97 protein-coding genes, 3 tRNA genes and 1 pseudogene (2 of these 101 cut by a window edge) are annotated in these 113,481 nt (G+C 73.0%); 49 read left to right on the forward strand and 52 right to left on the reverse strand.

Going from position 1 to position 113,481, the window contains the following annotated elements; all coding sequences use genetic code 11:
* The 9 genes from ACFYOJ_RS18465 to ACFYOJ_RS18505 all read right to left on the reverse strand — a co-directional run.
* On the reverse strand, positions 1-1,054 hold the 5' portion of the coding sequence (locus tag ACFYOJ_RS18465; RefSeq protein ID WP_356558191.1) for an AMP-binding protein. The gene continues 434 nt to the left of window position 1, outside the view; 1,054 of the gene's 1,488 nt are visible here — the first part of the coding sequence; the start codon lies at positions 1,052-1,054; its stop codon lies beyond the left edge, outside the window.
* A gap of 1 nt (position 1,055) precedes the next feature.
* A complete protein-coding gene (locus ACFYOJ_RS18470) occupies positions 1,056-2,300 on the reverse strand; it encodes a hypothetical protein (protein WP_356558190.1) in 1,245 nt (414 codons plus the stop codon).
* A gap of 56 nt (positions 2,301-2,356) precedes the next feature.
* Complete coding sequence (locus ACFYOJ_RS18475; RefSeq protein WP_356558189.1) at positions 2,357-2,593, reverse strand: phosphopantetheine-binding protein; 237 nt, start codon at positions 2,591-2,593, stop codon at positions 2,357-2,359.
* 108 nt (positions 2,594-2,701) lie between these two features.
* The gene (locus tag ACFYOJ_RS18480) at positions 2,702-3,976 is read right to left on the reverse strand and encodes an MFS transporter (protein ID WP_356558188.1); all 1,275 of its coding nucleotides are present in this window, start codon (positions 3,974-3,976) and stop codon (positions 2,702-2,704) included.
* A gap of 47 nt (positions 3,977-4,023) precedes the next feature.
* Positions 4,024-5,136: a GNAT family N-acetyltransferase gene (locus tag ACFYOJ_RS18485; protein ID WP_356558187.1), complete on the reverse strand. Its 1,113-nt coding sequence runs from the start codon at positions 5,134-5,136 to the stop codon at positions 4,024-4,026.
* Positions 5,137-6,026: 890 nt separating this feature from the next.
* Complete coding sequence (locus ACFYOJ_RS18490; protein ID WP_356558186.1) at positions 6,027-6,722, reverse strand: hypothetical protein; 696 nt, start codon at positions 6,720-6,722, stop codon at positions 6,027-6,029.
* 101 nt (positions 6,723-6,823) lie between these two features.
* Positions 6,824-6,900 (reverse strand) — tRNA-Ile (locus tag ACFYOJ_RS18495).
* 246 nt (positions 6,901-7,146) lie between these two features.
* Positions 7,147-7,219, reverse strand: a tRNA-Asn gene (locus ACFYOJ_RS18500).
* Between the two features lie 5 nt (positions 7,220-7,224).
* Positions 7,225-7,297 (reverse strand) — tRNA-Asn (locus tag ACFYOJ_RS18505).
* A 150-nt stretch (positions 7,298-7,447) separates the two neighbouring features.
* Between ACFYOJ_RS18505 and ACFYOJ_RS18510 the strand changes: the two genes are divergently transcribed.
* The 5 genes from ACFYOJ_RS18510 to ACFYOJ_RS18530 all read left to right on the forward strand — a co-directional run bounded on the left by ACFYOJ_RS18510 (position 7,448) and on the right by ACFYOJ_RS18530 (position 13,344).
* Positions 7,448-7,753, forward strand: a complete 306-nt coding sequence (locus ACFYOJ_RS18510; RefSeq protein WP_356558185.1) for a YtxH domain-containing protein — start codon at positions 7,448-7,450, stop codon at positions 7,751-7,753.
* 55 nt (positions 7,754-7,808) lie between these two features.
* A complete protein-coding gene (locus tag ACFYOJ_RS18515; RefSeq protein WP_356558184.1) occupies positions 7,809-9,263 on the forward strand; it encodes an FGGY family carbohydrate kinase in 1,455 nt (484 codons plus the stop codon).
* A gap of 125 nt (positions 9,264-9,388) precedes the next feature.
* Positions 9,389-11,122, forward strand: coding sequence for an ABC transporter ATP-binding protein (locus ACFYOJ_RS18520; RefSeq protein WP_356558183.1), 1,734 nt, complete (start codon positions 9,389-9,391; stop codon positions 11,120-11,122).
* The gene (locus ACFYOJ_RS18525; RefSeq protein ID WP_356558182.1) at positions 11,122-13,050 is read left to right on the forward strand and encodes an ABC transporter ATP-binding protein; all 1,929 of its coding nucleotides are present in this window, start codon (positions 11,122-11,124) and stop codon (positions 13,048-13,050) included. Before ACFYOJ_RS18520 ends, ACFYOJ_RS18525 begins: the two co-directional genes overlap by 1 nt.
* Positions 13,051-13,083: 33 nt before the next feature.
* Positions 13,084-13,344 carry a hypothetical protein gene (locus ACFYOJ_RS18530; RefSeq protein WP_356558181.1) on the forward strand — a complete coding sequence of 87 codons (261 nt, stop codon included), beginning with the start codon at positions 13,084-13,086 and terminating at the stop codon, positions 13,342-13,344.
* A 33-nt stretch (positions 13,345-13,377) separates the two neighbouring features.
* Here the strand turns inward: ACFYOJ_RS18530 and ACFYOJ_RS18535 are convergent, their stop codons facing one another.
* From ACFYOJ_RS18535 to ACFYOJ_RS18560, 6 genes are all read right to left on the reverse strand, one after another.
* Positions 13,378-14,619: an RNA polymerase sigma factor gene (locus ACFYOJ_RS18535; protein ID WP_356558180.1), complete on the reverse strand. Its 1,242-nt coding sequence runs from the start codon at positions 14,617-14,619 to the stop codon at positions 13,378-13,380.
* A gap of 270 nt (positions 14,620-14,889) precedes the next feature.
* Positions 14,890-16,824, reverse strand: coding sequence for a DNA primase (gene dnaG, locus ACFYOJ_RS18540; protein WP_356558179.1), 1,935 nt, complete (start codon positions 16,822-16,824; stop codon positions 14,890-14,892).
* Between the two features lie 110 nt (positions 16,825-16,934).
* The gene (locus ACFYOJ_RS18545) at positions 16,935-18,200 is read right to left on the reverse strand and encodes an FAD-dependent oxidoreductase (protein ID WP_356558178.1); all 1,266 of its coding nucleotides are present in this window, start codon (positions 18,198-18,200) and stop codon (positions 16,935-16,937) included.
* Positions 18,201-18,310: 110 nt separating this feature from the next.
* Positions 18,311-19,588: a deoxyguanosinetriphosphate triphosphohydrolase gene (locus ACFYOJ_RS18550; protein ID WP_388597295.1), complete on the reverse strand. Its 1,278-nt coding sequence runs from the start codon at positions 19,586-19,588 to the stop codon at positions 18,311-18,313.
* A 328-nt stretch (positions 19,589-19,916) separates the two neighbouring features.
* Complete coding sequence (locus tag ACFYOJ_RS18555) at positions 19,917-21,308, reverse strand: HAMP domain-containing sensor histidine kinase (protein ID WP_356556742.1); 1,392 nt, start codon at positions 21,306-21,308, stop codon at positions 19,917-19,919.
* Positions 21,305-21,997 (reverse strand): response regulator transcription factor, encoded by a 693-nt coding sequence (locus ACFYOJ_RS18560; protein ID WP_356556741.1) that lies wholly within the window; start codon positions 21,995-21,997, stop codon positions 21,305-21,307. The genes ACFYOJ_RS18555 and ACFYOJ_RS18560 overlap by 4 nt, the downstream gene beginning before the upstream one ends.
* A gap of 76 nt (positions 21,998-22,073) precedes the next feature.
* Here ACFYOJ_RS18560 and ACFYOJ_RS18565 point away from each other — a divergent pair, with 76 nt between their 5' ends.
* The 3 genes from ACFYOJ_RS18565 (at position 22,074) to ACFYOJ_RS18575 (ending at position 25,367) form a co-directional block, all read left to right on the forward strand.
* A complete protein-coding gene (locus ACFYOJ_RS18565) occupies positions 22,074-22,655 on the forward strand; it encodes a hypothetical protein (protein WP_356556740.1) in 582 nt (193 codons plus the stop codon).
* A gap of 342 nt (positions 22,656-22,997) precedes the next feature.
* On the forward strand, positions 22,998-24,362 hold the full coding sequence (locus ACFYOJ_RS18570) for a choice-of-anchor A family protein (protein ID WP_356556739.1): 1,365 nt from the start codon (positions 22,998-23,000) through the stop codon (positions 24,360-24,362).
* A 144-nt stretch (positions 24,363-24,506) separates the two neighbouring features.
* On the forward strand, positions 24,507-25,367 hold the full coding sequence (locus tag ACFYOJ_RS18575; protein WP_356556738.1) for a peptidoglycan-binding domain-containing protein: 861 nt from the start codon (positions 24,507-24,509) through the stop codon (positions 25,365-25,367).
* On the opposite strand, the gene ACFYOJ_RS18580 is transcribed toward ACFYOJ_RS18575, so the two are convergent.
* Positions 25,316-26,083 carry a CbiX/SirB N-terminal domain-containing protein gene (locus ACFYOJ_RS18580; protein WP_356556737.1) on the reverse strand — a complete coding sequence of 256 codons (768 nt, stop codon included), beginning with the start codon at positions 26,081-26,083 and terminating at the stop codon, positions 25,316-25,318. The two genes, ACFYOJ_RS18575 and ACFYOJ_RS18580, sit on opposite strands and share 52 nt — an antisense overlap.
* A gap of 166 nt (positions 26,084-26,249) precedes the next feature.
* Between ACFYOJ_RS18580 and ACFYOJ_RS18585 the strand changes: the two genes are divergently transcribed.
* From ACFYOJ_RS18585 to ACFYOJ_RS18600, 4 genes are all read left to right on the forward strand, one after another.
* On the forward strand, positions 26,250-26,936 hold the full coding sequence (locus tag ACFYOJ_RS18585; RefSeq protein ID WP_356556736.1) for an ElyC/SanA/YdcF family protein: 687 nt from the start codon (positions 26,250-26,252) through the stop codon (positions 26,934-26,936).
* Between the two features lie 110 nt (positions 26,937-27,046).
* Complete coding sequence (locus tag ACFYOJ_RS18590; RefSeq protein ID WP_356556735.1) at positions 27,047-29,203, forward strand: molybdopterin oxidoreductase family protein; 2,157 nt, start codon at positions 27,047-27,049, stop codon at positions 29,201-29,203.
* 250 nt (positions 29,204-29,453) lie between these two features.
* Positions 29,454-29,987: a hypothetical protein gene (locus ACFYOJ_RS18595; RefSeq protein ID WP_356556734.1), complete on the forward strand. Its 534-nt coding sequence runs from the start codon at positions 29,454-29,456 to the stop codon at positions 29,985-29,987.
* A gap of 127 nt (positions 29,988-30,114) precedes the next feature.
* A complete protein-coding gene (locus ACFYOJ_RS18600; protein WP_356556733.1) occupies positions 30,115-30,774 on the forward strand; it encodes a class F sortase in 660 nt (219 codons plus the stop codon).
* A 24-nt stretch (positions 30,775-30,798) separates the two neighbouring features.
* On the opposite strand, the gene ACFYOJ_RS18605 is transcribed toward ACFYOJ_RS18600, so the two are convergent.
* Positions 30,799-31,581, reverse strand: a complete 783-nt coding sequence (locus tag ACFYOJ_RS18605; protein WP_356556732.1) for a TSUP family transporter — start codon at positions 31,579-31,581, stop codon at positions 30,799-30,801.
* Positions 31,582-31,779: 198 nt separating this feature from the next.
* Here ACFYOJ_RS18605 and ACFYOJ_RS18610 point away from each other — a divergent pair, with 198 nt between their 5' ends.
* From ACFYOJ_RS18610 to ACFYOJ_RS18630, 5 genes are all read left to right on the forward strand, one after another.
* Positions 31,780-32,997: an FAD-dependent oxidoreductase gene (locus ACFYOJ_RS18610; protein ID WP_356556731.1), complete on the forward strand. Its 1,218-nt coding sequence runs from the start codon at positions 31,780-31,782 to the stop codon at positions 32,995-32,997.
* Positions 32,997-35,612, forward strand: a complete 2,616-nt coding sequence (gene nirB, locus ACFYOJ_RS18615; protein WP_356556730.1) for a nitrite reductase large subunit NirB — start codon at positions 32,997-32,999, stop codon at positions 35,610-35,612. The genes ACFYOJ_RS18610 and nirB overlap by 1 nt, the downstream gene beginning before the upstream one ends.
* Positions 35,609-35,959, forward strand: coding sequence for a nitrite reductase small subunit NirD (gene nirD / locus ACFYOJ_RS18620; RefSeq protein ID WP_356556729.1), 351 nt, complete (start codon positions 35,609-35,611; stop codon positions 35,957-35,959). Before nirB ends, nirD begins: the two co-directional genes overlap by 4 nt.
* Positions 35,960-36,110: 151 nt before the next feature.
* Complete coding sequence (locus ACFYOJ_RS18625; protein WP_356556750.1) at positions 36,111-36,584, forward strand: excalibur calcium-binding domain-containing protein; 474 nt, start codon at positions 36,111-36,113, stop codon at positions 36,582-36,584.
* Between the two features lie 148 nt (positions 36,585-36,732).
* Positions 36,733-36,909 carry a hypothetical protein gene (locus ACFYOJ_RS18630; RefSeq protein ID WP_356556728.1) on the forward strand — a complete coding sequence of 59 codons (177 nt, stop codon included), beginning with the start codon at positions 36,733-36,735 and terminating at the stop codon, positions 36,907-36,909.
* 165 nt (positions 36,910-37,074) lie between these two features.
* Here the strand turns inward: ACFYOJ_RS18630 and ppdK are convergent, their stop codons facing one another.
* From ppdK to ACFYOJ_RS18645, 3 genes are all read right to left on the reverse strand, one after another.
* The gene (gene ppdK / locus ACFYOJ_RS18635; RefSeq protein WP_356556727.1) at positions 37,075-39,822 is read right to left on the reverse strand and encodes a pyruvate, phosphate dikinase; all 2,748 of its coding nucleotides are present in this window, start codon (positions 39,820-39,822) and stop codon (positions 37,075-37,077) included.
* A 390-nt stretch (positions 39,823-40,212) separates the two neighbouring features.
* Positions 40,213-41,406, reverse strand: a complete 1,194-nt coding sequence (dusB, locus tag ACFYOJ_RS18640) for a tRNA dihydrouridine synthase DusB (protein ID WP_388597303.1) — start codon at positions 41,404-41,406, stop codon at positions 40,213-40,215.
* A 78-nt stretch (positions 41,407-41,484) separates the two neighbouring features.
* Positions 41,485-45,870 (reverse strand): cation-translocating P-type ATPase, encoded by a 4,386-nt coding sequence (locus tag ACFYOJ_RS18645; RefSeq protein WP_356556726.1) that lies wholly within the window; start codon positions 45,868-45,870, stop codon positions 41,485-41,487.
* On the opposite strand from ACFYOJ_RS18645, the gene ACFYOJ_RS18650 reads away from it, so the two are divergent.
* Positions 45,863-46,801, forward strand: coding sequence for a hypothetical protein (locus ACFYOJ_RS18650; protein WP_356556751.1), 939 nt, complete (start codon positions 45,863-45,865; stop codon positions 46,799-46,801). The two genes, ACFYOJ_RS18645 and ACFYOJ_RS18650, sit on opposite strands and share 8 nt — an antisense overlap.
* Before the next feature lie 239 nt (positions 46,802-47,040).
* Here ACFYOJ_RS18650 and ACFYOJ_RS18655 read toward each other — a convergent pair whose 3' ends face one another.
* Complete coding sequence (locus ACFYOJ_RS18655) at positions 47,041-47,979, reverse strand: helix-turn-helix domain-containing protein (RefSeq protein ID WP_356556725.1); 939 nt, start codon at positions 47,977-47,979, stop codon at positions 47,041-47,043.
* 101 nt (positions 47,980-48,080) lie between these two features.
* Here ACFYOJ_RS18655 and ACFYOJ_RS18660 point away from each other — a divergent pair, with 101 nt between their 5' ends.
* Positions 48,081-49,511 (forward strand): MFS transporter, encoded by a 1,431-nt coding sequence (locus tag ACFYOJ_RS18660; RefSeq protein WP_356556724.1) that lies wholly within the window; start codon positions 48,081-48,083, stop codon positions 49,509-49,511.
* Positions 49,512-49,607: 96 nt separating this feature from the next.
* Here the strand turns inward: ACFYOJ_RS18660 and ACFYOJ_RS18665 are convergent, their stop codons facing one another.
* Positions 49,608-50,990, reverse strand: coding sequence for a glycine--tRNA ligase (locus tag ACFYOJ_RS18665; RefSeq protein ID WP_356556723.1), 1,383 nt, complete (start codon positions 50,988-50,990; stop codon positions 49,608-49,610).
* 149 nt (positions 50,991-51,139) lie between these two features.
* Here ACFYOJ_RS18665 and ACFYOJ_RS18670 point away from each other — a divergent pair, with 149 nt between their 5' ends.
* From ACFYOJ_RS18670 to ACFYOJ_RS18685, 4 genes are read left to right on the forward strand one after another with little or no spacing between them, the layout of a single operon-like run.
* The gene (locus ACFYOJ_RS18670; protein ID WP_356556722.1) at positions 51,140-52,183 is read left to right on the forward strand and encodes a metal ABC transporter substrate-binding protein; all 1,044 of its coding nucleotides are present in this window, start codon (positions 51,140-51,142) and stop codon (positions 52,181-52,183) included.
* Between the two features lie 29 nt (positions 52,184-52,212).
* A complete protein-coding gene (locus tag ACFYOJ_RS18675; protein WP_356556721.1) occupies positions 52,213-52,980 on the forward strand; it encodes a metal ABC transporter ATP-binding protein in 768 nt (255 codons plus the stop codon).
* A complete protein-coding gene (locus tag ACFYOJ_RS18680; protein ID WP_356556720.1) occupies positions 52,980-53,882 on the forward strand; it encodes a metal ABC transporter permease in 903 nt (300 codons plus the stop codon). Before ACFYOJ_RS18675 ends, ACFYOJ_RS18680 begins: the two co-directional genes overlap by 1 nt.
* Before the next feature lie 59 nt (positions 53,883-53,941).
* On the forward strand, positions 53,942-54,361 hold the full coding sequence (locus ACFYOJ_RS18685; RefSeq protein WP_356556719.1) for a transcriptional repressor: 420 nt from the start codon (positions 53,942-53,944) through the stop codon (positions 54,359-54,361).
* 87 nt (positions 54,362-54,448) lie between these two features.
* Here ACFYOJ_RS18685 and ACFYOJ_RS18690 read toward each other — a convergent pair whose 3' ends face one another.
* From ACFYOJ_RS18690 to ACFYOJ_RS18705, 4 genes are all read right to left on the reverse strand, one after another.
* Positions 54,449-55,285, reverse strand: coding sequence for an isoprenyl transferase (locus ACFYOJ_RS18690; RefSeq protein ID WP_356556718.1), 837 nt, complete (start codon positions 55,283-55,285; stop codon positions 54,449-54,451).
* Positions 55,286-55,362: 77 nt separating this feature from the next.
* Entirely contained in the window at positions 55,363-56,112 is a 750-nt protein-coding gene (gene recO, locus ACFYOJ_RS18695; RefSeq protein WP_356556717.1) for a DNA repair protein RecO, read from the reverse strand.
* A 22-nt stretch (positions 56,113-56,134) separates the two neighbouring features.
* Positions 56,135-56,350 (reverse strand): hypothetical protein, encoded by a 216-nt coding sequence (locus ACFYOJ_RS18700; RefSeq protein WP_356556748.1) that lies wholly within the window; start codon positions 56,348-56,350, stop codon positions 56,135-56,137.
* A complete protein-coding gene (locus tag ACFYOJ_RS18705) occupies positions 56,350-56,556 on the reverse strand; it encodes a hypothetical protein (protein WP_356556716.1) in 207 nt (68 codons plus the stop codon). Before ACFYOJ_RS18705 ends, ACFYOJ_RS18700 begins: the two co-directional genes overlap by 1 nt.
* Positions 56,557-56,671: 115 nt before the next feature.
* Between ACFYOJ_RS18705 and ACFYOJ_RS18710 the strand changes: the two genes are divergently transcribed.
* The 4 genes from ACFYOJ_RS18710 (at position 56,672) to ACFYOJ_RS18725 (ending at position 60,025) form a co-directional block, all read left to right on the forward strand.
* Entirely contained in the window at positions 56,672-57,505 is an 834-nt protein-coding gene (locus ACFYOJ_RS18710; protein WP_356556715.1) for a helix-turn-helix transcriptional regulator, read from the forward strand.
* Positions 57,487-57,798: a DUF397 domain-containing protein gene (locus ACFYOJ_RS18715; protein ID WP_356556714.1), complete on the forward strand. Its 312-nt coding sequence runs from the start codon at positions 57,487-57,489 to the stop codon at positions 57,796-57,798. Before ACFYOJ_RS18710 ends, ACFYOJ_RS18715 begins: the two co-directional genes overlap by 19 nt.
* Positions 57,799-57,951: 153 nt before the next feature.
* Positions 57,952-58,431, forward strand: coding sequence for a cupin domain-containing protein (locus tag ACFYOJ_RS18720; protein WP_356556713.1), 480 nt, complete (start codon positions 57,952-57,954; stop codon positions 58,429-58,431).
* Positions 58,432-58,534: 103 nt separating this feature from the next.
* The gene (locus ACFYOJ_RS18725) at positions 58,535-60,025 is read left to right on the forward strand and encodes an alpha/beta hydrolase (protein WP_356556712.1); all 1,491 of its coding nucleotides are present in this window, start codon (positions 58,535-58,537) and stop codon (positions 60,023-60,025) included.
* Here ACFYOJ_RS18725 and ACFYOJ_RS18730 read toward each other — a convergent pair.
* From ACFYOJ_RS18730 to ACFYOJ_RS18770, 9 genes are all read right to left on the reverse strand, one after another.
* Entirely contained in the window at positions 60,013-60,690 is a 678-nt protein-coding gene (locus ACFYOJ_RS18730) for a response regulator transcription factor (protein WP_356556711.1), read from the reverse strand. The genes ACFYOJ_RS18725 and ACFYOJ_RS18730 overlap by 13 nt on opposite strands.
* Positions 60,687-61,928 carry a histidine kinase gene (locus ACFYOJ_RS18735; RefSeq protein ID WP_356556710.1) on the reverse strand — a complete coding sequence of 414 codons (1,242 nt, stop codon included), beginning with the start codon at positions 61,926-61,928 and terminating at the stop codon, positions 60,687-60,689. The genes ACFYOJ_RS18730 and ACFYOJ_RS18735 overlap by 4 nt, the downstream gene beginning before the upstream one ends.
* A 67-nt stretch (positions 61,929-61,995) precedes the next feature.
* A complete protein-coding gene (locus tag ACFYOJ_RS18740) occupies positions 61,996-64,086 on the reverse strand; it encodes an MMPL family transporter (RefSeq protein ID WP_356556709.1) in 2,091 nt (696 codons plus the stop codon).
* Positions 64,087-64,240: 154 nt separating this feature from the next.
* Entirely contained in the window at positions 64,241-65,431 is a 1,191-nt protein-coding gene (locus tag ACFYOJ_RS18745; RefSeq protein WP_356556708.1) for a hypothetical protein, read from the reverse strand.
* Positions 65,432-65,504: 73 nt separating this feature from the next.
* The gene (locus ACFYOJ_RS18750; RefSeq protein WP_356556707.1) at positions 65,505-66,482 is read right to left on the reverse strand and encodes an SCO2521 family protein; all 978 of its coding nucleotides are present in this window, start codon (positions 66,480-66,482) and stop codon (positions 65,505-65,507) included.
* Between the two features lies 1 nt (position 66,483).
* Positions 66,484-67,449, reverse strand: coding sequence for an SCO2522 family protein (locus ACFYOJ_RS18755; protein ID WP_356556706.1), 966 nt, complete (start codon positions 67,447-67,449; stop codon positions 66,484-66,486).
* Positions 67,446-68,363, reverse strand: coding sequence for an SCO2523 family variant P-loop protein (locus ACFYOJ_RS18760; protein WP_356556747.1), 918 nt, complete (start codon positions 68,361-68,363; stop codon positions 67,446-67,448). The genes ACFYOJ_RS18755 and ACFYOJ_RS18760 overlap by 4 nt, the downstream gene beginning before the upstream one ends.
* 2 nt (positions 68,364-68,365) lie before the next feature.
* On the reverse strand, positions 68,366-70,210 hold the full coding sequence (locus ACFYOJ_RS18765; RefSeq protein WP_356556705.1) for an SCO2524 family protein: 1,845 nt from the start codon (positions 70,208-70,210) through the stop codon (positions 68,366-68,368).
* Positions 70,211-70,291: 81 nt separating this feature from the next.
* Positions 70,292-71,041: an SCO2525 family SAM-dependent methyltransferase gene (locus ACFYOJ_RS18770; RefSeq protein ID WP_356556704.1), complete on the reverse strand. Its 750-nt coding sequence runs from the start codon at positions 71,039-71,041 to the stop codon at positions 70,292-70,294.
* Between the two features lie 328 nt (positions 71,042-71,369).
* On the opposite strand from ACFYOJ_RS18770, the gene ACFYOJ_RS18775 reads away from it, so the two are divergent.
* Positions 71,370-71,924, forward strand: a complete 555-nt coding sequence (locus ACFYOJ_RS18775; RefSeq protein ID WP_356556703.1) for a GNAT family N-acetyltransferase — start codon at positions 71,370-71,372, stop codon at positions 71,922-71,924.
* A 25-nt stretch (positions 71,925-71,949) separates the two neighbouring features.
* On the opposite strand, the gene ACFYOJ_RS18780 is transcribed toward ACFYOJ_RS18775, so the two are convergent.
* Together ACFYOJ_RS18780 and leuA are read right to left on the reverse strand one after the other, a co-directional pair.
* Complete coding sequence (locus ACFYOJ_RS18780; protein WP_356556702.1) at positions 71,950-72,645, reverse strand: TerB family tellurite resistance protein; 696 nt, start codon at positions 72,643-72,645, stop codon at positions 71,950-71,952.
* A gap of 185 nt (positions 72,646-72,830) precedes the next feature.
* Positions 72,831-74,552: a 2-isopropylmalate synthase gene (gene leuA / locus ACFYOJ_RS18785; RefSeq protein ID WP_356556701.1), complete on the reverse strand. Its 1,722-nt coding sequence runs from the start codon at positions 74,550-74,552 to the stop codon at positions 72,831-72,833.
* Positions 74,553-74,901: 349 nt separating this feature from the next.
* Here leuA and ACFYOJ_RS18790 point away from each other — a divergent pair, with 349 nt between their 5' ends.
* The 17 genes from ACFYOJ_RS18790 (at position 74,902) to ACFYOJ_RS18870 (ending at position 89,141) form a co-directional block, all read left to right on the forward strand.
* Complete coding sequence (locus ACFYOJ_RS18790; RefSeq protein WP_356556700.1) at positions 74,902-75,972, forward strand: M4 family metallopeptidase; 1,071 nt, start codon at positions 74,902-74,904, stop codon at positions 75,970-75,972.
* A gap of 21 nt (positions 75,973-75,993) precedes the next feature.
* Positions 75,994-76,260: a protealysin inhibitor emfourin gene (locus ACFYOJ_RS18795; protein ID WP_356556699.1), complete on the forward strand. Its 267-nt coding sequence runs from the start codon at positions 75,994-75,996 to the stop codon at positions 76,258-76,260.
* A 315-nt stretch (positions 76,261-76,575) separates the two neighbouring features.
* Positions 76,576-77,655 (forward strand): PhoH family protein, encoded by a 1,080-nt coding sequence (locus ACFYOJ_RS18800; RefSeq protein ID WP_356556698.1) that lies wholly within the window; start codon positions 76,576-76,578, stop codon positions 77,653-77,655.
* 12 nt (positions 77,656-77,667) lie between these two features.
* On the forward strand, positions 77,668-78,165 hold the full coding sequence (ybeY, locus tag ACFYOJ_RS18805) for an rRNA maturation RNase YbeY (RefSeq protein WP_356556697.1): 498 nt from the start codon (positions 77,668-77,670) through the stop codon (positions 78,163-78,165).
* Positions 78,162-79,466, forward strand: coding sequence for a hemolysin family protein (locus ACFYOJ_RS18810; protein WP_356556696.1), 1,305 nt, complete (start codon positions 78,162-78,164; stop codon positions 79,464-79,466). The genes ybeY and ACFYOJ_RS18810 overlap by 4 nt, the downstream gene beginning before the upstream one ends.
* On the forward strand, positions 79,463-79,834 hold the full coding sequence (locus ACFYOJ_RS18815) for an MmcQ/YjbR family DNA-binding protein (protein ID WP_356556695.1): 372 nt from the start codon (positions 79,463-79,465) through the stop codon (positions 79,832-79,834). The genes ACFYOJ_RS18810 and ACFYOJ_RS18815 overlap by 4 nt, the downstream gene beginning before the upstream one ends.
* An 85-nt stretch (positions 79,835-79,919) precedes the next feature.
* A complete protein-coding gene (locus ACFYOJ_RS18820; protein WP_356556694.1) occupies positions 79,920-80,273 on the forward strand; it encodes a cytidine deaminase in 354 nt (117 codons plus the stop codon).
* Positions 80,274-80,976: 703 nt separating this feature from the next.
* The gene (locus tag ACFYOJ_RS18825) at positions 80,977-82,083 is read left to right on the forward strand and encodes an ATP-binding protein (RefSeq protein ID WP_356556693.1); all 1,107 of its coding nucleotides are present in this window, start codon (positions 80,977-80,979) and stop codon (positions 82,081-82,083) included.
* Positions 82,084-82,100: 17 nt separating this feature from the next.
* A complete protein-coding gene (locus ACFYOJ_RS18830) occupies positions 82,101-82,925 on the forward strand; it encodes a roadblock/LC7 domain-containing protein (RefSeq protein WP_356556746.1) in 825 nt (274 codons plus the stop codon).
* A complete protein-coding gene (locus tag ACFYOJ_RS18835; RefSeq protein ID WP_356556692.1) occupies positions 82,918-83,301 on the forward strand; it encodes a DUF742 domain-containing protein in 384 nt (127 codons plus the stop codon). The genes ACFYOJ_RS18830 and ACFYOJ_RS18835 overlap by 8 nt, the downstream gene beginning before the upstream one ends.
* Before the next feature lie 71 nt (positions 83,302-83,372).
* Positions 83,373-83,903, forward strand: a complete 531-nt coding sequence (locus ACFYOJ_RS18840) for an ATP/GTP-binding protein (RefSeq protein ID WP_388597333.1) — start codon at positions 83,373-83,375, stop codon at positions 83,901-83,903.
* Between the two features lie 10 nt (positions 83,904-83,913).
* The gene (locus ACFYOJ_RS18845; RefSeq protein WP_356556691.1) at positions 83,914-85,275 is read left to right on the forward strand and encodes a cytochrome P450; all 1,362 of its coding nucleotides are present in this window, start codon (positions 83,914-83,916) and stop codon (positions 85,273-85,275) included.
* Positions 85,276-85,367: 92 nt separating this feature from the next.
* Positions 85,368-86,618: a cytochrome P450 gene (locus tag ACFYOJ_RS18850; protein WP_356556690.1), complete on the forward strand. Its 1,251-nt coding sequence runs from the start codon at positions 85,368-85,370 to the stop codon at positions 86,616-86,618.
* Positions 86,615-87,421: an enoyl-CoA hydratase/isomerase family protein gene (locus ACFYOJ_RS18855; RefSeq protein ID WP_356556689.1), complete on the forward strand. Its 807-nt coding sequence runs from the start codon at positions 86,615-86,617 to the stop codon at positions 87,419-87,421. The genes ACFYOJ_RS18850 and ACFYOJ_RS18855 overlap by 4 nt, the downstream gene beginning before the upstream one ends.
* A 322-nt stretch (positions 87,422-87,743) precedes the next feature.
* Positions 87,744-88,076: a hypothetical protein gene (locus ACFYOJ_RS18860; RefSeq protein WP_356556688.1), complete on the forward strand. Its 333-nt coding sequence runs from the start codon at positions 87,744-87,746 to the stop codon at positions 88,074-88,076.
* Between the two features lie 293 nt (positions 88,077-88,369).
* Positions 88,370-88,648 (forward strand): hypothetical protein, encoded by a 279-nt coding sequence (locus ACFYOJ_RS18865; RefSeq protein WP_356556687.1) that lies wholly within the window; start codon positions 88,370-88,372, stop codon positions 88,646-88,648.
* Positions 88,649-88,688: 40 nt separating this feature from the next.
* Entirely contained in the window at positions 88,689-89,141 is a 453-nt protein-coding gene (locus ACFYOJ_RS18870; protein ID WP_356556686.1) for an IS3 family transposase, read from the forward strand.
* Between the two features lie 78 nt (positions 89,142-89,219).
* Here the strand turns inward: ACFYOJ_RS18870 and ACFYOJ_RS18875 are convergent, their stop codons facing one another.
* Positions 89,220-89,480 (reverse strand): hypothetical protein, encoded by a 261-nt coding sequence (locus tag ACFYOJ_RS18875; RefSeq protein WP_356556685.1) that lies wholly within the window; start codon positions 89,478-89,480, stop codon positions 89,220-89,222.
* A pseudogene (locus ACFYOJ_RS18880) lies at positions 89,480-91,562 on the reverse strand (polymorphic toxin-type HINT domain-containing protein); the annotation flags it as partial. The pseudogene ACFYOJ_RS18880 and the gene ACFYOJ_RS18875, both read right to left, overlap by 1 nt.
* 154 nt (positions 91,563-91,716) lie before the next feature.
* Here ACFYOJ_RS18880 and era point away from each other — a divergent pair.
* Positions 91,717-92,670: a GTPase Era gene (gene era, locus ACFYOJ_RS18885; protein ID WP_356556684.1), complete on the forward strand. Its 954-nt coding sequence runs from the start codon at positions 91,717-91,719 to the stop codon at positions 92,668-92,670.
* Between the two features lie 46 nt (positions 92,671-92,716).
* On the opposite strand, the gene ACFYOJ_RS18890 is transcribed toward era, so the two are convergent.
* Positions 92,717-93,901 carry a PfkB family carbohydrate kinase gene (locus ACFYOJ_RS18890; RefSeq protein WP_356556683.1) on the reverse strand — a complete coding sequence of 395 codons (1,185 nt, stop codon included), beginning with the start codon at positions 93,899-93,901 and terminating at the stop codon, positions 92,717-92,719.
* Between the two features lie 427 nt (positions 93,902-94,328).
* Between ACFYOJ_RS18890 and ACFYOJ_RS18895 the strand changes: the two genes are divergently transcribed.
* Complete coding sequence (locus ACFYOJ_RS18895; protein ID WP_356556682.1) at positions 94,329-95,672, forward strand: MFS transporter; 1,344 nt, start codon at positions 94,329-94,331, stop codon at positions 95,670-95,672.
* Between the two features lie 37 nt (positions 95,673-95,709).
* Here the strand turns inward: ACFYOJ_RS18895 and ACFYOJ_RS18900 are convergent, their stop codons facing one another.
* The 9 genes from ACFYOJ_RS18900 to hrcA all read right to left on the reverse strand — a co-directional run bounded on the left by ACFYOJ_RS18900 (position 95,710) and on the right by hrcA (position 106,427).
* On the reverse strand, positions 95,710-96,708 hold the full coding sequence (locus ACFYOJ_RS18900; RefSeq protein ID WP_356556681.1) for an adenosine deaminase: 999 nt from the start codon (positions 96,706-96,708) through the stop codon (positions 95,710-95,712).
* A 20-nt stretch (positions 96,709-96,728) separates the two neighbouring features.
* Positions 96,729-97,634, reverse strand: a complete 906-nt coding sequence (locus ACFYOJ_RS18905; protein ID WP_356556680.1) for a ribonuclease Z — start codon at positions 97,632-97,634, stop codon at positions 96,729-96,731.
* A gap of 24 nt (positions 97,635-97,658) precedes the next feature.
* A complete protein-coding gene (locus ACFYOJ_RS18910; RefSeq protein ID WP_356556679.1) occupies positions 97,659-98,012 on the reverse strand; it encodes a histidine triad nucleotide-binding protein in 354 nt (117 codons plus the stop codon).
* Positions 98,013-98,170: 158 nt separating this feature from the next.
* Positions 98,171-101,314, reverse strand: a complete 3,144-nt coding sequence (locus tag ACFYOJ_RS18915) for a S41 family peptidase (protein ID WP_388597335.1) — start codon at positions 101,312-101,314, stop codon at positions 98,171-98,173.
* A 149-nt stretch (positions 101,315-101,463) separates the two neighbouring features.
* Positions 101,464-102,042, reverse strand: a complete 579-nt coding sequence (locus tag ACFYOJ_RS18920) for a hypothetical protein (RefSeq protein ID WP_356556677.1) — start codon at positions 102,040-102,042, stop codon at positions 101,464-101,466.
* Between the two features lie 90 nt (positions 102,043-102,132).
* Positions 102,133-102,882, reverse strand: coding sequence for a 16S rRNA (uracil(1498)-N(3))-methyltransferase (locus ACFYOJ_RS18925; RefSeq protein WP_356556676.1), 750 nt, complete (start codon positions 102,880-102,882; stop codon positions 102,133-102,135).
* Positions 102,879-104,009 (reverse strand): nitronate monooxygenase, encoded by a 1,131-nt coding sequence (locus tag ACFYOJ_RS18930; RefSeq protein ID WP_356556675.1) that lies wholly within the window; start codon positions 104,007-104,009, stop codon positions 102,879-102,881. The genes ACFYOJ_RS18925 and ACFYOJ_RS18930 overlap by 4 nt, the downstream gene beginning before the upstream one ends.
* A 261-nt stretch (positions 104,010-104,270) precedes the next feature.
* Entirely contained in the window at positions 104,271-105,410 is a 1,140-nt protein-coding gene (gene dnaJ / locus ACFYOJ_RS18935) for a molecular chaperone DnaJ (protein WP_356556674.1), read from the reverse strand.
* On the reverse strand, positions 105,411-106,427 hold the full coding sequence (hrcA, locus tag ACFYOJ_RS18940; RefSeq protein WP_356556673.1) for a heat-inducible transcriptional repressor HrcA: 1,017 nt from the start codon (positions 106,425-106,427) through the stop codon (positions 105,411-105,413).
* A gap of 161 nt (positions 106,428-106,588) precedes the next feature.
* Here hrcA and ACFYOJ_RS18945 point away from each other — a divergent pair, with 161 nt between their 5' ends.
* Positions 106,589-107,320, forward strand: a complete 732-nt coding sequence (locus tag ACFYOJ_RS18945; RefSeq protein ID WP_356556672.1) for an MBL fold metallo-hydrolase — start codon at positions 106,589-106,591, stop codon at positions 107,318-107,320.
* A 34-nt stretch (positions 107,321-107,354) separates the two neighbouring features.
* Positions 107,355-108,212, forward strand: a complete 858-nt coding sequence (locus ACFYOJ_RS18950; protein WP_356556671.1) for a DUF3097 domain-containing protein — start codon at positions 107,355-107,357, stop codon at positions 108,210-108,212.
* 139 nt (positions 108,213-108,351) lie between these two features.
* On the opposite strand, the gene hemW is transcribed toward ACFYOJ_RS18950, so the two are convergent.
* From hemW to ACFYOJ_RS18965, 3 genes are all read right to left on the reverse strand, one after another.
* A complete protein-coding gene (gene hemW, locus ACFYOJ_RS18955; protein WP_356556670.1) occupies positions 108,352-109,584 on the reverse strand; it encodes a radical SAM family heme chaperone HemW in 1,233 nt (410 codons plus the stop codon).
* 35 nt (positions 109,585-109,619) lie between these two features.
* Positions 109,620-111,650 carry a SpoIIE family protein phosphatase gene (locus ACFYOJ_RS18960; protein WP_356556669.1) on the reverse strand — a complete coding sequence of 677 codons (2,031 nt, stop codon included), beginning with the start codon at positions 111,648-111,650 and terminating at the stop codon, positions 109,620-109,622.
* 207 nt (positions 111,651-111,857) lie between these two features.
* Positions 111,858-113,481, reverse strand: partial view of an AMP-dependent synthetase/ligase gene (locus ACFYOJ_RS18965; RefSeq protein ID WP_356556668.1) — the 3' portion only. Its footprint extends 254 nt past the window's final position; the window shows 1,624 of its 1,878 coding nt (coding positions 255-1,878); the start codon falls outside the window, past its right edge — the gene reads right to left on this strand; the stop codon is at positions 111,858-111,860.

Raw genomic sequence — 113,481 nt, forward strand, 5'->3', positions numbered from 1 at the left:
GTCCTTCGGCGTCCTCGGTGTAGAAGCGGCCGGCGTTGTGCCGGGGGTCGAGGTAGCCGTCGAACAACTGCGGTCCGCGTACGCACAGTTCGAGTTCGCCCGGCGCGTCGGCGGGTTCGACCAGGCGGCTCTCCAGGTGGGGCAGTACCCGGCCGATGGGGACGTCGCTCCCGGCGGGTTCGGCTCCGGGTGCGAGCTCGTACTCGGCGCAGGCGATGGTCACTTCGCTGGGCCCGTAGCTGTTGACCACGGTCGATGCGGGTGCCGCGGCCCGCCACAGGGCCAGGCTGTGCGCGGAGAGGGCCTCCCCGCCGAAGACCGCGAGCTTCACGCCGGGCAGTGAGCCGGGGCCGAGCTGGCGCAGCCGGTGGGCCATCGTCACCTGGGACGGTACGGAGTTCCACACGGTGACGCCCCAGCGTGTGCAGAAGCGCTGCACGAGGAGGTGTTCGCGGCCGTCGGGCACCACCATGGCGGACCGCCCGAGCGCGGCCATGAGCAGCACTTCGTAGAACGCGTCGAACTGCGGCTGAAAGTTCTGGCTGATCCGGTCGCCGGGCCCCATGCGGGCGACGTCGCGCAGGTGGCCCGCGTAGCTTCGCAGGTGGCGTTCGCCGATGGCGACGTCCTTGGGGGCGCTGGTCGAGCCCGACGTGGACAGGACGTACGCCTCGGGTTCCGTGTGCCGGTGCGCGTCACGGACCGCGGCCAGCGGGGTGATCTCCACGGCGTCGGGTCCCGCGGCGAGGGCGCTCCAGACGCCGAGCCGCTCCAGTCGCCGCCGCTCGCCCTCCGGGCCGTTCGCCACGTACGGCACGAGGGAGCAGTCCAGCGCGGAGACCGCGAGGACCGCTGGGTACAGGTCCGCGCCGAGGTCGTCGGCGACGGCGATGCGCAGGCCCGCGCGGGCACCGGCCCGCTCCAGGCGTGCGGCGAGGTCCCGGGCCCGTTCCAGCAGGGCCGCGTACGTCCACGCGCCCCGGCCGCCGTCCAGGGCGGGCGACTCCCCCGCCGCGTCGGCTGCTTCGGCGTACCGCGTGTAGAGGTGTCCCATGTCAGGCCCCCGCCGTGACCGGTGCGGCGCCCAGCCGGGCGAGCATGGCTTCCGTCCAGTCGCCGTGTCCCACGCCGTCGGCGGCGAACAGTTCGCCCACGCGGGTGAGGAAGGCGGCGACGTCGTGCCCCAGGGCGGTGTCGTCGGCGCAGTCGAAGACGACGTTGCAGGCGATGCCGTCGCTGTCGGCGCGCGGGGCCCCGGCCCTGGCGACCTCGTCCACGGCGGTGGCGCCCGCCTCCTTCAGGTCCGCGGCGGACACCCGGGACCTGACCTCGCCCTCCAGGGTCGCGAAGGGCACGAACAGCCCCGCGACGGCACGCCCGCCGCCCTCCGGCGGCAGCGGCTGCCCGGGCAGCCCCGCCGTGCACAGCAGCGCCTGCCGTACGAGGTCGAAGCCGCTGCGGCGGTGCAGCAGACGGCTGAGGTGGCCGCCGACCCGGCAGTTGATCTCGATGACCTCCGGCCCGGTGGCGCCGAGCTTGACCTCGGTGTGGGAGATCCCGTCGCCCATGCCGAGCGCGCGGTGCGCCCCGAGGACCAGTTCGGTCACCTGCCGGCGGACCTCGGGCGCGAGCCCGTCGGGGAGGATGTCGCCGGTCGTGGCGACCTGCCCGACGGCCCCGCCGCGCGCGTACACGGGGAACTTGGCGTACACGGCGACGACGTCGTGGCGGCCTGCGGCGCTCTGCACCTCGACCGAGACGTAGTCCGCCTGCCACCTTCCGGGCGCGGGCGCCGCGTCCGGGATGAACTGCTCGGCGTACAGCTGGGCGCCCTGCGGCCAGGTCCGCGCGAGGCCGTCGAGCTGCTCGGGCGTACGGACCACGGTGACGCCCTCGCCACCGGCGCCGCGGCGCGGCTTGACCACCAGGGGCAGGCCGAGCGCGGCTCCCGCCGCCGCGAGGTCGTCCGGGCCGTTCAGGGGGTGGGCCGCCATACGGGTCAGCCCGGCTTCGGCCAGGGTGGTGCGCTGCACGTACTTGTCCGCGGGCGTCGCGTCGCGGTGGCGCGCGCCGTGCCTGCGGCCGATCTCGGCGGCGAGTTCCAGCTCCGCGTCGCCGAACGTGACGACGCCGTCGAGGGGCGGCCCCGGCACTTCGGGGTTCTCAGCGTCGACCTCGACGACCTCGCCGAAGAGGCGGGCGGAGAGGGCGGCCAGGCCGGGCCACCGCGCGGCGACGTCCCGGCGCACCAGCGGTACGACCTGGATGTCGTCCCGCGCGGCGACGAGGATGTCGCGCACGCCGGCCGCTCCCCGGGGTGACAGGAGCACCCCGACACGGGGCTTGCCGTGCGGGCTCATCCCTGCGCTGCCTTCACGGCGGCCTCGGTGAGGGCGCCCAGGGTGCCGTCGAGGAACAAGACGTCGACCGGGATCTCCACGCCGAGGTCGGCCTCGATCTTCTGGATCAGGTCGATGGCGAGGAGCGAGTCACCGCCCAGCTCGAAGAAGCGGTCCTGGGGGGTGGACTCGGTGACGCGGAGGACGGCACGCCAGTGGGACTCGACGACGGCGGCAGCAGACACAGCGGACACGAGAATCTCCAGACTCACGGAACAGACAGAGGAGTGGGGAAATGAGGTCGGGGGCGGGACGGGCGCGGGGCTCCGGCCTTCTTCAGGGGCGGGCGCGGGGACGGCGTGCTAGTTCGTGGCCGTCTCCACGGCCGCGGGCGGCTGCGGGGCCGCCGCCCCGCTCTCCTCGGTGGCGTTACGGATGCGGCGCACGCCGGGGGCGAGCAGCACCGCGGCGCGCACGCCGAGGTTGAGGACCGCGACGGCGGCCACGATCAGCACCGGGCTCGCCGCCGCGACGACCATGCCGGTGAGCGCCATGCCGAGCGGGTTGAGGGCGAGCGAGCCCAGCCATTCGTACGAACTGACCCTGGACAGCGCCTCGGAGGGGATCTCCCGTTGCAGGGTGCTGAGCCACAACGCGTCCGACATGGTCACCCCGGCGGAGCCGACCAGCGCGAGCAGCGCCACCAGCTCCATCTGCGAGGTGCCGACCAGGGCGAGCAGGAACAGGGACTCCAGCCCCACGAGCAGGTTGCAGGCCAGCAGGGGCCGTGCTGGCCGCCACCACATCAGCGCCAGTCCGCCCAGCACGGCCCCCACGCCCTGCGCGACCAGGACGACGGCCCAGCCGGAGGAGCCCATGCCGCCCTCGCTCGCCGCCAGCACCGGCCCGACGAGGAAGATGGCGGGCAGGATCAGCCCCTGGTAGAAGCCGAAGCTCGCGACGGTCGACCAGACCCAGCTGCGGGAGGCGAACTCCCGCCAGCCGCCCGCCAGGGACTGCCAGAACGTCTCGTCGTCCCGGTTGGGGGGCAGGGCGGCGGGGAGGCGGGTGAGGAGGACGGCGCTGACCAGGAAGAGGAAGGTGTCGACGAGCACGATCCAGCCGGCGTCCCAGACCAGCAGCAGCCCGCCGGCCGCAGCGGGGCCGCCGATCGAGGCGATGCTCCGGCTCAGCGTCACCAGGGCGGTGGCGTCCTGGATGCGTTCGGGCCGTACGAGATCGGGCACCACGCCGGTGTTGGCGGGCGTGAAGAAGGCGCGGGCAGTGCCCCACAGGGCCTGGAGCGCCATCAGCAGGGGCAGGCTGACCTGGCCGGACACGATCAGGACCGCGGTGCCGGCCTGGCTGAGCGCCATGACCAGGTTGGTGGACACCAGGATCAGCTTCCGCGACATCCGGTCACCGAGCGCGCCGCCCACCAGGATGAACAGCAGCTGCGGGGCCGTCTGCGCGGCGAGGACCAGGCCGAGGAAGGAGGCGGACTTCCCGGCCCCGAGCACCGCGAAGGAGAGCGCCACCGGCGCCATGGTGGCACCGAACATGGTGAGCACCCGGGAGGCCAGGTAGGGCGTGAATCCCGGTATGTCGAGCATGACGCGGCGGCGAAGGGCCTGCATGTCCAAGTCCATCCGATAAGTGGCCGAAGAATGAGGAGGGTTCGGGCTCAGGCGGCCGGGGTGGGGGCATCAGCGGGTACGGGGGCGATGTCGGCGGCCGGGGCTAGAGAGATCGCCCAGACGCCGCTGATCACGGCGCCGCGCCGTTGCTTGACGACGCTGGAGTCCAGCCCCAGGTCGATGCGGCGGCAGCCCAGCTCGAAGGCGTACTGGACCGGCCCGTGGATCATGGCCTGGAGGTACGCGTACTCCCGGCCCTCCACGTCGTCGGCGAGGCCGATCTCGTACCCCTCCAGCGCCTCGCCCTGCACGGCGAAGAAGGACACGGCGAGCAGCCGCCCCCCGGAGTCCCGCACGACGCTCGCGTGGCAGTCGCCGGTGCCGAACGCCCTTACCCACTCCTGGAGTCGGAAGAGCGCGAGCCTCGGGTGGTCGGCCACCCCGTACTTGGTCTTGACCGCGCAGACCAGCGGTGCCGCTTCGGCCAGCACGGTCTCGGCGGGCACCCGCCGGGCGGTGTGGCCGAGGGCCGCGAATCTGCGCCGGTCCTTGCGACAGCGTTCGCGCTGCGAGGCGCTGAGCGCGGCGGTGTGCTCCTCCACGTCGTTGCCGGTGAGGAACAGGTCGGCCGTCCGATTGAGTTCGCGGGCAACGGCGCAGGGGCCGATTCCCGCCGTGAAGGCCGCCGCCTCGTCGGCCCGTACGTGCAGGGCGACGGGGAAGTCCCCGGCGGCGTCGGCCTCCGCGAAGGCGTGTGCCGCGAGGGCGCCGCGCACCTGTGCCATCTCGTCTTCGCTCAGCGTGCTGTCGGTGAGGGCGCCCGCGGCGAGGTCGCGGCATCCGCCGACGAACACCCAGCGCCGGGGGTCTTCGGGGGCGGGGCGCCCCAACACGTCGCCCAGTTTGGTCAGTTCGTAGGGCCCACCGGTGAACCGGGCGGTGGCCGGGCGGTGGCTGGTGACCGCTCCGACGGGGCGGCCGTCGATCCGGGCGACGGTCCACCGGGTTTCCCAGCGGGCGTCGTCGGCCGCGGTGAGCAGCCGTCGGGGGGCCAGGCTCAGCGCGCTGAACCGGCAGGGTGCGGCGAGCAGTTCAGCGGGAGGCCGGTCCTGTGTCCGTACGGAGGGCACTGCCGGCCCGCTCGGAGCCGTCGGCCTCATGGCCGGGCTCCCGTCCGCAGAAGAAGACTCCCATATCCGGATATCGGCCACCGATCGGCTCCCCCTGCTAACTCCACCGAAGCACTTCCCCGTTGGTCGAACCCACGATGAACCCCCCCTGAGCAGGGCCTATGCTGATCCCGCCGGGTGGGGAAACGTTAAGACGAGGCGCTCGGCGATGTCACCAGTGATTCTCGTATTTCTCAGCATGCGGGACAAGTGGTCTTGCCAGGTGACCCGTTGGCGACGGTCGGACAACGAGCAGGCTACTGGCCGCCTCGCACGGTGCGAAAGCCCACCGGTGGCCTCCCGCACCGTGCGAGGCGGGGCACGGGATCACACGGCGGGTGCGCCGCACGGAGCACCGGCACACACCGTACGGCGCAGCGGCGCGGGCCAGGCGGCCCGACCCGGCGTCCCGTTCGAGTGAGCACGGCGGCGTGTCGGCACGAGGCGGGAAGTGTCGTTCGGGGACGCCAAGGAGCGCCCCCCGTCCCACCCGGGCCCGGAAGCCTAGGGCCGATGCGGCGGAAGCGGCTTCTTCGGCCTCGGTCGTCACAGCGGACGGTAGCCGGGCTGATGCCGCCTGAGAACGACCTCGGGCCCGGACTCTTCCCGCTCGCGGCGGTGAACGAGTCCGGGCCCGTTCACGTTGATGAGCAACTTGCCCTCATCGGTGAGCCAACGCCCGTGCGCATACCGGCTGTTGAGTGGTCGGTCTGGCTTGCCAACGAGTCCGTTCAAGCCCGGTACTGGGCAAAGGTCTACCGACCAGGGTCAACCGAAGACTGCTGGTTCTTCTTCGGCGGGATCTCCAGCACCGGCCACGCCAGCTTCAGGGCCGCCTCGCGGCCGGGCAGGACGCGACGCGGCACGATGCCGGGCCACCTCTACGGGTACCAGCTCGCGCACGGTGTCATCCCTCGGCTCGGTTGGGGCACCGACAGCCCGACCGTCTGCCACACCTGCGACAACCACTCCTGCCGGCAGCCGACGCACCTGCGACTGGGGACAGCGGCGGAGAACCGTGCCGAATGGCTGGCCCGCCGCAGAGACCCGGGCAGCCCCCTCGCAGACCTTCGCAGCCCGGCCGGACGCTCCCGCGCCATAGGCGCCGCTATCCGGGCCGGCCGGAACTGCGGGGAGTCCGAAGCGGAGATCGCAGCACGCATCCGTGCGGCGATTGCCGCGGGCCGCCCCCTCAGCCTCTGGTGACGACCGACCACCACCGACCGATCCACCGTTGGAGAAAACGTGACACCCGCTGGATCGATGAACCTGGTGCAGTTGGTTCTGGTGTGGTCGGATATGTCCGTCAGCAGCCCCACGTAGGCATGGGCGTAGATCGGGAACTTTTCCGCATCCAGCACCGGCGACTCGTCCGGCTCGACGGATCCTTCCCCCTTGACCCACCCCGGCGGCCATTGCTGTCCGTGACCGTTGACCAGGTCGCGGAAACGTTCCGCCTGCTTGTCATCGTCGAAGGTCTCACGGCACCAGCGGCCCGTTCGGGTGCCGCCGGCCCGCCACTCGACGGTGCAGGAGGGGTCTCCGGACAGCCGGGAATTGGTCTTGACGTAAGCCATGGGAGTGATCGCACGAGGTTTCGGTGCGGTGTTCGTGCGGTGAAAGCCTCGTCGGCGCTAGCGTGAAACGGGCGTTCTCGCAGGTCACGACGTTACTGCTGTGGTGGGGCGGGTGGGACTCGAACCCACGGCCGACGGATTATGAGTCCGCTGCTCTAACCGGCTGAGCTACCGCCCCGTGAACGGCGTGTCGCGTACATGTGTGCGCGCCGTCTGCCGCAGCATAGCCGCTCATACGATCTCCTGCCTCGGCTGGTCGGCACACCGCGATGCCTTCACGACCTTGAGGACTCCGCAGCGTGCCGCGTGGTTCCCGGGAGTTCCCGGAAGATCCACGCGCATGCCTCCGCACACGTGCCCGGGTGGGGACCGGGCACGCACCCGGGCAATGAAAAAGGACCCCTGAGGGCCCTCGTTCACCATGCTCCCCCGACTGGACTCGAACCAGTAACCTGCCGGTTAACAGCCGGCTGCTCTGCCAATTGAGCTACGGAGGACCGAGCTCCCCGGACTGGACTCGAACCAGTAACCTGCCGGTTAACAGCCGGCTGCTCTGCCAATTGAGCTACCGAGGAAGGTCTCGTATCGCATCGAACGCGCTCGCCCGGGTATTCGCCAGGGGGCGCGCGCTCGCTGCGACACATACATTAGCGCAAGCAGGGGGGTGCTCCGCCAATCGGTACTCCCCGGCACCTCGGAGCCACAGCAAGGGAAGGGTGGACGCCATGCGTTACCGGCTCACATTCGTCGTCGGACTCGCCGTGGGTTACGTGCTCGGCACGAAGGCCGGGCGCGAGCGTTACGAGCAGTTGCGGAGGTCCGCTCGGCAGGTCGCGCAGAACCCGGCCGTCCGCAACACCGCGGAGTCGGCGGCCCAGCAGGGCAGGCAGTTCGCGGACAAGGCGTACCACGTGGTGAGCGACAAGGTCGGCGACCGGATGCCCGACTCGGTGGCCCAGCGCGTGCGCTCGCTGCGGGAACGCAACGCGAACGGCGCCGGCGCGGACGACTGGGGCACCAGCAACACCTGAGACGGGTGCCCCCGCCCGGTACGGGGGGCTTCCGCCGTGCGGCAGAATTTCACGCATGGGGATAGTCGCCGGGTTGGACAGTGCGCTCGATTTCACTCGTATCGTCGTCTGCGACGCGGACACCGGGGCCGTGCTCCGGCAGGGATACGCGCCGCATCCCGTCGAGAGCCCCGAGGGCGGGGGCCGTCCCTCCGACGTCGACCCGCAGGCCTGGCTGCTGTCCCTCGGGGAGGCCGCGGGCGGCGGGCTGCTGGAGGGCGTGCAGGCCATCGGAGTCTCGGCGCAGGCCAACTCGGTGGTGCCGCTGGACGCCCAGGGCAACACCGTGCGCCCGGCCATGGTGGGCGGCGACAAGCGCTCGCAGGTGGCCGCGGCCGATCTGATCGACGCGCTCGGCGGACGCGAGGCGTGGGCGCAGGCCGTGGGCTGTGTCCCGCAGGCCCCGCATCCGGTGACCAAGCTGCGCTGGCTGGCCCGCACCGAGCCGGAGGCCGCCGCGCGGACCGCCGTGCTGATGCAGGCCCACGACTGGCTGGTGTGGCAGCTGCTGGGGCGTCCGGCCCGCAGGACCACCGACCGGGGCGGCGCCTCCGGGACCGGCTACTGGTCGGCGGCGGCCGGCGGTTACCGGCCCGATCTGGTGGAGCTGGCGCTCGGGCACCAGGCGGTGCTGCCGGAGGTGATCGGTCCGGCCGACGCGGCCGGTACGACGCCGGAGGGGCTGCTGATCTCCGCGGGGACCGGCGAGACGATGGCCGCGGCCTTCGGGCTCGGCATCGGGCTCGGCGACGCGGTGGTCTCGCTCGGCGCCTCCGGGTCCGTGATGGCCGTACACCCCGAGGCCCTCGCCGACCGGAACGGCATGATCACCTCGCTCGCGGACGCCACCGGCATGCACCTGCCGGTCGTCACCACCCTGAACGCCGTACGGACCCTGCGCGGCACCGCCGAGCTGCTCGGGCTGCCGGACCTGGAGACCCTGTCCGACCTGGCCATGAAGTCGACGCCGGGCGCGCACGGGCTGGTGCTGCTGCCGTACCTGGAGGGCGAGCGGACGCCGCATCTGCCGCACACCGCGGGGACGCTGGCGGGGCTGCGGCGCGAGTCGATGAAGCCCGAGCACCTGGCGCGGGCCGCGTTCGAGGGCATGCTGTGCGGGCTCGCCGACGCGCTGGACGTGCTGCGCGGCCGGGGCGTGGAGGTGCGGCGGGTGTTCCTGCTGGGCGCGGCGGCCGAGCTGCCGGCGGTGCAGGCGGTGGCACCGGCGCTGTTCGGGACGCAGGTCGTCGTACCGCAGCCGGCGGACTACGCGGCGATCGGCGCGGCCCGGCAGGCGGCCTGGGCGCTGGGCGTGTCGCAGGGGACGCTGGACCCGCGCACTCCCCCGGCGTGGCAGGGCGCGGTGGCGCAGGTCCTGGAGCCGGGCGAGGAGCTCGCGGTGGGCCAGGCGGTGCGGCAGCAGTTCGTGACGGTGCGGGAGCAGACGCACCCGGGGGCGTTCGGCGCGTAGGGGCGCCCGTGGGCCGGAAGGACGGCGCCGCCGGATTAATCGGTTGAGGTAACGCGGGTGGAGTGACCGACGATAGGGGCCAGGGGCAACCATTCGCCCCTGTCGCCGACTCCGAGAGACCCAGCGTGCTCATACGACTCCTGCGAACCTGTCTCAGGCCCTACAAGAAACCCGTCGCGCTGCTGGTGGCGCTGCAGTTCCTGCAGACCTGCGCCAGCCTCTACCTGCCGACCCTGAACGCGGACATCATCGACAGCGGTGTCGTCGAGGGCGACTCCGGCTACATCCTGGGCCACGGCGCCCTGATGACCGGCATCTCGCTGGCGCAGGTCGTGTGCAACATCGGTGCCGTGTACTACGGCGCCCGCACCGCCTCCGCGCTCGGCCGGGACCTGCGGGGCGCCGTCTTCGACCGGGTGCAGTCCTTCTCCGCGCGGGAGGTCGGCTCCTTCGGCGCGCCCTCGCTGATCACGCGGACCACCAACGACGTGCAGCAGATCCAGATGCTGGCCCTGATGACGTTCACGCTGATGGTGTCGGCGCCCATCATGTGCGTGGGCGGCATCGTGATGGCGCTCGGCCTGGACGTGCCGCTGTCCGGTGTCCTCGTCGGGGTCGTGCCGGTGCTGGCGGTCTGCGTGACGCTGATCGTGCGCCGGCTGCGGCCGCTGTTCCGGTCCATGCAGGAACGTCTGGACACGGTGAACCGGGTGCTGCGCGAGCAGATCACCGGCAACCGGGTCATCCGCGCCTTCGTGCGGGACGAGTACGAGCAGCGGCGGTTCCGGAAGGCCAACTCCGACCTGACGGACGTGTCGCTGGGCACCGGAAACCTGCTGGCGCTGATGTTCCCGGTGGTCATGACGGTGGTGAACCTGTCGTCGATCGCGGTGGTGTGGTTCGGCGCGCACCGGATCGACAGCGGCGGGATGCAGATCGGCGATCTGACGGCGTTCCTGGCCTATCTGATGCAGATCGTCATGTCCGTGATGATGGCCACCTTCATGTTCATGATGGTGCCGCGCGCCGAGGTGTGCGCGGAGCGGATCCAGGAGGTCCTGGAGACCGGGAGCAGCGTGGTGCCGCCCCTGGCGCCGGTCACCGAGCTGCGGCGGCACGGGCATCTGGAGCTGCGGGGCGCCGGGTTCCGCTACCCCGGCGCGGAGGAGCCGGTGCTGAGGAACGTCGATCTGGTGGCCCGGCCGGGCGAGACGACCGCCGTCATCGGCTCGACCGGCAGCGGCAAGTCCACGCTGCTGGGGCTGGTGCCCCGGCTGTTCGACGCCACCGAGGGCGAGGTGCTGGTCGACGGGGTGGACGTGCGCACCGTCGACCCGAAGGTGCTGGCCAAGGTGGTGAGCCTGGTGCCGCAGCGGCCGTACCTCTTCGCGGGCACCGTCGCGACCAATCTGCGCTACGGCAATCCGGACGCCACCGACGAGGAGCTGTGGCACGCGCTGGAGGTGGCGCAGGCCAGGGAGTTCGTGGAGGGGCTGGAGGGCGGGCTCGACGCGCCGGTCGCGCAGGGCGGGACCAATGTGTCGGGCGGCCAGCGGCAGCGGCTCTCGATCGCCCGGACGCTGGTGCGGCGTCCGGAGATCTACCTCTTCGACGACTCCTTCTCGGCGCTCGACTACGCCACCGACGCGGCCCTGCGCGCCGCGCTGGCCCGGGAGACGGCCGAGGCGACCGTGGTGATCGTGGCGCAGCGGGTGGCGACCGTCCGGGACGCCGACCGGATCGTCGTGCTGGACGAGGGGCGGGTGGTCGGTGTGGGCCGGCACCACGAGCTGATGGCGGACAACGACACCTACCGGGAGATCGTGCTCTCCCAGCTGACGGAAGCGGAGGCTGCCTGATGGCGGGGCCTGGCGGTCGCATGATGGCCGGGGGCGGCCCCGACCAGCGTTCGATGGACTTCAAGGGGTCGGGCAAGCGGCTCGTCGCCCGGTTCCGGCCCGAGCGCGGGACGGTCCTCGCGCTGGTGGCCTGCGTGGTGGTCAGCGTCGGCCTCAGCGTGGCCGGGCCGAAGATCCTCGGCAGGGCCACCGACCTGGTCTTCGCGGGCGTCGTCGGGCGGGACATGCCGTCCGGGGCCACGAAGGAGCAGGTGCTGGCGTCCATGCGGGAGCGCGGGGACGGCAGGATCGCCGACATGCTGCGCGGCACGGACTTCACGCCGGGGCGGGGCATCGACTTCGGTGCCGTGGGCGAGGTGCTGCTGCTGGCGCTGGCGGTGTTCGCCGCGGCGGGGATGCTGATGGCGGTGGCGACGCGGCTGGTGAACCGGGCGGTCAACCGGACGATGTTCCGGATGCGCGAGGACGTGCAGACGAAGCTGTCGCGGCTGCCGCTGTCGTACTTCGACACCCGGCAGCGCGGCGAGGTGCTGTCGCGGGCGACGAACGACATCGACAACATCGGGCAGACGCTGCAGCAGTCGATGGGCCAGCTGATCAACTCGCTGCTGACCGTCATCGGCGTGCTGGCGATGATGTTCTACGTCTCCTGGATCCTCGCGCTGGTCGCGCTGGTGACCGTTCCGCTGTCGTTCGTGGTGGCCACCTGGGTCGGCAGGCGGTCGCAGCCGCAGTTCGTGCAGCAGTGGCGCTCCACGGGGCAGCTGAACGCGCACATCGAGGAGATGTACACCGGGCACGCGCTGGTGAAGGTGTTCGGGCGCCAGGAGGAGTCGGCGAAGCGGTTCGCCGAGCAGAACGAGGCACTGTACGAGGCCGGGTTCAGGGCGCAGTTCAACAGCGGGATCATGCAGCCGTTGATGATGTTCGTGTCCAACCTGAACTACGTGCTCGTCGCGGTGGTGGGCGGCCTGCGGGTCGCCTCGGGGTCGCTGTCCATCGGTGACGTGCAGGCGTTCATCCAGTACTCCCGGCAGTTCTCGATGCCGCTGACGCAGATCGCGTCGATGGCGAACCTGGTGCAGTCGGGCGTGGCGTCGGCGGAGCGGGTCTTCGAGCTGCTGGACGCCGAGGAGCAGTCGGCGGACCCGGTCCCGGGCGTGCGGCCCGGGGAGCTGCGGGGGCGGGTGGAGCTGGAGCACGTCTCCTTCCGCTACGACCCCGGCAAGCCGCTGATCGAGGACCTGTCGCTGACGGTGGAGCCGGGCCACACGGTCGCCATCGTCGGCCCGACCGGCGCCGGCAAGACCACGCTGGTCAACCTGCTGATGCGGTTCTACGAGGTGTCCGGCGGGCGGATCACCCTGGACGGGGTGGACATCGCGAGGATGTCCCGGGACGAGCTGCGGGCCGGGATCGGCATGGTGCTCCAGGACACCTGGCTGTTCGGCGGCACCATCGCCGAGAACATCGCGTACGGCGCGGCCCGCGAGGTCACCCGCGAGGAGATCGAGGAGGCCGCGCGGGCGGCGCACGCCGACCGGTTCGTGCGGACGCTGCCCGACGGCTACGACACGGTGATCGACGACGAGGGCACGGGGGTGAGCGCGGGCGAGAAGCAGCTCATCACGATCGCGCGGGCGTTCCTCTCCGACCCGGTGATCCTGGTGCTGGACGAGGCGACGAGTTCGGTGGACACCCGTACCGAGGTGCTGATCCAGAAGGCGATGGCCAAGCTGGCGCACGGGCGGACCTCGTTCGTCATCGCCCACCGGCTGTCGACGATCCGCGATGCCGACGTGATCCTGGTGATGGAGAACGGTGCGATCATCGAACAGGGCACGCACGACGAGCTGTTGGCGGCCCAGGGCGCGTACGCCCGCCTGTACGCGGCGCAGTTCGCGCAGGCGGTCGCCGAGGTCGACTGACCGCGCGGCCGGGACACGAGGGGACGGGGCACGATGACGGACGACGGCGAGGGCACCGGGCCGGAAGCGGGGCAGGGTCCGGGGCGGCCGGAGGCGGGCGCCGCCGGTGACGGCGCCGGACACCGGCCGGGCTCGGGGCTGGGGCTGGCGATCGGGGTCGCCCTGGGTCTCTGCTTCGGGCAGCTGAGCGGCAACCTGGGTCTGGGCCTCGCGCTCGGGCTCGGGATCGGCGTGGCGGTCGGCGCCGGCGCCGACGCCCGGAAGCGGGGGGAGGGGGCGGGCCCGGACGCCTGACCGGCCTCGCCGGTCCCGGGCCGGCCCCGGACCTCAGTCGAGGTAGCCGCGCAGCTGGTCGGCGTAGGCGTGGTCGCGGAGCTTGTTGAGGGTCTTGGACTCGATCTGGCGTATCCGCTCCCGGGTCACGCCGAAGATGCGGCCGATCTCCTCCAGGGTGCGGGGGCGGCCGTCGGCCAGGCCGTAGCGGAGCTGGACGACCTTGCGCTCGCGTTCGCCGAGCGTGGAGAGCACGTCCTCCAGGTGCCGGCGCAGCAGCAGGAACGCGGCGGACTCGACGGGGCTGGCGGCGTCGCCGTCCTCGATGAGGTCGCCGAGGGCGACGTCGTCCTCCTCGCCGACCGGGGCGTGCAGGGAGACCGGCTCCTGGGCGAGGCGCAGCACCTCTCCGACGCGCTCCGGGGACAGGTCCAGGTGGGCGGCGACCTCCTGCGGGGTCGGCTCGTAGCCGCGCTCCTGGAGCATGCGGCGCTGGACGCGGACGACCCGGTTGATCAGCTCCACGACGTGCACGGGGACGCGGATGGTGCGGGCCTGGTCGGCGAGCGCCCGGGACATGGCCTGGCGGATCCACCAGGTGGCGTAGGTGGAGAACTTGTAGCCGCGGGTGTAGTCGAACTTCTCCACGGCCCGGATCAGGCCCAGGTTCCCCTCCTGGACCAGGTCGAGCATGGTCAGGCCGCGTCCGACGTAGCGCTTGGCCACCGAGACGACGAGCCGCAGGTTCGCCTCGATCAGGCGGCGCTTGGCGAGGCGGCCCATGACGACGAGCCGGTCGAGGTCCAGGGCGAGGCCGCTGTCCAGGTCGGGGGTGAGCCGCAGCTTCTCCTCGGCGAACAGTCCCGCCTCCACGCGGCGCGCGAGGTCGACCTCCTCGGCCGCGGAGAGCAGTGGGATCCGGCCGATCTCGCGCAGGTACTGGCGGAACAGGTCGGAGGAGGGGCCGCCGGACTCCGTGCGGGTGGGCGCCGGCACCGCGACGGGCTCTTCGGGCTCGTCGGGCTCGTCGGCGGGTGCGGCGGTCTCCTCGGCGGGTGCGGTGGTCTCCGGGACCGGGTCGGCGTCCGGGGCCTCGTCGGCGGCCCGGGCTCCGAGGGCGTCCGGGGCTCCGGTGGTGCCCGGGGGCGCTGTGGCCGGTGGCTCGGCGGCGGGCGCGGGGCCGGGGCGGTACAGGGCGCGGTGCTGCGCGGGCATGGCGCCGAGGACGCCGGTGTCCGCGTCCGGCTCCGCGCCGACGGTATGCGCGTCGGTCTGGGTGAGGGTCCGGGTCTGCACGGGGGGCGACCTCCAGGAGGAACGCTGCCGGCCGGAGCGGCAGCGGTACTTCGGGGCGGAACCGGCTCTCGCTCGCCGCCGTCCGTCCCGTACGGGGGTGGACGCGGCCAGGGTCCGGGAACCGTCCCGGGACGGACCGGCCGCGCTCCGCGGACTGGCAACCGCCCCCAGTGTGGGGTACGACACATCGCCGCCACGAGGGGCGTGCGGTGACTTTTTGCGTCCGGCCCGTGACCGCGTGGTGACCGGCGGCCCGTTCCGCTCCCCGCGCTACAGCGCGGCGGCGCCGTGGGCGCGCAGGCTCTGGTCGTACTGCTGGAGGACCCACAGCTCGTTCTGCACGGCGGCGAGTTCGGCCGGGTCGCCGTGGGTGCCCAGGCGGGTGAGGCGGCCGGTGATCTCGCGGATGCGGCGCTCGACGGCGCGGCGCCGGACGGTGACCAGTTGGGCGCCGGCGTAGACCTCGTCGACGTCCTTCACCCCGCGGTGCAGCATGATCGCCTCGACGGCGAGTTCGGTGACCATGGCGCGGACGGTGTCGTCGGGGGCGGCCTCGCGGACGCGGACCAGGTAGTCCTGCGGGTCCTGGACGCCGAGCTCGGCGCCGCCCGCGTCCAGGATCGCCTGGCGTACGGCCGCGTAGGGCGGGGCGGTGAACTCGTCCACGCCGTACGCGTCGAAGGCCGGGGAGACCAGCTCGGGGCGCTGCAGGGCGAGCTTGAGCAGCTCGCGTTCGGTGGCGAAGACGGGGTTGCGCAGATTCAGCGCGGGGCCGCGGGGGGTCCCCTGGGCCGGGGCGGCGTACTGCTGCGGACCGCCGCCGGCGCCGCCGCGCTGCCGCTGGTCGGGGGCGGGGCCCTTGCCGCCGCGGTCGCGGGCCCAGCGGGCGAGCTGGGCGACGCGCCTGACGACGAACTGGGTGTCGAGGATGCCGAGCATGCCGGCGAGCTGCACGGCGACCTCGTGCTGGGCGCCGCTGTTCTTGATGCGGGCGACGACCGGTGCGGCCTCGTCCAGGGCGGCGGCGCGGCCGGCGGGGGTGTCGAGGTCGTAGCGGCTCACGATCTGGCGCAGGGCGAACTCGAAGAGCGGGGTGCGCGGCTCGACCAGGTCGGCGACGGCCTCGTCGCCCTTGGCCAGGCGCAGGTCGCAGGGGTCCATGCCGTCGGGGGCGATGGCGATGTACGTCTCGGCGGCGAACTTCTGGTCGTCCTCGAAGGCGCGCAGGGCCGCCTTCTGGCCGGCCGCGTCGCCGTCGAAGGTGAAGATCACGCGGGCCGAGCCGTTGTCCATCAGCAGGCGGCGCAGGATCTTGATGTGGTCGCCGCCGAAGGCGGTGCCGCAGGTGGCGATGGCGGTGGTGACGCCGGCCAGGTGGCAGGCCATGACGTCGGTGTAGCCCTCGACGACGACCGCGCGGGACGCCTTGGCGATGTCCTTCTTGGCGAGGTCGATGCCGTAGAGGACCTGGGACTTGCGGTAGATCGGGGTGTCGGGGGTGTTCAGGTACTTGGGTCCGGTGTCGGCCTCGTGGAGCTTGCGGGCGCCGAAGCCGACGACGTCGCCGCCGATGTCGCGGATGGGCCACATCAGCCGGCCGCGGAAGCGGTCGATGGGGCCGCGGCGGCCCTCCTGGGCCAGCCCGGACAGGAGCAGCTCCTTGTCGCTGAAGCCCTTGCCGCGCAGGTAGCGGACGAGGTGGTCCCAGCCCTGGGGGCTGTAGCCGACGCCGAAGTGCTCGGCCGCGGCCTGGTCGAAGCCGCGCTCGGCGAGGAAGGCGCGGCCGGCGTCCGCCTCGGGGCTGGTGGCCAGCTGTTCCGCGTACCACTGGGCGGCGGCCTTGTGGGCCTCGACCAGGCGGATGCGTTCGCCGCGCTGGTGGGTGGGGTTGTAGCCGCCCTCCTCGTAGCGCAGGGTGATGCCGGCCTGGCCGGCCAGACGCTCGACCGCCTCCGAGAAGGTGAGGTGGTCGACCTTCATCACGAACGTGATGGTGTCGCCGCCCTCCTGGCAGCCGAAGCAGTGGAAGAGACCCTTGCTCGGGCTGACCTGGAAGGACGGGGACTTCTCGTCGTGGAAGGGGCACAGCCCCTTCAGGTTGCCGCCGCCCGCGCTGCGCAGCTGGAGGTACTCGGAGACGACGGCGTCGATCGGGACCGCGTCCCGTACCGCCTTCACGTCCTCGTCGTTGATCCGTCCTGCCACGTGGCGATTCTACGGGGGCGGCGCCGACACTCCTCCGCTGCGGTGACCGGCCCCCGGCCGGGGGTCCGGGGGTTGCCCCCGGGAATCGCAGCACGGCGGTGGGGAGCGGGCTACGGAACGAGGCTTTCCAGCGGGACGTGCGGGTCCGCGAGGGCCTCCGTGTCCACCTGTGCCCGCGAGCGGATCAGCCGCTGGACCGGTTCCGTGACGTCCCACACGTTCACGTTCATCCCGGCCAGTACCCGGCCCTCCTTCACCCAGAAGGCGACGAACTCGCGCTTGGCGGCGTCCCCGCGGATCACCACCTGGTCGTAGGACCCGGCCGGTGCCCAGCCGGAGTACTCCATGCCGAGGTCGTACTGGTCGGAGAAGAAGTAGGGCACGCGGTCGTAGACGACGTCCTCGCCGAGCATGGCGCGGGCCGCGGCGGGGCCGCCGTTGAGGGCGTTGGCCCAGTGCTCGACGCGCATCCGGGTGTCGAACAGGGCGTGCGGGAAGGAGGCGACGTCGCCGGCCGCGAAGATGTCGGGGTCACTGGTGCGCAGCCGTTCGTCGACGAGGATGCCGCCGCCGTGCGCGCGGTCGGCGATCTCCAGGCCGGCGGCCTGCGCGAGGGAGACCCGCGGGGCGGCGCCGATCGCGGCGAGCACGTCGTGCGCGGGGTGTTCCTCGCCGTCGTCGGTGCGGGCGGCGAGCACCATGCCGTCCTGGCCGACGATCTCGGTCAGCCGCACGCCGAAGCGGAAGCGGACGCCGTGCGCCTCGTGCAGCTCGGTGAAGACGGAGCCCAGCTCGGGGCCGAGGACGCCGTGCAGCGGGGTGGGGCCCGGCTCGACGACGGTGACCTCGGCGCCGTACTCGCGGGCCGCCGCCGCGACCTCCAGGCCGATCCAGCCGGCGCCGGCGATCACGAGGTGGCCGTTGTCCCGGCCGAGGGAGGCGAGGACGCCCTTGAGGCGCTCGGCGTGGGCGAGGCGGCGCAGGTGGTGGACGCCGGCGAGGCCGGTGCCGGGCACGTCGAGACGGCGCGGTTCGGCACCGGTGGCCAGGAGCAGCTTGTCGTACCGGATGCGGGTGCCGTCGTCGCCGTAGTGGACGGTCTTCGCGGCACGGTCGATCGCGTCGACGGTCTGGCCGAGGTGCAGCTCGACGTCGTGCCGCGCGTACCAGGCGGGCTCGTGCACGAAGACGCTGTCGCGTTCCTCCTTGCCGAGCAGGTGGCCCTTGGACAGCGGCGGGCGCTCGTAGGGGTGGTCGCGTTCGTCGCAGACGAGGATCACCCGGCCGGTGAACCCCTCCGTGCGGAGCGTCTCGGCCGCCTTCGCGCCGGCCAGACCTCCTCCGACGATGACGAACGTCTGATTCGCGTCGACCACTTGTTGCCTCCTCGTCAGGGTGCCGCCGGATGCGAGCGTCCCGCACACGGCGTGGCGCGGGAAGGGGGAGTGACCCGATCAGGCCATCGACGGTCTCCCGGTCGACAGTCTCACGGACGGGCCGTCAGGCGGGCGTGAAGCGAGCGGGCCGAGGCGTCGGTGAGCGAGGCGATCTGGTCGACGATCACCCGTTTGCGGGCGCGGTCGTCGGGCGCCGCGTCGAACAGGGCGCGGAACTGGGGGTCGAGGCCGTCGGGGGCGCGGGCGGTGAGCGCCTCGGCCAGTTCGGCGACGACGACGCGCTGGGCGGCGCGCAGCCGTTCCTGTTCGGCGCGCTGCATGACGTACCGGTGGGCGACGGCCTTGAGGACGGCGCACTCCATGCGGGTCTCGCGGGGGACGACCAGTTCGGCGGTGTACCGGGTGAGCCGGCCGCCGCCCCACGCGGCCCGGGTGGCGGCCTCGGCGGCGAGGCAGAAGCGGCCGATGAGCTGGCTGGTGGCGTCCTTCAGGCGGGCCTGGGCGACGGCCGAGCCGTCGTACCCGTGCGGCCACCAGTCCTGGGCGAGGAGGCGGTCGAGGGCGGCGGCGAGCTCGGCGTGGTCGGTGCCGGCGGGGACGTACCGGCCGGCGGCGGCCTCGAAGACTGCCTCGCGCTCGGGGTCGGCGAGCAGGCAGTTCGGGTCGATGTGACCGGCGTGCAGGCCGTCCTCGACGTCGTGCACGGAGTACGCCACGTCGTCGGCCCAGTCCATGACCTGTGCCTCGAAGCAGGTGCGGGTGCCGGGGGCGCCCTCGCGGACCCAGTCGAAGACGGGGCGGTCGTCCTCGTACACGCCGAATTTCGGGGAGGCCGGGTCGGTGGGGTGGGAGCCGCGCGGCCAGGGGTACTTGGTGGCGGCGTCGAGGGCGGCACGGGTGAGATTGAGGCCGACGGGGCCGTGCTCGGTGAACCGCTTGGGCTCGATGCGGGTGAGCAGGCGCAGGGACTGGGCGTTGCCCTCGAAGCCGCCGCAGTCCTCGGCGAACTCGTTCAGCGCGGTCTCGCCGTTGTGGCCGAAGGGCGGGTGGCCGAGGTCGTGGGAGAGGCAGGCCGCCTCCACCAGGTCCGGGTCGCAGCCCAGGGCGGCGCCGAGCTCGCGGCCGACCTGGGCGCACTCCAGGGAGTGGGTGAGGCGGGTGCGGGGACTGGCGTCCCACAGGGGGTTCCCCTCCCCCGGCGCGACGACCTGCGTCTTGCCGGCGAGGCGGCGCAGGGCGGAGGAGTGCAGGACCCGGGCGCGGTCACGCTGGAAGGCGGTGCGGCCGGGGCGTTTGTCGGGCTCGGGGGCGTAGCGGGCCACTGACGCGGGGTCGTACGGGGCGGGGAGCGCTGCGGTGCCTTCCATGTACGGAACAGTATGCGCAGGGGGTGACAAGCCGCCTCGGCCCGTCCCGTACCGGCCCCTCGGCCCCGTGACGTGAGCCTGGCCTCAGGGACCGGTCAAGACGTCCCTAAAGATCGCCGGGCAGCGCTTCCGGCCGCCGGCGGCGAGCCCCTGTACTGAGGCCGTGCCCCTTCGGGCGACCAGATCCGCCGCGCCGGCACATCCCCCCGTACCCGCCGGCGCGGTACGCGGAGCGCGACGCGACCGCGCTCCCCGAAGGCCACGGACCGGACACCCCCACCGGTCCGTGGCCGGGCGGGCTTCCCGCGCCGGGGCGGGCCCGCACGCCTCAGCCGCGGGTGACCCCCGGGCGCCTGCGGCGGCGCACCGCCCCGCGTCCGCGTCCGCGCGCCTGCCCCTCGCGCCGGGCGCGGAGCTGGATCCGCACGCGGATCTCCGCCCCTCCGAGCACCGAGCGGCCGATGCGCAGGTCACCGCCCGTGGCTTCCGCCATGCGCCGCGCGATGTCCAGGCCGAGCCCCGTCGACCCGTCCCGGTCGCCGTCGTTGCCCCGGGCGAGAGCCGCTTCGGGGTCCGGGATGCCCGGACCCGCGTCGGAGAGCAGGATGATCACCGAGTCCGGGCTCCGGTGCACGTCCAGGGAGAAGGCGGTGCCTTCCGGCGTGTGCTGGAAGACGTTGCCCAGCAGGGCGTCCAGGGCCGCCGTGAGCTCTCCGCGGGGAACGGGGACGTGGACCTGCTCGTGGGCGCCCGCGACGCTGACCGCGCGGCCCTCGTCCTCGGCGAGCGCCGCCCAGAAGTCCATGCGTTCACGGATCACTTCGGCCGCGTCGCAGCCCGTGTCGAGAACCGGTCCGGCCGTCCGGGGTTTGGCCGCCCGTGCCGTGCGGATGATGACGTCGACCTCGCGTTCGAGCTGCTCGACGGCGCTGCGGGTCTGTTCGGCGGCGGTGCCGCCGCCCAGCGAGGCGGCGTTGAGCCGCAGCACGGTCAGCGGCGTGCGCAGGCGGTGGGACAGGTCCGCGGCCAGCTCCCTCTCGTTGGCCAGGAGCTGGACGACCTGGCCGGCCATCGCGTTGAAGGCCGCCGCGGCCTGCTTGAGTTCCCTCGGTCCGTCCTCGGCGACGCGCACGTCGAGGCTCCCCTTCCCGAGCAGGTGCGCGGCACCGGCGAGCCGCTTGGCCGGCTGGGTGAGCCGTACGCCCAGGCGGTCCGCGACCACGGCCGAGCCGGCGATCAGGGCGAGGCCGACGCCGGCCAGGACGAGCCAGGCCATGACCACCCCGCGGCTGTTCTCGGACTCGGGCACGAACACCTCGACGACGCAGATCTCGCCGTTCTTCAGCGCGAAGGGCTGCAGGAACACGGAGCCGCCCGGCACCTTCGTGATGCCGGCGTGCCCGAGTTCGCGGACGGTGTCCACCCGGTCGTGCTCCGCCCGGGCGTGGCCCACCTCCAGTTCGGGTCCGCCGTCGGAGGCCGGGACGTGCACGGCCATGCGGCGTGCGACACCGGCCTCGGTGGACAGGAGTGCCTGCTGCAGATGGTCGCGGTCGGTGGTGATCGAGAGGGTCGGTCCGAGCGCGGTCGCCTGCCGTTCGGCGTTGGAGAAGGCCCGGTCCCAGGCCATCTCCCTGACGATCAGGCCCAGGGGCACCGCGAAGGCCACCACCACCATGCCGGTGACGGCGAGGCAGACCCGGATGAGGGCCCACCTCACCGCGGGGCCTCCAGTTTCACACCCACGCCCCGGTAGGTGTGCAGGTAGCGGGGGTTGGCGGCCGACTCCCCCAGTTTCCGGCGCAGCCACGACAGATGCACGTCGACGGTCTTGTCGCCGCCGTAGGGCTGCTTCCAGACCTCCGTCAGCAGTTCCTTGCGCGAGACGACCACGCCGGAGCGCTCCGCGAGAAAGAGGAGCAGGTCGAACTCCCTCCGGGTCAGGGACAGTTCGGTTCCGTCCAGGGTGGCCCGGCGGCGCACCGGGTCGACGGATATCCCGCCGACCTGAAGGGCCTGGGGCAGCTCCCCGTGGGCGTGCGCCCCCGCGCCGGAACGCCGCAGGACGGCGGCGATGCGCGCGGAGAGGTGCTCCGCGGAGAACGGCTTCGTCAGGTAGTCGTCGGCACCGTCGTTGAGGAGGCGGACGATCCCGGCCTCGTCGTCCCGGGCGGTCGCGATGATCACGGGGACGTCGGTGATGCCCCGCAGCATCTTCAGGGCCTTGGCGCCGTCGAGGTCGGGCAGCCCCAGGTCCAGGATCACCACGTCGAAATGAATGTGGGAAACCTCGCGCAATGCATCCAGCGCCGTTCCGACACTCCGCACGCTGTGGGAGGCATCGGTCAGGTGCCTGATGAGGGCAGCGCGTACGAATCGGTCGTCCTCGACCAGAAGCACACTAGCCATGATCGGAACCGTACGCTATTCAATGAAATCGCTCGGAACCCCCTGGGCGAAGCGGACCCGGCACGACTTGGAAACGATGCGACGAGTACTGAAGAACGGCATTGCCTGGACGCTGTCCACCGCGGCGGCGGGGACGCTGTCCTGGTGGGGTGTCCACACGGTGCTGGAGCCCGCCTCCTACACCCGCCCGCCCGCCCTCCCGGACACCGGGCAGCAGGCCGGCGAGGCACCGGCGGCCGCACTCGGCGACGGCCCGGGACCGTCCGCCCGGCCCGCCCGGCCCGCCCGGCAGGAGCCGGCCGGTGACGGCGGTCACGACACGACGGAGAAGCCCTCGCCCGGCACCCCGTCCGCTCCCCCGCCCAGCACCGCACCCGCCGACGCTCCCGCCGACGCGGCCACGGCCTCGGCCCCCGAGCCGTCCGCCGGGGCGGGGTCGAACACCAAGGGTTACACCGTCGACGGCGGCCGGGTCACCTTCGACATGAGGGAGGACCACGCCGAACTCGTCTCGGCGGTCCCCCATCCGGGCTGGCGGATGCAGGTGTGGAAGCACCCCCAGTGGATCCGGGTCTCCTTCGTGAAGGACGACCGGGAGATCGCGGTCTTCTGCTCCTGGCACCAGCACCCTCCCCTGGTCGAGATCGAGGAGCAGTGACCGCTCCCGCCGGGGGACGGTCGCACCGGTCCGCCGCCGCACCCCCCGTAACGATCCGGACTCGGCACCGTTAAACGAGCCTCGGTCCCGGCCGGACGCGGCCGGGCGGGCCGCACGCCCGCGACACCCCGCGCACCTCCCGGAACGCCGCCTCCGAAGCGGGCGGGAAAGCCCCTGCGTTTTTCCTTAACACTCGCTTAACGGAGGCATTGAACAGCCTTAGCCAATTCTCTTCGCAGCCCTCGGGAGAATGCCTCCGCGCCCGCATTCCACCCCTCCGTTCCGCTGCTAAAGTCCGGCGGTGTGCGCAAGCGAGAAATAACGATCCCCAGAATCAGAACCGTGGCCACCCTGGCCCTTTCTCTCGGAATACTCGGGTGCGGAGGCGCATTCGCCGCCGGCCCCGCGGTCGCCGCGGACCGTTCGGCTTCCTGTCCTGTTCCCGGCTCCACCCCGGGCATCGGTAACACCCCGCGTTTCACCGACAACAACGTCGCCGTCTACGCCGGCGGCGACTACACCGCCGACGGCGGCACCGCGGAGGCCGAGGGACTGCTCGTCGTCCGCGGCGACGCGAAGTTCGACAAGGGCGGCGTCTTCAACGTCGGCCGGGCCGGAGCCGGTTCCGGCATCCTGCCCGCCGCCGGCGAGGTGATGCTCGCCGTGGGCGGCGGCCTGGCGATCGCCGAGGGGACCACGGTCGACGTCGGGCACGGCCTCGTCTCCGGACCGGGCTACGGCGGTTCCGTCCGGGTGGGGGGCGAGCAGACGGGTGAGGGGGAGCTGACGACGAACGGCGGCTCCCTCACCACCGGCAAGGGGGCGAAGGAGGCCCTCGGTGCCTACGCCTCGTTCGGCGGGACCCTCAAGAAGGAGTCGGCCGGCCTCGGCGCGCTGAAGCCCACGGGGACCGCGAAGCGCGAAGGCGGGTCGGTCACCTTCACGGGGGCGGGCAAGGACGGCCTGCAGGTCTTCGAGATCTCCGCGGCCGACCTCGACGGCACCTCGTCGTACTCGTTCAAGTCGATCCCGGACGGTTCACCCGTCGTCGTCAACGTGACCGGCTCCCAGCCGGTGCGGATCAACCCGCTGTCCGTGGGCTTCGACGGCGAGCAGGCCGACCTGTACAGCTCCTCGAAGTTCGGGGAGGCGGCTTCGCGCATCCTGTACAACTTCGAGGACGTCACCTCGCTCACCCTCGGAGGCGGCGGGAACTTCATGGGCTCGATCCTCGCCCCCGAGGCGTCCGCGGACATCACCGCGAGCACCAACGGGCGTCTGTACATCGGCAAGGACGTACGGACCCACGGCTCCGGCAACGAGAGCCACAACTACCCGTGGACCGGCACGCCGGCCTTCGCGTGCAGGACCGGGGAGCCCACGAAGCCGGAAGAGCCCACGAAGCCGGCCGAGCCCGGGCAGCCGGAGCAGCCGGAGCAGCCCGCGAAGCCGGAAGAGCCGGGCGACTCCGCGAACCCGTCGCAGCCCGCCTCTCCGTCGCGGCCCGCGACCACGGACCAGCCGTCCGAGTCCGCCGCGCAGCCGGCCCCCGAGCCGTCCGAGCCGTCCTCGGCCCCGAGCGAGGACACCGGCCTGCTGGCGACCACCGGCGCCGGCCCGGCCGCCCTGGTCGCGGCGGTGGCGGGTGTCGTCCTCGCCCTGGGCGCCGTGCTGTTCGCCCTCTCCCGACGCCGTCGTCGTGCGTGACGTCCCGGGACACGTGAACGGCTGAGCCGGGGCAGCGCACGCCCGCTGCCCCGGTTCACGAATCATCCGCAGAAGCGCCACAGAATTCCCACTTTTCCGCAGAAGGATGAATCCCATGCTTGAGGCGCCCGGAGGAAAGGGCCGATGACCTCCCGGCACGGCCCGTCGTCCGACCGGCAGGAGCACCCGGCCGTGAAACCCCGCGGGGCGACCGGCCTGCTTCCGGGGAATCCCGTTTTCGGGCACATCTCGTCACCGGACGCGGAGGACACGATCGAACTGGAGGTCCTGAACCTCTTCAGCGATTCCCGCCCGCGCCCGGAATCCGGACGGTCCGGGACGTCAGCCGGTTCCGGCACGTCAGCCGGTTCCGGCACGGCCGGTCACCGCCGGCCGCGGAGACCGCTGGGCCGCCTCCTCGCGTGCACCGGTGCCATCGGCCTCGCCTCGGCGGTCCTCTTCCACCTGCTCTCCTCCGCGTCGCCCGACGACCGGCCCGCCACGACGGTCGACCTGCGGGCGGCCCCGGACTCCCCGCCCCCGGCCGGTACGTCGCCGACGTCCGCACCGGTCGTTCCCTCCGGCCCGTCCACGTCGGCGCCCCCAGCCCCCTCCGCGTCGACGTCCCCGAGCCCGTCCGCGTCGGCGGCCCCCGCCCGGAACGCGGCCGGAACGCGCACGCGCGCACCGCGTCCCGGCGGGACACCCCGCGCCGAGCGCACACCGCCGGCCTCCCCGAGCAGCGCGCCGCCGGCGAAGCGCCCCTCACCGCCCGCGGAAGCACCGGTGCTGTCGACCGGCAGCCGGGGCCCCCAGGTGAGCGAGGTGCAGAGGCGGCTGGCCCGGCTCGGCCTGTACCACGGTGCCTTCGACGGCGTGTACACCGCCGAGGTCGCCTCGTCCGTGCAGTACTACCAGTGGCTGTGGCACATCGACGCCGATCTGCCGGGCGTCTACGGACCCGCCACGCGCAGGTCCCTCGAAGCCGAGACGGCCTCGTCGTAGCGGTGCAGGAGCAGGCGGGCCATGGCCGGGTGGGTGCCCAGGGGGGCGGAGGTGATCCACGGGGCCGCCGCCGCGCACTCCGTGGCGAAGCGGCCCGGGGCCGTGAAGCAGGAGGAGACGGCGATGCGGCGGTGGCCCCGGGCGGTCAGGGCGCGGACGGCCTCCGGAACCGTGGGCGCGGCGGCCGAGGCGTACGCGGGGACGACCGGGACGCCGAGGCGGGCGGCGAGGAGGGCGGCGGTGCGGGCCGTGCCGGCGCGGGAGGCCGGGGCGCGGGAGCCCGCGGAGGCGAGGACGACGGCGCCGTCCCGGGGGGCGCGGGCGGGCCAGCCGGCCTCGGTGAGGCGGGCGTGGAGGGCGTCCACGAGCAGGGGGTGCGGGCCCAGCGGCGCGGCGACGCGGGTGCGGGCCGGAAAGGCCGCGGCCGCCTCGGGGATGTCCCGCTCCACGTGATGGCCGCGGCCGAGCAGGAGGGGGACCAGGACGGCCGCCCCGTCGCCGAGCGCGGCCAGCGTGTCGGGCAGCAGGGGGACGTTCAGCTCGATGTGCCCGAGGTGCACCGGAAGGGCGGGGCGCAGGGCGCGGACCCGGTCGAGGAGCGCGCACACGGTGCGCAGCGCGCGCGGATCGCGGCTGCCGTGGGCGACGACGACCAGGGCGGGGGTGCCGCCGGGGGCCGTCGCGCTCGTCGTCCTGCCCATGAGTGTCCTCGTCATGCACCGAGGGTGGCGGCCGGACGTTGCCTAGCCGTTGCGTGGATGTCACGGGTGTTTTCCGGCGGTCCACGCGGCGCCGGACAGCGCGTGTGAGCGGTCGGTGAACCGGGCGGCGCGCCCGGGCGTCCCTGGGGGTGGGGAACCGACCGGGAGGGGACCGATACCGATGCGCCGCTGGAGACCTCGCGGACCGCGCCTTCCGCGCACCCGGAAGGGGCAGCGGCGGCTGGTGCAGGCGGTGACGGCCGGGTGCGTGCTGGCGCTGCTGCCGATGACATGGACGTACGTCGTGACGGGCGACCGGCTGCGCACCGCCGCCGACGTGCCCCGTACCGAGGTGGCGGTCGTGTTCGGCGCGGGGCTGCGGGACGGGGAGCCGTCGCCGTACCTCGCCCGCCGGCTGGACGCGGCGGCCGGCCTGTACCGTGCGGGCCGGGTCGAGGTCGTCCTCGTCACCGGGGACAACGGCCGCGAGGAGTACGACGAGCCGGACGCCATGCGGGCGTACCTGGTCCGGCACGGGGTGCCCGACGGGCGGATCGTCAGCGACTACGCGGGGTTCGACACCTGGGACTCCTGCGTGCGCGCGAAGAGGATCTTCGGCGTGGACCGGGCGGTGCTGATCAGCCAGGGCTTCCACATCCGGCGGGCGGTGGCGCTGTGCCAGGAGGCGGGCGTGGCGTCGTACGGCGTCGGGGTCGACGACCGGCACGACCTCACCTGGTACTACGGGGGCGCGCGGGAGATCCTCGCGGCGGGCAAGGCGGCGCTGGACGCGGTTCTCGAGCCGGACCCGCGCTTCCTCGGGCCGCGGGAGCCCGGGGTGGAGCGTGCCCTGGCCGGTGCGCGCTGACCGGTGCCACGGTCCTCACGGCGGGCGGAGGACGGCGGGGAGGTCTCCGTCCCGGCGGCGTAACGAACGGCCGACCGGGCGTGTAACACGGGCGTCGCACGCTGGGCGGCATGCAGAACACCGCCACGCCCACGCACTGTCCGTACTGCGCGCTGCAGTGCGGGATGAATCTGACGCCCGCCGCCGACGGGAGCGTCGAGGTGACCGAGCGCGCGGACTTCCCGGTGAACCGGGGCGCGCTGTGCGCCAAGGGCCGTACGGCGCCGGCGGTGCTGTCCTCGCGCGTGCGGCTGACCTCGCCGCTGGTCCGGGACGGCGGCGGCGCGCTGGTGCCGGCCTCGTGGGACGAGGCGCTGGACCGGATCGCCTCGGCCCTGGCGCGGACGCGGGAGGAGTACGGGGCGGACGCGGTCGGCGTGTTCGGCGGGGGCGGGCTGACCAACGAGAAGGCGTACGCGCTGGGCAAGTTCGCCCGGGTGGTGCTGGGGACCTCGCAGATCGACTACAACGGCCGGTTCTGCATGTCCTCGGCGGCGGCGGCCGGCACGCGGGCGTTCGGGTTGGACCGGGGGCTGCCGTTCCCGCTGGAGGACATCCCGAGGACCGGGTGCGTGATCCTCGTCGGGTCGAACCCGGCGGAGACGATGCCGCCGTCGCTGCGGTACTTCACCGAACTGCGCGAGAACGGCGGCACGCTGATCGTCGTCGACCCGCGGCGGACCAGGACGGCGGAACAGGCCGACCTGCACCTGGCGCCGAGGCCGGGCACCGACCTGGCGCTCGCGCTGGGCATGCTGCACCTGGTCGTCGCCGAGGGGCGGGTGGACGAGGCCTACGTCGAGGAGCGCACGACGGGCTGGGAGGGGGCGCGGGCGGCGGCGATGGCGCACTGGCCGGAGTACGTGGAGCGGATCACGGGGGTGTCCGTTCCCGAACTCCGGGAGGCGGTGCGGATGTTCTGCGCGCCCGAGGCGGCGATGGTGCTGACCGCGCGCGGGCCCGAGCAGCAGGCCAAGGGCACGGACACGGTGGGCGCCTGGATCAACCTGTGCCTGGCGACCGGGCGGGCCGGGCGTCCCCTGTCCGGGTACGGCTGTCTGACCGGGCAGGGCAACGGGCAGGGCGGGCGCGAACACGGGCAGAAGGCCGACCAGTTGCCGGGCTACCGCAAGCTGACCGACCCGGCGGCGCGGCGGCATGTCGCCGGGGTGTGGGGCGTGGACCCCGACTCGCTGCCGGGGCCGGGGCGCAGCGCGTACGAGCTGCTGGACGCGCTGGGCACGGACATCAGGTCGCTGCTGGTGATGGGCTCCAATCCGGTGGTGTCGGCGCCGCGCGCGGCGCACGTCGAGGAGCGGCTGCGGTCGCTGGACCTCCTGGCCGTGTGCGACGTGGTGCTCTCCGAGACGGCGGCGCTGGCGGACGTCGTGCTGCCGGTGACGCAGTGGGCGGAGGAGACGGGCACCACGACCAGTCTGGAGGGGCGGGTGCTGCTGCGGCGGCGCGCGGTCGCACCGCCGCCGGGGGTGCGCAGCGACCTGGAGGTGCTGCACGGGCTGGCCGGGCGGCTCGGGGCGGAGAAGGGGCCGGCGGGGGTGCTGGAGAAGGGGTTCCCGACCGATCCGGAGGAGGTCTTCGAGGAGCTGCGCCGGGCGAGCGCGGGCGGGCCCGCGGACTACTCGGGGATCGGCTACCGGCGGCTGGCGGAGGAGAACGGGGTGTTCTGGCCGTGCCCGGCGCCCGCGGACGGCGGCGCCCCCCACCCGGGCACCCCGCGCCTCTTCCTGGACCGGTTCGCCACCGACGACGGCCGGGCCCGCTTCGTCCCCGTCACGCACCGCCCGAGCGCCGAGGAACCCGACGACGAGTACCCCGTGCTGCTGACCACGGGGCGGGTCGTGGCGCAGTACCAGTCCGGCGCGCAGACCCGGCGCGTGGACGAGCTGAACGCCGCCGCGCCCGGCCCCTTCGTGGAGCTGCATCCGAGGCTCGCGGCGCGGCTCGGGGCGGCCGAGGGCGACCCGCTGGCCGTCGTCTCCCGGCGCGGACGCGCCGTGGCCCCGGCCCGCATCACCACCGCTATCCGCCCCGACACGGTGTTCATGCCCTTCCACTGGCCCGGTGAGGGCCGCGCCAACACCCTGACCAACCCGGCGCTGGACCCGGCCTCGCGGATGCCGGAGTTCAAGGTGTGCGCGGTACGGGTGGAGCCGGCGGGGCCCAGGGACGCGCCGGCGGAGGCGAAGGCACCGGCAAAGGCGCCGTAGCGCGGGCCGCCGCCGGGTCCGCGGGCTCCGGTCACCCGTTCACCCGCGCGCCGGGCACCCTTCCGGATCACCTCCGCCGCCGGGCCGTACCCCACCTGTGACCTGCGGAGACGTGGTGCCGTCGGAGGGGCCGGGGCACGTCGGTGACACCCGTTCGTCCCACAGGCGGGCGCCCGCTCGGGGAGCGGGCCGCGTCCGGTGCCAGTTTCCTCGGTAGGGCTGGGGCAACCGAGAGCTCGAAGGAGCACCGATGCGACGCACCGCCCGCCTGCTGACCGGTACCGCGCTGGCCGTCGCGGCCGCGGGTCTCGCCGCCGCGGGTCCCGCGTACGCCGGGGAGGCCGCGGCCGGCGGCGGACTGGAGGTGCGCCCCTCCCCGGTCGTGCCGGGCGAGGTGGCGACCGTCAGCACCGCGTCGTGCGGCGAGGACGGTGGGGCGGCGGGCGACGCCGGCGCGGTGGGCGCGGGCCGCTTCCCGCTGGCGCCGGAGGCGTCCGGGGCCGAGGTGGCCGGACGGTTCGAGGTTCCGCCGGGCGCGCAGCCGGGGACGTACGAGATCGTCGCCACCTGCGGTGGGAGCGGCCGCCGGGTGACCGGGGACCTGGTGGTCACGCTGACCTCCGCGCGTGAGCAGGTGTACCCCAGAGGAAGCGTCAGGACGGGGGTCGGCGGCGCACTCGGCCCCGACCCCGTGCAGACCGCGGCCGGTGTGGCGGCTCTGGCCGTCGCCGCCGCGGGCGGTACCTGGCTCCTGCATCGCCGGGCGAGAGGCGACGGGATCTGACGGGCACCCTCCGCTGCCCGTCCGCCGGTACCGCACTTCCCCACCCCCTCCGGGTCCGACGCCCCTCGCGGCCCGGAGGGGGCAGGGGGTTTTCCCTGGGAGGAATCCCCAGGCAGAAGGGGAGGTCATGCGCAGGATCGGCGACACCGCGATAGCGGCCGTCACGGCGGCCGCCCTGTGCACGGGGGTGTGGCTGCTGGCCGGCGGCACCGGGCCGAAGGCCCCGCCGCAGCCCTCGCCCGCGCAGGCCTCGCAGGCCACGCAGACCGCTCGGCCCGGCACCGGCAGCGGCGCCGGGCAGGGCGGTGAGGTGCCCGCCGCACCGGCGCTGGCGCCCTCCCCGCCCGTCCGCGTCCGCATCCCGGCGATCGGTGTGGACGCCCCCCTGACGGGCCTCGGGCTGACGCCGGCGGGCAGCCTGGACGTGCCGCCCGCCGAGGACGACAACCTCGCCGGCTGGTACGAGGCCGGCACCACCCCCGGCGAGCGGGGCACCGCGATCGTCGCCGGGCACGTCGACAACGCCGAGGGACCGGCCGTCTTCTACCGGCTCGGCGCGCTGGAGAAGGGCGCCGCGATCGAGGTCGGCCGGCGCGACGGGAGCGTCGCCGTCTTCACGGTGGACGCGGTCGAGGTGTACGCCGCGAAGGACTTCCCCGACGAGAAGGTGTACGGCGCGGCCGCCCGGCCCGAGCTGCGGGTCATCACCTGCGGCGGCGGCTGGTCGCGCGGCACCGGCTACCAGGGGAACGTGGTCGTCTTCGCCCACCTGACCGGCGGCCGGTGAGACGTCCGGGGGCACTGCGCCCGGCTACGCCAGCCACTGCTCGTAGGCCAGGTTCGCCACCAGGGCGAAGACGACCGTCAGCAGGACGATCCGGACGAAGCCGCTGCCCTTCTTGAGGGCCGTGTGCGCGCCGAGCATGCCGCCGCCGAGGTTGAACACCGCCATCAGCGCGGCCAGTTGCCACAGCACCGCGCCCTGCCAGGCGAAGGTGGCGAGGGCGCCCGCGTTGGTGCAGCAGTTGACGATCTTGGCGGTGGCGGAGGCGGTCACCAGGTCCAGGTGCAGCACGGCGGTGAGCGCGAGGACCAGGAAGGTGCCGGTGCCGGGGCCGATCAGGCCGTCGTAGAAGCCGATGCCGAGGCCCGCGAGGCCGATGGCGGCCAGGATCCGGCGGGGGCCGGCCGGGCCGGAGGCGGGGGCGGTGCCGAAGGAGGGACGCAGGATCACGAAGGCCGCTACGGCGAGCAGCACCACCATGATCACCGGCTTGAGCACCTCGGTGCTCATCCCGGCGGCGAAGAAGGCCCCGCCGGACGATCCGGCGAGGGCCGCGAGCCCGATGCGTACGGCGGTGCGCACGTCCACCGGCGCCTTGCGGGCGTACGTCACCGCCGCGCCCGTGGTGCCGACGATGGCGACCGCCTTGTTGGTGCCCAGGGCGTGCGCGGCCGGGGTGCCGGAGGGCAGGCCGAGCAGCAGGGCCGGCAGCAGCAGGAGCCCGCCGCCGCCGACCACGGCGTCGATCCACCCGGCCGCGAAGGCGGCGAGGCACAGCAGGACGACCACGGTCAGCGATATGTCGGGCATGGACGCGACCCTAGGGAGGGGAAGGATGTGCCGTCCATCGAGATGAGGGTCTTCTGAGGTTCCCGAGGCGGCCCGTCCGCCTCCCCGAGAACCCCGGAAGAGCCTCACACCCCTCCCCCGCCCCCGCTGAGGGCAGCGTTCCCCGCGGGAAACAGCGGGGATGCCGTCGGGTAACACCCGCGTCGCACGCTCGGTGCCATGACCTCGAGAGCGCGTGTGGTGGTGATCGGCGCCGGGCCGGCGGGGGTGACGCTCGCCCGCAGGCTCGGTGAGCTCGGCACGCCCGCGCTGGTCGTCGGCGACGAGGAGCACCGCCCGTACAACCGGGTGCTGCTCGCCGAGGTGCTGGCCGGGCGGTACGGCCCCGAGGTGACCGCGCTGCCGGCGCCCGCGGAGCTGGTCCGCGCCCGGGTCACCGGCATCGACCGGGCCGGACGGACGGTGCGCTGCGCCGACGGCTCGGAGATCGCGTACGGGACGCTGGTCCTGGCCACCGGCTCCAACGCCGTACTGCCGCCGCTGCGCGGCCTGTTCACGCCGGACCGCGAACTGCCCGGGGGCGTGCGCGCGTTCCGGACGATGGACGACTGCCTGGCGCTGTCCGAGGCGGTGCGGCCCGGCGTGCGGGCGGTCGTCGTCGGCGGCGGGCTGCTCGGCGTCTCCGCCGCCCGCGCGCTGGCCGTGCGCGGCGCGCAGGTGGTCCTCGTCCAGCAGTCCGAGCGGCTGATGGAACGCCGGCTCGACCCGGCGGCCTCCGCGCTCGTCCGGCGCCATCTGGAGGCCCTCGGCGTCGAGGTGCACACCGAGTGCCGGGTGCGGGACGTACGGAGCGCCGGCGGGGCGGTGCGGTCGGTGGAGCTGGCCGACGGGTACGCCCTCGGCACCGACCTGGTCGTCCTCGCCTGCGGGGTCCGGCCCCGGACCGGGCTCGCCCGGGCGGCGGGCCTGGAGGTCGGCCGGGGCGTGGTCGTCGACGACGAGCTGCGCACCTCGGACCCGCACATCCACGCCGTCGGCGACTGCGCCGAGCACGCGGGCACGGTGTACGGGCTGGCCGCGCCCGCGCTCGAACAGGCCGGCGCGCTGGCCGCGCTGCTGGCCGGCGACCGCACCGCCCGCTACACCGGCACGCGCTCCCTGACCCGGCTCACCCTCACCGGGCCGGACAGCCCCTTCGACCTCGCCGCGTTCGGCGAGACCGACCCCCGCCCCGGCGACGACGTCGTGCAGCTCGCCGACGCCACCCGGGGCACCTACCGCAAGGTCGTCGTCCGCGACGACCGGCTGGTCGGCGGGGTGCTGGTCGGCGAACTCGGCACCGTCGGCGCGCTGGCGCGCGCCTGGGAGGGAGCAGAGCCGCTCCCGTCCGACGGCGGCCCCCTGCTCCACCTGCTCACCTCTGACGGAGGCTCCTGATGACCACCGACCCGGGGCCCGTCCCCACCATCGTCCTCGTCGGCCACGGCATGGTCGGCCAGCGTTTCCTGGAGGCGCTCGCCGAGCGCGGCCTGACCGGCACGCACCGCGTGGTGGTGCTGTGCGAGGAGCCGCGCCCGGCCTACGACCGGGTCCAGCTCACCTCGTACTTCTCGGGGAGGTCCCCCGAGGACCTGTCGCTGACCGACCCGGCCTTCCTCGAGCGGCACGGCATCGAACTGCACGTCGGCGACCCGGCGGTGGCCGTCGACCGGGAGGCCCGCCGGGTGACCGCCCGCTCGGGGCTGTCCGTCGGCTACGACGTCCTGGTCCTGGCCACCGGCTCCTACCCCTTCGTCCCGCCGGTGCCCGGCAAGGACGCCACCGGCTGCTTCGTCTACCGCACCGTCGAGGACCTGCTCGCCATCGAGGAGTACGCCCGGAGGGCGACGACCGGCGCCGTGGTCGGCGGCGGACTGCTCGGCCTGGAGGCGGCCGGCGCCCTCAAGGGCCTCGGACTCACCACCCACATCGTCGAGTTCGCGCCGCGCCTGATGCCCGTGCAGGTCGACGAGGGCGGCGGCGCGGCGCTGCTGCGCACCATCGAGGGCATGGGCCTGTCGGTCCACACGGGCGTCGGCACGCAGGAGATCGTGGTCGACGACGCGACAGGCGCCGTCACCGGCATGAAGCTGTCCGACGGCTCCGAAATCGCCACCGGCCTGGTGGTGTTCAGCGCCGGCGTCCGCCCCCGCGACCAGCTGGCCCGCGACTGCGGACTGGCGGTCGGCGAGCGCGGCGGCATCGCGGTGGACGAGCAGTGCCGCACGCGCACCGACCCGCGCGTCTTCGCGATCGGCGAGTGCGCGCTCGCCGCCGACGGGCGGGTGTACGGGCTGGTGGCCCCCGGTTACGAGCAGGCCGAGACGGCCGCCGCGACGATCGCCGCCGACGAGGCGTCCTTCACCGGCGCCGACCTGTCCACCAAGCTGAAGCTGCTCGGCGTGGACGTGGCGTCCTTCGGCGACGCGCACGGCACCGCCGAGGACTGCCTGGACGTCGTCTACTCCGACTCCCGCGCCGGTCTCTACAAGAAGCTGGTCGTCGCCCGCGACGGCACGCTGCTCGGCGGCGTCCTGGTCGGCGACGCGGAGGCGTACGGCACGCTGCGGGCGTTCACCGGCTCGGTCCCGCCGGTCTCCCCCGAGTCCCTGGTGCTGCCGGCGGGCGCGGGGGCGCCGGACCGGCTCGGCCCGGCCGCGCTGCCCGACGACGCGGTGGTCTGCTCCTGCCACAACGTCACCAAGGGCACGATCCGCGGCGCGGTGACGGAGCACTCCTGCACCACCGTGCCCGAGGTGAAGAAGTGCACCAGGGCCGGCACCGGCTGCGGCTCCTGCGTGAAGGTGCTGGGCCAACTGGTCACCGCCGAGCTGGAGGCGAGCGGCGTCGAGGTCGACAAGGGCCTGTGCGGCTGCTTCGCGCAGACCCGCGAGGAGCTGTACGAGATCGTCCTCGCCCTGCGGATCACCTCCTACCGGGAGCTCCTGGACCGGCACGGGCGCGAGGAGGCCCGGGGCGGCGAGGGCTGCGAGGTGTGCAAGCCGGCGGTCGGCTCGGTCATCGCCTCCCTCGCCCCGGCCATCGGCGCCAGCGGCTACGTACTGGACGGCGAGCAGGCCGCCCTCCAGGACACCAACGACCACTTCCTTGCCAACCTGCAGAGGAACGGCTCGTACTCCGTCGTCCCGCGCATCCCCGGCGGCGAGATCGCCCCGGAGAAACTGATCGTCATCGGCGAGATCGCCCGCGACTTCGGGCTCTACACGAAGATCACCGGCGGTCAGCGCATCGACATGTTCGGCGCCCGCGTCGAGCAGCTCCCGCTGATCTGGGCGCGGCTGGTGGACGCCGGCTTCGAGTCCGGGCACGCGTACGGCAAGTCGCTGCGCACGGTGAAGTCCTGCGTGGGGCAGACCTGGTGCCGCTACGGCGTGCAGGACTCGGTGCGGATGGCGATCGACCTGGAGCTGCGCTACCGGGGGCTCAGGTCCCCGCACAAGCTCAAGTCGGCGGTCTCCGGCTGCGCCCGCGAGTGCGCCGAGGCCCGGTCCAAGGACTTCGGCGTGATCGCCACGTCCAGCGGCTGGAACCTGTACGTCGGCGGCAACGGCGGCGCCACCCCGCGCCACGCGGACCTGCTCGCGCAGGACCTCTCCGACGCCGAACTGGTCCGCCTGATCGACCGGTTCCTGATGTTCTACATCCGCACCGCCGACAAGCTGGAGCGCACCTCCACCTGGCTGGAGCGCCTCCCCGGCGGCCTGGACCACGTACGGGACGTGGTCGTGCACGACTCGCTCGGCATCTGCGACGAGCTGGAGTCCCTGATGCGGGCCCACGTCGCGCACTACCGCGACGAGTGGGCCGAGACGATCAGCGACCCGGAGAAGCTGGCCCGGTTCGTGTCCTTCGTCAACGCGCCCGGCACCCCCGACCCGGTCGTGGGCTTCGTGCCCGAGCGCGGCCAGATCAAGCCCGACCTGCCGCTGCTCGGCATCGGCCTGCGACGCCCCTCGGAAGACGACCTCCTGGAAGGAAGCACCCGGCGATGACCCTGGCACCCGAGACGACCGGGCTGAAGGTCCGGCTGCGGCTGGCGGACGACTGGTTCACGGCCTGCGACCTCTCCGCCCTGCTCCCCGGCCGCGGCGTGGCGGCCCTGCTGCCGGACGGCGGCCAGGCGGCCCTGTTCCGCGACCGGCACGGCGCGCTGTACGCCGTCGACAACCGCGACCCGTTCACCGGCGCGGCCGTCCTCTCCCGCGGTCTGACCGGCACCCACCGGGGCCGCCCGTACGTCGCCTCTCCCCTGCTCAAGCAGCGCTTCGACCTGACGACCGGCCGGTGCCTGGACGACGAGACGGTCCGGGTGACGACGTACGAGGTGAAGGCGGCCTGAGCCGGCCGGTCCCGCGGCGGGAAACGGAACGCAACCGTCCGAGCACATAACGTTCCCGTCACGGAACCTCCATATCGTCCCCACACCCCCGTCACGTCACTAGCTTCATCACCTCCGACCCAGTCGCACCACACCATCACCGGGAATGTCGATGAAGCTGTTCCACAAGTCCGCCGCCGTCGCCGTCACCGCGGTGGCCCTGGCCGCCCTGCCGACCCTCGCCCAGGCGCACGACGGCTCCCACCCGTTCAAGAACTGCACCGAGGCGTACAACGCCGGGTACGAGAACATCCAGAAGGGCGACCCGCACTACGGCGCGCACCTCGACCGCGACAAGGACGGCGTCGGCTGCGACAACCCGCCGGCGGGCTTCGTGCCGGCCGACGACAAGGAGGCCGGCGGCAAGGAGAAGGACGGCGACAAGGAGGCCGGCGGCGGCACGGAGGCCGGCGGCGCCGAGGAGCAGGGCCGCTCGGAGGACAAGCCCGCCGCCGAGAAGAGCGCCGACCTGGCCGAGACCGGTGGCGACGACAGCACCATGTACCTCGCGGCGGGCGGCGCGGCGGTCGCGCTCGCGGGCGGCGGCCTCCTGGTGGTGTCGCGCAGGCGCCGCGCCACGCGCTGAGCCGCCGGGCAACCGCGGGCGACCGGGACGCGTCCTCGGATACGGCACGGGGATCGTCCGGTTCGGTGGACGTGCCGCCGGACGGACACCGTGTGCCGTCGGCAGACCACCGGCCGGCTCGCCGCCGGCCCCGTCCCCTGGGGGCACCTTGACACTCTCCGCGATACTCGTCGTCCTCGTCGCGGCGGTCTCCCTGCTCGTCTTCCGCACCGCCCGGCGCCGTACGACGGCCGGCACGGCGGTGGCGGTGACCGCGGGGGCGGTCGGCGTGCAGCTCGTCGCCCTCTGGGCCGCGGCGGAGCTCACGCTGTCCTCGATGGGCTGAGACGGGCTGGGGCGGGCCGGCTCCCCCCCGCCTGCGCGCACACGAACGGGCGGCACCCCCGCACAAGGGTGCCGCCCGTTCTTCGTGATCCGGAGCCGCCGCCGATCGGTGAGGGTGGTCGGGTGACAGACGGCGGCTCCGGGGTCTCGCGTGCCCCGTGGGGGGTCAGCGGTGGTCGCTGCCCTTCGAGGTGACCGCGGCGCGGCCGGCCTCCAGGCGGGCGACCGGGATGCGGAACGGGGAGCAGGAGACGTAGTCCAGGCCCACCTCGTGGAAGAAGTGGACGGACTCCGGGTCTCCGCCGTGCTCGCCGCAGACGCCGAGCTTCAGGTCGGGGCGGGTCTCCCGGCCGGCCTTCGCGGCGGCGGCGACCAGCGAGCCGACGCCGTCCTTGTCGATCGTCTCGAACGGGGAGACGCCGAAGATGCCCTTCTCCAGGTAGGCCGTGAAGAAGCTGGCCTCCACGTCGTCGCGGCTGAAGCCCCACACGGTCTGGGTGAGGTCGTTGGTGCCGAAGGAGAAGAACTCGGCGGCCTCGGCGATCTGACCGGCGGTCAGCGCGGCGCGCGGCAGCTCGATCATGGTGCCGATCGACAGCCTGAGCTTGGTGCCGGTGGCCGCCTCGACCTCGGCGATGACCTGGTCGGCCTCGTCGCGGACGAGCTCCAGCTCCTGGACGGTGCCCACCAGCGGGATCATGATCTCGGCGCGCGGGTCGCCCTTGGCGGCCTTGCGCTCGGCCGCGGCCTCGGCGATCGCGCGGACCTGCATGGTGAACAGGCCGGGGATGACCAGTCCGAGGCGGACGCCGCGCAGACCCAGCATCGGGTTCTGCTCGTGCAGCCGGTGCACGGCCTGGAGCAGGCGCAGCTCGTTCTCGTGCGGCTCCTGCCGGGACTCGGCGAGGGCGACGCGGACCGACAGCTCGGTGATGTCGGGCAGGAACTCGTGCAGCGGCGGGTCGAGCAGGCGGACGGTGACCGGCAGGCCGTCCATCGCCTCGAACAGCTCGACGAAGTCCCGCTTCTGCAGCGGCAGCAGCGCCGCGAGGGACTCCTCGCGCTCGGCCTCGGTGTCGGCCAGGATCAGCCGCTCGACCAGCTCGCGCCGGTCGCCGAGGAACATGTGCTCGGTGCGGCACAGGCCGATGCCCTGGGCGCCGAAGCGGCGGGCGCGCAGCGCGTCCTCGGCGTTGTCGGCGTTGGCGCGCACCCGCAGCCGGCGCTTGCGGTCGGCGAAGGCCATCATCCGGTGCACGGCCTCGACCAGCTCGTCGGCGTCGTCGGCGCCCGGGTGCATGCGGCCCTCGAAGTACTCGACGACCGGGGACGGGACGACGGGGACCTCGCCGAGGTAGACCTTGCCGGTGGAGCCGTCGATGGAGACGACGTCGCCCTCCTCCACCACGTGCCCGCCGGGGACGGTCATGCGGCGGCGCTTGGTGTCGACCTCCAGCTCCTCGGCGCCGCAGACGCAGGTCTTGCCCATGCCGCGCGCGACGACGGCCGCGTGGGAGGTCTTGCCGCCGCGCGAGGTCAGGATGCCCTCGGCGGCGATCATGCCGTCCAGGTCGTCCGGGTTGGTCTCGCGGCGGATGAGGATGACCTTCTCACCGGACCGCGACCACTTGACGGCGGTGTACGAGTCGAAGACGGCCTTGCCGACGGCCGCGCCCGGCGAGGCGGCGATGCCCCGGCCGACCTGCTCGACCTTGGCGTTCTCGTCGAAGCGGGGGAACATCAGCTGGGCGAGCTGGGCGCCGTTGACGCGGGTGAGCGCCTCGGCCTCGTCGATCAGGCCCTGGTCCACGAGCTGGGTGGCGATGCGGAAGGCCGCGCCCGCGGTGCGCTTGCCGACCCGGGTCTGGAGCATCCACAGCCGGCCGCGCTCGATCGTGAACTCGATGTCGCACAGGTCCAGGTAGTGGTTCTCCAGCGTCTCCATGATCTGCATGAGCTGGTCGTACGACTTCTTGTCGATGCGCTCCAGGTCCGCGAGCGGCACGGTGTTGCGGATGCCGGCGACGACGTCCTCGCCCTGGGCGTTCTGCAGGTAGTCGCCGTAGACGCCCTGGTGGCCGGAGGCGGGGTCGCGGGTGAAGGCGACGCCGGTGCCGGAGTCGGAGCCGAGGTTGCCGAAGACCATGGAGCAGACGTTGACGGCGGTGCCCAGGTCGTGCGGGATGCGCTCCTGGCGGCGGTAGAGCTTGGCGCGCTCGCCGTTCCAGGAGTCGAAGACCGCCTTGATGGCGAGGTCCATCTGCTCGCGCGGGTCCTGCGGGAAGTCCCGGCCGGCCTCGGTCTTGACGATCTTCTTGAACCTGGTGACGAGCTTCTTGAGGTCGGCGGCCTCCAGCTCGGTGTCGTCCGTGACCTTCTTGGCCGCCTTGGCCGCCTCCAGCGCCTCCTCGAAGAGGTCGCCGTCGACGCCGAGGACGGTCTTGCCGAACATCTGGATCAGGCGGCGGTAGGAGTCCCATGCGAAGCGGTCGTCGCCGGCCTGCCGGGCGAGGCCCTGCACCGACTTGTCGGAGAGGCCGATGTTGAGGACGGTGTCCATCATGCCGGGCATGGAGAACTTGGCGCCGGAGCGGACCGACACGAGGAGGGGGTCGTCGGGCTGGCCGAGCTTCTTGCCCATCTTCGTCTCGAGGGCCTCGAGGTGCGCACTCACCTCGTCACGCAGTGCCGCCGGCTCCTCGCCGCTGTCGAGGTAGACCTTGCACGCCTCGGTGGTGATGGTGAAGCCGGGAGGGACCGGAAGGCCCAGGTTGGTCATCTCGGCGAGGTTGGCGCCCTTGCCGCCGAGGAGGTCCTTGAGGTCCTTGTTGCCCTCGGTGAAGTCGTAGACGAACTTCACGCCTTCAACGCCGGTGCCCTGCTCGGCTACCTGGGGTTCTTTGTTTTCCGACACGGGTCTCGACTCCTCGAGGACGCGGTGGCTGCCCTGACGGCGAGGAATGTACCCAGATCAAAGGCACCTGGGTACGTCCACTTACGCGTCATGAGGCTGTAACCACTCGTCCGCCAGCGGATTGAAAGTCACGGCACGGCGAGCGAGCAGGGAACCCTGTCTTCACCTCTTGAACGGACGGGCTCCCGCACCCCGCACATGACGCTCATCCGAGCATCATTCTCCACGTTTGAGTTCAGTCGATGAACGATCACGTCGTGGCACTCAGTGCCACCCTTTGGAGAAGTAGAACCGCCCGTGACTCGCTCATCTGAGCACCAGCCCTATCAGAGGTGGCGAGAATCACGCTGCCACAGACCGCCGGATTTCACCATCCGGACGGGTGAACGGTCAGCCGCCGGAGGTGTCCAGCTCCGCTTCCTCGCCGACGCCCGCGCAGTCGTAGGGGTCCTTCAGCCAGCCGTCCGGCAGGACCACCCGGTTGTTGCCGGAGGTACGGCCGCGGGGGCCGTCGGCGCCGGCGGGCCAGGGCTGGTCGAGGTCCAGCTCGTCCAGGCCCGCGCGCAGCTCCTCCAGCGAGGAGGTGATCGCGAGCCGCTTGCGCATCTCGGAGCCGACCGCGAAGCCCTTGAGGTACCAGGCGACGTGCTTGCGGAAGTCGATGACTCCGCGCGCCTCGTCACCGATCCACTCGCCGAGCAGCGTGGCGTGCCGCACCATCACGTCGGCGACCTCGCGCAGGGTGGGCCGTACGAAGGCGTCGGTGCGGCCCTCGAAGGCGGCGACCAGGTCGGCGAAGAGCCACGGACGCCCCAGGCACCCGCGCCCGACCACGACGCCGTCGCAGCCGGTCTCGCGGACCATGCGCAGCGCGTCCTCGGCGGACCAGATGTCGCCGTTGCCGAGCACCGGGATCTCCGGGACGTGCTCCTTCAGACGGGCGATGGCCTCCCAGTCGGCGGTGCCGCCGTAGTGCTGGGCGGTGGTGCGGCCGTGCAGGGCGACGGCGCTCACGCCCTCCTCGACGGCGATGCGGCCGGCGTCGAGGTAGGTGAGGTGGTCGTCGTCGATGCCCTTGCGCATCTTGATGGTGACGGGCAGATCACCGGCGCCGCCGACGGCCTCGCGCAGGATCGCCCGGAACAGGTTGCGCTTGTACGGGAGGGCCGAGCCGCCGCCCTTGCGGGTCACCTTGGGGACCGGGCAGCCGAAGTTCAGGTCGATGTGGTCGGCGAGGTCCTCCTCCGCGATCATGCGGACGGCCTTGCCGACGGTCGCCGGGTCGACGCCGTACAGCTGGATCGAGCGCGGCTTCTCGGTCGCGTCGAAGTGGATCAGCTGCATGGTCTTCTCGTTGCGCTCGACCAGCGCCCGCGTCGTGATCATCTCGCTCACGAACAGGCCCTTGCCCCCGCTGAACTCCCGGCACAGGGTGCGGAAGGGCGCGTTGGTGATCCCGGCCATCGGCGCCAGCACGACGGGCGGCGCGACGATGTGCGGACCGATCCGCAACGGCGAGGCGGTGGTCCCGGGGACGCTGGAAGTGCGGGGAACGCTGGGCAGGGGCGTGGTGGGCGTGGACATTCCTCCATTGTCACGCACGCGGCACGGTGCTCGCCGTGCCGCCGCGAGAGCGGCGGCAGGCCCTCGCCGCCGCTCTCCTCACGCCGTGGCGCCCCGCACCGCCTCCGGCAGCCGCTCCGCCAGTTCCGGCCAGTACCGCGTCACCGCGTCCTCCACCCGCGGCAGCGCCCGCTGGCCCGCCAGGGCGAGGGCGATCGCCGCGGCCACGCCCGTCCAGGCGAGAGGGCCGAGCGGGGTGCAGCCGAAGAGCCGGCTGACGCCCGGCGTCTGCACCAGGGCGACCAGCGCGGCGGCGGACCCGAGGGACGTGACCTGCACCAGGCGGCTGCCGCGCCGGTCGGCGAGGGTCTGGGCCAGCTGGGTGCCGACGACGGCGCACAGGGCCATGGTCGTCGAGCGGCGTCCCGTGCCCGGGGTGAAGCGGCCGAGGAGCCAGGCCGCGGTCGCCCCGAGCGCCGTGGTCATGGCCCGGTGCCGGATCTGCCGGATCAGCGGCGCGCCCAGCACCGCCGTACCGAGCGGCGCGCCCGCGTCGGCCTCCTCCTGCTCGGCGTCCCCCGTCTCCGTCACCGCCACGGCCATCGCCGGGAACAGGTCGGTGAAGAGGTTGACCAGCAGCATCTGGCGGGTGGACAGCGGGGCGGCGCCGCCGAGGACGGTGCCGAGGATGCCGAAGCCGACCTCGCCCGCGTTGCCGCCGATCAGGATGGCGATGGCGTCGGCGACGCTGTGCCACAGCGCCCGGCCCTCCCGCACCGCCTCCACCAGGACCAGCAGGTCGTCGCCGGTGACGACCAGGTCGGCGGCGTTGCGGGCGGCGGCCGAACCGCGGGCGCTGATGCCGACGCCGATGTCGGCGGCGCGGATCGCCGCGGCGTCGTTGGCGCCGTCGCCGACCATGCCGACGACCCGTCCGGCGTCCCGCAGCGACTCGACGACCTGGAGTTTCTGCTCCGGCGCCACCCGGGCCACCACGTCCGCGTCGCGCAGCATCCGGGAGCGCGCCCGGCGGTCGGCGGCGGCGAGCTCGTCGCCGGTGACCACGGCCGCGTCCTCGGGCCAGCCCAGGTCGACGGCGATGGCGCGGGCGGTCTGCGGGTGGTCGCCGGTCAGCACCACGGGCCGTACGCCCGCCTCGCGCAGCCCGCGCACCAGCGCCGGGGAGGTCTCGCGCGCCACGTCGGCCAGCGCGAGCAGCCCGGTGAACTCCAGCCCGGACAGCGGCTGTTCGAGGACGTCGGCGGCCTTCTCGCCCTCGCCGAGCGGCCGCCGCGCCACCGCGATGATGCGCAGTCCGGCACCGGCCAGGTCGTGCGCCGCGTCGAAGGCGTGCGGGGGCAGGCCGGCGCAGGCGGGCAGCACGGTCTCGGGGGCGCCCTTGACCACCAGCACGGGGGCGCCGTCCGCGTCCCGGCCGACGGCGGCGGCGTAGCCGCGGGAGGTCTCGAAGGGCAGCCCCTCGTCCTGCGTCCACCCGGGGTCGGGTCCGGCAGCGTCCAGGACGGCCTCGTCGGTGGCGTGGGTGGGGCGGGTGCCCTCGCCGTCGAGGCGGGGGCAGGCGCGCGCGGCGACCCGTACGGTGGCGTCGGCGTCCGGGTCGCCCACCTTGCGGACGGCGCCGTCGGCTCCCGCCACCCGGGTCAGACGGAGCCTGTTCTCGGTGAGCGTGCCGGTCTTGTCGAAGCAGACGGTGTCCATGCGGCCCAGCGCCTCCAGCGTGCGCGGGGTGCGGACCAGGACGCCGCGCCGGCTGAGCCGGCGGGCCGCCGCGAGCTGCGCCACCGTCGCCACCAGCGGCAGCCCCTCGGGCACGGCGGCCACCGCCACCGACACGCCGCCGCTGACGGCCTGCCGGATCGGTGCGCCGCGCAGCAGCGACAGAGCGGTCACCGCCGCGCCGCCGGCCAGCGTCAGCGGCAGTGCCTTGCGGGTGAGTTCCTGGAGCCGGGCCTGCACGCCCGCGGCCGACGGCGTCCGGGCGGCCAGGGCGACCGCCCGCGCCGCCTCGGTGTGCTCGCCGGTGTCCACGACGACGGCCCGCGCCCGGCCGGCCACCACGGTGGTGCCCTCGAAGACCATGCAGTGCCGCTCGGCCACGGGGGCCTTCGGCGCCGGGTCCACGCATTTGTCCACCGGCAGCGACTCGCCGGTCAGCGCGGACTCGTCCACCTCCAGGCCGTCCTCCCACAGCAGCCGGGCGTCGGCGGGCACGACGTCGTCCGCCTTCAGCTCGATGACGTGCCCCGGGTGCAGCTTGGCGGCGTCCACGATCCGCGGCTCACCCTCGGCCGACGGTGCCTCCGCGCTCTCCGCGGGGCGCTCCCCCGTACTCTCCGCGGGACGTTCCTCCGTCACCCGGGCCTTCTGCTTCTGTTCCGCGAGCAGTCCGGACAGCGCCCGTTCGGCCCGCAGCCGCTGGAAGCCGCCGACCAGCGCGTTCAGGTCCAGCGCGCCGACCACCAGGGCCGCGTCCACGACCGATCCGAGGATCGCGGAGGCCGCCGAACCGACCGCGAGCACCGGGGTGAGCGGGTCGTCCAGCTCGCCCCGCACCGCCCGCGCCAGCTGCCACGACCACCGCGCCGGCGCCAGCACCCGTACCCGGCCCGCCCGTTCGGCCGCCTCGCGGACCCGGCCCGTGGCCTGCTCGACGAGGGTCGGCTCGGGCTCGCTCTCCCGCTCCAGCCGGTCGCGTACGTCCGCCACGTCCAGCGCGTGCCACGCCACCCGCGGCCGGGGGTGCGGGGCGCGGGCCGCCGCCACGCCGAGGGCGGCGCGCGCCCCGGACAGCAGGGCCGCCGCCGCGCCCGCGTCGACCGGCGCGTGCCGCAGCCCGGGCAGCGGCGAGGCGGTGCCCCTGCCGTGCGCCTCGCCGACCGCGACCAGCAGCCCGGACAGCGCGGCGCCCGCCCGGGCCAGCGTCTGCGAACGGTTCCCGACCGCGCGGGCCGCCGGGACCGCCCGCAGCAGCCGCCACACGTCGGCCAGGCCGCGCGGGGCCAGCACGTCCGCGCCCCACGCCACCGGGCAGTCCCCGTCGGCCAGCGCGACCGCCACGTCACCGGCGAGCAGCCCGGCCGTCACCGTGCCGTCGTCGTCCGGCCCGGGGCGTACGACCGTGAGGACTCCGCCGCCCTCGGCGCGCAGTTCGTCCACCACCTCCCCGAGCGGGCGGCGGGCGCTGACGACCTGGTCGGCGAGTCCGGTGAAGTCGGCGAGCGCCGGGTCCTCCACCATCACCACGCGCAGCCGCGCGCGCCGGGCCGCGTCCAGCACGTCCTCGGTCCACGGGTCCGCCCCGGCGTGCGGGGTGCGCAGCGCGCTGGGGTGCAGGACGACGGTGCCGGCCATCTCCAGCTGCCGCAGCCGCTCCGGGTCGCGCACGAGGACGCCGGTCCGGGACAGGGCGGTGCTCAGTACGGCGTGGAAGGCGGCGGGGCCGTAGCGCGCGGCCTTGGGCGAGCCGGCCAGGACGGCCTCCGCGGCCTCGGCGAGGTCGTGCTTGACGAGCAGGGTCGCCGCGGCGCCCGCCACACTGCCGGTCGAGGCGTGGGCGGCGTACTCCTGGGCCGGGGAGGTGCGCAGCGGCGGGCGCCGGGAGGGATCGGCAGGCAGGCTGCCCCGGCCGGGGTCGCACAGCCGGTCGTGCACGGCCTCGAAGGCGGCGCCCCGGGCCAGCGCCTCGCCCAGCTGGCAGGCGCGCAGCGCCCCGTCGAGCACCAGCGAGGTGGGGCTCTGGCCGGCGCCGTGCACGGCCGCGTTGGCGGCGGCGAGCGCCACGTCCATGCGCTGGTCGCCGAGCCGTTCGCGCAGCCGGGCGCGGAAGGCGGGGTTCTCGCGCAGCAGCGTCGCCACGGCGGTCACCAGCCGGGGCGTGGGCGGCAGGCGCAGGGAGGACGCGGTCAGGGCGGCGGCGATGCCGAGCGCGTCGGCGCCGAGGGCGGCCGCCGCGACGCGCACCGAGCCCGGGTCCCCGGGGTGGGCGGGTTCCTCGACCCGGTCGTCGGCCCGGACCAGCCCGTGCTGTCCGGCGAGGGCGGTGGCGTGGTCCACCACCCGGTCGGTGAACTCCTCCTCGGTGGCGGTCACCACCAGCCGGGCAAGCCCGTCGTCCCAGTAGGCCAGCGCCACGTCGGGGTGCTCGGCGAGCGCCGCCGCCACGCGCCGTGCGACGCGTGCCGTGCCGCCCGCCCGGCGCACCTTCTCCGACGCGGCCGGCCGCAGCGCGAGGTGCGCGCGGGGTCCGGCCCGCCACTGGCGGGAGCCGCCCGGCAGCGCGGCGCGGGCGACCCTGGCCGCCCGCGCCGCGAAGTCCGCTCCACGCACCCCCGCCCGTGCGGTGCCCGCGGCGGCTCCGGCCGCCAGTCCCACCGCGGGGGCGGTGCCGCGTGCGACGAGTCGTGGCCCGGCCAGGACGAACCCGGCGACGGCGCCCTGCGAACGCGTCAGAAGTCCGGTGGCCATCGCTGCCTCTCAGCCCGCCTTCCGGGTCCGGGAGGAGGACGCCGTCCCCCGGCTCCCGCCGCCCGAGGCGGCGGCACCGCTCGTGGCCCTCTTCGCGGACGCGGTCCTTGCCGCGGCGGTCTTGCGCGCCGCGGTCCCGCTCCCGGTACCGGTGGCCCTCCGCGCGGTCGTACCGGTCCCGGCGGACTCCTGCGCGGCGGTCCGGGTCCCGGTGCTCTTCGCCGCCACGGCCTTGCGCGCCGCGGCCCGGGTCGCCGCGCTCCTCTGCGCGGCGGCCTCGCCCGGGGAGACCTTCGCCGCGGCGCTCCCGGCCGCGGCGGACTTGCGCGCGGCACTCCCGCCCGGGGCGGTCTCCGCGGCGGCCGGCTTCCCCTTGGCGGCACCGGTCCCGGTGCCCTTCTCCCGCAGGGCCGTGCCGGTCGCCGCGCCCTTCTGCGCCGCGACCGTGGCCGCGGTGTCCTGCCGCGCGGCCGTCCTCGCGGCGGCCGACCCGCTCCCGGCCGTCCGCTTCCCCGCCGCCGTACCCGCGGCGGCCTTCGCCGTCGTCGTCCCCTTCGCCGCCGTCGTCCTCTTCGCCGCCGTCTTCGTCGCGGCGCTCTTCCTGGCGACGCTCTTCCTGACGGCGGCGGTCTCCGTGGCCGCGCTCCTCGTCGTCTTCGCCGCGGCGTTCCTCCTGGCCGCGGCGCTGCCCGCCGGAACGCTCCCGCCGACCACGGCCCCGGCCGTCGGCGCGGCCCTGCCGGCCGGCGCGCTCCCGCCGGAGGCGGTCCCGTCCGCCGGGGCCTTCCCGCCGGACGCCACGGTCCGCGCGGCCTCGGCGCCCGCGGACTCCTGCGGCCGCGGGCGCGTCAGCCACGCCACCGCCGCTCCGGTGGCTGCCACCGGCCACTCCACCAGCCCGGCGACGCCCAGCACTCCGGCCCCCGCGTAGACGGCAAGGCGCCGTCCGCGCGGCGACACCGAGCCGATCCTGTCCAGTGCGCCCCCGGCCGCCCGGCCGACCGTCCCGGCGCCCGGTACCTTCCCCAGCGCCGATGCGGCCGCGTGCAACGGCCACGGGAGCCTCTGCGCCGACTTCTGCTCAGCCATGACTGTCCTCGCCCTGTGCGAAATGAAGAAACCTGGGAACATCACCTTCCGCATCTCCCCGGGTTCCCGCACTTCGGCCGGTCATCCCGGCGAGGCCGCTCCGCGTTCCAGGGCGATCGCGTGCAGCCTCTCCAGCCGCTCCCGGGAGACCTCGTCGGCCGGCGCGTACGTCACCATGCGGGGCCCCGCCTCCGGTCCGAGCCACAGGTCGGTGTGGTCGACGACGACGCGGCCCACGTACCGGTTGAGGAACTCCTTGCGCTTGCCGCGGTGGGCGACCACCTCGTACCGCTCCCAGGCCGCCAGGAACTCGGGGGACTCCGCCCGCAGCCGCTTCAGCAGCATCTTCCAGGCGGGCTCGGCGAGATGGCCGGCCATCATGGCGCGGAACCGGGCGGCCATCACCCGCTGGGTCTCCTCCAGGTGGACGATGGCGGACCGCCACTCGTCGTGGGTGAAGGACAGGATCATGCAGTTGCGGTCCTCGGGCGGCACCGCCTCCAGGTCGCACAGCAGCAGCCCGTAGGTGCGGTTGTGGGCGAGGATGTCGTACCGGCTGTTCTGGATGCAGGCGGGGTACGGCTCGAACTGCTCCAGCAGGGCGCGCAGCGCCGGGGTGACCGACGGGCAGTCGGTCGCGGGCGTCGGGTCGACGGCTCCGGCCAGCCGGAAGAGGTGGGCGCGCTCGGTCGGGTCGAGCAGCAGCGCGCGGGCGAGGGCGTCGAGGACCTGCACGGAGACCTGGATGTCGCGGGCCTGTTCGAGCCACGTGTACCAGGTGACGCCGACGGCCGAGAGCTGGGCGACCTCCTCGCGGCGCAGCCCCGGGGTGCGGCGCCGGCGTCCGCGGGGCAGCCCGACCTGTTCGGGGGCGATGCGTTCGCGGCGGCTGCGCAGGAACGCGGCGAGTTCGTGCCGCCGGACCCGGGACTCCGCCTCCGGGGGCCGCGCCTCCGGGTGCGTGCCCCGGGCGGCCGTCCGGCCCGCCGTCCCCACGCCTTCCTGGACCGTCGTCGTCATGCCTCCAGGGTGCCGCCGGCCGGATCCTGTTGCCAGGTACTCCTTCTACCAGGACAAGGAGACTCTGGTACCAGTCTGGCGGGCGCAGCAGTCTCGACGGCGTGACCGAAACCATCACTCCACGTCCCGTCCGGCCGGCGGCCCCGGCGCCGCCCGCGCTCAGCGGCCCCGGCCTGTTCACGGTGCTGCTGGCCGCGGCACTCCCCCTCGTCGACTTCTTCATCGTCAACGTCGCCCTGCCGTCCATCGGCACCGACCTCTCCGCGGGCGAGTCGGTCCTCGAACTCGTCGTCGCCGGGTACGGGGTGGCGTACGCCGTCCTGCTCGTCCTCGGCGGCCGGCTCGGCGACCTGTACGGCCGGCGGCGGCTGTTCCTGGGCGGCATGGCCGCCTTCGGCCTGACCTCGCTGGCGTGCGGCCTGGCGCCGGACGCCTGGACGCTGGTGGCGGCGCGGGTGGCGCAGGGCGCCTCGGCCGCCGCGATGCTGCCGCAGGTGCTGGCCACCATCCAGGCGACCACCTCCGGTCCCCGGCGGGCCAGGGCCATGAGCCTGTACGGGGCCACGGCCGGCCTGTCGATGGTGGCCGGCCAGATCCTGGGCGGTGTCCTGGTGGCCGCCGACGTCGCGGGCACCGGCTGGCGCGCGGTGTTCCTGGTGAACGTCCCGGTCGTGCTGGCGGGCCTGCTGCTGGCCGTCCGCACGGTCCCGGAGACCCGCTCGGAGCGCCCGGAGCCGCTGGACGGCCCCGGCACGGTGCTGCTGGCCGTCTCGCTGCTGACCCTGCTGGTCCCGCTCACCGAGGGCCGGGCGGCGGGCTGGCCGCTGTGGACGTGGCTGTCGCTGGCGGCGTTCCCGTGCGCGGCGGCGGCGTTCTACGCGGTGGAGCGCCGCGCGGACCGCGCGGGCCGCACGCCGCTGGTGCCGCCGAGCCTGTTCGCGATCGTCTCGCTGCGGCGCGGGCTGCTGCTGATCGTGCCGTTCTCGGTCGGCTTCAGCGGTTTCATGTTCGTCGTCGCGGTCGCGCTCCAGCAGGGCGCGGGCCTCGGCCCGGTGCCGGCGGGGACGGCGCTGGCGCCGCTGGCGGTGGTGTTCTTCCTCGTCTCCCTCGCCGGTCCCCGGCTGGTCGCCCGGTACGGCACCCGGGTGGTGCCCGCGGGCACGGTGCTCCAGGGCGTGGGCCTGGCGCTGATGGCGCTGGCCGCCTGGCGTTCCTGGCCGGACCTCGGGCCGGTCGAGCTGATGCCGGGTGCGGCGGTCGCCGGGGCCGGGCAGGCGCTCCAGCTGCCCGTGGTCTTCCGGATCGTCCTGTCGGAGGTGCCGCCTGCCCGTGCGGGGGTCGGCAGCGGCGTCATGATGACGACGCAGCAGTCGTCGCTGGCGCTGGGCGTGGCCGCCCTGGGCACGCTGTTCCTGTCCTTGGTGCCGGGCCTGGGCATGCGGGACGCGCTGGTGACGACGCTGCTGGTCCAGTTGGCGACGGTGGCGCTGACGGGGGTGCTGAGCCTGCGGCTGCCGCGGAGGGTCGACTGAAAGGCCCGCCCTCCGTCCGGCTCGGCCGGGCGGAGGGCGGGCGAAGGCCGGGGGTCCAGGGGGCAAAGCCCCCTGGTACGCCCGTGACGGAGAACGTCAGCAGCCGACGAGCCTCGTCGCGAGGTACCCCTCGATCTGGTCCAGCGACACGCGCTCCTGCTTCATCGTGTCCCGCTCGCGCACGGTCACCGCGTTGTCGTCCAGCGTGTCGAAGTCGACGGTGACACAGAACGGCGTACCGATCTCGTCCTGGCGGCGGTAGCGGCGGCCGATCGCGCCGGCGTCGTCGAACTCGATGTTCCAGTTCTGCCGCAGCGCCTGGGCGAGCCCCTTCGCCTTGGGCGACAGCTCCGGGTTGCGGGAGAGCGGCAGCACGGCGACCTTCACCGGCGCGAGGCGCGGGTCGAGGCGCAGCACGGTGCGCTTCTCCATCTTGCCCTTGGCGTTGGGCGCCTCGTCCTCGACGAAGGCGTCGAGCAGGAAGGCGAGCATGGCCCGGCCGACACCGGCCGCCGGCTCGATGACGTACGGCGTCCAGCGCTCGCCGGCCTCCTGGTCGAAGTAGGAGAGGTCCTGGCCGGAGGCCTTGGAGTGGGCGCCGAGGTCGTAGTCGGTGCGGTTGGCGACACCCTCCAGCTCGCCCCACTCGCTGCCGCCGAACTGGAAGCGGTACTCGATGTCGGCGGTGCGCTTGGAGTAGTGGGAGAGCTTCTCCTTCGGGTGCTCGTACCAGCGCATGTTCTCTTCACGCATGCCGAGGCCGGTGTACCAGTTCCAGCGCTGCTCCATCCAGTACTCCTGCCACTTCTCGTCCTCGCCCGGCTTGACGAAGAACTCCATCTCCATCTGCTCGAACTCGCGGGTGCGGAAGATGAAGTTGCCGGGCGTGATCTCGTTGCGGAAGGACTTGCCCATCTGGGCGATGCCGAACGGCGGCTTGCGGCGCGAGGTGGTCTGCACCTGGGCGAAGTTGGTGAAGATGCCCTGGGCGGTCTCGGGACGCAGGTAGGCGACGGAGCCGCTGTCCTGGGTGGGGCCGAGGTGGGTGGAGAGCAGGCCGGAGAACTGCTTGGGCTCGGTGAAGGTGCCCTTGTTGCCGCAGTTGGGGCAGTTGAGGTCGGCGAGGCCGTTCTCGGGGGCGTGGCCCTTCTTCTCCTCGTACGCCTCCTCCAGGTGGTCCGCGCGGAACCGCTTGTGGCAGGAGGTGCACTCGGTCAGCGGGTCCGTGAAGGTGGCGACGTGACCGGAGGCGACCCAGACCTCGGGGGCCAGGATCACGGACGAGTCGATGCCGACGACGTCCTCGCGCGAGGTGACCATGTAGCGCCACCACTGGCGCTTCAGGTTCTCCTTCAGCTCGACACCCAGCGGACCGTAGTCCCAGGCGGCGCGCTGACCGCCGTAGATCTCACTGCAGGGGAATACGAAGCCTCGGCGCTTGCTCAGGCTGACGATGGTGTCGATCTTGTCGGCGGCCACGGTGCTCTCTTCATTACGACGACGGGCGACGAAGCGAGATGCTTCCAGAGAATGCCTCAGGTTACCGGCGCGGGGCGTCCCCCGGCCAAATCGGGGGCCGTTCGGGGGCTTGTTGACAACGGTTTCCACATTTGTTGAAAATGAGTGTCATGAACGTACGACGACGCTCCATATCCGGCATAGCGGCCACCGCGGCCGCCGCACTCGGTCTCGTGACCCTCTCGGCCTGCTCCGGCGACAGCGCGGCGGCGGGCAACACGGACAAGTTCGACGTCGTCGCGTCGTTCTACCCCATGGCCTTCCTCGCCGAGCAGATCGGCGGGGACCACGTCAACGTCACCAGTCTCACCCAGCCCGGCCAGGAGCCGCACGACCTCGAGGTCAGCACCAAGCAGCGGGCGCAGCTGGAGGAGGCGGACGCGGCGCTCTACCTCGAGGGGCTGCAGCCCGCCGTCGACGAGGCCGTCGCCCAGTCCGGGATCAAGACCAAGATCGACGCCGCCTCCCTGACCTCCCTGGAGGAGCACGGCACCGAGGCCGGCGGCCACGCGGACGAGCACGGGCACACGGACGAGCACGGCCACGCCGCCGAGGAGAGCCACGCCGCCGAGGAGAGCCACGCGGCCGAGGAGGAGCACGACCACGGCCACGACCACGACCACGACCACGGCGGCAAGGACCCCCACATCTGGCTCGACCCGGTCAAGTACGCCGAGGTCGCCGAGGGCGTCGGCAAGGCCTTCGAGAAGGCCGACCCCGACCACGCCGCCGACTACAAGAAGAACACCGAGGCCCTGGTCAAGAGGCTCGGCGACCTGAACACCGCGTTCGAGACCGGGCTGAAGGACACGAAGACCAAGGTCTTCATCACCACCCACGCCGCCTTCGGCTACCTCGCCGAGCGCTACGGCCTCACCGAGGAGGCCATCAGCGGCCTCGACCCCGAGTCCGAGCCCAGCGCCGCCCGGGTCAGGGAACTCGCGAAGACCGCCGAGGCCGACGGCGTCACCACCGTCTTCTACGAGACGCTCGTCAGCGACGAGACCGCGAAGACCGTCGCCAAGGACGCGAACCTGAAGACCGACGTCCTCGACCCGCTCGAGGGCATCACCGACAAGTCCCGCGGCGACGACTACTTCCAGGTCATGGAAGCCAACCTCAAGGCCCTGCAGACGGCCCTGGGCGCCAAGTGACCGACCGGACAGACCTGTTGGAGGACGGCATGACCGAGCCCGTCATCGCACTGCGCGGCGTACGCGCCGACCTCGGCTCGCGCCCCGTCCTGCGCGGCATCGACCTCACCGTGCGCCGCGGCGAGGTCGTCGCCCTGCTCGGAGCCAACGGCTCGGGCAAGTCCACGGCCGTGCGCACGGTCATCGGCCAGGTACCGGCCGTCGCCGGGGAGATCGAGCTGTTCGGCACCCCGCGGCGCCGGTTCCGCGACTGGGCGCGCGTGGGCTACGTCCCGCAGCGCACCACGGCCGCGGGCGGCGTCCCCGCGACGGTCACCGAGGTCGTCTCCTCGGGCCGGCTCTCCCGCGCCCGCTTCGGCGTCCTGCGCAGGGCCGACCACGAGGCCGTGCGCCGCGCCCTCGGCCTCGTCGGCATGGCCGACCGCGCCAAGGACTCGGTGGACGCCCTCTCCGGCGGCCAGCACCAGCGCGTGCTGATCGCCCGCGCGCTCGCCTCCGAACCCGAACTGCTGATCATGGACGAGCCGATGGCGGGCGTCGACCTGGCCAGCCAGGAGGTCCTGGCCGCCACCCTGCGCGAGCAGGTCGCCGCCGGCACCACCGTCCTGCTCGTCCTGCACGAGCTGGGCCCCCTGGAGCCCCTGATCGACCGGGCCGTCGTCCTGCGCGACGGCTGCGTCCTGCACGACGGCCCGCCTCCGAAGGCCGTCGGCCAGCACGCCCTGCCCGGCCACGACCACGTACACCCGCACGCACCCGCGGGCGCCGAACCGATGCGCACAGGACTGCTGAGCTGATGGAAATCCTGAACTACGCCTTCATGCAGCGGGCCCTGCTGGCGGCCGTCCTGGTCGGCATCACCGCCCCCGCCGTCGGCATCTACCTCGTCCAGCGCCGCCAGGCCCTCATGGGCGACGGCATCGGCCACGTGGCCATGACCGGCGTCGGCCTCGGCTTCCTGCTCTCCTGGTCCCCGGTGTGGATGGCGACCCTGGTCTCCGTCCTCGGCGCCGTCCTCATGGAGCTGATCCGCTGGTACGGGAAGACCCGCGGCGACATCGCCCTCGCCATGCTCTTCTACGGCGGCATGGCAGGCGGCGTGATGTTCATCAACCTCGCGCCGACGGGCTCCAACGCCAACCTCACCTCGTACCTCTTCGGCTCGCTGTCGACGGTCTCCGAGTCCGACGTGACCGCGATCTGCCTCCTGGCCGCCTTCGTGGTGCTGGTCACCCTGGGCCTGCGCCGCCAGCTCTTCGCGGTCAGCCAGGACGAGGAGTTCGCCCGGGTCACCGGCCTGCCGGTGCGCGCGCTGAACCTGCTGACCGCAGTCACGGCCGCCGTCACGGTGACCGTCGCGATGCGCGTCGTCGGGCTGCTGCTGGTGTCCGCGCTGATGGTGGTCCCGGTGGCCGCCGCCCAGCAGCTCAGCCGCAGCTTCGCCGCGACCTTCGCCATCGCCGTCGCGATCGGCGTGACCGTGACCATCGGCGGCACGGTGACCTCGTACTACCAGGACGTGCCGCCCGGCGCGACGATCGTGCTGCTGACCATCGCCGCGTTCATCGCGCTGACCGCGCTGGCCACGCCGCTGGCCCGGCGACGCGCGCGGGCCGCCGCCCTCTCCCGGTCCGCCGCGGATCCCGCCGAGTGCAGGATCCCGGCCACCCGGGGGGCCGGCGACGAAGCCGGCGTCTGACCGCCGGCCGCCGGGGCTGGCACAATGACCCCGGCAGTGCAGACGTGAGGAGGCACCCCGTGACGACCGCTGGACCGCCCGTGAAGGGCCGCTCCACCCGGCAGCGGGCCGCAGTGGCGGCGGCCCTGCAGGAGGTCGAGGAGTTCCGCAGCGCGCAGGAGCTCCACGACATGCTCAAGCACAAGGGCGACTCGGTGGGGCTCACCACGGTCTACCGCACCCTGCAGTCCCTCGCCGACGCCGGCGAGGTCGACGTACTGCGCACCGCGGACGGCGAGTCCGTCTACCGCCGCTGCTCCAGCGACGACCACCACCACCACCTCGTCTGCCGTGTCTGCGGCAAGGCCGTCGAGGTCGAGGGGCCCGCGGTCGAGAAGTGGGCGGAGGCCATCGCCGCCGAGCACGGCTACGTCAACGTCGCGCACACCGTGGAGATCTTCGGCACCTGCGCGGACTGCGCGAACGCCTCCGGCGGCTGAGCCCGCCGAGTCCGAGGAGGGGCCCGGGGTCACACCCCGGGTCCCTCCTCTCTGCCTGCCGGCCTCGTCCTCGACCGCCGGACGGGCTCAGCTCTCCGTGCTCCTGCCCTCCATGGCGAGCAGCTGCTCGTTGGGGACGGCTCCGCCGAAGCGGCGGTCCCGGGAGGCGAACTCCAGGCACGCCCGCCACAGGTCGCGCCGGTCGAAGTCCGGCCACAGCACGTCCTGGAAGACCAGCTCCGCGTACGCGCTCTGCCACAGCAGGTAGTTCGACGTCCGCTGCTCGCCGCTCGGGCGCAGGAACAGGTCCACGTCCGGCATGTCCGGGTAGTACAGGTACTTCGCGAGGGTCTTCTCGTCGACCTTCGACGGGTCCAGCCGCCCCGCCCGCACGTCCTCGGCGAGCGCCTTCGCCGCGTCCGCGATCTCCGCACGGCCGCCGTAGTTCATGCAGAAGTACAGCGTCAGCCGGTCGTTGTCCTTGGTCTGCTCCTGGGCGACCTGCAGCTCCTTGGCCACCGACTTCCACAGCCTGGGCATCCGCCCCGCCCAGCGCACCCGCACGCCCAGCCCGTCGAGGGTGTCGCGGGACTTGCGGATGAAGTCGCGGTTGAAGTTCATCAGGAAGCGCACCTCCTCCGGCGAGCGCTTCCAGTTCTCCGTGGAGAAGGCGTACAGGGAGACGTTCCCGACACCGATCTCGATCGCGCCCTGCAGCACGTCCATGACCTGCTCGGCGCCGACCTTGTGGCCCTCGGTGCGCGGCAGCCCGCGCTCCTTGGCCCAGCGGCCGTTGCCGTCCATGACGATCGCCACGTGCTCCGGCACCAGCTCGCCGAGGCTCGGCGGCCGCGCGCCGGACGGGTGCGGCTCCGGCGCCTTGTACTCCCGGCGCTGACGCCCCAGGAAACCGCGTACGGCCATGTGTCTCTCGTCTCCTCGTGCTCTGCCTGTGGCCAGGGCTCCGCCTCGTGGCCAGGACTTCGTCCGGGTCTTCTCGCCTAGGTCTTCTCGACGTACCGCAGGGAACGCAGACCGCGCTCCAGGTGCCAGTGCAGGTAAGCGGAGACCAGCCCGCTCCCCTCCCGGACGTAGCGCGCCTCGCACGCGTCCGCGGTGGCCCAGTCTCCCGTGAGGAGCGCGCCGAGCAGTTCCAGGGCCTGCGGCGAGGGTACGACGCTGCCGGGCACCCGGCAGTCCGCGCAGACGGAGCCGCCCGAACCGACCGAGAAGAACCGGTTCGGTCCCGGCATGCCGCACTTCGCGCAGTCGCCGAAGGTCGGCGCGTAGCCGTTGACGGCGAGGGAGCGCAGCAGGAAGGCGTCGAGGACGAGGTGCGGCGCGTGCTCGCCCCGGGCGAGGGTCCGCAGCGCGCCGACCAGCAGCAGGTACTGCTGCACCGCCGGCTCGCCCTCGTGGTCCGTGAACCGCTCGGCGGTCTCCAGCATGGCCGTCCCGGCGGTGTAGCGCGCGTAGTCCGTGACGATCCCGCCGCCGTACGGCGCGATGGTCTCGCTCTGCGTGCACAGCGGCAGCCCGCGCCCGACCAGCTCGCTGCCCTTCGAGAAGAACTGCACGTCCACGTGCGAGAACGGCTCCAGCCGCGCCCCGAACTTCGACTTCGTGCGCCGCACCCCGCGGGCCACGGCGCGTACGCGTCCGTGACCGCGCGTGAGCAACGTGATGATCCGGTCCGCCTCACCCAGCTTCTGGGTGCGCAGCACGATGCCGTCGTCGCGGAACAGACTCATGGAGCCCATTCTCCCGCATGCCTCAGGGCACCTCGCCCCGGCTTCTGGCGTTGGCGTACGCCGTCGCCGCGCTGAGCCGCTCGGCCAGGGTGGCGTGTCGTACGTCACCCGGATCGGCGTCCCACTCCCGCCCTCCGCCGTACGGCCGCAGCTGGACGTACGGCCCCTCGTGCCCCATGACGATCCCGACCCGGCCGCTGCGGGTGTCGACGGCGTGGGACCCGACCGGCGGCATGATCATCGCAACACCGCCGCGAGGCGCCGCGCGGTCTCCACGGAACAGCGGCCCAATTCGACGAGGGGACACGGTGCCTCCCGCGCAAGACTCACCGGGTCCAGCCCGAGCGACGGAAGAGTAATTCCCGCCTCCGCGAGTGCTGCGCGCAATTCTTTCACCGTTGCCTCCGCTTCTTCGGCACAGAACGCCGAGTGTGCTGCCTCCACCGTGCTCCCCTTCCCTTTCCGGTTTCACTCTTCGTGACCCAAGAATGCCTCTCCGTGTCTACACTCGGCAGGAGTCCGCGCCCTACAAGTGCGGGTCAGTGCAGGGGGTTTGGTTATGGCCAACGGTTCGCGGCAGGCGGCCTGGGAGTTCTTCGGCACGGAACTCAAGCGGCGACGCGAGGACGCCGGCATCACCCAAGCCGAGCTGGGCCAGCGGGTATTCGTCTCCGGCGGCTACATCGGCCAGTTCGAACAGGCGATTCGCAAACCGCAGTTGGACGTGGCCCAGCGGATCGACGCCGTACTGCAAACCGACGGTATTTTCGAGCGACTGTGCCGGAAACTGATTGATGACCCTCGGTATGCGGATTACTTCGCGGCGGTGGCGGAGCTGGAGGCGCTCGCGACGAAGATCTCTGAGTTCGCGCCGGCACTGGTTCCGGGACTGTTGCAGACGTCGGCGTACGCGCGAGCGGTGACGTTGGCGATGAACCCGTTCGCTCCGGACGAGTACATCGAGGAGAAGGTGTCCGGCCGCCGGGAGAGGGCGAGGATTCTCGCGGACGCTGCCCGTCCCGTGTACTGGGTGATCCTGCACGAAAGTGTGTTGTGCACCCCCGTCGGCGGACCGACGGTGATCGCCGACCAACTGGAGCACATCGCCACCTTGGTGCGGGCACGCACGGTGCTGGCGCAGGTGCTGCCTTTCGCGGCGGGAGCGTATCCCGTCATGACGGGGTCCCTGAAGCTCATGGAGTTCGAGGACGCTCCCCCAACGGTCTATACAGAAGCCGTGTATTCGGGAAATCTGCTGGACGATCCAGCCGTAGTGAAGCGAGTGCACTCGGCATACGATCTGCTCAGGGCCGCCGCGCTGTCGCCGGAGGCGTCCCTGGCCCGGATCGAGTCGGCGGTGGAGGACCACAGACGATGCGCGAGTACGACCTGACCAACGCCCGCTGGACGAAGAGCAGCTACAGCGACGGCAACGGCGGCGACTGCGTCGAAGTCGCGTACGACTTCCCCGGTGCCGCCCGCTGGCGGAAGAGCAGCTACAGCAACGGCGAGGGTGGTAGCTGCGTCGAGGTCGCCGACGGCGTCCCCGGGGTCGTCCCGGTCCGTGACAGCAAGGTGGACGCCGGGCCGGTGATCGTCGTGGGGGCGGCGGCCTGGACGGAGTTCGTGCGCACCGTCGGGGGCGTCCGCCTCCTCGCCGGTGCCGTGCCTCCGCGAGCCGGGTGAAGGACGTCCCCGCGGCCACTCGCCGGCACACGGCCCCAGGGCCCACACCTTCCGCCTCCCTCCCCTCTCGGCCTGCCGGACGATGACCGCAGCGCCCCCGTGCGCGAGGATTGCCCGCGGACCCGCAGCGCACGAAACGAAGGGGGCACTCCCATGTCGTACCCGGAGCCGCGTTACCTCGGGGAGAAGGGCGAGATCAACGCCGTGTTCAGAGGTGCCGGCACCCCGCCGGACGTCGTCTCCCCGGGTGGCACGACCACCCACTACCTCGCGAGCCACGCCTCCACCGGCGGGGAGTTCGGGTTGTACAAGATCGACATGGGCCCCAAGGCGCCCGGCGCAAGGACGCACTTCCACCGGAGCATCTCCGAGTCCTTCTACGTCCTGTCCGGCGAGGTCGAGCTCTACGACGGCGAGCGCTGGGTCACCGGACGCCAGGGCGACTTCCTGTACGTGCCGGTCGGCGGACTGCACGCCTTCAGGAACGACAGCGACGACCCCGTGTCCATGCTGATGCTCTTCTCCCCGGGCGCACCGCGCGAGGAGTACTTCGAGCGCGTCGCCGAGTTCGCGCAGCGCGGCGGCGAGGAACTGAGGGAGTTCCAGGTCCGGCACGACAGCTTCTTCGTGTGACGTCCCGAGGGAGAACCCCGACAGCCGTATTGGGGTAATCCCCCCTGCGTTTCAGGTTGTTGCCCGGATGGGGAGGGCCTCGGACATCCGCGAGGCTCGTCACATGACGCAGCGCACGCGAACCATCCGCAACGCCGCCATCGTCGGCGTGTCCACGGCTCTCCTCGGCATCACCGCACCCGTGACCGCCTCTGCCACCGCCGGCCCGTCCGAGCCCCTCGCCTGGACGGTCTGCGAGGGCACCGGCCTCGACCCCCGTCAGCAGTGCGCCACCCTCCGGGTCCCCATGGACCACGCCGACCCGAACGGCCCCCGCATCGACATCGCCGTCTCGCGTATCCGCAGTGAGAATCCGGATGCCCGGCGCGGCGCCCTGATGCTCATCGCCGGCGGGCCGGGTGGCTCCAGCCTCAACGACCCCTCCGGTAAGGGCCAGAAGCTGCCACAGAGCGTCCGGGACGCCTACGACCTCATCGGGTTCGCGCCGCGTGGGCTCGCTCCCTCCACCCCCGTCGACTGCGGGCTGGAACACGGCGACCTCGCCACCTCCAGGCTCCGCCCCTGGCCCGCCCCCGACGGCTCGGTGGACGCGAACATGGCCACCGCCCGCCGCATGGCCGACGCCTGCGCCCGCAACGGCGGCGAGCTGATCAAACACCTCAGCACTGCCAACGAGGCCCGCGACATCGACCTCCTCCGGGCCGCGCTCGGTGAGCGGAAGATCTCCGCGTGGGGGACGTCGTACGGGACGTACGTGGGGGCGGTGTACGCGCAGATGTTCCCGCGCCGCACCGACCGCGTGGTGCTGGACAGCGTCGACAACCCCGACCCCACCCGCGTCAACCGCGCCTGGCTGGCCGCGCACGAGCAGGGTGTCGAGGACACCTTCCCGCACTTCGCGGCCTGGGCGTCCGAGCCCGGGAACCCCGACCGCCTGGCGCGCAGTGCCGCCGACGTGCGGCCGATGTTCCTGCGGCTCGCCGCCCGGCTGGACCGGGAGCCCCTGCCCTGGCCCGGAGCCAACCCGGAGGAGCTGAACGGCAATGTGCTGCGCCAGACCATGCTGGACAGCCTCTACTCCCCCAGCCGCTATCCGACGCTCGCCCGGCTGATGCGGGCCGCACAGCAGGGCACCGTGCCGCCCGCGCCCGCGGTGCCGCCCGAGGCCGTGCTGCAGAACGTCACCGCCGTGGGCGCCGGGACGCTGTGCAACGACGTGTCCTGGCCCAAGTCCCAGGCCGTGTACGAGAAGGGTGTCGCCGAGAGCCGCGCCAAGTACCCGCTCACCGCCGGAATGCCCCGCAACGCCATGCTGTGCGCCGCCTGGCCGTACCCGCCCCGTGAGGCACCGGTGCGGATCACTGACGAGGGGCCGTCCAACATCCTGCTGCTCCAGAACGAGCGGGACGTCGCCACCCCCCTCGACGGCGCCCTGAAGATGCGGGAGGCACTCGGTCCGCGCGCGGTCATGGTCACCGTGAACTCCACCGGCCACAACCCCTACCTCGCCAACGGCAACGCCTGCGGCGATGACACGGCCTCCCGCTTCCTGGCGACCGGGCAGCGGCCCGCCGCGGACACCTACTGCGCCTGACGGCCACCCGGCGTGACCAGGCCCGACTCGTAGGCCACGATGACCAGTTGGGCCCGGTCCCGGGCGCCCAGCTTGCCCATGATGCGGCTCACGTGGGTCTTGGCGGTCAGGGGGCTCAGCCCCAGGGAGTCGGCGATCTCCGCGTTGGTGAGGCCGCGGGCGACCAGGGTGAGGACCTGACGCTCCCGCGCGGAGAGGCGGTCGGGTCCGGCACCGCCCGCCACCGGCGGCGAGGGGCTGCGCAGGAACCGCTCGATCAGCCGGGCCGTCGGACCGGGCGAGAGCAGCGCGTCGCCGGCCGTCACCGTGCGGATGGCGTCGAGGAGTTCGGCGGGCCGGGTGTCCTTCACCAGGAACCCGGAGGCGCCCGCGCGCAGCGCCTCGACGATGTTCTCGTCGGTGTCGTAGGTGGTGAGGACGAGCACCTTGACGCCCGCGAGGTCCTCGTCGGCGGCGATCAGCCGGGTCGCCTCGATGCCGTCGAGGTCGGGCATGCGGACGTCCATGACGACCAGGTCGGCGCGTTCGGTACGGGCCAGTTCGACGGCCTGCCGGCCGGTGCCCGCCTCCCCGACGACCTCCATGTCGGGGGCCGAGGCGACGAGCAGGGCGAACGCGGCACGGACCAGGTTCTGGTCGTCCGCGAGCAGCACGCGTATGGTCATCCGTCCCTCTCCCAAGTCCTGGGCGTCGGCAGCACGGCCGTCACCCCGAAACCGTCCGCTCCCCCGTTCCGCGGTCCGGCGTCGAGTGTGCCACCCACGCTGCGGGCCCGCTCCCGCATGCCGACCAGCCCGAAACCGGGGGCGCCGCCGGTGCCGTCACCGGCGCCGGGGCCGTCGTCGGTGACGGACAGGCGCAGGGCGCCCGGCTCGGCGTGCACCTCGACGCGGACCGACGGTCCCGGTCCCGCGTGGCGCACGACGTTGGTCAGCGCCTCCTGGACGATGCGGTAGGCGGCGGCGCCGACCGCGGGCGGGACGTCGTCGGCGCGTACCGACAGGTCGACCCGGGCCCCGGCGAGCCGGGCGGCCTCGGCCAGGTGGGGCAGGCCGTGCAGTCCGGGCAGCGGGTCGCGGGCGTCGGGCGTGCCCTGTTCGCGCAGCACCTCCAGCGTGGCCCGCAGTTCGCCGCGCGCGGTCCGGCAGGTGTCGGCGATGTCGTCGAGGGCCTTGGCGACGGCCTCGCGGTCCAGCCGCTCCGGGTCGGCGGTCAGGACGTGCGCGGCGACCGAGGTCTGCACGCCGATCAGGGTGATGCTGTGCGCGAGCAGGTCGTGCAGGTCCCGGGCGACCCGCAGGCGCTCCTCGGCGACGCGCCGCCGGGCCTCCTCCTCGCGGGTGCGTTCGGCGCGCTCGGCCCGCTCGACGATGGAGGCGACGTACTGGCGGTAGTAACGGACGTCGACGCCGGCGAAGAGGACGGCGATCACCCAGCCGGAGATCCGGAGCAGCTCGACCGCCTGATGGGTGTTGACGGTGAGCATGACGCTCACGGACACCGTGAGGACCGCGACGCCGGTCAGGACCGTGCGCAGCGGGCGGCCGGTGACGGCCAGCGTGTAGAGCGCGACGTAGGAGACGGGACCGGCCGCGGCGTGGTTGTTGTCCAGGGCGTGGTACGGCCCCATCAGGGCCGTCACCGCCGCGAGCACCAGCAGCGGACGGCGCCGCCGCCACACGAGCGGGACGTGCGCGGCGGCCAGCAGCGTCCACCCCAGGGCGTCCGGGCGGCGGCCCTCGTCGGTGAACAGCGCCAGACAGGCGGCCACGGCGAGGAGGACCGCGGCGAGCACGGCGTCGTTGCGGGTGCCGTGCGGGACGGTGCGCGGGTCACGGTTGACGACGGCCATGATCCGCTCACCGACACGGGGACGCGGGGACGCCGGAGTGGTTGCCTGCACGCGCCCATCCTCCGTGACGGACGCGCCCCTCCGGGAGGGGAGGGGCGCACTCCGGTCGTCGGACACCTCAGACACCGACGGGCTCCCGCTCGGCGGCCGGCGCCGGCTCCCCGGGCTCCCGGGACAGCCGCCCCGGCCACCACACCCGGCGGCGCAGGGCGACGCTCGCGCTGGTCACCAGGTAGGTGCGGACGAGGAAGGTGTCGAGGAGGACTCCGACCGCGATGACGAAGCCCAGCTCGACGAGCTGCACCATCGGCATACTGGTGAGCACGGCGAAGGTGGCCGCGAGGACCAGTCCGGCGGAGGCGATGACCCCGCCGGTGGTGCGCAGCGCGGTGAGGGCGGCCCGCGTCGGTTCGGCGCCGCGCAGGGACTCCTCGCGCATGCGGTGCATCAGGAAGATGCCGTAGTCGACGCCGAGGGCCACCAGGAACACGAAGGACAGCAGGCCGAGGCCCGGGTCGGTGCCCTCGAAGCCGAACAGGGGCCCGAAGACGAGTCCGCCGATGCCGAGGGCCGCACCCCACACGGCGACGACGGCGGCGACCAGGATCAGCGGGGCGACCAGGGACCGCAGCAGCGCCACGAGGATCAGCAGGACCGACAGCAGCACGAGCGGGACGACGATGACGGTGTCGCGGGCGTTGGTGTCCTCCAGGTCGATCTGCTGGGCGCTGGGCCCGCCGACGTAGGAGCCGTCGAGGCTGTCGCGCAGGGCCTCGATGGTGGCGGTCTCGGCCGCCGACTGGGGCGGGGCGGAGGCCAGCACCGTCAGCTCGGTCCAGCCCCCGCCGCTGCGGCCCTTCTCCGCGCTCACCACGCCGCGGACGCCGCGGGCCTCGGCGAGGGCCGCGTCGGCGCGGTCGTCGGGGGCCATGACGGTGATGGGCTGGGTGCCGCGCTCCGGATAGGCGGCGGCGAGGGTCTCCATGGCGGCGATGGCCTCGGGCCTGGAGGTGAAGGAGTCCTCCTGCTTGAGGGAGCCGGGCAGGTTGAACGAGCCGAGCGCCAGCGCGCCGAGCAGCAGCGCCCCGCCGACGAGGACGGCGCGGGGCCGGCGTTCGGCGGAGCCGCCCATCGCGGCGAACAGCGACCGGCGGGCCTTGGGCGTGCTGCCGTAGCGGGGCACGAGCGGCCAGAAGACGCGGCGGCCCAGCAGGACCAGGACCGCGGGCAGCAGCGTCAGCATGGCGACCAGGGCGCACAGCACACCGACGGTGCCCAGCGGGCCCATGCCCCGGCTGGAGTTGAGGTCGGCGGCGAGCAGGCACAGCAGTCCGGCGGCGACGGTGCCGGAGGAGGCGAGCACGGCGGGGCCGCAGCCGCGCAGCGCGGCGAGCATGGCGTCGTACGGCCGCTCGATGCGGCGCAGTTCCTCGCGGTAGCGGGCGACGAGCAGCAGCGCGTAGTCGGTGCCGACACCGAAGACGAGGATGGTCATGATGCCGGCGCTCTGACCGGACACCGAGGTGCCGAACCACTGGTTGAGGCCGTAGGCGACGCCCATGGAGAGGTAGTCGGCGATGCCCGCGACGGTCAGCGGGACCAGCCACAGGAACGGGCTGCGGTAGATGAGGATCAGCAGCAGGGCGACCACCGCGGCGGTGGTGTAGAGCAGCGGCCCGTCGAGCGAGTTGTAGACCTGGGCGGCGTCGGTGGCGAGCGCGCCCGGACCGCCGACCTCCGCGGTGAGCCCGTCACCTCCCCGGGCGACGTCGCGCACGGCGTTGACCAGTGCGTCCCGCGCCTCCTCGTCCTGGCCGGGCTCGTTGCTGGCGACCGGGTACATGAGCGTGGTGCCGTCCTCGGACGGGATGCCCACCGGGCTGCCGGTCAGCCGGTGCGCGCCCGCGATCTCGGCGATCTGCTCGGCGGCGGTGGCCTTGTCGGCGGCGGTCAGCCCGCCGTCGCGGTGGTAGACGACGACCATCTCGGTGGCCTCGCCGCCGGGCAGCCGCTCCTGCAGCTTCGCGGCCTGTGTCGAGTCGGCGCTCGCCGGCAGGTAGTCGACGGCCCGGTCCCGCTGCACGTCCGACAGCTGCGACGCGAACGGCGCGGCGACGGCCAGTACGGCGATCCACAGGCCGAGCACCAGCCAGGGCACCGCCCGGCGCCGTCCCCCGCTCGTTCCCGCACGTGTCCTTGCGGCCCCCATGTGACGGGCTCCCTCCGGTCGGATGTCTGGACGAGTACGTCTCCAGACTTCCGGCGGCGGGACGCCGGTACGTCGGGCCGGAGGGCGATTCGGCGGTTACTGCCGGGGGTGACACGCGGCCGGTGCTACTCCCCGGGGAGTAACGGGCCCCGGTTCAGGCCCGGTCGACCATCCAGTTGCCGTCCTCCTCGGCGTCGACCCGGACCTCCAGCTCGCGCAGGCCCATGCCCGCCTCCCAGAGCTCCCGGAAGCGCTTCATCCGGTCCCGGACGTGTTCCTGGCGGGCGATGAGCCGGGTGCGGACGTTGACGTCGCGCAGGTCCTGCTCGATCTCGAAGGACACCTCCTCGTCGTAGAGGATGAAGTCGTTCGTGGTGCCGCGCTGGAGGTGCGGGGGCAGTTCGGGCAGGACCGCGGCGCGGACCTCGATGTGCCGCAGCTCCTGCTCCTCGCACAGCCGCAGCAGCCGGTCGTCGAGCTCGCGCGCGCTCTCCAGCAGGAACAGCCGGCGCACCGTCACGCCCTGCTCGTCGACCGCCTCCTGCTGGGCCTCGAGATAGCGGCTGGCGGGCTCGCTGTTCCAGAACTCGCGGTCGACGGAGGTGCTGGTGGCGCAGATGGACTGCTCGGCGGCGCGGGTGAGGGCGAGCATCCAGTCGTGGTTCTCGCCGGGGCACTCCGCGGTCAGGTTGGTGAGGTCCGCCATGTGGCCGACGACCCGGGTCATCTCCAGGCGGACGAAGGTGTGGAGGATCGACGGCCCGGGCGCGAGGACCTCGGCGAAGCTCTTGGCCAGCTCCGGTACGCCGTCGATGCGGGCCCGGTCCAGCGCCGGGTAGGGCTCGGTGCGGCGGGCCGCCTGGGCGAGGTGGTGCTCGACGAGCCGCCGCACGTCCTCCGTGTGCCGGACCAGGCCGGTCCGCAGTTCGTCGTCGTACCGGTTGAGGCCGTCGCGGACGGCGGCGGCGTGCTCGGCGAGCGCGGTCTCCACCCGGCGGGTGTGCTCCTCCACGCGCCGGGTGTGCTCCTCCGCCTGCGCGTCCCGCAGCCGCTGGTCCCGGGAGCGGAGCTCCTCGGTGTGGCGGTCGGGGGCGAGGAGGTACGGCAGGAGGACCGTCGCGCAGGCGCACAGGACGGCGGTGGCGGCCTGCCGCAGCGGGCCGCTGCCGGGGACGATCAGTGCGGTGACGCTCCAGGCGAGCGCGCCCGTGACGAGGCCGGCCAGGAGCCGGCGCGGCCACGGTGACTCGCCCCTCAGGGCCGCGAGGCCCAAGATCGCCGGGCCCTTCGGACGGTCCGGCGGGCCGGCCGTGTCGTCCGGCCGGGATGACTGTGCCGTGCTCATCTCGCTTCTCCCCCCGTTGGGATACGCGTCGGATCGGGGCTGCGGGGATGTGCGTGGGAGGCGGTGCCGTGCGCTAGGTGGCCGGTTCGGCCTCCCGGTGGGCCGCGGGAACGGCGTGCAGGGTGAGCTGGTCGCGGATGCGCTGCACCAGCGTCTGCCACTGGCGGGTGAAACCGGGCCGCTCCTCCAGCGGGTCCCAGAGCGCGGCCAGGTCCTCGGCCACCCTGGCCCGCGGCATCCACAGGTGCAGCAGGTGGTTGACGGCGGGGCGCAGTGCCTCGACGACGGCGGGGCCGTGTTCCGGGCCGGCGCCCAGGCGGATTCCGTCGAGCATGCGGACCAGGGTGGTGAGCAGCCAGTCGTGCAGGGCCAGGTCGTCGCAGAGGCCGGCGATGTCGCCGCCGGCGGTGTGCTCCGGGACGCGGAGCCGGACGGTGCGCAGTTCGTCCTCGGCGAGGGTGAAGCTCTCGATCGAGGGGCCCTCGCCGGGTGCCGCGGGCAGGGCCACCCAGCGCAGCCGGGTGGGGCGGGACCTCAGGGGCGGCCGGTGGTCGAGGAGGGGGTGGCGCAGCAGCCGGGTGAGCAGTCCGTCGGCGATCAGACCGACGTCGAGGTCGCCGTGGCGTCCGCCGTCGAGAACGCCCCGGGCGACCGCGTCGCGGGGCAGTCTGCCGAGCGGTTCGACGACGCCGGGCCGCACCAGGTAGTGGCCCCAGGGCCGCCGCTGGTCGGGGCCGGCGGCGGGGACGCGGAAGTGGGCGGAGGTCTGCAGGACGCGGCCCTCGGTGAGCGCGGCCCGTGCGGTGACCGTGCCGACGGCGCGGACCCGGGCGCCGTTGGCGCTGGGCAGGGGGCAGTCGACGCCGGTGAGGGTGTCGGGGGAACGCGCGTAGAGGTTGGGGCGTTCGGAGAGCAGGACGCGTTCGTCGGCGCGCAGGCCGAGGAGCTGGACGGCGGAGCGGACGTCGAGGGCCTGCCGGGTGGGCAGCAGGCAGGTGCGGACCTCGCCGCAGGCGAGCACGGGGCCCGGCGTGGTCTCCCGCGGCGCCATGTCAGGCCCCCGCGTAGAAGACGTAGGAGACACGGTCGGCCACCGAGTCGGGGACGGCCGTCCGCTCGCCGGCGGACCGCCTGGCGACCTGGTCCAGCGCGTCGGGGTCGACCTCGATCTGGTCGAGGATCACGCGGACGGCGTGCTCGACGGGCAGGAACCGGTTGGGCAGCACCGAGCAGGTCCGGTAGGCGGCGAACGGGTCCGCGCCGGGGTTGAGCCGCACCAGCGAGGGCAGTTCGTCCCAGTCGTCGGGGAAGCCGGAGGCGGTGTGCGGCCGGGGGACGAGGACGGCCTCGCCCTGGTTGCGCAGCAGGCCGAGGCGGGCGAGCTGCCACACCGCGGCGAGGAAGGGGCAGGACCAGGTGCGCTGCCCGTCGGCGTCGTCGCTCCACAGTTCGGTGTCCAGGAAGACGGAGTGGCGGCGGGCCGCGGTCTCCCGGGGCGGCTGCCAGACGGCGGCGCGTTTCATCGCCTGCGGGGCGCGGGCGGCGGGGCTGCGTTCGCCGTTGGCCAGCCAGCCGGTCTGCGCGACGGGCGGCCGCATGCCGTAGCTGCCGGGCGGCGGCGACTCGACGATGCGGCCGGCCACCGCCTCGGCGACGGGCACCTTGCCGGTGACGGCGCAGCCGGACTCGCGGGCGAGGTAGTCGACGGTCAGTCCGGCCCGGTCGGCCTCCGCCAGGAGCATGGGGACGACCTCGGCGGGGGTGGAGAATCGGGTGAAGTAGTCGTCGATGAGGAAGCAGGTGCTGATCCGGGCGCGTCTGCCGCCGGTGCGGGCGGTGGCGGCGGCGCGGGCCGCCTCCGCCCAGGGACGCACCTCGGCGAAGTGCCGGCGCAGGCGTTCGGGGCCGGCCTCGAAGTCCTCCATGTAGAGGTGGCCCAGCTCCAGGGAGAGATGGGCCAGCGGGACGGCCTCGGTGCGCGGCTCGGCGGCGGTCTCGCGGAACCCGGTCTGCGTCACGGCCGCCCCCAGTGCGTGTCGTCCGTCAGGCGCCGGGCGATCTCCTCCAGCGCCTCCAGGGTCTCCTTGTTGGCGATCTGGGTGGAGAGCACGTCCTCCTCGGTGATCAGCTGTTCGCGCCACTGGAGTATGGGTTCCAGCGGCACGATGCCGAGGACGACGCTGTCGCCGATGCGGTGTTCGGCGGCGAGCCGGCGCAGCGCCTCGTCGCAGGCCTGCATCCAGGCGGCCTGGGCGGGCGAGCCCTGGGACCACAGCGGCGACTCGGGGTCGGGCACGGCGGCCCGCACGAAGCGGACGGCGGCGCGCAGCGCATCCTCGTCGTGGCCGCGGTCGACACCGCCGCGGATGATGCCGTGCTCGCCGTGGACGAGTCCGGAGGCGGCGATCACGTGCTGGCGGGTCCAGCGGTGGAAGACCAGCCAGCGGAAGGGGACGAAGCGCATCCGGGGGTGGGCGGTCGCCGCGAGGACCATGTCGACGGCGTAGCTGCGGCCGGCGCTGAGGTCCACGATGATCAGGTCGAACTCGCCGTTCAGCCGCAGCAGCAGGTCGACGCAGCGTTCGAGGGCGTCGTCGCCGGTGGCGAACTCGCCGCCGCCCGCGTCGCCGGGGAACAGGACCAGCCGGCCGGACTGGTTGGGGCGGGCGCGCAGCAGGGGGTGCTCGGTCTGCCGCCACACGTCGATCCTGACGGGTTCGGCGGTCTCGCCCTCCAGGTAGGAGTGGAGGCCGCGTTCCTCGGTGCCGCGCATGGCGCCGGGCACGTCGAAGACGGCGGCGGAGGTGGGCGAGCCGAAGTCGAAGTCCACGTAGGCGACGTGGTCTCCGGTGAGGGCGCGCTGGTAGGCCAGGTTGGCGCTGGTCACCGAGCGGCCGGTGCCTCCCTTGTCGGAGGCGGCGAAGACGAGCACGCTCACACCTCCTGTGCGGCCGCGCCCCTGGCCTGGGCCAGGGTGTCGAGTTCCTGGAGGACGGGCAGGGCGAGGGCGAAGGCGGTGGCGGGCCGCTCGTCGACCAGGCTGCGGGCGTGGTCGAGGCGGCTCTCGATGCTGCGCATCGCGCGGGCTCTGCTTCCGTCGGCGGCGGTGGAGGCCTCCAGTTGTTCCTTGCCGAACAGGTGGGTGGCCTCGCTGAGCAGTTCGCGGGCGAGCCCGGCGAGTTCGGGGCTGCGGATGGGCTGCTGTTCGTAGAGGTTGCGGGCGGCGACGAGGCATTCGGTGACGCGCTCGGTGATGCTCCAGGACATGCGCAGTTCGGCGTCGTGGGCGTCGGGGTAGACGGCCCGGACGTTGTCCCAGAGGCCGGCGCCCTCGTCGTCCTCTATCCGCCGGTTCCACAGGTGCTCGAAGGTCTGCTCGGCGAGGCGGAGCAGTCTGTCCTGTGCGCCGATGTTCCGGGAGAGTTCGGCGAGCTGGATGATCCGCTTGAGGAGCTGGGCCGAGAAGTCGGTCATCCGCCACAGGAGGAGCCCGCCGGAGCGCTCGGACCCGGCGAGCGGCATGGTGACGCCGGGGTTGTGCAGGCGGATGGTGGGGTCCTCCCTGGTCATCCGGCTGGTGACGCGGCCGCGGTCGGCGAGGCGTTCCATGATGGCGACGGTGCGGGTGAGGTCGTCGTCGGTGGCCTTCCGGCGGACCAGGTCGTGGACGAGGATGGCGGCGACGGTGAGGGAGAAGTACTCGGACTCCAGCCGCAGGCCGGTGGTCTGCCAGGGCAGGTCCTCCAGGGGCCAGCGCTCGGAGCCGAAGCGGGCGATGGCCGACCAGTACTGCTGGCTGAGTTCCCAGCGCAGGCGCAGTGCCTCGGCGAGCTTCTGCTGGTCGGTGTCGAGCAGGCCGAGGGTGAGGGTGCGGTCGGAGAAGAGGTCCTGGATGCCGTCGAGGGCGACGACGGTGAAGTACACGTAGGGCAGCCGGTCGGCGATGCCGTCGGGCTGGCCGGGGACCTGGATGTCCAGGTCGGTGACCTTGGGCGCGTCCTGGACGATGCCCCAGGCCCAGCCGCATTCGAAGAGCTGGCTCTCGTCCCGGATGCCCTCGTCGAACTGGATGCCGCGGGTGAGGCTCTCGATGATGGTGGCGCGCAGGGGCCGCAGCCTGCGGGAGAACTGCTGGAGGGCGATCCGGTCGGACTGTCTGCCCTGGCCGATGACCTGGATCAGCCGACGGCCCTGTTCGGACTCGGCGTCGAAGACGTTGACGGTGAAGGAGCGCAGCAGGCTGATCATCGCGGAGGTCAGCCGGGCGTTGGTGGCCTCCCGCAGCTCGGCGATCGCCCTGAGCACCTCGGGGCGGGTGGTGGTGGTCTCGTAGACCTTGAGGTAGCCGAGGGTGGCGAGGCAGAGCGTGACGGACATGGAGTAGGAGTCCACCACCCCCAACGCGCCCTGTTCGTGGGCGAGTCGTCCTTCGGGATCGGCCGGCTTGAAGTAGTGGCCGCCGGAGAAGGTGGGGCTGCCGTCGGGGCCGGTGTGCGTGCGCATGAACTGGGTCAGCGCGGTGATCAGGTTGGCGGGGATCTCGAGCCGGGTCCCGAGCCGCTCCAGCGCGCGCAGCACGTCGCGTTCGGTGGTGTCGGGCTTGTCGAGGCGGAACGCGGGCACCTCGGTGGCCGGATACAGCAGGCAGAGCAGCCGCTCCGCGTCCGCGACGCTGCTCAGCCCGTCGGTCTCCCCCTGGACCAGTTTCCCGTCGACGAACGAATGGCGGGCCATGGCCTGCCAGATGTCCAACAGGTGCTGGCGTGGCTTGATCTGCATCCCCGTACCCCTCGTACAGATCTCGTTGCCGTGCGCCGGACCGTGTGCCCGACAGTCCGCGTTCCGACATGGTCCCCCTTCTCAGGGGGTGGCAATCTCCGCGTTCCGCTGTCCCAGGGCGAGGAGGATTCCCTCGTGCCCCGGTCGCACCACGTGGTGCAGGTCGTGGATCTCCAGTTCCTTGGTGAAGGGCAGCAGGCTCTCCCTGGCCCGGTCCTCGTTCACCCGGTAGGCCGGATACCGCTGGTCGCCGACCCGGTAGCCGACCGATTCCTTCATGAAGGCGGCGGCGAAGGGGGCGCCTTCGCCCAGCGCGTTCATGAAGCACCGCACGCCCCGCTGGAACTCCTCGGGGCACTCGGACATGGAGTCGGCGACGAAGAACATCGTCCCGAGGTCCCAGCGGCGCGCTCCGTCGAGGTCGAAGAGGTTGCCGCTCTCCACCTGGACGATCTCGCTGAACCGTGACCTCGGTTCGATGCCGCGGTAGGCAGGGGCGTCGGCGAGCTCCTGCCAGAAGGCGTCCCAGGCGGTGTCGTATCCCTGGGCGGAGGCCTGCCGCTTGAGGTACTCGACGTTCGGACCTGCGTATTCGAGCAGGAGGATCTTCTCGCACCAGGGCAGCATGGACAGCGCGGGATAGAGATTCGCGCCGGCGCCGACGTCGACACCCCGGACGAGAGCCGGTCCGGTCCCGTCGAAGCAGCGGCTGAAGTAGTCGCGCATCAGGCGCACGATCAGCCGGTCGACCTCGAGCGGGGTCCGGTAGTTGTTGTCGACATACACCTCTGGGTCGAACTTCGACCAAGGCGCGTCGGCATTGCGATCCATAGTCACCCTGCCGCGTTCCGTTCGTTCGTGGACAAGACCGTGTACCGCGCGGGCAGGTCCTGTGGACGCCGGCCGGTTGAGAGGCGTCCCCTTGCTCGCAAGATAGGCCTCCCGGGCGCATCCGGACAGCCGGGAACCCGCCAGTCCTCATCCACCGGGCGCACGTCAGGCGCACCGTCGCACACCTTAACTCTCGCTTGCACAGCGTGAGTTGGGCGCTCACTCTAGCCAGAAGGAGCACCGGCCGCCAGCGGGACCCCTCACTCCATCGAGTGCGTGGCACCGGTGCCCGTCGAGTTGACGTCCGCATGTCCGACTGGGGGGCCGCATGACCGCCGAACCGCTGGAACGCGCCTTGGACCGCCACGGGCGGCTCACGGAACAGGGACCGTTCCCCGACGCGCTGCCGCCCGTCCTGCGCACGGCCCGGGAGTCCGACCTGCCCGAACTGCGGCGGCTCGACGAGGAGGTCTTCCAGGAGGTCGCCTACCCCGGCTTCCTGCTGCGCCAGCTCTACGACATGTACGCGGACCACTTCCTGGTCCTCGACGACGGCGGGGGCCGGCTGCGCGGCTACGTGCTGGCCGCCACGACGGCGCCGGCGCTGGGCCGTGACAGCTGGATCCTCGGGCTGTGCGTGGCGCGGGACCGCCGCCGGCACGGACTGGGGCGGGAGCTGATGACGGAGATCCTGGCCCGGCTGCGCCGGGACGGCATCGAACGGGTCCGGCTCACCGTGGAGCCCGCCAACCACGCGGCGATCCTGCTCTACCGCTCCCTGGGCTTCACCCCCGAGGAACCCGACGGGGGTCTGCGCCGTGACTACTTCGGGCCCGGCATGGACCGCCACGTCCTGCGCCTCGATCTCATCGGGGGGCACTGAGCCGCGGCGGGAGGCCGGGCCTCCCTCAGGAAGGCGTCCCCGCCGATTCCAGCAGCCGGGTCACGTCGGCGGAGCAGATGGTCAGGGCCGCGCCGACCGTGGCCAGGACGTCGCGTTCGGCGGGGGTGTAGGGGCCGTCGGCCAGGGCGATGCGAGCGCCCTGCAGGAGGACCGATTCGCGGCCGGCGGGGGCGAGGTGCGGGGCCAGCGGGTCCAGCGCCTCGTGCAGCTCTATGGCCAGACCGGGCACGCAGGGCTCGTCGCGCACCCGTCCGGTGTCCGCCTCCAGCGCCTCCACCAGCGCGGCGAGCTGCGCCTCGGTGCAGTCCTCGAAGCCCGCCGCGCGCACGGCGACGGCCGCCGTCTCCAGGGCGCTGCGGGAGCAGGCGCCGCCGGCGGCGAGCACCGCGAGGGCGACGGTGTGGACGGCGTCGCGGAGCATCGCGGAGAAGCGGGTGGTGGTGGGGTGGTCGAGGACGTCGGTGCCGTAGTGGCGGCCGCAGGAGGCGCACTCGACGGTCGGCGCGGACTCCCCGCGCGGCAGCAGGGGCACGCCGAGCAGGGTGAAGCGGCGGCGCCCGGCGAGGCGCTGGTAGTTGCGGTCTCCCCCGCATCCGGGGCAGAAGAACTCGCCGTCGCCGACGGGTGTCCAGGCGGTGCGGGTCCCCAGGATGCGCGGCAGCCGGGCAGCTCGGTCGTCTCGTCCCCGTCCAGGCAGCACGTCGCACCTCCGTAACCGCGCGGCCACATCGCCGCGCTTGCGTGATGTTAGCCACATCGCCGGTGTGGAGTCAGTACCCCTGACGAGACCTTTCCGTGACCTCGCCGTGGAGATGGCCGGTATACGACGCGGGCCCCGCCCGCCGTTTCCCGGCGGACGGGGCCTTGAACCACCGATTCGGCTGGTCAGCGGGTGGCGCGGTTGACGGCGGAGACGACCGCCTTCAGCGAGGCGCGCGTCGTGTTCGCGTCGATTCCGATGCCCCACAGGACCTTGTCGCCGATGGCGCACTCGATGTACGAGGCGGCCTGCGCGGAGGCGCCCTCGCTCATCGTGTGCTCCTGGTAGTCCAGCAGGCGTACGTCGATGCCGATGCCCTGCAGGGCGTGGAAGAACGCCGAGATCGGGCCGTTGCCGGTGCCGACCAGGGTGGTCTCCTCGCCGTCGACGGTGGCCTCGACGGTGAGGGTGTCGACGCCGTCGCGGTCGGTCGTGGTCTGGCCGTTGGCGACCTGGATGCGGCCCCAGGGGTTGTCCGGGTTGGGCAGGTACTCGTCCTGGAAGACCTCCCAGATGGCGGCGGGCGTGATCTCGCCGCCCTCGGCGTCCGTCTTGGCCTGGATGATCTTCGAGAACTCGATCTGCATCCGGCGCGGCAGGTCCAGCTTGTGGTCGTTCTTCAGGACGTAGGCGATGCCGCCCTTGCCGGACTGGGAGTTGACGCGGATGACCGCCTCGTAGGAGCGGCCGACGTCCTTCGGGTCGATCGGCAGGTAGGGGACGGCCCACTCGATGTCGTCGACGGTGACGCCCTTGGCCTTCGCGTCGGCCTCCATGGCGTCGAAGCCCTTCTTGATGGCGTCCTGGTGGGAGCCGGAGAAGGACGTGTAGACCAGGTCGCCCACGTACGGGTGGCGCGGGTGGACCTCCATCTGGTTGCAGTACTCCCAGGTGCGGCGGATCTCGTCGATGTCGGAGAAGTCGATCTGCGGGTCGACGCCCTGGGAGAACAGGTTCATGCCCAGGGTGACCAGGTCGACGTTGCCGGTGCGCTCGCCCTGGCCGAACAGGCAGCCCTCGACGCGGTCGGCGCCGGCCATGACGGCCAGTTCGGCCGCGGCGACGGCGGTGCCGCGGTCGTTGTGCGGGTGGGCGGAGAGGCAGACGTACTCGCGGCGGGACAGGTTGCGGTGCATCCACTCGAAGCGGTCCGCGTGCGTGGACGGCGTCGAACGCTCCACGGTGGCGGGCAGGTTGAGGATGATCTCGCGGCCGGGTCCGGGCTGGTAGGTGTCCATCACCGCCTCGCAGACCTCCAGGGCGAAGTCCAGCTCGGTGTCGGTGAAGATCTCGGGGCTGTACTGGTAGCCGAACTCGGTCTCGGGGCCCAGCAGTTTCTCGGCGTACTCCATGACCAGCCGGGTGCCGTCGACGGCGATCTGCTTGATGTCGTCCCTGGAGCCGCGGAAGACGACGCGGCGGAAGACGGGGGCGGTGGCGTTGTACAGGTGGACGGTGGCCCGCCGGGCGCCCTTCAGGGACTCCACCGTGCGCTCGATCAGGTCCTCGCGGGCCTGGGTCAGCACGGAGATGGTGACGTCGTCCGGGATGGCGTCCGGGTCCTCGACGATGGAGCGTACGAAGTCGTAGTCGGTCTGGCCGGAGGCCGGGAAGCCGACCTCGATCTCCTTGTAGCCCATCTTGACCAGCAGGTCGAACATCGCGCGCTTGCGGGCGGGCGACATGGGGTCGATCAGCGCCTGGTTGCCGTCGCGCAGGTCGGTGGAGAGCCAGCGGGGGGCGGCGGTGATGCGCCGGTCGGGCCAGGTGCGGTCGGGGATGTCGACCTGCTCGTAGCCTCGGTACTTGGCGGTCGGCATGGGGCTGGGCTGCTGGCGGTTGGCCATGATGGCGTGAGCTCCTCGTGATGTCCGCGGTGGCACGGTCTCCGCGACGTCCGCGTGTCCGGAAGGACGGCCGACGGCACCACCAAGCTCCGCGGGGAGGGAGTCGGCCTCTACAGGCCCTCGCCGCGGCAGCTAAGGAGAAGCAGCCCGAAACGCATGATGCCCAGCACCTTAGCCGAGCCACGCCGGTCACGCGGGTCCGTTTCAGTATGCGGGACCACGGAGGGAACCGGGACAAAAAGCGGCGTATACCACTCCTCGCCGGTCACCGGGCCTTTCCGGGGACGCGTTTCACCGATCCTGGTTACAACTAGTGACAATTCCGTTACATACTGCGATGGTTGCAGGCGTGGCGACCACCAAAGGCTTCGAGCCCGTCTTCTGCACCATCGTTCCGCCCCACGTCCTCGACCGGCTCGCCCAGCACGAGGATCCCGTGCTCGCCGGGCCCGCGCGCCGCACGCTGCAGCGCGACGCCTTCGAGCGCACCCGGCGCGGCCTGACCGCCGTCACCGGCGCCCCCGCGGCGGCCCCGCGCGCCGGTGCCGAGGCCGGCAAGCCGCACCGCACGGTCTTCGACGCGCAGAACGGCACCGACCTGCCCGGCCACAAGGTGCGCGGCGAGGGTGAGGAACCCGGCCAGGACGCGACGGTCAACCGCGCCTACGCGGGGCTCGGCGCCACCTTCGAGCTGTTCCTGAAGGCGTACGCGCGCGACTCCATCGACGGTGCCGGACTGCCGCTGGACGCGACCGTGCACTACGACCGCGAGTACAGCAACGCCTTCTGGGACGGCCGGCAGATGGTCTTCGGCGACGGGGACGGGGAGATCTTCCTCGACTTCACCATCCCCGTCGACGTCATCGGTCACGAACTGGCCCACGGCGTCACCCAGTACACCGCCAACCTGACCTACTACGGCCAGCCCGGCGCCCTCAACGAGTCGGTGTCCGACGTCTTCGGCGCCCTCATCAAGCAGTACTCGCTCGGCCAGACCGCCTCCGAGGCCGACTGGCTGATCGGCGCCGGGCTGCTCGCCCCGCGCGTGACGGGGGTGGCGCTGCGCTCGATGAAGGCCCCGGGCACGGCGTACGACGACGACGTGCTCGGCAAGGACCCGCAGCCCGCGACGATGGACGACTACGTGCGCACCGGCCGTGACAACGGCGGCGTGCACATCAACTCCGGCATCCCCAACCACGCCTTCTACCTCACCGCCACGGAGCTGGGCGGCCACGCCTGGGAGCGGGCGGGCCAGATCTGGTACGACGTGCTGACGGGGGGCGAGCTGCGTCAGGACGCGTCGTTCACGGACTTCGCGACGCTGACGGTGAAGGCCGCCCGGGAGCGCTACGGCGACGCGGACGAACTGGACGCGGTGCGCAAGGGCTGGGAACAGGTCGGGGTGCGCACGCGGTAGTTCCGTACTAGACACGGTCCCATGCGGATTCAGGTGAGGCGCACAGGAGGTTTCGCGGGCATCGAACGCCACGCGGAGGTCGACACCGCGGGACGCCCCGACGCGGACGAGTGGCACGCCCTGGCCGAGCGGGCGGTCGCCGAAGGGCGGGGAGCGCCGCCGGTGGGGGTGCCGGACGGGTTCAGCTACCAGATCACCGTGGACGGCAGGACGGTGTACGCGGCCGACCCCCGGCTGACGGACGAGCAGCGCCGGCTGATCTCGCGGGTGCTGAAGGAGGGGGCGTGACGCCGACGAGGCGTGGGGGCGTCGGCCTCCTGGGGGGATGAGGGACGGGTGTGAGGGGCGCGGGTGATCCGCGCATCGCGGAACCGGCCCGGGGGGGGGCGGCCCCGGCGACCGGGGCCGCCCCCACCCGTTTCGCCGGGCACGTCCGCGCCCCGCGCCGGGGATTCCCGGCCGGGTTGCGGCCGCTCCCGGAGGCCGGTCGTACAAAAGCTCTGGGTGCTGTCGGCGGGGAGTCGTACGCTGGAGACAGCAGACTCACCCGTCACGCGGCGTTCCAGCCGCAGAGGAGGACGTGCAGGCCTCGAGCGCCGGCCCATGACTCAGACACCCTCAGCTCACACCCCCGCGCAGGGGCAGGCGAGAGCACAGTTCACCGTCCCCGCCCAGCACCCCATGGTGACCGTTCTGGGATCCGGCGACTCCCTCCTGCGCGTGATCGAGACGGCCTTCCCGGCGGCCGACATCCATGTCCGGGGAAACGAGATCAGCGCGGTGGGCGACGCCCATGAGGTCGCCATGATCCAGCGCGTGTTCGACGAGATGATGCTGGTGCTGCGCACGGGGCAGCCGATGACGGAGGACGCAGTGGAACGCTCGATCGCCATGCTCAAGGCGAGCGAGAACGGGGAGAGCGACGGCCAGGAGACCCCGGCCCAGGTGCTCACGCAGAACATCCTGTCCTCGCGCGGCCGCACGATCCGCCCCAAGACGCTGAACCAGAAGCGGTACGTGGACGCGATCGACAAGCACACCATCGTCTTCGGCATCGGCCCCGCGGGCACCGGCAAGACCTACCTGGCGATGGCCAAGGCGGTGCAGGCCCTGCAGTCCAAGCAGGTCAACCGCATCATCCTGACCCGCCCGGCGGTCGAGGCCGGCGAGCGTCTCGGCTTCCTGCCCGGCACGCTCTACGAGAAGATCGACCCGTATCTGCGCCCGCTGTACGACGCGCTGCACGACATGCTCGACCCGGACTCGATCCCGCGGCTGATGGCGGCCGGGACGATCGAGGTCGCGCCGCTGGCGTACATGCGCGGCCGGACCCTCAACGACGCCTTCATCATCCTGGACGAGGCCCAGAACACGAGCCCCGAGCAGATGAAGATGTTCCTGACCCGGCTCGGCTTCGACTCGAAGATCGTGATCACGGGTGACGTCACGCAGGTCGACCTGCCCGGCGGCACGAAGTCGGGTCTGCGGCAGGTGCAGGACATCCTGGAGGACGTCGAGGACGTCCACTTCTCCCGGCTGACGTCCCACGACGTCGTCCGGCACAAGCTGGTGGGCCGTATCGTCGACGCGTACGAGCAGTACGACAGCAGGAACGGCACCGAGAACGGCGGCCACAACGGCGGCCGGACACCGAGAAGCGGTGCCAAGGCCAAGGGGAAGTAGACCAGCGCGACCATGTCGATCGACGTCAACAACGAGTCCGGAACCGAGGTCGACGAGCAGGCGATCCTCGACATCGCCCGCTACGCGCTCGCGCGGATGCGCATCCACCCGCTCTCCGAGCTCTCGGTGATCGTCGTGGACGCCGACGCCATGGAGCAGCTCCACATCCAGTGGATGGACCTGCCCGGTCCGACGGACGTCATGTCCTTCCCGATGGACGAGCTGCGTCCGCCGTCGAAGGACGAGGAAGAGCCGCCGCAGGGGCTGCTCGGCGACATCGTGCTCTGCCCGGAGGTCGCCGAGCGGCAGGGCAGGGAGGCGCCGACGCGGCACTCCATGGACGAGGAGCTCCAGCTGCTCACCGTCCACGGGGTGCTGCACCTGCTCGGCTACGACCACGAGGAGCCCGACGAGAAGGCCGAGATGTTCGGTCTGCAGGCCGCCATCGTGGACGGCTGGCGTGCGGAGAAGGGCCTGACCGGCCCGTCCCCGGCCCCGACCGTCTCATGAGCCTCCCCCTCGTCGCCGGCGCCGTCGCCCTGGTCGTCGTCGCCTGGCTCGCCGCGTGCGCGGAGGCCGGCCTGGCCCGGGTGTCCAGCTTCCGCGCCGAGGAGGCGGTGCGCTCGGGGCGGCGCGGCAGCGCCCGGCTGGCCAAGGTCGCCGCCGACCCGACGCGCTATCTCAACGTGGCGCTGCTGGTCCGCGTCGCCTGCGAGATGGCCGCCGCCGCGCTGGTCACCTACGCCTGCCTGAAGGAGTTCGACGGCACCGGCGAGGCGCTGGTGATCGCCATCGCGGTGATGGTGCTGGTGTCGTACGTGGCCGTCGGGGTGTCCCCGCGCACCATCGGCCGCCAGCACCCGCTGAACACGGCGACGGCGGCGGCGTACGTGCTGGTGCCGCTGGACCGGGTGATGGGCCCGATCCCGTCGCTGCTGATCCTCCTCGGCAACGCGCTCACCCCCGGCAAGGGCTTCCGCCGCGGCCCCTTCGCCTCCGAGGCGGAGCTGCGGGCGCTGGTCGACCTCGCCGAGAAGGAGTCGCTGATCGAGGCCGAGGAGCGCCGCATGGTGCACTCGGTGTTCGAGCTGGGCGACACCCTGGTGCGGGAGGTCATGGTGCCGCGCACCGACCTCGTCGTCATCGAGCGGTACAAGACCGTCCGCCAGGCCCTCACCCTCGCCCTGCGCTCCGGTTTCTCCCGCATACCGGTCACCGGTGACAGCGAGGACGACATCGTCGGCATCGTGTACCTGAAGGACCTGGTGCGCCGGACGCACATCAGCCGGGAGGCGGAGGGCGACCTGGTGTCCACGGCGATGCGCCCGGCGTTCTTCGTGCCCGACACCAAGAACGCCGGCGACCTGCTGCGCGAGATGCAGAAGGAGCACAACCACGTCGCCGTCGTCATCGACGAGTACGGCGGCACGGCCGGCATCGTCACCATCGAGGACGTCCTCGAGGAGATCGTCGGCGAGATCACCGACGAGTACGACCGTGAGCTGCCGCCCGTGGAGGAGCTGGGCGAGGACCGCTACCGGGTCACCTCCCGGCTGGACATCGGCGACCTCGGCGAGCTGTACGGGCTGGAGGAGTTCGACGACGAGGACGTGGAGACCGTCGGCGGGCTGCTGGCGAAGGCGCTCGGCCGGGTGCCGATCGCCGGGGCCACCTCGGTCGTCGAGCTGCCCGACGGGCGCGGGCTGCGGCTGACCGCGGAGGCCGCCGCGGGCCGCCGGAACAAGATCGTGACGGTGCTGGTGGAGCCGGTGGCCCCGGCCGGGTCCGCCGAGGAGGGCGCGTCCGCATGACACCCGGGGAGCTGCGCGACTTCTGCCTGTCCTTCGAGGCCGCGGTGGAGGACTTCCCCTTCGGCCCGGAGATCTCGGTCTTCAAGGTGCTGGGCAAGATGTTCGCGCTGTCCTTCCCGGACGCGCGCCCGCTCACCGTCAACCTGAAGTGCGACCCGGACGACGCGGTCCGGCTGCGCGGCGAGCACCCGGGTCTGATCGTCCCCGGGTGGCACATGAACAAGCGGCACTGGAACACGGTGACCGTGGACGGCGGTCCGGCGGGCGCGCTCCCGGACCGCCTCGTCCGGGAGCTGATCGAGGACTCGTACGACCTCGTCGTCGCCGGCCTGCCCCGCGCGGAGCGGCTCCGCCTCGACCGGCCCTGACCGCGCCGCCCGGCGCTGTCGCGGAGGCGGCGGGGAGGCACCCGGCGCCGGGGCCGGCGGCGTGGTGCCTCCGTATGCTCTGTCCATGACCGACATCACCGACCTCGGCCCCGAGGACCGCAAGATCGTCACCCTGGCCCGCTCGGCCCGCGCCCGCAACGGCGTCCCCGAGGGTGCCGCCGTACGCGACGAGACCGGCCGCACGTACGTCGCCGGGACCGTCGACCTGGACTCCCTGAAGCTCAGCGCCCTGCGCACGGCCGTGGCGATGGCGGTGGCCTCCGGGGCGAAGTCGCTGGAGGCGGCGGCGGTGGTGACGGAGGCGGAGTCGGTGCCGGCCGAGGACCTGGCGGCGGTCCGGGATCTCGGCGGCCCCGCGACCCCGGTACTGGTGGCCGGTGCGGACGGCACCGTCCGGGAGACGGTCACCGCGGGCTGAGACCGCGACGGGCACCGGACTGCGGAGCCCTCCGCCCCGGACGGCCGGAAGAGCACGTCGGCAGATCCTCGGGGCCGGCGGCGAAGTCCCGCCCCCGCAGCGCCGCTTGTCCCCACCCGGTCCGGGTGGGGACAAGCGGCGCTGTGGTCTGTCCGGATCCAGCCACCGGGTCGCAAAAGCATCGTTCGGAGCGCGTTCTGATGAGAGTTTCCCGTCCTCTCCATGAAATTCTGTGTGTCATATGCGAGGCGAGTTGCCCAACAGGCCCTTTCGAGCCAGGAGATGACCGAAACCCGTCACAACATTCCTGCCCGTCCGGCGCGTTGCCGCCTTTTTGGGCATAGAGGGCGCCGCCCTTGCAAGGCGGCGCGCGGTGATAGCCTTCCGGCGTTCACGACCGTGATCCACTCGGCTAGGGCCTGCCGCCCGGGGCGGGTCGCAGGAGACCCCGGGGCCTGCCCGTGCGCCGGGGCCCGCGTCTGCGGCGCGATCCGGACGACGGACCCTAGGTGCTGAGGAGAGGTCGGCCTGTGCATCGCGCGACAGCGGTGATGCAGCTCCCAGCGGATGTGACACGGATTCCCCGGGCCTGTCCGCCGATGACTGCATGCCACGCGCCGGGAAGGTTTCCATGAATCAAGACGTGCTCATATGGTGCCTGGTTGCGACAGCGGTCATTGCCGCCGGCGCGGCCGCAGTACTGATGATCCGCAGCAGAGCCCTGCACGCGCGCAAGCGCCGGGTGGAGGCGGAACTCGCCGAGGTCACCCGGCAACTGGGCGAGGCCCGGGGCAGCCTGGCCCGCAGCGAGGCCGAACTGCGGCGGGTCCTCGCCCATCAGGACACCGCCATCCGCGAGGCCGAGCGGACGGCCGAGGAGAACACCAAGGTGGTGCTGAAGGGCGCCGCCCGCCTGCTGCAGAGCCTCACGGCCGAGGCCACCATGATCCTGGAGGGCATCCAGCAGAAGTACGGCGGGCACCCCGTCCTCGCCGACCTGCTGGAGGTCCACCACGCCAACGCCCAGATGGCCCGCAAGTCGCAGGGCATCGCGGTCATGTGCGGCGCCCCGCTGGGCCGCCGCACCCAGCCGGCCAGCGTCTACGACGTCGTCCGCAGCGCCCAGGGCCAGATCCGCAACTACTCGCGGGTCACGGTCATGCAGCACAACGGCATGGCGCTGAAGGCGTCCGCGGTGGCACCCGTCGCCCTGGCCGTCGCCGAACTGCTGGACAACGCCGCCAGTTTCTCCCAGGCGGACGCACCGATCGAGGTGACCTTCCAGCAGGTCCAGAAGAACCTGTGCATCATCATCGACGACGCCGGCGTCAGCATGAGCGACGAGGAGCGCCAGAGGGCGACCGCGCTGCTGTCCGGTGACACCCCGCCCCAGCTGTCCCAGCTCGGCACCCAGCCCAAGTTCGGCTTCCCGGTGATCGGCCTGATCGCACGTCAGTACGGATTCAAGGTCGATGTCACCGGGGTCTCCCGCTACGGCGGTGTCCGGGCCGTCGTCCTGCTGCCCGAGGAGCTGTGGACCATGGAGGAGATCACCCCGCCGCCCGCCGAGGAGGCCCCCGTCCGCAGGATCCGGCGTATCGAGGACCACGAGGAGGCCGCCGCGCGGACGGCGCACGGCCTGCCCAAGCGCGGGGCCCGCCAGGCACCGGTGGAGAGCGTCCAGCCCGCCGAGAGCGGTCCGCTCACCCCCATCAGGGCACCCCGTCGCGGCCTGGGCGGCCTCCAGCGCGGCACGCTCCGCGGCCGGAACCTCGCCGCACCGACGCCCGAAGGGTCTGAAGAGCCGTGAACACTGACATGTCGTGGATGGTCCGGGACATCGTGGACAACGTGCCGGGAGCACGGCACGCCGTGGTGCTGTCCGCCGACGGCATCCCCCGCGGCGCCACCGAGGGCCTGGCCGAGAAGGACGTGCGGACCATCTCCGCCGCCATGTCCGGTATGCAGGCGCTGTCCAAGGCCACCGCCCACTTCGCCGGTCCCGGGGCCGGACGGCGGTGGAACCAGACCGTCGTGGAGTTCACGGAGGGCTGGGCCTTCCTGATCGGCGCGGGGCAGGGCGCCTACCTGGCCGCCGCCGCCGAGCCCGACGTCGACCTCCAGCAGATCTCCTTCCGTATGCACCGTCTCGTCGCCCGGCTGGGCGAGAACCTCACGGCGCCGCCCAGGGTGAACGGCGAGTACGCCGAGGAGGACACGGACGACGCGTCGGCGCCGCCGGCGGGAACCGCCCCCGCGGGCTTCGTCCTGCCGGAACTGGACAAGGTGATCGCCGAGGTGCCCGGCGCCCGGCACGCGGTGCTGCTGGGGTCGCACGGTCTGCCGCGCGGCGCCTCCTCCGGCATGGGTCAGGACCTCGCCGACACCATCTCGGCGGCCATGACGGGCATCCACGCCTACAGCCGGGCGACCGCCCGGTTCGTGGGCGACCCGGACTTCGAGTGGCGGCAGACGGTCATCGAGTTCGCGCACGGGTGGATCTTCCTGATCGCGGCCGGCGACGGTGCCTTCCTGGCCGCCTCCGCCGCGCCCGACTGCGACATCGACCACTTCACCACGCGCCTGGCGGAAACCGTGCCCGCGCTGACCACGGGCGCGGGCACCTACGCGGAGAGGCGGGGCGATGTCTGAGGAACCCGACGAGGGACCGGAGCTGACCGGGTCGTTAGTACCCCTGTTCGTGATCACCGAGGGGCGTGCGCTGCCCCCGGACCACGAGTACGACCACACCACCCTGGTGACCGCCCAGAACGCCCCGGCCATCGCGACCCGCACGCTCTCCCCGGAGGCGCGCAAGGTCACCGACCTGGTCGCGGACGGTTTTCTGTCGCTGGCGGAGGTGTCGGCCCACACCCGTCTGCCGCTGGGCATCGTGCGCATCCTGGTGGCCCAGCTGGACAACGACGGTCTGCTCCTCGTGAGGAAGCCCGTTCCGCGCGCCGAACGGGTCGACCGCGAGCTGCTCAGCGCGGTGCTGGACGGCCTGAGAAACCAATTCGGAGCGTGACCTTCGTGAACCTGCAACCCGGTGCCGTCTCCCACGCGCCCGAGTATCTGAACCCGGATGTCTCCCACTCGGTGAAGGTGCTCGTGGTGGGCCACTTCGGAGTCGGCAAGACCACCTACATCGGCAGCATCTCCGAGATCGAGCCGCTGCACACCGAGGAGACGATCACCGAGGCCAGCGAGGGCTTCGACGATCTGTCGGGGCTGCCCGACAAGACCACCACCACGGTGGCGATGGACTTCGGCCGGCGCACGCTCAGCAACACGCTCGTCCTCTATCTCTTCGGTACGCCCGGCCAGGAGCGTTTCAAGGAGATGTGGGAGGCGCTGTCCCGGGGCGCGCTGGGCGCGCTGGTCATCGTCGACCCCTCCCGGCTGGACCAGAGCTTCGCGGTCCTCGACCTGGTGGAGCGGTTCGGTCTGCCGTACGCCATCGCGGTCAACCGCTTCGACAGCACCGCCGCCTACCCGCTCGACGAGGTGCGCGAGGCGCTCAACCTCCTCGCGGACACGCCGGTCGTGGAGTGCGACGTCCGCGACAGCCAGTCGTCGGCGAAGGCGCTCATCGCCCTCGTGGAACACCTCATGACCCATTTCGGCTAGGAGCCACGGCATGCAGCAGTCCAACACCCCCCATGAAATACCCCCCGGCTGCCCCGCACACGGAAACATCGAGCTGTTCGGCAACGAGTTCGGCTCCGATCCCGAGCGCCACTACGACCTCCTGCGGTCGATGGGTCCCAGCGCGCCCGTCGACATCGCGCCGGGGGTCCAGGTCGAGCTGGTCACCGGCTACGACGAGGCCCTGTACTTCCTGCAGAACCCGGCGTGGTTCGTGCGGGACGCCCGCCGCTGGAACGCGCTGAACGAGGGCCGGGTGCCCGAGGACAGCCCGGCGCTGCCGATGATGGGCTACCGCCCCAACGCGCTGTTCAGCGACGGCGCGGCCCACGCCCGGCTGCGGCGGGCGGTCACCGACAGTCTGGCCACCATCGACGAGCTGCAGTTCGTCCGGCAGACCCAGCAGTCCGCCGACTACCTGATCAGCCGTTTCGACACGCAGCCGCTCGGCCAGGCGGACCTGATGGCCGACTACGCCCAGCCGCTCCCGCTGCTCGTCTTCAGCGAGCTGTTCGGCTGCCCGCCCGAGCTGGGCGACCGGGTCGTCGTCGGCATCAGCGGCATCTTCGACGGCACCCCCGGCGCCGACGAGGTGCTGGGCGGCGCCCTCACCGAGCTGATCGCCCTCAAGCACCGCCGGCCCGGCGACGACCTGACGACCCGTCTGATGCAGCACTCCGCCGAGCTGACGGACGAGGAGGTCCTGCACCAGCTCGTCACGCTGCTCTCGGGCGGCACGGCGCCCCTGACGGCCGCCATCGGCACCAGCAGCGCGCTCTATCTCAGCGAGGAGTGGCGGTCGGGCCTGCCCGTGGAGGACGCGGTGGTCCAGACGCTGTGGGACTACGCGCCGATCGCCAACTACGCCGGGCACTACCCGACGCAGGACGTGGAGCTGGCGGGCCGGACGCTGCGGGCCGGCGATCCGGTCCTGATCTCGTTCGCGGCGGCCAACACCGACCCGAAGCTGAAGCGCCACCGCGAGCAGCTCAGCAAGGCGCACCTGGCCTTCGGCGCGGGGCCGCACGCCTGTCCCGCCAAGGACCCGGCGTTCCAGATGACGGTCACCGCCGTCGAGGCCCTGCTCAACCGGCTGCCCGACGTCGAACTGCGGGTCCCCTTCCCGGAGCTGCCCTGGGTCCCGGCGCCGTGGAGCCGCGCCCTGGTGACCCTCCCGGTCCGGTTCACCCCGCACGCGGCGCCCGCCGCCCCCGAACCGCCCCGCACCGAGGAGCGGACCGACGCGGCGTCCCCGCAGACCGCCGTACCGACGCCCCGGCCCGCGGCTTCCGCCGCGCCGCAGCGCAAAACCGGCCTTTTCAGCAGCTTCGTCGCGTGGATCAAGGGCGAGTGACGTAAGTCTCGCGTGTGGCCACTGAGTTGTTGGATGTTGCATTCAACTTACGGGTACGTATGGCGGCTTCTGCTGTGAAAGGAGCTCTCTCCATGGGAAATGCGACCACTCTCGCCCCCGACCGCCGCGCCACGGTCAGTCTCTTCTCCCGTCTGCGTACGGCGCGGGGACAGGCCGACCCCTTCCCCCTCTACGCCGAGATGCGGTCGATGGGTGAGGTCGGTCCGGCGCCGTGGGGCGGTTTCCTCGTCACCGGGTACGACCTCTGCGCCGGGGTGCTGCGCAGCGGCGACTGGCTGGAGCCGGACCAGGCGTGGCGGACCCGGCAGGGGCCCCGTACCCGGTGGAACGCCTTTGCGGCGCGGGAGATCGGCCACACGCTGCCCGCGCTCAACGCGCCCGAGCACACCCGGGTGCGCCGGGCGGCAGGTTCCTTCGACCGCTCCACCATCCAGGACCTGGGCCGGACGGTGAGCGGGATCGTGGACGGCCTGCTCGACTCCCTCGCCGAACGGCTGCACGACGGTGAGGCCGACTTCGCCGCACTGGTCAGCGAGCGGCTGCCGGTCGCCACCGTCGGCAACTGGCTCGGGCTGCCGTCCGGGGACTGGCCGCGGCTGTGCGAGCTGACGCACGAGCAGGTCTTCACCCAGGAGCTGCTGCCGTCCGCCAGCCAGCTCGCCCGCTCCGACGAGGCCATGGCGGAACTGCGGACGTACTTCCTGGACCTGATACGCCACCGGCGTACCCACCGGGGCGACGACCCCGTGTCCCGGTGGATAGACACCTGGGACGCGATGGAGCCGGACCGGGAACGGGCCGACGAAGGCGTCTACTTCCTGGCCCTGTTCGTCCTGCTCGCGGCCCTGGAGACCACCTCCACCCTGCTCTCCACGACGACCCTGCTGCTGGTCGAGAGACCCGAGTGGTGGGACCGGCTCACCGCACACCCCGACCTGGTCCCCGCCTTCGTTGAAGAAACGTTGCGCTACGACCCTCCCACCCATGTGATCAGCCGGGTCGCCGGCAAGGACCTGACCCTGGGCGGCTTCGACGTGGCGGCGGACGAGATGGTCCACCTCATGGTCGGCGCCGCCCACCGCGACCCCGCCAAGTACCCCGACCCCGAGCGGTTCGACCCCGGCCGCGGCTCCCTCCAGCACCTCGCCTTCAGCGCGGGCGCCCACTACTGCCTCGGCGCCCCCCTCGCCCGCCTGGAGGCCCAGATCCTCCTGAGCAGCCTCGTCACCCGTCTCCCCCGCCTCACCCTCGTACGGCGTCCGCCGATGGCGCCCCGCGTGGTGTTCCGCCGCCCCCTGAGCCTGGACGTCTCCTTCGCATGAGCACTCACCTCGACGGCGTGTCCGCCCTCGCCCCCATGACCGGCTTCAAGGCCGTGCACGTCACGCAGGACGGGCCCGTCCTGCGGGTCCTGCTCGACCCCGACGGCACGGACCCGACACTGAGCACCGCGGTCGTCGACGACCTCATCGCCCTGCTCGACGCCCTGCGCGACCGGCCCGACGTCCGCGTCCTCGTCCTCGCCTCCGCCGGTGCGGACTTCTGCACCGGGGCCGACCGCACGGAGTACCTCGCCGCGCTCTCCGACGACCCCGGCGGCCCGGCCGGGCTGCGGCGGCTGCTGGACAAGGCGCAGCGGCTGTGCCGGGCCCTGGAGGAGTCCCACGCCGTGACCGTCGCCCGGCTGCACGGCAAGGTCATCGGCGCCGGACTGGCCCTCGCCGCCTACTGCGACCTGCGGGCCGGCGCGGACACCTGCCGGTTCCGGATGCCGGAGGTGGGGCTCGGACTGCCGCCGGCCTGGGGCGGGGCGATGGGCCGGCTGGTCTCCGAGGCGGGCGTCGCGCGCATCCGTGAACTGATGCTGACCTGCGAGGTCTTCGACGCCCCGACGGCCCACCGGCTCGGGCTGCTGCACAGGGTCGCCCCCCTCGCCGAACTGGACCGGGTCGTCGACGGCTGGACCAGGGCACTGGCACGGCGCGCCCCGGAGGCGCTGGTGCTGACCAAGCGCATGCTGACCGGCTACGCGCGTGCGGACCGCACCGCGGACACCGCGCTGCTCGACGCGCACCTGCTCAGCTCGCACCTCGGCACGACGGCCGCGCACCGCCCGGCGGTCTGACCCCGGTCCCGTCACGCGGAGGGGCTCGCGGCGGGCAGGGGCCTTCCCGTCACGCGGCGGTCTGCCGCGTGACGGGGGCCTCACGCCCTCCGCGACCGGCCAGGACTCGCTCGTCCCGGAGCCGACCCCGATGAAGGCCGGCGGCAACGCCACCGCCCTCCCCCCGGCGACAGCCCGGAAGCTCTAACTCCGCTACGACTCGCGCGATCTGCCGACGCTTCGGGTGACCAAGGGCCGTCCCGCGAACGCCGGCCGGGTTGCACCCGGATGAGCGCGGGATATCCGTGAGACTCCTGCGCAGCGGCTGTGACAGCCTGCTGGCATGCCATGGGAACTGCGAGAACACGCAGGCCGTCACTACGCCGTCCTGTTCCACTACGCCTTGTCCGACGATGCCTGGGCCGTGGAACTGAGCGAGGCCCGGCCTGCGCCGGCCGGCTCCGGCGCCGCGGTGACCCACCTTCCCGGCTCTCCTTGCCTGGTGGCGCTTGTCCCGGACGAGGACCCGAATCTGGAACCGACCGTCCGCGTCTACAGCCCTGACGAACGCGTGGTGCCCTACGAGATCATGCGCTGGTTCATGGAAGAGGTGGCCGACCAGGTTGAACGCTGTCGCACAGCGTTCGAACAGGGAGAACCCGAAGCAGCGGAATGATCATGCAGTGACGTTTTCTTAACGGTGATCATTTCCAGATTCCGTCGAGGACGATGGCAGCGCGGGCGATGTCTCCGATCCGGTCGGGACTGAGGGTGACGTGCTGCAGAGTGCGCCGGCGTTGCTTGAGCTCGGGGGCGGCGCGTCAGTACACATCCGTGAAGCTCACCACACGCCTGGTACGGGCGGGAATCGAAGCATCCATGGGCTCCGTCGGGGACTCGTACGACTGTCAGTCTCTTCGTACCGGATCCCGCAAGGATCGGGTAGCCCCGGCCGCGACGGTCTGACTCTTGCTTACGACCGACCCCACGGGTGTCCTGGCGTTGATCTGTCGACCGTCCGGCCGGGCACGCAGCAACCGCGGCGGCCACCGGCAGCTGAACGCCGCGATCTACCGCACCGTCATCGTCCGCATGCGGTTCCACCAGCCTACGATCGACTACGTCGCCCGCCGCACCGCCGAAGGCAAGACGAAACGCGAGATCATCCGCTGCCTCAAGCGCTACGTCATCCGCGAGGTCTACCACCTGATTCGACCTGCTCCACAGACGCCCCCCACAACGAGTTGACAGCTATAGGAGCGTCAATGCCCTCGCGGAGAACCTCTGGATGCTCATCAAGACCGAGGGTCTCCGCGGCCGCACCTTCGCCACCCGGGCCGAGGCGAACCTCGCGCTCTTCGAGTACGTCGACAGGTTCTACAACAGCCGGCGCATCCAGAAACACCTCGGCCACCTCAGCCCCGTCGAGTTCGAGGAGCAGCACTACGCCGAGCAGGCAGCGGCCGAACGAGCAAACCTGAAACCCCGCCAAACCCGCCCTGAACAGCTGATCAGCCGCTCCCGCGCAACGGGGAACCTCAGCCGCCCTTGCTGTGCGAAGAGCCGCCCCGACCGACAACACCAGTTAAAGATCAGTACGGACGAACCGCCGAGCCGATCAACGGCCGACCACGCAAAACGCCCGACCGGGAAACCCCAGCCGAGCGCCTGCATAAACTGCTCGCGACCCGATCAACACGACCACGTGTTGCGACGATCCCTAGAATCCACCCTCGCCTGACGGGGCTCCAACTTTGCTACCGCTGTTCAGCGTGAGAGTTGCGGGATCTGGCAGAGAGGTTACACCTCACCTCACGGATCAGCCTTCATAGAGAAGGCCAATGGCTTCCGGAAGCTCCAGAATTGCCCTCTGACGCTCCGGATTTTCTTCCATTTCGGCGCATTCAAGGATCAGAGAAGTAACTTCCCGACGCCCCTCTTCCGAGAGATCACGAAACAGAGCGGCAACAGGCTCAAGAATGTCCGTTGCAACGTCCGGATCAATGTCTTCATCATCCGTCAAATCGATCGAGACGACAACGCTCACGAGTGCGCGAACCAGAATCTTATTGACACTCATCAGGGAACAACCTTAACTCGTATGTTGGTGATCAGAAGGCTGCCGAGAACCTTCCGAGCCCGCACCGCCTCGGCTGCAGTGGGAACTTCCCATCGGCCTGTGTAACCGTTCTGCTCAAGCGCTAGGGATTGATTCATGGCTTGCCGGTATGTCTTGTTGAAGGTCGTGACGCTCACCTTTCGGTCGATCATCACTCCATTGGCAGCATCAAACCCATCGAACTTGATCTGCGACAGGCTCTTCCCGCCAGCCTTGTAATACTGCAGCGCCGGAGCCACGCCGGCTCTGGAACCCGCCGCTCCCGCATCATAAGCCCGCGCCGTGGAACTCATGTTGGCGTTCTCATTGACCCAATGAACATCGCCGTCGCAGTTATGAACGAGGACCGATGTTGCCCCCGCCAGCACGTAGTACGTGTGGATGTCGCTGACGGTCAGGTTGTGGGACTTCGTGCCGGGGCTGGTCCAGCGTTCGATCGCGGTGATCTGGATGTGGGTGCCGGCGCTGGTGCGGAGCCACTGGCCGGGCTTCAGGTCGGTGGCATCGATCCACTCGCCGAGTTCGGGGACCCAGAAGGGGTGGCCGTCGGTCGCGGTGACCTCGGCACTCTGCGTGCCCTTCTTGCCGTCGGTGTCGATGGTGACCTTGACGAAGTGCTTGAGGCCCTCGCCCCTGATCTCGGCGGTGACCGTCTCGATCCGGGTCTCGCCGGTCTCCGGGTCGGTGGCGACGACCTTGTCGCCGGCCTTCACCTGCTCGATCGGCTTGGCGGTGCCATCGGCCATGAGCACCTTGGTGCCCGGAACGAAACTGTTGCACGACCCGCCGTCCTCAGTCTCACGCGGCCCGCCCTCCTCGGCCTTGCCCGAGCCGCCGCTGCCGCTGCTGCCGCCCTTGCTGCGGGAGGAGCCGCCCGAGTCGCCGCCGGGCTTGGAAGCCGCCTTCTTGCCGCCTCCGGAGGACTTGCTGACCGACGACACCTTCGGCGCCGCCTTGGCCTGGGCCTGCTTCTGGACCGGATTGCCGGTCTTCTTGGCCTGGGCCGCCGCCTTGTCGGCGGTTCTCTTCGCGTCTTCCGCCGCCTTCTTCTTGGCGCGCTGCGCGGCCTCCTTCTTCGCCTTCTCGATCGCCGCCTTCTTCGCCTTGCGGAAGGCCTGGATCGCCTCGATGGTGCGGTCGACGGCCCGGAGGATCTTCGGGATCTTGTGCGCCTTGAACCACGGGATCGCCCCGACGACCATGTCCGCGCAGGACCACATGTCACCGCCGAAGCAGGACTCGGCGTCGCTGATGCCGATGAAGTCCTTCAGCGTGCTCCACGCCGCGCCCAGGATCACCGAGGTCAGCGACTTGCCCATCGTGGCCTGCGCCTGCGCCACCTGCGCCGCCGACAATCCCGCGCCCGCCAGGGCCGCCGCCCGCTCGGAGGCGGTCAGGGAGATGGCCAGACCCGTCGGGTCGGACATCGTCACCGGGTTGTTGTGCGCGTACGAGTAGCCGTTGGACTGGAGGACGTCGTTCAGGTCCAGCACCGGGTCGGCGGACAGGAAGCGTCCGACCACCGGGTCGTACAGACGGGCGCCCAGCGGCTGGTAACCGGAGGAGTCGTCACGGGTGGCGCCCAGGACGCCGCCGCGCTGGACGGTGACCTCGGCCCCGCCCAGGTGGAGGGTGGCCTGCCTGCCCTTGATAGGTGAGCAGGCGGGCGCCGGCGGGGCCGTAGATGTGGCGGGTGTCGTTCTGCGCGTCCCACTGCTGCCCGGCCGAGCCGTCGCACTTCTGGATCTGGAGGGCCGGCCCGGCGGTGTTCGCGGCCGGTACGGCGCACCAGTTGTCGTAGACGGTCAGTGTGCCCCGGTCGGGGTCGGTCTGCGTCGCTCCGGGAGAGACCACGGAACGCCGGCTCTGCGCCGGGGTGGTGTTGCAGGTGTACAGCTGGACCGGCTGGCCGGGGGTCGTCAGGCCGCCCCTGAGGTCGATGCACTTGTCCGCCAGGCCCATGTACGGGGTCCTGCCGCCCGTGCCCTGGCCCTTGATCCGGTCGACCTGGCCGTCGTAGGTCCAGGTCAGCTCCTGCTTGTCGCTCAGGCCGGTGACCGTCGGAACCGAGGACAGCACAAAGACGATCGCCGTGCGGCACTGCCACCGGGACTCCGTGGTCCGGCGAGCGGCGGTCGTCGGTCCGTGGGCGGCGGCTGGTACGGCGGGGGTGCGGGGATCAGGGACAATGGGCGCCATGAGCGTTCGTACCCAGTCATCCGAAGAGCCGGCCGAGGCTGTCCACCGGGCCGGCTTCGCCTGCTTCGTGGGCCGTCCCAACGCCGGCAAGTCCACCCTCACGAACGCTCTGGTCGGGCAGAAGGTGGCGATCACCTCCAACCGCCCGCAGACCACCCGGCACACCGTGCGGGGCATCGTGCACCGTCCGGACGCCCAGCTGATCCTGGTGGACACCCCCGGGCTGCACAAGCCGCGCACGCTGCTGGGCGAGCGGCTGAACGACGTCGTGCGCACCACGTGGGCCGAGGTCGACGTGATCGGCTTCTGCCTGCCGGCGAACGAGAAGCTGGGCCCCGGCGACCGCTTCATCGCCAAGGAGCTGGCCGGGATCAGGAAGACCCCGAAGGTCGCGATCGTCACCAAGACCGACCTGGTGGACTCCAAGACGCTGGCCGAGCAGCTCATCGCGGTGGACCAGCTCGGCAAGGAGCTGGGCATCGCCTGGGCGGAGATCGTCCCGGTGTCGGCCACCGGCGACCAGCAGGTGGACCTGCTCGCCGACCTGCTGGTCCCGCTGCTGCCCGAGGGGCCCGCGCTCTACCCGGAGGGCGACCTCACCGACGAGCCCGAGCAGGTCATGGTCGCCGAGCTGATCCGCGAGGCCGCGCTGGAGGGGGTGCGCGACGAGCTGCCGCACTCCATCGCCGTGGTCGTGGAGGAGATGCTGCCGCGCGAGGACCGGCCCGCCGACAAGCCGCTCCTGGACATCCACGCCAACGTCTTCATCGAGCGCCCCAGCCAGAAGGGCATCATCATCGGCCCCAAGGGCAAGCGCCTGAAGGACGTCGGCATCAAGTCCCGCAAGCAGATCGAGGCCCTGCTCGGTACGCCGGTCTTCCTGGACCTGCATGTGAAGGTGGCCAAGGACTGGCAGCGCGACCCGAAGCAGCTGCGCCGGCTCGGTTTCTGACCTGACCTGGCCGGCCGTCCGGCCCCGGTCTCCCGGCGTCGGCCGGTCAGGCCGGGCGGCGGAAGCCGATGGTCGGTACCGCGCGGCGCAGCGGCCAGGCGTCCACCGGCTCGTCCGGCACCAGGTCGGCCAGGAACGCGTAGCGGCGCAGGGCCGCCGGGTCCTGCCCCGGGACCGACCGGACCTTGCGCCACCAGGCCGCGATCTCGGACCAGCCCGGCGCCGACAGGGAGCCGCCGAACTCCTGCACGGAGAGGGCGGCGGTCAGCCCGGCGAAGGCGAGGCGGTCGGCGAGCGGCCAGCCGGCCAGGGTGCCGGTGACGAAGCCGGCGACGAACACGTCCCCGGCGCCGGTCGGGTCCAGGGCCTCCACGGCGATGGCCGGTACCTCGGCGCTCTCCCCCGTGCGCCGGTCCACCGCGTACGCGCCCTCGGCGCCGAGGGTGACCACGGCGAGCGGCACGTGTGCGGTCAGGGCGTGGGCGGCGGCCCGGGGGCAGTCGGTGCCGGTGTAGCGCATGGCCTCCTCGGCGTTCGGCAGGAACGCCTCGCAGTACGCCAGGTCGGGCAGGCCGGCCAGGTCCCAGGCGCCGGTGTCGTCCCAGCCGACGTCGGCGAAGACACGGGTGCCCCGCCCGGCGGCCTCGGCGATCCAGGGGGCGGGGGCGCCGGGCGTGAGGGAGGCGACGGCGGCCCGCGCACGGGGCGGGCGGTCGGGGGAGGGTTCCTCGGGCGGCGGCTCGTGGCCGTGGGAGACCATCGTGCGCTCCCCCTCGTACGCCATGGAGACCGTGACCGGCGAGTGCCAGCCGGGCACGGTGCGCGAGGGGCTCAGGTCGATGCCCTCGCCCCGGGCGAGCGCGTCCCAGCAGTAGTCGCCGTAGTGGTCGTCGCCGAAGGCCGCGGCGAGCGAGGTGCGCAGGCCGAGGCGGGCCAGCGCGGTCGCCATGTTGGCCACGCCGCCCGGGCTCGATCCCATTCCGCGCGCCCAGGACTCGGTCCCGCGCACGGGGGCGGAGTCGAGGCCGGTGAAGATGAGGTCGAGGAAGACGGTGCCGGTGAGATACACGTCCCAGGGCGGGTCCTGCGGGGTGCGCAGGGCGGCCAGGGGATCGGTCCGCGGGCGGCGGTGCGGTCCCTCGTCCTGCGGGTGGTGGTGCGTTCTCTCGTCGGCGGACACGGCGGTCATGACGGTCACTTCGGACGCGGTGGACACGGTGGAGGCTGTCACGGTGCGCTCCCTGGCGTGGTGCGGATCAGGCCAGTGTGCACCATCGCGCCGACGGCCCGGCGGTGTCCGGTCCGGTCGTCGTCCGGCGCGGGACACGGCCGGCCGCCCGGCTCCGGGGCCCGGCTGACGCCGGATCACGAGGCGCGGACCGCCGCGGTGACGGGGGATCCGGACCGGGGCGGTGGCGGGGGATCCGGACCGGGGCGGAGGCGACGGTTCCGGCCGGGAGCGGAGGCGGTTCACCGCCGGCGACGCTCTCTGCTACCCGGCCTTCTCGAGCCCAAACATGAATGTGACCTAGATCACGGCGGGGTGCCTGTTTCGCCCCTCCCCGTGCTTGATACAAATTGCGCGCGCGTTCCGGTCAGTCGACGGTCGGCGCCCTCTCCCCCTTCTCTCGTCCCTTCCGCATGCCCTGGGAACGCCCGTGCTCGCCCCCCGCACCACCCCCTGGCCGCTCGTCGCCCTTTTCACGGCCGGCTATCTCCCCGCGTATCTGCTGCCCACCACCGTCGGCAGACTCGACACCGGCCTCCCGCTGACCGCCACGCAGGCGGGCGCCGTCGGCAGTGCCCTGCTGCTGAGTTCGGCGTCCGCCGGTTTCGTGCTCGCCTCGCGGCTGCAGCGGATCGGCTTCCGGTCCGCGGCCCGGCTCGGACTGGCGCTGGCCGTGCTCGGCTACGGCACCGCCGCGCTGGCCACCGTCGTCCCGCTGGTCGTCGCCGGCGCGGTCGTCGGCGGTTTCGGGACCGGTACGGCCACCACGGTCGCCGCCACCCGGATCGCCGCCGAACCGGACCCGCACCGGGCCTCCACCATGGGCCTGTTGAGCGTGTCCGCCCTCGCCGGCGCCGTGTATCTGACGGTGCCGCACCTCGGCCGGGCGCACGGTCTGCCGCTGGCCGCGATCGCGCTGACCGCCCTCGCCGTGTGGCCGGTGGCCGGGCGCCTGCCGGATGCCACGGCCGCCTCGCCGGCCACGCACGCGACGCGGGCCCCGCTCCCCCACCGCCGCTCGGGCCTGGTCCTCGCCGCCGCCGTGCTGTGCTGGTCCATGGCGCAGAACTCGCTGTGGGGCGTCAGCGGCCGGATCGGGCTGACGCAGGCCGGACTCGGCGACGCCGCCCTCGGGGTGGTCTTCGCCGTCGCCCTCGGCGCGGGCCTGGTCGGCGTGCTGGCGGCCGGCGCGCTCGGGTCCCGGCTGGGGCGTGCGACGCCCATCGGCGCGGGCACGGTGCTGATCGCCTGCTGCATCGCGCTGAGCGCCTCCGCGACGAGCCCCGTGACGTTCGCGACCGGGGAGATCGCCTGGAACACGGTGTACCCGGTGGTGCTGTCGTACCTGATCGGCCTCGCCGCCTCGCTCGACGCGCGCGGACGGTGGGCGGTGTTCGTCGGGTCGGCGTCCTCGCTCGGGACGGCGGCCGGGCCGCTGACCGGCAGCGTGCTGTCGGCGCAGGCCGGTTACCCGGGCATGGGCCTGGTCCTCGGCGCCGGGCTGTTCCTGGTCGCCGTGCCGATGACGGCCGTCGCCCTGCACACCGGTGGGCGTCCGCTGCTGCCCGGCGCGGTCCGCCGTCGCGGCGGCACCCCGGCCGCCCTGGTCGCCGCCGCCACCGGCACGCCCAGCGGCGCCGTGCCCGAGGTCGGTGCCGCCGAGCAGCCGGTCGTGGAGATCCCCGTGGACGTCGCCGCCGCGCCCGTGCGGGGCGACTACGGCACGGCGGGACCCCGGCAGGCCGCGACCGCACCGGGGTCCGGGACGGGCTGACCGGGGCGGGGCCCACGAGTCCCGCGGGTCTACGGTCCTACGCCGCCGGGAAGGCGTACGCCTCCACCTCGGCCAGATAACGCGCCCGCAGCTCCTCGTCGTCCTCCAGGAAGGAGGCGAGGAAGGAGTTGCGGGCCAGCTCACGCAGCCGCTCCTCGGTGAGGCCGAGGGCTGCGCGCACGGCGTCGAAGTTGTCGCCCGCGTAGCCGCCGAAGTAGGCCGGGTCGTCGGAGTTGACGGTGCACATCAGTCCGGCGCCGAGCATGGCGGGCAGCGGGTGGCCGGCGAGGGTGTCGACCGTGCGCAGCCGGACGTTGGACAGCGGGCACAGGGTCAGCGGGACGCGGTCGCGCACCAGCCGCTCGACCAGCGCCGGGTCCTCCATCGCGCGCAGACCGTGGTCGATCCGCTCGACGCCGAGCACGTCCAGGGCCTCGGTGACGTACTCCGGCGGGCCCTCCTCGCCCGCGTGGGCGACGCGGCGCAGCCCGAGGGCGGCGGCGGCCTCGTACACCTCGCGGAACTTGGCCGGCGGGTGGCCGACCTCGGCGGAGTCCAGGCCGACGCCGGTGATGCGGTCCAGGTACGGCTTCGCGGCGTCGAGGGTCTCAAGGGCCGACTCGGCGGACTCGTCGCGCAGGAAGCACAGGATGAGCCGGGTGGAGACGCCGTGGTTCTCCCGGCTGCGGCCCAGCGCCCGCCACAGGCCCTCCACCACGGTGCCCATCTCCACGCCGCGGGCGAGGTGGGCCTGCGGGTCGAAGAAGATCTCCGCGTGCCGTACGCCCTGGGCGGCGGCGCGGGCGAGGTAGGCGTTCGCGAGGTCCTCGAAGTCCCGCTCGGTGCGCAGGACGGCCATGAGCTCGTAGTACAGGTTCAGGAAGGACTGCAGGTCCTCGAAGCGGTACGCCTCGCGCAGGGCGTCGGTGTCCGCGTAGGGCAGGGACACACCGTTGCGGGCGGCCAGCGCGAAGGCCAGCTCCGGCTCCAGGGTGCCTTCGATATGGAGGTGCAGTTCAGCTTTGGGCAGGGGCATCAGAGCATGGTACGGCGGTTTCACCGACGTTTCGGAACCGGGACGCGGGTGAGGTCCCGGGCCACGGTCAGCTCGCCCTCGTATCCGGCGGCCCTCGCCTGCCGTTCGAACTCCTCCGGGTCGGAGTAGCGCTGGCTGAAGTGGGTCAGCACCAGGTGCCGCACCCCCGCGTCCCGGGCGGCCCGCGCGGCCTGGCCGGCGGTGAGGTGGCCGTGGTCGGTGGCGAGCGTCTCGTCCTCGTCGAGGAAGGTCGACTCGATGACCAGCAGGTCGCAGCCCTCGGCGAGCGCGTGCACGCCCTCGCACAGCCGGGTGTCCATGACGAACGCGAACCGCTGGCCGCGGCGGACCTCGCTGACCTCGTCCAGCGATACGCCGTCCAGCACGCCCTCGCGCTGGATGCGGCCCACGTCGGGGCCCTGGATGCCGTGCGCGGCGAGCCGCTCGGGCAGCATGCGGCGGCCGTCGGGCTCGGTGAGGCGGTAGCCGTACGACTCGACGGGGTGGGAGAGCCGGCGGGCCTCCAGCGTGTAGGCGGGGGTGACCGCGAGGGGGCCGTCGGCGTCGACGGGGGCCTCGGTGAGGGCGACCGTCTCGCGGTAGGCGGTGGCGTACCGCAGGCGGTCGAAGAAGCGCTGCCCGGAGCGCGGGTAGTGGGCGGTGACCTCGTGCGGGACCTGGTCGAGGTTGACGCGCTGGATGACGCCGGCGAGGCCGAGGCTGTGGTCGCCGTGGAAGTGGGTGACGCAGATCCGGTTCAGGTCGTGGGCGGCGACCCCGGCGCGCAGCATCTGGCGCTGCGTGCCCTCGCCGGGGTCGAACAGGATGCCCTCGCCGTCCCAGCGCAGCAGGTAGCCGTTGTGGTTGCGGTGCCGGGTCGGGACCTGGCTGGCGGTGCCGAGGACGACGAGTTCGCGTACGGACATCAGGGGTTGTCCCGGTCGGCCCGGTTATCCGGGGGGCCACTGGAGGCCGCGGCCGCCGAGGACGTGGGCGTGGGTGTGCCAGACGGTCTGACCGGCGCCGCTGCCGGTGTTGAAGACGATGCGGTAGCTGTCCAGCTTCTCCTCGTCGGCGACGGCCTGGGTCTCGCGCAGGACGTCGGCGGCGAGCTCCGGGGCGCCGGCGGCGAGGGCGGCGGCGTCGCGGTAGTGGGCCTTGGGGATCACCAGGACGTGGGTGGGCGCCTGGGGGTTGATGTCGCGGAAGGCGAGGGTGGTGTCCGTCTCGCGGACGATCGTGGCGGGGATCTGTCCTGCGACGATCTTGCAGAACAGGCAGTCGTCCTGTGGCTCGCCGGGCATGAGCGCGCTCCTTCTGGCGGTGATCTTTGAAGGCATGGTAGCGAGCGGGGTGGGTGCGGGCGGGGTGGGTGTGCTTGCCCGCGCCTGCGGGGTGCCTCCCCCGGAGGGGATACCTCTCCAGGCTCTTGAGGCACTGGGGGAGGCACGACTGCCCGCGGCTACGGCAGGCTCGGTGGTGTCTTGGCCGGGGATGTTTCCAGGGTCTCCAGGGCCAGGCGGATCGCCTCGTCGAGTTGGGGGTCGCGGCCGAGGGCGTGGTCCTGGGGGCGGTGGAGGACCTCGATGTCCGGGTCGACGCCGTGGTTCTCCACGTCCCAGCCGTACCCCTCCAGCCAGAAGGCGTACTTGGGCTGCGTGATCAGCGTGCCGTCGACCAGCCGGTAGCGGCTGTCGATGCCGATGACGCCGCCCCAGGTGCGGGTGCCGACGACCGGACCGATGCCGAGCGCCTTGATCGCCGCGTTGACGATGTCGCCGTCGGAGCCGGAGAACTCGTTGGCGACGGCGACGACCGGCCCGCGGGGCGCGTCCATCGGGTAGCTGAACGGCCGCATGCCGCGCGGCACGTCCCAGCCGACGATGCGCCGGGCCAGCTTCTCCACGACCAGCTGGGAGGTGTGCCCGCCGCGGTTCTCGCGGACGTCGACGACCAGTCCCTCCCGGGCCACCTCGACGCGCAGGTCGCGGTGGAGCTGGGCCCAGCCGGAGCCGACCATGTCGGGCACGTGGAGATAGCCGAGCCGGCCGCCGGACCTCTCGTGGACGTGGGCGCGGCGGTCGGCGACCCAGGCGTGGTAGCGCAGCGGCTCCTCGTCGGCGAGGGGGACGACGACGGCGTGCCGCAGGTCGCCGCCTCCTGCCGGGGAGACGGTCAGCTCGACCGGCTTGCCGGCCGTGCCGACGAGCAGCGGGCCGGGCCCGGTGACCGGGTCGACGGGCTGTCCGGCGACCGCGACGATCGCGTCGCCGGCGCGCACCGCGACGCCGGGCGCGGCGAGCGGGGAGCGGGCTTCGGGGTCGGAGGTCTCGGAGGGCAGGACGCGGTCGACGCGCCAGGTGCCGTCCTCGTGGCGGGAGAGGTCGGCGCCGAGCAGGCCCTGGCGGGCGCCGGAGCCGTGGCCGCCGCGCGGGGTGACGTAGGCGTGCGAGGTGCCGAGTTCGCCGTGCACCTCCCACAGGAGGTCGACCAGGTCGTCGTGGGTGGCGACGCGGTCCAGGACGGGCCGGTAGCGGTCCAGGACGCCGTCCCAGTCGACGCCGTTCATGTCGGGGCGCCAGAAGTTGTCCCGCATGACGCGGCCGGTCTCTTCGTACATCTGCCGCCACTCGGCGGCCGGGTCGACGGTCTGCCGTACGCGGCCCAGGTCGACGGTGATGTTGGTGTCGCTGTCCTCGTCGCCGGAGGCCCGCCGGTCGCTGGGGACGACCTTGAGGCGGCCGTCGGTCCACAGCAGCACCCGCTTGCCGTCGCCGCTGACCTCGAAGTGGTCGGCGTCGCCGGCGAGGTGCTCGACGCGCTGCTGGGCGAGGTCGTAGCGCTCCAGCTCGGTGTGCGGGCCGGGGTCGTCCGGGTTGGCGCGGGAGGCGCCGAGGACGCCGGTGAGCGGGTGGCGCAGCCACAGGACGCCGTCCTTGGCGGCGCGCAGGCCGGAGTAGCGGGCGGCCTCCACCGGGAAGGGCACGATGCGGTCGGCGAGGCCCTCGATGTCGATGCGGGTGGTGGGGGTGCCCTCGCTGTCGGGGGTCTCCTCGCGGTCCGGGGTCTCGAAGGGGCGGCCGTGGCGCTGCGGGCCGAAGGGCGAGGGCGTGGTCGCGGCCAGGGTGATCAGGTACGGGCGGGCGCCCTCGACGAAGGCCAGGTCGAAGACGTGCTCGTCGTAGACCGGGTCGAAGGAGCGGGTGGAGAGGAAGGCGAGGTGCTTGCCGTCCAGGGTGAAGGCCGGCGCGTAGTCCCGGAAGCGCAGCGGGGTCGCCTCGCTCACCGACAGGTCGGTGGTGTTGGCGAGTCTGAGCTGGCGCAGCGGGGAGGGGCCGGGGTGGGACCAGGCGAGCCAGGCGGAGTCGGGCGAGAAGACGAGGCCGGAGGCGTCGCCGTCCTCGCTGCGGTCGACCTCGCGGACCTCGCCGGTCTCCCGCTCGACGAGCAGGACGCGTCCGTCGTGCGAGGCGACGGCGGCGCGGCTGCCGTCGGGGGCCATGGCGAGGTTCAGGACCCGGCCGAGCTGTCCGGCGGCGAGGCGGCGCGGGGTGGCACCGGGGGCGAGGCCGGTGGCGGGCGCGAACTCCAGGGCGTCGTCGCCCTCGGCGTCCGTCACCCACACCGCCCACTCCTCGCCGTCGGCGCGGAAGGCGCGCGGCAGCCGGGTGCGGACGCCGGGGGTCGCCGCGAGGGCGCGGGCCGGTCCGGAGCGGTGGGTGACCCAGTGGACGCCGCCGCGCACGGCGACGGCGCTGCCGCGGCCGGTGTGGTCGGGGGAGGCGGAGCCGAACCAGCGGGCGGCGTCGACCGGGTAGGGCTGGAGGTCGGCGCGGGAGCCGCCGAGCCGGATGTCGAGGCGGCGCGGTTCGGCGCCGTCCAGGTCGTCCAGCGTCCACAGTTCACCGGCGGACGAGTAGACGACGCGGGTGCCGTCGGTGGCGGCGTGCCGGGCGTAGAAGCTCCCGAGGGGGGTGTGCCGGCGCAGGTCGGTGCCGTCGGCGAGGGAGGAGTAGAGGGCGCCGGTGCCCTCGTGGTCGGAGAGGAAGGCGATGCGGTCGCCGACCCAGAACGGGTACTCGATGTTGCCGTCGAGGTCCTCGTGCAGCCGGACGAACTCGCCGTCGTCCTCGGCGTCGATCCACAGCTTGCCCGCGGTGCCGCCGCGGTAGCGCTTCCACCAGGCGGCCTCGCGGCCCATCGGCGCGGACAGCAGCACGGTGTGCGGGCCGTGGGCGACGTCGCCGACGGGCCCGTACGGCAGGGTGCCGGCGGGGCCGCCGTCGAGCGGGACGGCGCGGGCCCAGCTGCGGCGCAGGCTGGCCTGTCCGTAGGCGCTGAGGGCGAGGACCCGGCCGTCCGGGGTCCAGCCGCGCACCTGGGTCTTCAGGTTCCCCCAGTGCGTGAGGCGTCGGGCGGGGCCGCCGTCGACGGGGGCGACGTGCACCTCGGGGGCGCCGTCGCGGGTGGAGGTCCAGGCGACGGTGGTGCCGTCGGGCGAGATCCGCGGGTGGTTCACCGGCACGTTGTCGGCGCTGACCCGCCAGGCCCGGCCGCCGTCGAGCGGGGCGAGCCACACGTCGTCCTCGGCGGTGAAGGCGACCAACTCGCCGTGCGGGTGCGGGAAACGGAGGTAGGCAGACGCTGCGGGCTGAGTCACTCCCCCAGCCTATGCAGGAGCGTGCGTCGGCCGACAGGGGTTCGGACCGGTTCCGGCCCCGGCGTGCGGGAGCCCCGGCGGCGCGCCGGGGGCGGCTACTTGCCCTGTACGGGCCGGCAGTGCGGGTCGTCCGGGCACCAGATGGTCCGGGTGACGGTCACGGTGGGGCCCGGGCGGTCCCGGCCGGGCCCGTCAGCGGGCGGGGAGGGCGCGGGCGGGGAGGGCGCGGTGTCGCAGTTCCCCAGCCCCTTGACCCGGAACCACTCCTTGCCGTCCACCTTCGCGGTCAGATCGCCGCGCACGCAGGCGCCGTTGACGACGCGGGTCACCTTGCCGTCGACGGTGATGTCCTTCCTGGTGTCCGTCCTCCCCTCGCAGTCGACGGAGGCGACGGTGTTCTCGTCCGCCGAGGCGGTGGCGCCGTCGCCCTCGACGGAGGCCGTGCAGGTGAGCCATCGCACGCCGGCGTCGCGCCGGTCGAGTTCACGGGTCACGGTCCGGTCGGTCGTGTACGCCACCGCCGCGGAGCCGAGTCCGCCGCCCGGGTCACAGGCGACGGCCCCGCCGACGGCGGCCGCCACGCCGACGGCCACCAGCGCGGCACGCCGGCCGCGCGCCGCGACCGGGTGGTCCGGGATGTTCGGGAAGTGCCGAATACGCCTCAGTGCCCCCATGCAGGGCAGCCTGCCACCGCCTCGGGGCCCACGGTAGGGCGCATACGGCCACTCCTCACCACCCCGGCCGCGGGGCCCCGGCCGGTGCCGTCAGCTCCAGCGGCCGGTGCGGGCCAGCAGGACGGCGGTCGCCGCGGTGCCGGCGGTGGAGGTGCGCAGCACGCTGCGTCCGAGGCGGTAGGGCTTCGCACCGGCCTCGGCGAACAGCGCCAACTCCTGCGGGGACACGCCCCCTTCGGGCCCGACGACCAGCACGATGTCGCCGGAGGCGGGGAGTTCGGCGGCGGCCAGCGGCTCCTCGCCGCTCTCGTGGAGCACGGCGGCGAAGGCGGCGCCGGCCAGCAGCGACGCGACCTGCTTGCTGCTCGCCGCGTCCGCGACGTCGGGGAAGCGGACCCGGCGGGACTGCTTGCCCGCCTCCCGGGCCGTCGCCCGCCACTTGCCGAGCGCCTTCAGGCCCCGGTCGCCCTTCCACTGCGTGATGCACCGGGACGCCTGCCACGGCACGATCGCGTCGACGCCGACCTCGGTCATCGTCTCGACGGCCAGCTCGCCCCGGTCACCCTTGGGCAGCGCCTGGACGACGGTGATGCGCGGCTGCTCCGCCGGTTCCTCGCGGACGCCGTCCAGGCCGGTGACGACCAGCCGGTCCTTGCCCTCGGCGGCCTCCACCACGCCCTCGGCCCAGTGTCCGCGCCCGTCGGTGAGGACGACGTCCTCGCCGGGCCGCAGCCGCTTCACGGAGACGGCGTGCCGTCCCTCGGGGCCGTCGAGGACGTACCGTCCGCCGGGCAGGTCCTCGGGCCGGAGCGGGTCGACCACGAACACCGGAGCCGTCATCGGCCCGTACCTCCCGTCACGTACTGCGTCAACGCGGTCCCGGCGGACGCGAGTTCGTCCACCAGCACCTCCACGAGCTGCCCGGCGGGCAGCTCCCGGGCCATCCGGTGGCCCTGTCCCGCCCACAGCGCCATGCCCTGCGCGTCGCCCGCCTTCGCCGCCGCCTTGCGCAGCGGCGCGGTCAGGTGGTGCACCTCCGGGTAGGCGGCGGGGGCGTAGGGGCCGTGCTCGCGCAGGAAGCGGTTGACCAGGCCGCGGGCGGGGCGGCCGGAGAAGGCGCGGGTCATCTCGGTGCGGACGAACAGCGGGTCGGTCAGTGCCTGCTTGTGCAGGGCGTGCGCGCCGGACTCGGGGGTGGCGAGGAAGGCGGTGCCGAGCTGGGCCGCGCTCGCTCCGGCCGCGAGGACCGCGGCGATCTGGGAGCCGCGCATGATGCCGCCGGCGGCGATCACCGGGAGGCGCACCGCCTCCCGGACCTGGGCGACCAGGGAGAGCAGTCCGATGCCGGTGCCGTCGGTCTCCGGGCAGTCGCGGTGGGTGCCCTGGTGTCCGCCGGCCTCCACACCCTGGGCGATCACCGCGTCGGCACCGGCCCGTTCGACGGCCCGGGCCTCGCCGGCGGTGGTCGCCGTGGCCAGGACGAAGGTGCCGGCCCGGTGGAGCGCGTCGACGGCCTCGGGGCCCGGGACGCCGAAGTGGAACGACACCACGGGCACCGGGTTGTCCAGCAGCACGGCGAGCTTGGTGTCGTAGCCGTCGTCCCGGCCGCACTCCGGGTCGCCGAGCTCGGTCTCGTACCAGGCGGCCTCACCGGCCAGCTGGTGGGCGTAGACGCCGACCGCGGAGGCGTTGAAGGACGCGACGTCGGCCGCTCCGGTGAAGCCGGTGCCCGCACCGGGCGTCTTCGGCTGCGGCATGAAGAGGTTGACGCCGAACGGGCGGGCGGTCAGCCCCCGCAACTGCTTGATCTCCTCGTACATCCCGTCCGCGGTCTTGTACCCGGCGGCCAGGAAACCCAGCCCTCCCGCCTCGCAGACCGCGGCCGCGAGCCGCGGCACGGAGACGCCGCCCGCCATGGGCGCCTGCACGATCGGGTAGGGGAAGAGATCGGTCAGTGCGGAGGACATGAGCGCATGGTGTCACGTCCCGGGGGCGACTCCGAATCCGGGCTTCCACCGGCGCACGCCGGGCGGCACCCGCCTCGCGGGGCCTGGGAGACCGGCGCCGGGAAGCCCCTGACGTCCGCGGCGGGAAGCCCCGAGGGGCCCGTGCCGGGAAGTCCCGAGGCCCACGGCGGGAAGCCCCCGACGGCCGCAGCGGGAAGCCCCCGACGGCCATCGGCGTCAGGGGCTTCCCGGGGCTTCCTCCGCGCCTTCCGGCGCCCTCCCTCAGCGGCCGTTGAAGGCGTCCTTCAGCCGCGAGAACAGCCCCTGCTGCCCCGGCTGGAACTGGCCCTGGGGCCGCTCCTCGCCGCGCAGCTTGGCCAGCTCGCGCAGGACGCGCTCCTGCTCGGGGTCGAGCTTGGTCGGGGTGGTGACCTCGACGTGGACGATGAGGTCGCCCCGGCCGCCGCCGCGCAGGTGGGTGACGCCCCGGCCGTGCAGCGGGATCGACTGGCCGGACTGGGTGCCCGGGCGGATGTCGACCTCCTCCACGCCGTCGAGGGTCTCCAGCGGCACCTTGGTGCCGAGGGCCGCCGCCGTCATCGGCAGGGTGACCGTGCAGTGCAGGTCGTCGCCGCGGCGCTGGAACTGCGGGTGCGGCAGCTCGTGGATCTCGACGTACAGGTCGCCGGCGGGGCCGCCGCCGGGGCCGACCTCGCCCTCGCCCGCGAGCTGGATCCGCGTGCCGTTGTCGACACCGGCGGGGATCTTCACGGTCAGGGTGCGCCGGGAACGGATCCGGCCGTCGCCCGCGCACTCGGGGCACGGGGTCGGGACGACGGTGCCGAAGCCCTGGCACTGGGGGCAGGGCCGGGAGGTCATGACCTGGCCCAGGAAGGACCGGGTGACCTGCGAGACCTCACCGCGGCCGCGGCACATGTCACACGTCTGGGCCGAGGTGCCCGGGGCCGCGCCCTCGCCGTTGCAGGTGTTGCAGACGACGGCCGTGTCGACCTGGATGTCCTTGGTCGTGCCGAAGGCCGCCTCGTCCAGCTCCACCTCGATGCGGATCATGGCGTCCTGGCCGCGGCGGGTGCGCGAGCGCGGTCCGCGCTGCGACGCCGTGCCGAAGAAGGCGTCCATGATGTCCGAGAAGTTCCCGAAGCCGCCCGCGCCGAAGCCGCCGGCCCCGCCCGCGCCGCCCGACTGGGACAGCGGGTCGCCGCCGAGGTCGTAGACCTGCTTCTTCTGCGGGTCCGACAGCACCTCGTAGGCGGCGTTGATCTCCTTGAACCGCTCCTGGGTCTTCGGATCGGGGTTGACGTCCGGGTGCAGCTCGCGCGCGAGCCTCCGGAACGCCTTCTTGATCTCGTCCTGAGAGGCGTCGCGGCGCACGCCGAGTACGGCGTAGTAGTCCGTGGCCACCTACGACTCCGCCAGGATCTGTCCGACGTACCGTGCCACTGCGCGTACCGCTCCCATCGTTCCCGGGTAGTCCATGCGGGTCGGTCCGACCACGCCGAGCTTGGCGACAGCCTCGCCGCCCGAACCGTAGCCGACCGACACGACGGACGTGGAGTTGAGTCCTTCGTGGGCGTTCTCGTGACCGATCCGTACGGTCACGCCCGGATCCTTCGCCTCGCCGAGCAGCTTGAGGAGCACGACCTGCTCCTCCAGCGCCTCGAGCACCGGCCGGATCGTGAGGGGGAAGTCGTGCCCGAAGCGGGTGAGATTGGCGGTGCCGCCGATCATCAGCCGCTCCTCGTTCTCCTCGACCAGCGTCTCCAGGAGAGTGGAGAGCACGGTGGAGACCGTACCCCGGTCCTCGGCCTCGAAGGCCTCCGGGAGGTCCTCGACCAGACCCGGCACGTCCGCGAACCGGCGTCCCGCGACCCTGCTGTTGAGCCGGGCCCGCAGATCGGCGAGGGAGGCCTCGCCGAAGGGCGCCGGGCAGTCGATCATCCGCTGCTCGACCCGTCCGGTGTCCGTGATCAGCACGAGCATCAGGCGCGCGGGCGCCAGGGAGAGCAGCTCCACGTGCCGCACGGTCGAACGGGTCAGCGACGGGTACTGCACGACGGCGACCTGCCGGGTGAGCTGCGCGAGCAGCCGCACCGTGCGGGCCACGACGTCGTCGAGGTCGACGGCGCCCTCCAGGAAGTTCTGGATGGCGCGCCGCTCGGGCGCGGTCATCGGCTTGACGCCGGCCAGCCTGTCGACGAAGAGCCGGTAGCCCTTGTCGGTCGGGATGCGCCCGGCGCTGGTGTGCGGCTGGGCGATGAACCCTTCGTCCTCCAGGGCCGCCATGTCGTTGCGCACGGTGGCCGGGGAGACGCCGAGGTTGTGCCGCTCGGTGAGGGCCTTGGAGCCGACGGGCTCCTCGGTGCCGACGTAGTCCTGGACGATGGCACGCAGCACCTTCAGCCTGCGTTCACTGAGCATCGCGCACACCTCCAGAAGTCGTCCGCCCGGTGTTCCCCCTGGCACTCTGCGTGTGCGAGTGCCAGACTTCCCCGGCCCAGTGTACGGCCGTCGGGTACGGCTGCGGCAAGGCCGGTGCCCCGTCGCCGTGCCGGGGCCGCCGCGGCGTTAGCGTCACCGTCGTGACGGTGACGTGGAAGGACCTGGGGTGGGAGCGGCTGGCGGCCGGGGTGGGCCGGTGCCGGCTGCCGGTGTGGGACTGCACGGCGGGGCTGGTCGTCGGCGCGGACGCGGCCCTGCTGGTGGACGCCGGTTCGAGTCTCGCGGAGGGCGCGCGGCTGCGGGCGCGGGCGCAGCGGCTCGCCGGGCGCCGTGTGACGCATCTCGCGCTGACCCACCCGCATTTCGACCACGTCCTCGGGGCGGCGGCGTTCGCGGGCGCCGAGGTGTACGGCGCGACGGGCACGGCCGCGCTGCTGGCGGGGGCGGGGGGCCGGGAGGGGCTGCGGGCGGACGCGGTGGCCGAGGGGCTGGACGCCCGGCTCGCGGAGGAGGCCGTGGACGCGCTCGTCGCGGTCCGCCACGAGGTGCGCGGCGCGCGGACGCTCGACCTGGGCGGCGGGCGGCGGGTCCTGCTGGCCGACGTGGGCCCCGGGCACACGGGGCACGACCTCGCGGTGCTGGTGCCGGGCGAGGTCGCGGTCGTCTTCTGCGGGGACCTCGTGGAGGAGTCCGGCGATCCGCAGGCGGGGCCCGACGCCGTGCCGTCGCGCTGGCCGGCGGCGCTGGACCGGCTGCTGGAACTGGGCGGCGAGGACGCGCTGTACGTGCCGGGGCACGGGGCGGTGGTGGACGCGGCGTTCGTCCGGGCCCAGCGGGACGCGCTGGCCGCCCGTTTCGGCGTGTCGTCCTGATCACGGGCCGCGCGTTTCTCCTATCGTCGGCAGAATGCGCCCACCCGTCTCCCACCACCGCCCTTCCCCCGAGGGTCCTGCGGGCCCGCGCCGTCGTGTGTACTCCGCCGACCTGACCCCTCCGTGGAAGAAACCGCAGCCGGTGCCCGAGGTGCCGGCCGACCCCGGTCTGGTGGTCGAGGAGGCCGTCACCGGCTTCTGCGGCGCCGTGATCCGCTGCGAGGCGGGCACGGTGACGCTGGAGGACCGTTTCGGCAAGCACCGGGTCTTCCCGCTGGAGCCGCGCGGCTTCCTGCTGGAGGGCAGGACCGTGACCCTGGTGAGGCCCGCCTCCGGCCCGGCCCGGCCCGCCCGTACGGCGTCCGGTTCGGTCGCCGTCCCCGGCGCCCGCGCGCGCGTGGCCCGCGCCGGCCGCATCTACGTCGAGGGCCGGCACGACGCCGAGCTGGTCGAGAAGGTCTGGGGCGACGACCTGCGCATCGAGGGCGTGGTCGTGGAGTACCTGGAGGGCGTGGACGACCTGCCGTCCATCGTCGACGACTTCGCGCCGGGCCCGGACGCGCGGCTCGGGGTGCTGGTGGACCACCTGGTGCCGGGGTCGAAGGAGTGGCGGATCGCGCAGGCGGTGACGAGCGAGCACGCGCTGGTCGTGGGCCACCCGTACATCGACATCTGGGAGGCGGTGAAGCCGTCGTCGCTCGGCATCGCGGGCTGGCCCCGGGTGCCGCGCGGGCAGGACTGGAAGACGGGCGTGTGCCGGGCGCTGGGGTGGCCGGCGGACAACACCGGGGCGGTGTGGCAGGCGATCCTGGCCCGGGTCCACTCGTACAAGGACCTGCAGCCGGAGCTGCTGGGGCGGGTCGAGCAGTTGATCGACTTCGTCACCGAGTGAGGTGAGACGAGTGAGGTGAGACCCGCCCCTCCCGGGCCCTCTCCGGCGGAGTCCCGGAAAGTCCGGGGAGCGGGGGTCCGGGGGGCGGAGCCCCCGGGGTCGGGACGGGAAGGGGCGGCGGGGGCGGGAAACAGCCCCGTCAGTCCACCAGGTCCCGCACCACCGCGTCCGCCAGCAGACGCCCGCGCAGCGTGAGCACGGCCCGCCCCTCCTCGTACGGCCCCTCCTGGAGCAGCCCGTCCGACAGGGCCCGCCGAGAGGCGGCAAGCCCCGCCTCCCGCAGCAGGGACAGCGGTACGCCCTCCCGCAGCCGCAGCTCCAGCAGGACGCGCTCCACCCGCCGGTCCTCCTCCGTGAGGATCTCGCGTCCGGCCCCCGGCGACCTCCCCGCCGCCAGCGCCCCCGCGTACGCGCCGGGGTGCTTCACGTTCCACCAGCGCACGCCGCCCACGTGGGAGTGGGCCCCGGGCCCGGCGCCCCACCAGTCGGCGCCCCGCCAGTACAGCTCGTTGTGCAGGCAGCGGCCGGCGTCGGAGGTGGCCCAGTTGGACACCTCGTACCAGTCGAAGCCGGCCGCGGAGAGGGTCTCCTCGGCGATCAGGTACCGGTCGGCGTGCACGTCGTCGTCGGTCATGGGGATCTCGCCGCGCCGGATGCGCCGGGCGAGCTGCGTGCCCTCCTCGACGATCAGCGCGTACGCGGAGACGTGGTCGGGTCCGGCGCCGAGGGCGGCGTCCAGGGAGGCCCGCCAGTCGTCGTCGGACTCGCCGGGGGTGCCGTAGATCAGGTCGAGGTTGACGTGGTCGAAGCCGGCCGCGCGGGCCTCGGCGACGCAGGCCTCGGGGCGGCCGGGGGTGTGGGTGCGGTCGAGGATCCTCAGGACGTGCTGCCTGGCACTCTGCATGCCGAAGGAGATCCGGTTGAAGCCGCCCTCGCGGAGGGTGGCGAGGTATGCCGGGTCGACGGACTCCGGGTTGGCCTCCGTGGTGATCTCGGCGTCCGCGGCGAGGCCGAACTCGTCGCGGATCGCGTGCAGCATCCGTACGAGGTCGCCGGCGGCCAGCAGGGTGGGCGTGCCGCCGCCGACGAAGACGGTGCGGACCTCGCGGGGGTCGTCGCCGAGGACCTTGCGGGCGAGGCGGACCTCGTCGACGAGCGTCTCGGCGTAGTTGTCGCGAGAGGCGAGGACGCCGCCGGTGCCGCGCAGCTCGGTGGCGGTGTAGGTGTTGAAGTCGCAGTAGCCGCAGCGGGTCGCGCAGTACGGGACGTGCAGGTAGAAGCCGAGGGGGCGGTCGGCGGCACCGGCGAGCGCGGACGCGGGCAGGGCACCGTCGGCGGGGACGGGTTCGCCGTCGGGGAGTGCGGAGGGCATGCGTTCCATTGTCCCGTACTGCCGCGCTCGCTCCGTCATTCCGCCTGCAGCACCAGCAGGGCGAGGTCGTCCTCCGGGGGCCGGGGGCCGAACTCGTGGACCAGGCGCCGGATGCGCTCGGCGACCAGTCCGGCGTCCAGTCCCCTGCATCCGGCGAGCGCGGCGGCGAGCCCGTCGCCGTCGTCGAACTGGCGGGAGCCGGAGCGCCGCTCGGTGACCCCGTCCGTGACGCACAGCAGCGTGTCGCCGGAGCGCAGCTCGAACGTCTCGCTCGTGTACGCCGGGTCCTCGACGACCCCGAGGAGGGTCTGCGGCTCGGCGACCGCGCGGACGGCGCCGTCGGGCGGGAGCAGCAGCGGCAGCGGGTGGCCGGCGGAGGCGAGGGTGCAGCGGACGACGCCGTCGCCGACCGGGACGAGTTCGCCGTAGAGCAGGGAGAGGAAACGGGTCTGGGGGCCGTCGCCCGGGGCAACCGGTCGGCCGCCGACGGCGACCAGGGCGCGGGCGGCGGCGTCGGCGGCCTCGGTGGCGTCGTCGAGGAGCAGCTGGTTGAGGCGGTCCAGGACGCCGGGGACGCCGTATCCCTCGCGGGCCAGCAGCCGCAGCCAGGGCCGGGCGAGCCCGATGACGACGGCGGCCTCCGGACCCTTGCCCTGGACGTCGCCGACGGTGAAGCACCAGCGGCCGTCGCCGGCCGGGAAGAGGTCGTAGAAGTCGCCGCTGGGGCCGCCCTTGTCGCACGGTTCGTAGACGAGGGCGCTGCGCACCCCGGGGATCTCGGCGACGGCGCCCGGCAGCAGGCCGCGCTGGAGGACGGCGCTGATGGTGGCCTGGCGGGCGTACTGGCGGGCGGCGCCGATGGCGAGCGCCACGCGGCGGCTGAGGTCCTCGACCAGGCCGCTGACCTCTTCGGGGAAGCACGGGGTGCCGGCCCGCCCGATGACCAGGGTGCCCAGGGGCCGGCCGCCGGCGACGAGGCGGTAGGCGAGCGCGGCGCCCTGTTCGGCCCCCTGGCCGAGCGCGGCGCCCGGCCAGGGGTGGGCGACGGGGCCGGAACGCCACGGGTCGCGGACGCGGGGCGGGTCCTTCTCCAGGGCGAGGCGGAGTTCCTCGGCACGGCTCTCGCCGGCGTGCCAGACGCGGGCCAGCCGGGCTCCGACGGCCGTCGCGGGGTCGTCGCCCCAGGCACCGCGGCCCAGGGACTCGTCCTCCAGCCACACGGCGCACCAGTCGGCGAGGCGCGGCACGATCAGCTGTCCGGTGAGGGAGGCGACCAGGTCCTCGTCGAGCTGTCCGGCGAGCAGGTCGGAGGCCTCGGCGAGGAAGGACAGGGCACCACGGTCCAGCCACTCACGGTCACGGACACCACGCCGGGCGGCGTCGGCCGTACCGGCCCGGCCGTCCGGAGCGCCCGAGCCGTCCGGGTCCTCCGCGTCCTCCGCGTCCTGCGGATGCGCCCGGACGGCGGGGCCGGTCGGTGCCGGCGGTTCCGCGACCGGCGGTCCGGTGTGCCCGCCGCCGTGTTCCCCGGCGTACGCCTCGATCTGCGCGGTGATCTCCCCGCCCGCGGCGGGCAGTCGCGCCCACACCGTCTTGGTGCCCGGCCGGTAGGTGATGCCCCACGCCTCCGAGAGCGCGGCGACCAGTCGCAGGCCGCGGCCGTACTCGGGAGTCTCGTGCGGTTCCTCGTCCCCGCCGCCGCCCCGCGGTGCGCGGGAGGGGTGGCGGTCGGTGATCTCGACGACGAGGATGCCCGTCTCCTCCAGCCGGCAGGCCACCTCCACGTCGGTCCCCGCGTGCACGACGGCGTTGGTGACCAGCTCGCTGACGACCACCAGCGCGTCGGCGACGAGGTGGCCGGTCAGCAGCCGTGCCCCGGGCAGGCCGAGCGCGGCCCAGTCGGCGAGTGCGGCGCGCACCATCGCACGGGCGGCGCCCGGCGCGAGGGAGCTGCCGAGCAGGGTCACGTGCGCCCGCGCGCACTCCCGGGCGGACAGCTCGGCAGCGGGCGCGGGCGCGCCGCCGGCACAGGAGACGGTCTCCCGTTGCGTCGGAATGACACCCATGGACGGCTCCCCGGGCAGTTCGTGCGAAGGACTCGCGGCCTTGCCCGACAGAGTGGCAGAACGGCCCCGCCCATAAGCGCCGAGTTACCGAAGTAGGCCGCCACGGGTGAGGACTGTGCTAGGGGAATGCTCGAACACCGTCACAGGACGGACAGGTCCCGGGCATGTTCGAGCACAACCGTCCACACCACGCCGCGGCCCGGGCGTCTACGCCTCGCGCGCCCCCTCGTACATCTCTTCGATCAGGTGCTTGTACTCCCGCTCCACCACCGGCCGCTTCAGCTTGAGGCTGGGCGTGATCTCGCCGTGCTCGACGTCGAGGTCGCGGGGCAGCAGGCGGAACTTCTTGACGGTCTGCCAGCGCTGCAGGCCCTCGTTGAGCCGCTCGACGTAGCCGTCGACCATCTCGACCGTCGCCGGCGCCGCGACGATCTCCGCGTACGTCCTGCCCTCCAGGCCGTTCTCCTTCGCCCACGCCGTGATCGCGGCCTCGTCGAGGGCGATGAGGGCGGTGCAGAAGTTCCGGTCGGCGCCGTGCACCAGGATGTTGGAGACGTAGGGGCAGATCGCCTTGAACCGGCCCTCCACCTCGGCGGGCGCGATGTACTTGCCGCCGGAGGTCTTGATCAGGTCCTTCTTGCGGTCGGTGATGCGCAGGTACCCGTCGGGCGACAGTTCGCCGATGTCCCCGGTGTGGAACCAGCCGTCGGGCTCCAGGACCTCGGCGGTCTTCTCGGGCAGCTTGTGGTAGCCCTCCATGATGCCGGGGCCGCGCAGCAGGATCTCGCCGTCGTCCGCGATGCGCACCTCGGTGCCGGGCAGCGGCTTGCCGACGGTGCCGGTGCGGTAGGCCTCGCCGGGATTGACGAAGGAGGCGGCGGAGGACTCGGTGAGGCCGTAGCCCTCGAGGATGTGGATGCCGGCGCCGGCGAAGAAGTAGCCGATCTCGGGGGCGAGGGCCGCCGAGCCCGACACGCAGGCCCGCAGCCGGCCGCCGAAGGCCTCGCGGATCTTGGCGTAGACGAGCTTGTCGGCGACTCCGTGCTTGGCGGACAGGCCGAAGGGGGCGCTCGCGGTGCCGGTGCGCCGGAAGTTGTCCTGGGTGACCTTGGCGTACTCGCGGGCCACTCCGGCGGCCCACTGGAAGATCTTGTACTTGGCCCCGCCGCCGGCCCGCGCCTTGGCGGCGACGCCGTTGTAGACCTTCTCGAAGATGCGCGGGACGGCCGCCATGTAGGTCGGCCGCACGACCGGCAGGTTCTCGATGATCTTGTCGACGCGGCCGTCGACGGCGGTGACGTGCCCGACCTCGATCTGGCCGGAGGTGAGCACCTTGCCGAAGACGTGCGCGAGCGGCAGCCACAGGTACTGCACGTCGTCCTGGGTGACCAGGCCGGTCGCCGCGATCGCCTTGGCCATGTACGACCAGTTGTCGTGCGGCAGGCGCACGCCCTTGGGGCGGCCGGTGGTGCCGGAGGTGTAGATGAGGGTGGCGAGCTGGTCCTTGGTGAGCGCGCCGACCCGCTGCTCGATCAGGCCCGGTTCCTTCTCCAGGCGGGCCGCCCCCCGGCGTTCCAGCTCGTCGAGGGTGAGCACCCACTCCTCGGCGGTGTCGGCGCCGGCCGCGTCGATCACGACCACATGGGTGAGGTCGGGCAGTCCGTCCCGCTTCTCCCTGGCCTTCGCGAGCTGCGCGGCGTCCTCCGCGATCAGCACCCGGCTCTCGGAGTCCGCCAGGATGTACGCCGACTCCTCGGCGTTGGTCTGCGGATAGACCGTGGTCGTCGCGGCGCCGGCGCACATGATGCCGAGGTCGGCGAGGATCCACTCC

Source organism: Streptomyces sp. NPDC006384 (assembly GCF_042870695.1).
Taxonomy (GTDB): Bacteria; Actinomycetota; Actinomycetes; order Streptomycetales; family Streptomycetaceae; genus Streptomyces.

Bases quoted from the DNA above. Each gene is read 5' to 3' on its own strand.
- ACFYOJ_RS18480 (WP_356558188.1), bottom strand. From the start codon at position 3,976: ATGCAGGCCCTTCGCCGCCGCGTCATGCTCGACATACCGGGATTCACG.
- ACFYOJ_RS18485 (WP_356558187.1), bottom strand. From the start codon at position 5,136: ATGAGGCCGACGGCTCCGAGCGGGCCGGCAGTGCCCTCCGTACGGACA.
- ACFYOJ_RS18490 (WP_356558186.1), bottom strand. From the start codon at position 6,722: ATGGCTTACGTCAAGACCAATTCCCGGCTGTCCGGAGACCCCTCCTGC.
- ACFYOJ_RS18510 (WP_356558185.1), top strand. From the start codon at position 7,448: ATGCGTTACCGGCTCACATTCGTCGTCGGACTCGCCGTGGGTTACGTG.
- ACFYOJ_RS18515 (WP_356558184.1), top strand. From the start codon at position 7,809: ATGGGGATAGTCGCCGGGTTGGACAGTGCGCTCGATTTCACTCGTATC.
- ACFYOJ_RS18525 (WP_356558182.1), top strand. From the start codon at position 11,122: ATGGCGGGGCCTGGCGGTCGCATGATGGCCGGGGGCGGCCCCGACCAG.
- ACFYOJ_RS18530 (WP_356558181.1), top strand. From the start codon at position 13,084: ATGACGGACGACGGCGAGGGCACCGGGCCGGAAGCGGGGCAGGGTCCG.
- ACFYOJ_RS18550 (WP_388597295.1), bottom strand. From the start codon at position 19,588: ATGGAAGGCACCGCAGCGCTCCCCGCCCCGTACGACCCCGCGTCAGTG.
- ACFYOJ_RS18560 (WP_356556741.1), bottom strand. From the start codon at position 21,997: ATGGCTAGTGTGCTTCTGGTCGAGGACGACCGATTCGTACGCGCTGCC.
- ACFYOJ_RS18565 (WP_356556740.1), top strand. From the start codon at position 22,074: ATGCGACGAGTACTGAAGAACGGCATTGCCTGGACGCTGTCCACCGCG.
- ACFYOJ_RS18575 (WP_356556738.1), top strand. From the start codon at position 24,507: ATGACCTCCCGGCACGGCCCGTCGTCCGACCGGCAGGAGCACCCGGCC.
- ACFYOJ_RS18580 (WP_356556737.1), bottom strand. From the start codon at position 26,083: ATGACGAGGACACTCATGGGCAGGACGACGAGCGCGACGGCCCCCGGC.
- ACFYOJ_RS18585 (WP_356556736.1), top strand. From the start codon at position 26,250: ATGCGCCGCTGGAGACCTCGCGGACCGCGCCTTCCGCGCACCCGGAAG.
- ACFYOJ_RS18590 (WP_356556735.1), top strand. From the start codon at position 27,047: ATGCAGAACACCGCCACGCCCACGCACTGTCCGTACTGCGCGCTGCAG.
- ACFYOJ_RS18595 (WP_356556734.1), top strand. From the start codon at position 29,454: ATGCGACGCACCGCCCGCCTGCTGACCGGTACCGCGCTGGCCGTCGCG.
- ACFYOJ_RS18600 (WP_356556733.1), top strand. From the start codon at position 30,115: ATGCGCAGGATCGGCGACACCGCGATAGCGGCCGTCACGGCGGCCGCC.
- ACFYOJ_RS18605 (WP_356556732.1), bottom strand. From the start codon at position 31,581: ATGCCCGACATATCGCTGACCGTGGTCGTCCTGCTGTGCCTCGCCGCC.
- ACFYOJ_RS18610 (WP_356556731.1), top strand. From the start codon at position 31,780: ATGACCTCGAGAGCGCGTGTGGTGGTGATCGGCGCCGGGCCGGCGGGG.
- nirB (WP_356556730.1), top strand. From the start codon at position 32,997: ATGACCACCGACCCGGGGCCCGTCCCCACCATCGTCCTCGTCGGCCAC.
- nirD (WP_356556729.1), top strand. From the start codon at position 35,609: ATGACCCTGGCACCCGAGACGACCGGGCTGAAGGTCCGGCTGCGGCTG.
- ACFYOJ_RS18625 (WP_356556750.1), top strand. From the start codon at position 36,111: ATGAAGCTGTTCCACAAGTCCGCCGCCGTCGCCGTCACCGCGGTGGCC.
- dusB (WP_388597303.1), bottom strand. From the start codon at position 41,406: ATGTCCACGCCCACCACGCCCCTGCCCAGCGTTCCCCGCACTTCCAGC.
- ACFYOJ_RS18645 (WP_356556726.1), bottom strand. From the start codon at position 45,870: ATGGCCACCGGACTTCTGACGCGTTCGCAGGGCGCCGTCGCCGGGTTC.
- ACFYOJ_RS18655 (WP_356556725.1), bottom strand. From the start codon at position 47,979: ATGACGACGACGGTCCAGGAAGGCGTGGGGACGGCGGGCCGGACGGCC.
- ACFYOJ_RS18670 (WP_356556722.1), top strand. From the start codon at position 51,140: ATGAACGTACGACGACGCTCCATATCCGGCATAGCGGCCACCGCGGCC.
- ACFYOJ_RS18675 (WP_356556721.1), top strand. From the start codon at position 52,213: ATGACCGAGCCCGTCATCGCACTGCGCGGCGTACGCGCCGACCTCGGC.
- ACFYOJ_RS18680 (WP_356556720.1), top strand. From the start codon at position 52,980: ATGGAAATCCTGAACTACGCCTTCATGCAGCGGGCCCTGCTGGCGGCC.
- ACFYOJ_RS18690 (WP_356556718.1), bottom strand. From the start codon at position 55,285: ATGGCCGTACGCGGTTTCCTGGGGCGTCAGCGCCGGGAGTACAAGGCG.
- recO (WP_356556717.1), bottom strand. From the start codon at position 56,112: ATGAGTCTGTTCCGCGACGACGGCATCGTGCTGCGCACCCAGAAGCTG.
- ACFYOJ_RS18710 (WP_356556715.1), top strand. From the start codon at position 56,672: ATGGCCAACGGTTCGCGGCAGGCGGCCTGGGAGTTCTTCGGCACGGAA.
- ACFYOJ_RS18715 (WP_356556714.1), top strand. From the start codon at position 57,487: ATGCGCGAGTACGACCTGACCAACGCCCGCTGGACGAAGAGCAGCTAC.
- ACFYOJ_RS18720 (WP_356556713.1), top strand. From the start codon at position 57,952: ATGTCGTACCCGGAGCCGCGTTACCTCGGGGAGAAGGGCGAGATCAAC.
- ACFYOJ_RS18725 (WP_356556712.1), top strand. From the start codon at position 58,535: ATGACGCAGCGCACGCGAACCATCCGCAACGCCGCCATCGTCGGCGTG.
- ACFYOJ_RS18730 (WP_356556711.1), bottom strand. From the start codon at position 60,690: ATGACCATACGCGTGCTGCTCGCGGACGACCAGAACCTGGTCCGTGCC.
- ACFYOJ_RS18740 (WP_356556709.1), bottom strand. From the start codon at position 64,086: ATGGGGGCCGCAAGGACACGTGCGGGAACGAGCGGGGGACGGCGCCGG.
- ACFYOJ_RS18745 (WP_356556708.1), bottom strand. From the start codon at position 65,431: ATGAGCACGGCACAGTCATCCCGGCCGGACGACACGGCCGGCCCGCCG.
- ACFYOJ_RS18750 (WP_356556707.1), bottom strand. From the start codon at position 66,482: ATGGCGCCGCGGGAGACCACGCCGGGCCCCGTGCTCGCCTGCGGCGAG.
- ACFYOJ_RS18765 (WP_356556705.1), bottom strand. From the start codon at position 70,210: ATGCAGATCAAGCCACGCCAGCACCTGTTGGACATCTGGCAGGCCATG.
- ACFYOJ_RS18770 (WP_356556704.1), bottom strand. From the start codon at position 71,041: ATGGATCGCAATGCCGACGCGCCTTGGTCGAAGTTCGACCCAGAGGTG.
- ACFYOJ_RS18775 (WP_356556703.1), top strand. From the start codon at position 71,370: ATGACCGCCGAACCGCTGGAACGCGCCTTGGACCGCCACGGGCGGCTC.
- leuA (WP_356556701.1), bottom strand. From the start codon at position 74,552: ATGGCCAACCGCCAGCAGCCCAGCCCCATGCCGACCGCCAAGTACCGA.
- ACFYOJ_RS18795 (WP_356556699.1), top strand. From the start codon at position 75,994: ATGCGGATTCAGGTGAGGCGCACAGGAGGTTTCGCGGGCATCGAACGC.
- ACFYOJ_RS18800 (WP_356556698.1), top strand. From the start codon at position 76,576: ATGACTCAGACACCCTCAGCTCACACCCCCGCGCAGGGGCAGGCGAGA.
- ybeY (WP_356556697.1), top strand. From the start codon at position 77,668: ATGTCGATCGACGTCAACAACGAGTCCGGAACCGAGGTCGACGAGCAG.
- ACFYOJ_RS18810 (WP_356556696.1), top strand. From the start codon at position 78,162: ATGAGCCTCCCCCTCGTCGCCGGCGCCGTCGCCCTGGTCGTCGTCGCC.
- ACFYOJ_RS18815 (WP_356556695.1), top strand. From the start codon at position 79,463: ATGACACCCGGGGAGCTGCGCGACTTCTGCCTGTCCTTCGAGGCCGCG.
- ACFYOJ_RS18820 (WP_356556694.1), top strand. From the start codon at position 79,920: ATGACCGACATCACCGACCTCGGCCCCGAGGACCGCAAGATCGTCACC.
- ACFYOJ_RS18825 (WP_356556693.1), top strand. From the start codon at position 80,977: ATGATCCGCAGCAGAGCCCTGCACGCGCGCAAGCGCCGGGTGGAGGCG.
- ACFYOJ_RS18830 (WP_356556746.1), top strand. From the start codon at position 82,101: ATGGTCCGGGACATCGTGGACAACGTGCCGGGAGCACGGCACGCCGTG.
- ACFYOJ_RS18835 (WP_356556692.1), top strand. From the start codon at position 82,918: ATGTCTGAGGAACCCGACGAGGGACCGGAGCTGACCGGGTCGTTAGTA.
- ACFYOJ_RS18845 (WP_356556691.1), top strand. From the start codon at position 83,914: ATGCAGCAGTCCAACACCCCCCATGAAATACCCCCCGGCTGCCCCGCA.
- ACFYOJ_RS18850 (WP_356556690.1), top strand. From the start codon at position 85,368: ATGGGAAATGCGACCACTCTCGCCCCCGACCGCCGCGCCACGGTCAGT.
- ACFYOJ_RS18855 (WP_356556689.1), top strand. From the start codon at position 86,615: ATGAGCACTCACCTCGACGGCGTGTCCGCCCTCGCCCCCATGACCGGC.
- ACFYOJ_RS18860 (WP_356556688.1), top strand. From the start codon at position 87,744: ATGCCATGGGAACTGCGAGAACACGCAGGCCGTCACTACGCCGTCCTG.
- ACFYOJ_RS18870 (WP_356556686.1), top strand. From the start codon at position 88,689: ATGCTCATCAAGACCGAGGGTCTCCGCGGCCGCACCTTCGCCACCCGG.
- ACFYOJ_RS18875 (WP_356556685.1), bottom strand. From the start codon at position 89,480: ATGAGTGTCAATAAGATTCTGGTTCGCGCACTCGTGAGCGTTGTCGTC.
- era (WP_356556684.1), top strand. From the start codon at position 91,717: ATGAGCGTTCGTACCCAGTCATCCGAAGAGCCGGCCGAGGCTGTCCAC.
- ACFYOJ_RS18900 (WP_356556681.1), bottom strand. From the start codon at position 96,708: ATGCCCCTGCCCAAAGCTGAACTGCACCTCCATATCGAAGGCACCCTG.
- ACFYOJ_RS18905 (WP_356556680.1), bottom strand. From the start codon at position 97,634: ATGTCCGTACGCGAACTCGTCGTCCTCGGCACCGCCAGCCAGGTCCCG.
- ACFYOJ_RS18910 (WP_356556679.1), bottom strand. From the start codon at position 98,012: ATGCCCGGCGAGCCACAGGACGACTGCCTGTTCTGCAAGATCGTCGCA.
- ACFYOJ_RS18920 (WP_356556677.1), bottom strand. From the start codon at position 102,042: ATGGGGGCACTGAGGCGTATTCGGCACTTCCCGAACATCCCGGACCAC.
- ACFYOJ_RS18925 (WP_356556676.1), bottom strand. From the start codon at position 102,882: ATGACGGCTCCGGTGTTCGTGGTCGACCCGCTCCGGCCCGAGGACCTG.
- ACFYOJ_RS18930 (WP_356556675.1), bottom strand. From the start codon at position 104,009: ATGTCCTCCGCACTGACCGATCTCTTCCCCTACCCGATCGTGCAGGCG.
- hrcA (WP_356556673.1), bottom strand. From the start codon at position 106,427: ATGCTCAGTGAACGCAGGCTGAAGGTGCTGCGTGCCATCGTCCAGGAC.
- ACFYOJ_RS18950 (WP_356556671.1), top strand. From the start codon at position 107,355: ATGCGCCCACCCGTCTCCCACCACCGCCCTTCCCCCGAGGGTCCTGCG.
- hemW (WP_356556670.1), bottom strand. From the start codon at position 109,584: ATGCCCTCCGCACTCCCCGACGGCGAACCCGTCCCCGCCGACGGTGCC.
- ACFYOJ_RS18960 (WP_356556669.1), bottom strand. From the start codon at position 111,650: ATGGGTGTCATTCCGACGCAACGGGAGACCGTCTCCTGTGCCGGCGGC.